Annotated in this window: 93 protein-coding genes, 2 pseudogenes and 1 riboswitch; of the genes and pseudogenes, 42 read left to right on the plus strand and 53 right to left on the minus strand. The window is 58.1% G+C overall.

From position 1 onward, the window contains the following. Positions 1-379 precede the first annotated feature (379 nt). Complete coding sequence (locus tag ACVW0C_RS04700; RefSeq protein ID WP_011432901.1) at positions 380-706, plus strand: DUF5684 domain-containing protein; 327 nt, start codon at positions 380-382, stop codon at positions 704-706. A 44-nt stretch (positions 707-750) separates the two neighbouring features. Here the strand turns inward: ACVW0C_RS04700 and nuoK are convergent, their stop codons facing one another. The 5 genes from nuoK to ACVW0C_RS04725 form a co-directional block, all read right to left on the minus strand. Beyond that, positions 751-1,056 (minus strand): NADH-quinone oxidoreductase subunit NuoK, encoded by a 306-nt coding sequence (gene nuoK, locus ACVW0C_RS04705; protein ID WP_414328814.1) that lies wholly within the window; start codon positions 1,054-1,056, stop codon positions 751-753. Positions 1,057-1,137: 81 nt separating this feature from the next. Then, positions 1,138-1,746, minus strand: a complete 609-nt coding sequence (locus ACVW0C_RS04710; protein WP_011432903.1) for an NADH-quinone oxidoreductase subunit J — start codon at positions 1,744-1,746, stop codon at positions 1,138-1,140. A 119-nt stretch (positions 1,747-1,865) separates the two neighbouring features. Further along, on the minus strand, positions 1,866-3,176 hold the full coding sequence (locus ACVW0C_RS04715; protein WP_457384488.1) for a TPM domain-containing protein: 1,311 nt from the start codon (positions 3,174-3,176) through the stop codon (positions 1,866-1,868). A gap of 145 nt (positions 3,177-3,321) precedes the next feature. Continuing rightward, positions 3,322-4,053 carry a lipoyl protein ligase domain-containing protein gene (locus ACVW0C_RS04720; RefSeq protein ID WP_011432905.1) on the minus strand — a complete coding sequence of 244 codons (732 nt, stop codon included), beginning with the start codon at positions 4,051-4,053 and terminating at the stop codon, positions 3,322-3,324. Positions 4,054-4,070: 17 nt separating this feature from the next. Beyond that, the gene (locus tag ACVW0C_RS04725; protein ID WP_011432906.1) at positions 4,071-4,535 is read right to left on the minus strand and encodes a YbjN domain-containing protein; all 465 of its coding nucleotides are present in this window, start codon (positions 4,533-4,535) and stop codon (positions 4,071-4,073) included. A gap of 214 nt (positions 4,536-4,749) precedes the next feature. On the opposite strand from ACVW0C_RS04725, the gene ACVW0C_RS04730 reads away from it, so the two are divergent. Beyond that, positions 4,750-5,505 (plus strand): 5'-methylthioadenosine/adenosylhomocysteine nucleosidase, encoded by a 756-nt coding sequence (locus ACVW0C_RS04730; protein ID WP_457384489.1) that lies wholly within the window; start codon positions 4,750-4,752, stop codon positions 5,503-5,505. Positions 5,506-5,568: 63 nt separating this feature from the next. Here ACVW0C_RS04730 and ACVW0C_RS04735 read toward each other — a convergent pair whose 3' ends face one another. Beyond that, entirely contained in the window at positions 5,569-6,522 is a 954-nt protein-coding gene (locus ACVW0C_RS04735) for a PspA/IM30 family protein (RefSeq protein ID WP_238376937.1), read from the minus strand. 351 nt (positions 6,523-6,873) lie between these two features. Further along, a complete protein-coding gene (locus tag ACVW0C_RS04740; protein ID WP_457384490.1) occupies positions 6,874-7,692 on the minus strand; it encodes a hypothetical protein in 819 nt (272 codons plus the stop codon). Between the two features lie 85 nt (positions 7,693-7,777). Here ACVW0C_RS04740 and ACVW0C_RS04745 point away from each other — a divergent pair, with 85 nt between their 5' ends. The 5 genes and pseudogenes from ACVW0C_RS04745 (at position 7,778) to lpxD (ending at position 12,812) form a co-directional block, all read left to right on the plus strand. Beyond that, positions 7,778-9,040 (plus strand): class I SAM-dependent methyltransferase, encoded by a 1,263-nt coding sequence (locus ACVW0C_RS04745; protein WP_457384491.1) that lies wholly within the window; start codon positions 7,778-7,780, stop codon positions 9,038-9,040. Positions 9,041-9,377: 337 nt separating this feature from the next. Then, positions 9,378-10,901: a hypothetical protein gene (locus tag ACVW0C_RS04750; protein WP_457384492.1), complete on the plus strand. Its 1,524-nt coding sequence runs from the start codon at positions 9,378-9,380 to the stop codon at positions 10,899-10,901. A 66-nt stretch (positions 10,902-10,967) separates the two neighbouring features. Further along, positions 10,968-11,486, plus strand: coding sequence for a DUF4330 domain-containing protein (locus ACVW0C_RS04755; RefSeq protein ID WP_457384493.1), 519 nt, complete (start codon positions 10,968-10,970; stop codon positions 11,484-11,486). Positions 11,487-11,541: 55 nt separating this feature from the next. After that, positions 11,542-11,725 (plus strand): annotated as a pseudogene (locus ACVW0C_RS04760) (hypothetical protein); the annotation flags it as partial. A 43-nt stretch (positions 11,726-11,768) separates the two neighbouring features. Further along, entirely contained in the window at positions 11,769-12,812 is a 1,044-nt protein-coding gene (lpxD, locus tag ACVW0C_RS04765) for a UDP-3-O-(3-hydroxymyristoyl)glucosamine N-acyltransferase (RefSeq protein WP_457384494.1), read from the plus strand. A 53-nt stretch (positions 12,813-12,865) separates the two neighbouring features. Here the strand turns inward: lpxD and ACVW0C_RS04770 are convergent, their stop codons facing one another. Next, positions 12,866-13,291, minus strand: coding sequence for a DUF1499 domain-containing protein (locus ACVW0C_RS04770; RefSeq protein ID WP_457384495.1), 426 nt, complete (start codon positions 13,289-13,291; stop codon positions 12,866-12,868). Positions 13,292-13,441: 150 nt separating this feature from the next. Here ACVW0C_RS04770 and ACVW0C_RS04775 point away from each other — a divergent pair, with 150 nt between their 5' ends. Beyond that, the gene (locus ACVW0C_RS04775) at positions 13,442-14,170 is read left to right on the plus strand and encodes a Uma2 family endonuclease (protein WP_457384496.1); all 729 of its coding nucleotides are present in this window, start codon (positions 13,442-13,444) and stop codon (positions 14,168-14,170) included. Between the two features lie 23 nt (positions 14,171-14,193). Beyond that, complete coding sequence (locus tag ACVW0C_RS04780) at positions 14,194-14,919, plus strand: Uma2 family endonuclease (protein ID WP_457384497.1); 726 nt, start codon at positions 14,194-14,196, stop codon at positions 14,917-14,919. 33 nt (positions 14,920-14,952) lie between these two features. Here ACVW0C_RS04780 and ACVW0C_RS04785 read toward each other — a convergent pair whose 3' ends face one another. From ACVW0C_RS04785 to crtH, 3 genes are all read right to left on the minus strand, one after another. After that, positions 14,953-17,652, minus strand: coding sequence for a class I SAM-dependent methyltransferase (locus ACVW0C_RS04785; RefSeq protein WP_457384498.1), 2,700 nt, complete (start codon positions 17,650-17,652; stop codon positions 14,953-14,955). 26 nt (positions 17,653-17,678) lie between these two features. After that, a complete protein-coding gene (locus ACVW0C_RS04790) occupies positions 17,679-18,578 on the minus strand; it encodes a hypothetical protein (RefSeq protein WP_457384499.1) in 900 nt (299 codons plus the stop codon). Positions 18,579-19,147: 569 nt separating this feature from the next. Further along, positions 19,148-20,704, minus strand: coding sequence for a carotenoid isomerase (crtH, locus tag ACVW0C_RS04795; RefSeq protein ID WP_457384500.1), 1,557 nt, complete (start codon positions 20,702-20,704; stop codon positions 19,148-19,150). A gap of 203 nt (positions 20,705-20,907) precedes the next feature. On the opposite strand from crtH, the gene ACVW0C_RS04800 reads away from it, so the two are divergent. Then, entirely contained in the window at positions 20,908-21,927 is a 1,020-nt protein-coding gene (locus ACVW0C_RS04800; protein ID WP_457384501.1) for an aromatic ring-hydroxylating dioxygenase subunit alpha, read from the plus strand. Here ACVW0C_RS04800 and ACVW0C_RS04805 read toward each other — a convergent pair. The 10 genes from ACVW0C_RS04805 to ebsA form a co-directional block, all read right to left on the minus strand. Next, the gene (locus tag ACVW0C_RS04805; RefSeq protein ID WP_414382846.1) at positions 21,910-22,860 is read right to left on the minus strand and encodes an ABC transporter permease; all 951 of its coding nucleotides are present in this window, start codon (positions 22,858-22,860) and stop codon (positions 21,910-21,912) included. The two genes, ACVW0C_RS04800 and ACVW0C_RS04805, sit on opposite strands and share 18 nt — an antisense overlap. Next, on the minus strand, positions 22,854-23,993 hold the full coding sequence (locus ACVW0C_RS04810; protein WP_148202818.1) for an ABC transporter ATP-binding protein: 1,140 nt from the start codon (positions 23,991-23,993) through the stop codon (positions 22,854-22,856). The genes ACVW0C_RS04805 and ACVW0C_RS04810 overlap by 7 nt, the downstream gene beginning before the upstream one ends. A 224-nt stretch (positions 23,994-24,217) precedes the next feature. Next, entirely contained in the window at positions 24,218-25,099 is an 882-nt protein-coding gene (locus ACVW0C_RS04815; RefSeq protein WP_457384502.1) for a PD-(D/E)XK nuclease family protein, read from the minus strand. 183 nt (positions 25,100-25,282) lie between these two features. Further along, entirely contained in the window at positions 25,283-25,822 is a 540-nt protein-coding gene (locus ACVW0C_RS04820; protein ID WP_414331790.1) for a hypothetical protein, read from the minus strand. Positions 25,823-25,875: 53 nt separating this feature from the next. Further along, complete coding sequence (locus ACVW0C_RS04825; RefSeq protein WP_414351743.1) at positions 25,876-26,112, minus strand: hypothetical protein; 237 nt, start codon at positions 26,110-26,112, stop codon at positions 25,876-25,878. 252 nt (positions 26,113-26,364) lie between these two features. Next, the gene (locus ACVW0C_RS04830; RefSeq protein WP_457384543.1) at positions 26,365-28,497 is read right to left on the minus strand and encodes a DNA polymerase III subunit gamma/tau; all 2,133 of its coding nucleotides are present in this window, start codon (positions 28,495-28,497) and stop codon (positions 26,365-26,367) included. A gap of 122 nt (positions 28,498-28,619) precedes the next feature. Next, the gene (locus ACVW0C_RS04835; RefSeq protein ID WP_457384503.1) at positions 28,620-29,138 is read right to left on the minus strand and encodes a hypothetical protein; all 519 of its coding nucleotides are present in this window, start codon (positions 29,136-29,138) and stop codon (positions 28,620-28,622) included. A 36-nt stretch (positions 29,139-29,174) separates the two neighbouring features. Then, positions 29,175-29,891 (minus strand): dephospho-CoA kinase, encoded by a 717-nt coding sequence (coaE, locus tag ACVW0C_RS04840; RefSeq protein WP_457384504.1) that lies wholly within the window; start codon positions 29,889-29,891, stop codon positions 29,175-29,177. Positions 29,892-29,965: 74 nt separating this feature from the next. Further along, the gene (cimA, locus tag ACVW0C_RS04845; RefSeq protein WP_457384505.1) at positions 29,966-31,660 is read right to left on the minus strand and encodes a citramalate synthase; all 1,695 of its coding nucleotides are present in this window, start codon (positions 31,658-31,660) and stop codon (positions 29,966-29,968) included. Beyond that, on the minus strand, positions 31,650-32,021 hold the full coding sequence (gene ebsA / locus ACVW0C_RS04850; RefSeq protein ID WP_414343182.1) for a type IV pilus biogenesis protein EbsA: 372 nt from the start codon (positions 32,019-32,021) through the stop codon (positions 31,650-31,652). The genes cimA and ebsA overlap by 11 nt, the downstream gene beginning before the upstream one ends. A gap of 467 nt (positions 32,022-32,488) precedes the next feature. On the opposite strand from ebsA, the gene larE reads away from it, so the two are divergent. The 3 genes from larE (at position 32,489) to ACVW0C_RS04865 (ending at position 36,017) form a co-directional block, all read left to right on the plus strand. Beyond that, positions 32,489-33,409 carry an ATP-dependent sacrificial sulfur transferase LarE gene (gene larE / locus ACVW0C_RS04855; RefSeq protein WP_457384506.1) on the plus strand — a complete coding sequence of 307 codons (921 nt, stop codon included), beginning with the start codon at positions 32,489-32,491 and terminating at the stop codon, positions 33,407-33,409. A gap of 52 nt (positions 33,410-33,461) precedes the next feature. Next, positions 33,462-35,294, plus strand: a complete 1,833-nt coding sequence (locus ACVW0C_RS04860) for a DUF3769 domain-containing protein (protein WP_457384507.1) — start codon at positions 33,462-33,464, stop codon at positions 35,292-35,294. Positions 35,295-35,735: 441 nt separating this feature from the next. Further along, on the plus strand, positions 35,736-36,017 hold the full coding sequence (locus ACVW0C_RS04865; protein ID WP_414331305.1) for a DUF1830 domain-containing protein: 282 nt from the start codon (positions 35,736-35,738) through the stop codon (positions 36,015-36,017). 24 nt (positions 36,018-36,041) lie between these two features. Here the strand turns inward: ACVW0C_RS04865 and ACVW0C_RS04870 are convergent, their stop codons facing one another. The 6 genes from ACVW0C_RS04870 to ACVW0C_RS04895 all read right to left on the minus strand — a co-directional run bounded on the left by ACVW0C_RS04870 (position 36,042) and on the right by ACVW0C_RS04895 (position 40,605). Further along, on the minus strand, positions 36,042-36,431 hold the full coding sequence (locus tag ACVW0C_RS04870; RefSeq protein WP_414357066.1) for a hypothetical protein: 390 nt from the start codon (positions 36,429-36,431) through the stop codon (positions 36,042-36,044). 31 nt (positions 36,432-36,462) lie between these two features. Beyond that, on the minus strand, positions 36,463-37,188 hold the full coding sequence (locus tag ACVW0C_RS04875) for a hypothetical protein (protein ID WP_457384508.1): 726 nt from the start codon (positions 37,186-37,188) through the stop codon (positions 36,463-36,465). Between the two features lie 41 nt (positions 37,189-37,229). Next, positions 37,230-37,772: a DUF3110 domain-containing protein gene (locus ACVW0C_RS04880; RefSeq protein ID WP_457384509.1), complete on the minus strand. Its 543-nt coding sequence runs from the start codon at positions 37,770-37,772 to the stop codon at positions 37,230-37,232. Positions 37,773-37,888: 116 nt separating this feature from the next. Beyond that, positions 37,889-38,140 carry a hypothetical protein gene (locus ACVW0C_RS04885; RefSeq protein ID WP_414381985.1) on the minus strand — a complete coding sequence of 84 codons (252 nt, stop codon included), beginning with the start codon at positions 38,138-38,140 and terminating at the stop codon, positions 37,889-37,891. Between the two features lie 247 nt (positions 38,141-38,387). Beyond that, positions 38,388-38,732 (minus strand): ArsR/SmtB family transcription factor, encoded by a 345-nt coding sequence (locus ACVW0C_RS04890; RefSeq protein WP_414427828.1) that lies wholly within the window; start codon positions 38,730-38,732, stop codon positions 38,388-38,390. Between the two features lie 679 nt (positions 38,733-39,411). Further along, complete coding sequence (locus ACVW0C_RS04895; protein ID WP_457384544.1) at positions 39,412-40,605, minus strand: metallophosphoesterase family protein; 1,194 nt, start codon at positions 40,603-40,605, stop codon at positions 39,412-39,414. Positions 40,606-41,116: 511 nt separating this feature from the next. Here ACVW0C_RS04895 and ACVW0C_RS04900 point away from each other — a divergent pair. Continuing rightward, positions 41,117-41,551 (plus strand): Fur family transcriptional regulator, encoded by a 435-nt coding sequence (locus ACVW0C_RS04900; protein WP_414331897.1) that lies wholly within the window; start codon positions 41,117-41,119, stop codon positions 41,549-41,551. Positions 41,552-41,598: 47 nt separating this feature from the next. Here ACVW0C_RS04900 and ACVW0C_RS04905 read toward each other — a convergent pair whose 3' ends face one another. The 4 genes and pseudogenes from ACVW0C_RS04905 to ACVW0C_RS04920 form a co-directional block, all read right to left on the minus strand. After that, positions 41,599-43,704 carry a thioredoxin domain-containing protein gene (locus ACVW0C_RS04905; protein ID WP_457384510.1) on the minus strand — a complete coding sequence of 702 codons (2,106 nt, stop codon included), beginning with the start codon at positions 43,702-43,704 and terminating at the stop codon, positions 41,599-41,601. 52 nt (positions 43,705-43,756) lie between these two features. Next, positions 43,757-44,539: pseudogene (locus ACVW0C_RS04910) on the minus strand (RNA-guided endonuclease TnpB family protein); the annotation flags it as partial. 61 nt (positions 44,540-44,600) lie between these two features. Continuing rightward, entirely contained in the window at positions 44,601-45,104 is a 504-nt protein-coding gene (locus tag ACVW0C_RS04915) for a GNAT family N-acetyltransferase (protein WP_414522410.1), read from the minus strand. A gap of 73 nt (positions 45,105-45,177) precedes the next feature. Beyond that, complete coding sequence (locus ACVW0C_RS04920) at positions 45,178-45,645, minus strand: SRPBCC family protein (RefSeq protein WP_414390354.1); 468 nt, start codon at positions 45,643-45,645, stop codon at positions 45,178-45,180. A gap of 294 nt (positions 45,646-45,939) precedes the next feature. On the opposite strand from ACVW0C_RS04920, the gene ACVW0C_RS04925 reads away from it, so the two are divergent. After that, complete coding sequence (locus ACVW0C_RS04925) at positions 45,940-46,716, plus strand: DUF502 domain-containing protein (RefSeq protein ID WP_238376947.1); 777 nt, start codon at positions 45,940-45,942, stop codon at positions 46,714-46,716. On the opposite strand, the gene ACVW0C_RS04930 is transcribed toward ACVW0C_RS04925, so the two are convergent. Continuing rightward, on the minus strand, positions 46,713-47,102 hold the full coding sequence (locus tag ACVW0C_RS04930) for a TIGR03792 family protein (RefSeq protein ID WP_238376948.1): 390 nt from the start codon (positions 47,100-47,102) through the stop codon (positions 46,713-46,715). The genes ACVW0C_RS04925 and ACVW0C_RS04930 overlap by 4 nt on opposite strands. Then, positions 47,099-48,433 carry a 3-phosphoshikimate 1-carboxyvinyltransferase gene (gene aroA / locus ACVW0C_RS04935; RefSeq protein WP_457384545.1) on the minus strand — a complete coding sequence of 445 codons (1,335 nt, stop codon included), beginning with the start codon at positions 48,431-48,433 and terminating at the stop codon, positions 47,099-47,101. The genes ACVW0C_RS04930 and aroA overlap by 4 nt, the downstream gene beginning before the upstream one ends. Before the next feature lie 248 nt (positions 48,434-48,681). Here aroA and rsmH point away from each other — a divergent pair, with 248 nt between their 5' ends. The 14 genes from rsmH to ACVW0C_RS05005 all read left to right on the plus strand — a co-directional run bounded on the left by rsmH (position 48,682) and on the right by ACVW0C_RS05005 (position 67,423). Continuing rightward, positions 48,682-49,581, plus strand: coding sequence for a 16S rRNA (cytosine(1402)-N(4))-methyltransferase RsmH (rsmH, locus tag ACVW0C_RS04940; RefSeq protein WP_414417228.1), 900 nt, complete (start codon positions 48,682-48,684; stop codon positions 49,579-49,581). Between the two features lie 176 nt (positions 49,582-49,757). Then, complete coding sequence (locus ACVW0C_RS04945) at positions 49,758-50,282, plus strand: hypothetical protein (protein ID WP_457384511.1); 525 nt, start codon at positions 49,758-49,760, stop codon at positions 50,280-50,282. 345 nt (positions 50,283-50,627) lie between these two features. After that, positions 50,628-50,779: riboswitch (cobalamin riboswitch) on the plus strand. A gap of 42 nt (positions 50,780-50,821) precedes the next feature. Then, positions 50,822-52,792 (plus strand): TonB-dependent receptor plug domain-containing protein, encoded by a 1,971-nt coding sequence (locus ACVW0C_RS04950; protein ID WP_457384512.1) that lies wholly within the window; start codon positions 50,822-50,824, stop codon positions 52,790-52,792. Between the two features lie 101 nt (positions 52,793-52,893). Further along, positions 52,894-53,322, plus strand: coding sequence for a DUF1636 domain-containing protein (locus ACVW0C_RS04955; RefSeq protein WP_457384513.1), 429 nt, complete (start codon positions 52,894-52,896; stop codon positions 53,320-53,322). Positions 53,323-53,333: 11 nt separating this feature from the next. Continuing rightward, positions 53,334-54,203 (plus strand): (2Fe-2S) ferredoxin domain-containing protein, encoded by an 870-nt coding sequence (locus tag ACVW0C_RS04960; RefSeq protein WP_457384514.1) that lies wholly within the window; start codon positions 53,334-53,336, stop codon positions 54,201-54,203. Between the two features lie 234 nt (positions 54,204-54,437). Next, the gene (locus tag ACVW0C_RS04965) at positions 54,438-54,848 is read left to right on the plus strand and encodes a hypothetical protein (RefSeq protein WP_457384515.1); all 411 of its coding nucleotides are present in this window, start codon (positions 54,438-54,440) and stop codon (positions 54,846-54,848) included. Positions 54,849-54,970: 122 nt separating this feature from the next. Next, entirely contained in the window at positions 54,971-57,019 is a 2,049-nt protein-coding gene (locus ACVW0C_RS04970) for an ArsA family ATPase (protein WP_457384516.1), read from the plus strand. Positions 57,020-57,051: 32 nt separating this feature from the next. Continuing rightward, on the plus strand, positions 57,052-59,112 hold the full coding sequence (ligA, locus tag ACVW0C_RS04975; RefSeq protein WP_457384517.1) for an NAD-dependent DNA ligase LigA: 2,061 nt from the start codon (positions 57,052-57,054) through the stop codon (positions 59,110-59,112). A gap of 817 nt (positions 59,113-59,929) precedes the next feature. Beyond that, a complete protein-coding gene (gene clpX, locus ACVW0C_RS04980; protein WP_457384518.1) occupies positions 59,930-61,276 on the plus strand; it encodes an ATP-dependent protease ATP-binding subunit ClpX in 1,347 nt (448 codons plus the stop codon). A gap of 70 nt (positions 61,277-61,346) precedes the next feature. Further along, positions 61,347-62,036, plus strand: a complete 690-nt coding sequence (locus ACVW0C_RS04985; protein ID WP_414329043.1) for a potassium channel family protein — start codon at positions 61,347-61,349, stop codon at positions 62,034-62,036. Positions 62,037-62,047: 11 nt separating this feature from the next. After that, positions 62,048-63,520, plus strand: coding sequence for a TrkH family potassium uptake protein (locus ACVW0C_RS04990; protein WP_457384519.1), 1,473 nt, complete (start codon positions 62,048-62,050; stop codon positions 63,518-63,520). 78 nt (positions 63,521-63,598) lie between these two features. Further along, the gene (locus ACVW0C_RS04995) at positions 63,599-64,705 is read left to right on the plus strand and encodes a phosphotransacetylase family protein (RefSeq protein ID WP_457384520.1); all 1,107 of its coding nucleotides are present in this window, start codon (positions 63,599-63,601) and stop codon (positions 64,703-64,705) included. Positions 64,706-65,183: 478 nt separating this feature from the next. Then, a complete protein-coding gene (locus ACVW0C_RS05000; protein WP_457384521.1) occupies positions 65,184-65,684 on the plus strand; it encodes a ribonuclease H family protein in 501 nt (166 codons plus the stop codon). Between the two features lie 95 nt (positions 65,685-65,779). Then, complete coding sequence (locus ACVW0C_RS05005; RefSeq protein ID WP_457384522.1) at positions 65,780-67,423, plus strand: DUF3352 domain-containing protein; 1,644 nt, start codon at positions 65,780-65,782, stop codon at positions 67,421-67,423. A gap of 47 nt (positions 67,424-67,470) precedes the next feature. Here ACVW0C_RS05005 and ACVW0C_RS05010 read toward each other — a convergent pair whose 3' ends face one another. The 6 genes from ACVW0C_RS05010 to ACVW0C_RS05035 form a co-directional block, all read right to left on the minus strand. After that, the gene (locus tag ACVW0C_RS05010; RefSeq protein WP_011432966.1) at positions 67,471-68,214 is read right to left on the minus strand and encodes a response regulator transcription factor; all 744 of its coding nucleotides are present in this window, start codon (positions 68,212-68,214) and stop codon (positions 67,471-67,473) included. A gap of 68 nt (positions 68,215-68,282) precedes the next feature. Then, entirely contained in the window at positions 68,283-69,041 is a 759-nt protein-coding gene (locus ACVW0C_RS05015; RefSeq protein ID WP_457384523.1) for a sensor histidine kinase, read from the minus strand. A 109-nt stretch (positions 69,042-69,150) separates the two neighbouring features. Next, positions 69,151-70,629 (minus strand): sensor histidine kinase, encoded by a 1,479-nt coding sequence (locus tag ACVW0C_RS05020; RefSeq protein WP_011432968.1) that lies wholly within the window; start codon positions 70,627-70,629, stop codon positions 69,151-69,153. 144 nt (positions 70,630-70,773) lie between these two features. Further along, entirely contained in the window at positions 70,774-71,760 is a 987-nt protein-coding gene (locus tag ACVW0C_RS05025; protein WP_457384524.1) for a pentapeptide repeat-containing protein, read from the minus strand. 398 nt (positions 71,761-72,158) lie between these two features. Then, positions 72,159-73,718, minus strand: coding sequence for a hypothetical protein (locus ACVW0C_RS05030; RefSeq protein WP_457384525.1), 1,560 nt, complete (start codon positions 73,716-73,718; stop codon positions 72,159-72,161). Between the two features lie 459 nt (positions 73,719-74,177). Then, positions 74,178-75,095 (minus strand): CoB--CoM heterodisulfide reductase iron-sulfur subunit B family protein, encoded by a 918-nt coding sequence (locus tag ACVW0C_RS05035; RefSeq protein ID WP_457384526.1) that lies wholly within the window; start codon positions 75,093-75,095, stop codon positions 74,178-74,180. A 511-nt stretch (positions 75,096-75,606) separates the two neighbouring features. Here ACVW0C_RS05035 and ACVW0C_RS05040 point away from each other — a divergent pair. Together ACVW0C_RS05040 and ACVW0C_RS05045 are read left to right on the plus strand one after the other, a co-directional pair. Further along, positions 75,607-76,167 carry a hypothetical protein gene (locus ACVW0C_RS05040; RefSeq protein ID WP_457384527.1) on the plus strand — a complete coding sequence of 187 codons (561 nt, stop codon included), beginning with the start codon at positions 75,607-75,609 and terminating at the stop codon, positions 76,165-76,167. A gap of 172 nt (positions 76,168-76,339) precedes the next feature. Further along, positions 76,340-77,089: a YebC/PmpR family DNA-binding transcriptional regulator gene (locus tag ACVW0C_RS05045; RefSeq protein ID WP_011432973.1), complete on the plus strand. Its 750-nt coding sequence runs from the start codon at positions 76,340-76,342 to the stop codon at positions 77,087-77,089. Between the two features lie 53 nt (positions 77,090-77,142). Here the strand turns inward: ACVW0C_RS05045 and ACVW0C_RS05050 are convergent, their stop codons facing one another. Next, positions 77,143-77,454, minus strand: a complete 312-nt coding sequence (locus tag ACVW0C_RS05050) for a YbjQ family protein (RefSeq protein ID WP_011432974.1) — start codon at positions 77,452-77,454, stop codon at positions 77,143-77,145. Positions 77,455-77,843: 389 nt separating this feature from the next. Here ACVW0C_RS05050 and rbsK point away from each other — a divergent pair, with 389 nt between their 5' ends. Beyond that, positions 77,844-78,761: a ribokinase gene (rbsK, locus tag ACVW0C_RS05055; protein ID WP_457384528.1), complete on the plus strand. Its 918-nt coding sequence runs from the start codon at positions 77,844-77,846 to the stop codon at positions 78,759-78,761. 253 nt (positions 78,762-79,014) lie between these two features. Then, positions 79,015-79,758, plus strand: a complete 744-nt coding sequence (locus ACVW0C_RS05060) for a response regulator (protein WP_414424424.1) — start codon at positions 79,015-79,017, stop codon at positions 79,756-79,758. Positions 79,759-79,924: 166 nt separating this feature from the next. On the opposite strand, the gene ACVW0C_RS05065 is transcribed toward ACVW0C_RS05060, so the two are convergent. Then, entirely contained in the window at positions 79,925-81,745 is a 1,821-nt protein-coding gene (locus ACVW0C_RS05065; protein WP_457384529.1) for a DUF1565 domain-containing protein, read from the minus strand. 165 nt (positions 81,746-81,910) lie between these two features. Here ACVW0C_RS05065 and ACVW0C_RS05070 point away from each other — a divergent pair, with 165 nt between their 5' ends. The 3 genes from ACVW0C_RS05070 (at position 81,911) to ald (ending at position 86,144) form a co-directional block, all read left to right on the plus strand. After that, positions 81,911-83,134 (plus strand): pentapeptide repeat-containing protein, encoded by a 1,224-nt coding sequence (locus ACVW0C_RS05070; protein ID WP_457384530.1) that lies wholly within the window; start codon positions 81,911-81,913, stop codon positions 83,132-83,134. A 108-nt stretch (positions 83,135-83,242) separates the two neighbouring features. Beyond that, complete coding sequence (locus tag ACVW0C_RS05075; RefSeq protein WP_414374749.1) at positions 83,243-84,355, plus strand: LptF/LptG family permease; 1,113 nt, start codon at positions 83,243-83,245, stop codon at positions 84,353-84,355. Between the two features lie 700 nt (positions 84,356-85,055). After that, on the plus strand, positions 85,056-86,144 hold the full coding sequence (gene ald, locus ACVW0C_RS05080) for an alanine dehydrogenase (RefSeq protein WP_457384531.1): 1,089 nt from the start codon (positions 85,056-85,058) through the stop codon (positions 86,142-86,144). A 33-nt stretch (positions 86,145-86,177) separates the two neighbouring features. On the opposite strand, the gene ACVW0C_RS05085 is transcribed toward ald, so the two are convergent. The 5 genes from ACVW0C_RS05085 to rpsN form a co-directional block, all read right to left on the minus strand. Further along, entirely contained in the window at positions 86,178-86,951 is a 774-nt protein-coding gene (locus ACVW0C_RS05085; RefSeq protein ID WP_457384532.1) for an ABC transporter permease, read from the minus strand. 65 nt (positions 86,952-87,016) lie between these two features. After that, on the minus strand, positions 87,017-88,039 hold the full coding sequence (locus tag ACVW0C_RS05090; protein WP_457384533.1) for an ATP-binding cassette domain-containing protein: 1,023 nt from the start codon (positions 88,037-88,039) through the stop codon (positions 87,017-87,019). A 558-nt stretch (positions 88,040-88,597) separates the two neighbouring features. After that, positions 88,598-89,752 (minus strand): RNA-guided endonuclease InsQ/TnpB family protein, encoded by a 1,155-nt coding sequence (locus tag ACVW0C_RS05095; protein WP_457384534.1) that lies wholly within the window; start codon positions 89,750-89,752, stop codon positions 88,598-88,600. A gap of 137 nt (positions 89,753-89,889) precedes the next feature. After that, positions 89,890-90,522 carry a ribonuclease D gene (locus ACVW0C_RS05100; protein ID WP_457384535.1) on the minus strand — a complete coding sequence of 211 codons (633 nt, stop codon included), beginning with the start codon at positions 90,520-90,522 and terminating at the stop codon, positions 89,890-89,892. A gap of 57 nt (positions 90,523-90,579) precedes the next feature. Further along, positions 90,580-90,885, minus strand: coding sequence for a 30S ribosomal protein S14 (rpsN, locus tag ACVW0C_RS05105; protein ID WP_011432985.1), 306 nt, complete (start codon positions 90,883-90,885; stop codon positions 90,580-90,582). Positions 90,886-91,081: 196 nt separating this feature from the next. Here rpsN and ACVW0C_RS05110 point away from each other — a divergent pair, with 196 nt between their 5' ends. After that, entirely contained in the window at positions 91,082-91,396 is a 315-nt protein-coding gene (locus tag ACVW0C_RS05110; protein WP_414344672.1) for a hypothetical protein, read from the plus strand. Here the strand turns inward: ACVW0C_RS05110 and ACVW0C_RS05115 are convergent. Beyond that, positions 91,393-92,940, minus strand: coding sequence for a YcjF family protein (locus tag ACVW0C_RS05115; protein WP_457384536.1), 1,548 nt, complete (start codon positions 92,938-92,940; stop codon positions 91,393-91,395). The genes ACVW0C_RS05110 and ACVW0C_RS05115 overlap by 4 nt on opposite strands. 57 nt (positions 92,941-92,997) lie before the next feature. Then, on the minus strand, positions 92,998-93,489 hold the full coding sequence (locus tag ACVW0C_RS05120; RefSeq protein ID WP_457384537.1) for a cytochrome c oxidase assembly factor Coa1 family protein: 492 nt from the start codon (positions 93,487-93,489) through the stop codon (positions 92,998-93,000). A 519-nt stretch (positions 93,490-94,008) separates the two neighbouring features. On the opposite strand from ACVW0C_RS05120, the gene ACVW0C_RS05125 reads away from it, so the two are divergent. Then, complete coding sequence (locus tag ACVW0C_RS05125) at positions 94,009-94,323, plus strand: hypothetical protein (protein ID WP_457384538.1); 315 nt, start codon at positions 94,009-94,011, stop codon at positions 94,321-94,323. A gap of 263 nt (positions 94,324-94,586) precedes the next feature. Here the strand turns inward: ACVW0C_RS05125 and pcrA are convergent, their stop codons facing one another. After that, a complete protein-coding gene (gene pcrA / locus ACVW0C_RS05130; RefSeq protein ID WP_457384539.1) occupies positions 94,587-96,947 on the minus strand; it encodes a DNA helicase PcrA in 2,361 nt (786 codons plus the stop codon). 132 nt (positions 96,948-97,079) lie between these two features. On the opposite strand from pcrA, the gene ACVW0C_RS05135 reads away from it, so the two are divergent. Together ACVW0C_RS05135 and ACVW0C_RS05140 are read left to right on the plus strand one after the other, a co-directional pair. Further along, positions 97,080-97,712, plus strand: coding sequence for a hypothetical protein (locus ACVW0C_RS05135; RefSeq protein WP_457384540.1), 633 nt, complete (start codon positions 97,080-97,082; stop codon positions 97,710-97,712). A gap of 130 nt (positions 97,713-97,842) precedes the next feature. Further along, the gene (locus ACVW0C_RS05140) at positions 97,843-98,487 is read left to right on the plus strand and encodes a hypothetical protein (RefSeq protein ID WP_414375245.1); all 645 of its coding nucleotides are present in this window, start codon (positions 97,843-97,845) and stop codon (positions 98,485-98,487) included. Between the two features lie 3 nt (positions 98,488-98,490). On the opposite strand, the gene dapF is transcribed toward ACVW0C_RS05140, so the two are convergent. Both dapF and psbN read right to left on the minus strand, forming a co-directional pair. Beyond that, entirely contained in the window at positions 98,491-99,360 is an 870-nt protein-coding gene (gene dapF / locus ACVW0C_RS05145; RefSeq protein WP_457384541.1) for a diaminopimelate epimerase, read from the minus strand. Between the two features lie 26 nt (positions 99,361-99,386). After that, the gene (gene psbN, locus ACVW0C_RS05150) at positions 99,387-99,518 is read right to left on the minus strand and encodes a photosystem II reaction center protein PsbN (RefSeq protein WP_011432995.1); all 132 of its coding nucleotides are present in this window, start codon (positions 99,516-99,518) and stop codon (positions 99,387-99,389) included. Between the two features lie 202 nt (positions 99,519-99,720). Here psbN and psbH point away from each other — a divergent pair, with 202 nt between their 5' ends. Further along, entirely contained in the window at positions 99,721-99,924 is a 204-nt protein-coding gene (psbH, locus tag ACVW0C_RS05155) for a photosystem II reaction center phosphoprotein PsbH (RefSeq protein ID WP_011432996.1), read from the plus strand. Positions 99,925-100,017: 93 nt separating this feature from the next. Here psbH and ACVW0C_RS05160 read toward each other — a convergent pair whose 3' ends face one another. After that, positions 100,018-101,112 (minus strand): PQQ-dependent sugar dehydrogenase, encoded by a 1,095-nt coding sequence (locus tag ACVW0C_RS05160; protein ID WP_457384546.1) that lies wholly within the window; start codon positions 101,110-101,112, stop codon positions 100,018-100,020. A gap of 274 nt (positions 101,113-101,386) precedes the next feature. On the opposite strand from ACVW0C_RS05160, the gene ACVW0C_RS05165 reads away from it, so the two are divergent. After that, positions 101,387-103,783, plus strand: coding sequence for a glycoside hydrolase family 31 protein (locus ACVW0C_RS05165; protein WP_457384542.1), 2,397 nt, complete (start codon positions 101,387-101,389; stop codon positions 103,781-103,783). 223 nt (positions 103,784-104,006) lie between these two features. On the opposite strand, the gene ACVW0C_RS05170 is transcribed toward ACVW0C_RS05165, so the two are convergent. Then, complete coding sequence (locus tag ACVW0C_RS05170) at positions 104,007-104,474, minus strand: peroxiredoxin family protein (RefSeq protein WP_011432999.1); 468 nt, start codon at positions 104,472-104,474, stop codon at positions 104,007-104,009. Positions 104,475-104,638: the final 164 nt, after the last annotated feature.

Raw genomic sequence — 104,638 nt, forward strand, 5'->3', positions numbered from 1 at the left:
TACGGGGGTGAGGCTGGATTCCATTACGTGATCGAGCTGCTCTGGGATGCCTGTAGCGGCTTGCTGGAATCCCTGGTTCCCGGGATCCAATGCCCGCCGTTGCCCCCCCGTGCTTGAGAGATTATTCGTCAGATCTGTATTCTTGATGAAACTTGACAGAATTCTTGATGAAACTTGACAGATAAGTCTGGACAACGGGATCCCTTTTGGCTAACTTTGTGGGCGGGATCAGAGTAGCTCCTGAACAGCTTTGGAAAGTTGGTTTTCTTGCGGTTTGGCCTTATAGCTGTATAGATTCGAGGGTTGTCTCTGACACCAAAGAGACGCTGGAGACAAGTGAGTTGACATTCGCAAATATCAAATATGTGGGAGGGTCACGATGGATGAGCTTTTACCAGGGCTGATTGCCGTTGCCCTTTACGCCTTCTTTAGCTACACCTTAATGGTGATTGGAGAGAAGCTAAACGTGCCGAATGCTTGGTTAGCTTGGATCCCGATTGCTAACATCTGGGTGATGTGTCGAGCTGCTGGTAAACCCGGCTGGTGGGTGATCCTCTTCTTCATTCCCCTAGTCAACTTGATCTTCGGTATCTGGGTGATCTTTGCCATTCCACCCCGCCTGAATAAATCCCGCTGGCTGGGTCTGCTGGTTTTCCTGCCTGTTTTGGGAGCTTTGCTCTACTCAGGCATTCTGGCCTTCACTTGAATTAGCCAGCCTTGCCTTGATACAAACTAAACAATCGAAAAAGTCTACCACTTAAGCAAGTTGAAGCTCTCCATATCGATAGTGGCGCGGTTGCGGTAGATCCCCAGCACGATGGCCAAGCCCACTGCGGCCTCGGCAGCCGCCACAGTGATGACAAACACAGAGAACACCTGGCCGCGAATCATCGCTGAATCGACAAAGTTGGAGAAAGCCATGAAGTTCAGGTTCACCGCATTGAGCATCAGCTCAATCGACATCAGGACGCGAATCGCATTGCGGCTCACAATCAATCCGTAAATACCAATGCAGAAAAGAATCGCTGCCACCACCAAGAAAAACTGCAGTTGCAACATCGCGATGAGCTCCATGTAGATACACAACGACAGGGGCCTCGGGAAAGCTCTAGGTTTTATGGCCGAGAGCAGTCAGCTTTAGCGGGTGCTCACCAGCTCTGCCGGTCGTTCTGACTCTGATTCCAGCTGGGGTCGGGCCCGCTCCAGCAAGCTCAGATCCCCTTCTCCGGCTTGGGGAAGAACAAACTCCCGCCGCGCCAAGACAATGGCCCCAATCAACGCCATCAGCAGCAAAACAGAAGCCAGCTCAAAAGGCAGAAGATAATCGCTGAAGAAGTGGCCGCCGATCACCAACACACTGCTCAAAGGTTGGATCGGCTGCAGCGGCCAAGGGGTGTTCAAAGCCATCGCGGCTAGAAGGGCAAACAGACCCAAACAGACCACCGCCGTCACTCCGTTGCGCAGCCAGCCCAGCTTCAGAGGAGCAAAGTTGTAGCGCCGATTCACCAACATGATGGCAAACAGGATCAACACATTAACCGCGCCGACGTAGATCAGAACTTGGGCTGCGGCCACAAAATCGGCATTCAAGAGGAGATACAACCCGGCCATGCTCAGGAAAACGCCCCCGAGCAGAAAACCGGAATAGACAATGCTGGGGGCCCAAACCACGCCTAGCGCGAAGCCAATGGCCATCGCCGATAGCACCACAAACGTAACCAGTTGTACGCCTTCTCCGAGGGTCATGAGAGATCCGTCCTTAGCCAGTTTCTATTGCTGCTCCCTTACCACTGTACTGTCCTGGCGGATTTAAGAGAAGCCCGACTCCTTTTTCAGATCGATAGAGAAATCTCTAGAGTTGGGTCTCACCAACTGCCGCCCGCTCCGCCACCTCCGCTGCTGCCGCCACCGAAGTCTGAATCTCCACCGAAGTCTGAATCTCCACCGAAGTCTGAATCTGTGTCTGTGTCGCTGAGCTCGGGGATGACCACCTCTCGCTCGCTGCGGTACCCGCAGATAGGACAGCTCAGGATTTCCAGCTTCAAGCCGCTAGAGGAATAGGTGGCTTCCCTGAGAACCTGTGTGGTGAGGTCGAGGGTGAGGGCTTGGCACCGAGGGCAGTAAAGGTGTCGGGAGAGCGTGCCTTCGCGCACAACCACAGCTATTCCTTGACAGGTAGGACAAAACCAGCCGTAGTAGCGAGCTCTGCCGCGGCTCCTGGCCAGGCGATGCTCTTGGGGAAGGTACTTATCCAGAAGCTGGGGCTGGATGAGTCGCATGGGTCGACCACAGGCTTGACAGACCACTGGCTGAAAAGGGATCCCACGCTTCCGGCCCAAGGTGCCGTCAGTGGCCATAGCAGCCACAACTGGCAGAGCGAACCCCAGCCAGTTGCCGCTGGACAATCCTAGGAACACGCCAAGGCAGAGGGATCCCGAATAGAGGAAGAGACGAATGGGGTCGCTCTGAACCGAAGAGAGCACAGCACCTGTTCCTTGATCTCTGCGTGTCAGGGAGAGGACTTGTCTTCCCCCTCGCTCAGCCCTTAGAGAGACGGGCATGCGAGAGCGCTGCCACCCCAGTCCCAAAATGATGATCCCCAGCAGCAGCAGGATCCCTTCCACCAGGGAAGAATCAATGCCCTGGGCCACTGCCGCAGGAACATTTGCAACGGGCTGGCCCTCCAACACCGAGGTCAACTGCCGCACCCCCGCCAGAGTGCCGCCATCAAAATCCCCATTGCGAAACCGAGGCAGGATCTGCTGGTCGATAATCTGCTGGACTCGGCTGTCGGGGAGGATAGCGACCAGGCCCCTGCCCGTTTCGATTTCCACCCGCCGATCCCCTACCGAGATGAGAAACAAAACCCCGTTGTTTTGGCCTGCCTTGCCGATCCCCCAGTAGTTAAATAGCTGCGTGGTGAAGTCTTTTGGTGTTGCATATCCCTGAGTATTCGGCACGGTAACCACTGCCATCTCGGCACTGGTGCGCTGCTCAAGCTGAGTGATAAGACGGTTGAGCTCGTTTTCGGTGCTGCTGCTGAGGATGTTGGCGGTATCGGAAACCCACCCTCCATACTGACGGCGGGGGTTGGGCACTTGTTCAAGGGTAATGGCCCAAGCGGGCTGCGGCAGCAGGGATACAACTAGCAAAACTGCCGCCCAAACTTTCGGCATGGCTTACCTGGCTGAGCGCTGCCTAGGTTCTAGCACAGCTGTCTCGGCTAGACTGGCAGTCCTTTTCCTAGGGAGAGAGGGGAGTTGGGGAACGGTTGAGACAAGCCGCTTCTTGTTGCTAGTAATTGTTAACAGCAACCGGCCCTCAGTCCGGCCAAGGGAGCCAGGCTTCTTCTTGCCATTCCACTTCAAAGCACTCCCGGGCGGCCTGGAGAAAATGTTCGATCAAAGCAGGGATCCCTGGCGCCGTGGGGCAAATGTCGTAGATACCAATCACCTGCGAGCCGGGCAGATACCGTTCCCACAGCTCTAGATTGGGTTGCAATAGGAGGGATCCCTGTTGCAGGATCCCCCAAGGTTGCCACAGTTGGGCGTTGCCCATCAGCTTTTTGCCCTGCCAGCTCAAGTCAGCACGGGTACGGGAGGCAAAGCAACTGGTCTTGTTGCGGTAGCCGGGATCCCGGTGGCTTCGGCCGTGAGCAAAAGCGGGCTCATCTATGGCAATGCCCAGCTCCGCCAACCCCTGCACCCAAAAGCGGCAACAGAAGTCGTACACCCAGGCCCGCTGCAAACTGGGCAACCTGGCTTGCAAGTAAGAAAGGGGCAACACCAAGCTGTAGGTCAGCTCTGCTGCATCCTCAGCCGCCTGATGGAGCACCGCCCTTCCCCCCGTGGGTCGGCGCACAATCGGGATCCCTGGCAGGGGATCTGGCCAAACCTGGTGCCGTCCCAGCGAGAGGGTAAGCTGATCCCAGCCATAAAAGCGCAGGCAGGGGTGAGGGTCATGGCGCAGCCGCTGCAGAAGCCAGGCATCCTGCTCCATTTGCCGGGCCCCAGAGGCCACGCGGTAGGGGAGCCAGTATCCCTGGGATCCCATCCTGGCAAAGCCAGACCTTAAACTTTGGGGAACTCCGCCTGGAGGGGCTCATCATATTCATCGGCCAAGCTGGCCACAATGGTGATGGCCCGGGAAATTTCGCCCGCTGTGATCCCTTCCAAGGTGCGGTAGTGGTTCAGCACCACCTGGTTGTTCCAGATGCAAAAGCGCGCCTCTAGGGTGTCGCTCCAATTCTTCTCCAGGAGCTTCTGCATCAGCTTGGCCGGTTCTGCCACCGGCAGAGAGAGAACGGGAGACCATACCAAAAGAGTGTCTTCTGGGGATTCGCCGCTCAGATGGACGAACACTTCTGCCGTGCCGTAGGTGAATTTCCAGGTGTGACCTTGCTCGTGGTTCTCGTAGGCGGCATCCTCCTTGAGGCTGGAAACCACCGCCGAGACAACCTCAACGTAGCGAACGGACTCTGGAAAAACCTCTGGCGAAGGGTTAAAGGTGCTCATGAGCGGCTCACTGTAGACCATGGTCTTCCCCCTATTCCCTATCCAACCACCTCAACTATACCGCCTGAGACTCCGACCTATCCGGTCATCGCTTTGGGATCCTCAACTCAGGCGAGAATGAAACCGTTGGCAATGGTTCACTAAGTGGCCGGACAGGTGAGGGCAAGCGATCCCCCCCGCCAACTGGAGAGAGAGCCTGTTCAAAAGTCTTTCGAAGAACCTGAGGGAAGCTCTTATGGAATCTCCATCTCATCTCCCCCAGAAGGCCATCGGCATTCTCGGAGCCCTGCCCGAGGAAGTGGCCATGCTCACCGCAGCAATGGAAACCTGCTCCATCCATACCCATCTGGGGCGACAGTTCCACCGGGGATCCCTGGCGGGGCAACCGGTGGTGGTGGTACAAGGTGGGGTGGGCAAGGTGCGGGCGGCAACCACGGCAGCTCTGTTGGTGGCCCATTTCCCTTTGCAGGGGATCATTTTTACCGGTGTGGCCGGGGCCTTGGCCGATCACCTGCACATGGGAGATGTGGTGCTGGCCCATGCGGCGATTGAGCACGACTTTGGCACCGGGCGACCCGAGGGCTTTGTTTTGGGGATCGACTTTATTCCCGAGCTGCGCCACCCACTGGCCGAGGCCGATAGCGCCCTCTACGACCTGATTGTGGCCCATCCCGAGCGGATCCCTCTCCACCCCCTACAAGGCCGGGATCCCGTCATTCATCAAGGCTTGGTGGCCACCGGCGATGTGTTTGTGGCCGACGCAGACCTACGCCGACAAATCCGAGAACGCACCGGCGCTTTGGTGGTGGAGATGGAGGGGGCAGCCGTGGTGCGAGTAGCGCAAGAAGCCGGGATCCCTTGTTTGCTGGTGCGCTCGGTCAGCGATGCAGGGGACGATACGGATTTCTTGAGCTTTTTTCAAACAGCAGCGCTCAACTCGGCAGCAGTTGTCCGCACCATCCTGCAAAACCTGCCCCCCTCCTTGCCTTAGCCCGACTGTGGGGATCCGGGGATCCCCTTTCCCAAGGAAGAGTTGGGCTGGATCGCGTTCGCGTCAGTTGTTCATCTCCCGCTCCAGCTTGGCCATCGAGATCTGGCTTTCCAGGCGGGAAATGCCTTCGCGAAGGGTTGCCACCTGTGCTTCAACTTCATCCAAAGATTTGCGAACCGCTTCTGCCGCGCTCATGTGCTGGTTGCGCCGGACCAAAGCCTCGCGGGCAAGGTCATCTTGGTTCTGTTGGCTGGCTTTCTCAGCCCTGACAAACCAATCTTCGGCCTTTTGCAAAATTTCGTCGTACCGCCGTTCCAGTTGCTTGCGACTGGCCAGGGTTGTGGTGAGGCTGCGCTGCAATTGTTTCAGATCCCGCTCCATCTGCCGGATGCTCACCCTCTGTCGGCTGGGCTTTCTCCACAGCACCTTGCTCAGACCCACCATCACCACCGCAGTAGCAATCCCCACACCCGCAGCTGCCGCCGGATTTTCACGAATCAAAGAACCATCCAAAACATTGACCCCCGCAAAGGCCGAGGTTTGCGTGGCCGTCTCCCGAAACTCCCAAGGCATCACCGGATTGCGTTGCTGCCAGAAGCCTAACCGCGCCGCTTGGGCCGCCTCTTGGGCTTCTAGGTAGCGTTGCCGATTGGCCCCGTGCAAAAAGCGCTCGTAAACCACCGCCTGACCCTGGCGCAACATCTCCAAATTCACCAAACCATCGGCGTTGTACACCTGGGCAATGTGAAGCCCTTCCGGTGTGACATAGAGGGTATCCACCTGCACCAGGGATCCCGTCGGGAGCAAGTTTTGCAAAGCCTCTTGGGATAGCCGCCCCCAGCGCCCTTGGGTCAGCTCCGGCGCATCCACATAGGCCAGACGGAAACGGGTTGGCCTGCCGTTCAAGTCCGCCCAAAAGGTGTCCCCATCTACCACCGACCGCACCCGGGCCGTCCCGGAAGATTGTGCTGCCGCTGGAAGAACAAGCCAACTGCCCGAAAGGACAGCCACAGTCATCAGAAGGGAAGTTCTTGAGGTCATGGGGGTCACTCCTATTGTGCAGAACAAGAACAAAAGTTAAGAAATAATAAGATAGGGAAGTTTCGGGAACCAACCGGAACCCCAGGCCGTCTCCAGGACTTGCTACGGGGCTGGCCACTGTTTTCGCATTGCAATTTCTCATTGCAAAGTCAGCAGGGCCAGCTACTCTCCACGTGAGAGAGGCAAACTTTTCCAGCGGATTCCAGCGGAAAGCTGCGGCTCTTGAAGAGTCGGCCCGTTGGGTTGGCTTAATTTGGGTTAGAGTTTAGCTCACCTTCTGGGGCAACGTCACAGCCCTAGGGCGCAATCTTTGTCCCCCGGATCAAATCACAGGCGCAAGCGATAGGGTTCTTCGTCGGGGAAGTCGGGCAGAGGAGGGGGCAGGATCTCGATCTCTCCGGTGGGCAGCGTTTGCAGCACGGTACCCAACTGGACCAGTTGTTCCAGGACGTACAGGCGGGTATCCCGGTCGGTGGTGGAGTTAAACACGCTCAGCCAAACATCGAATTGGGAACGGCGGCTGAGGGGGCTGCGGGCAATGTTATCCCCCAACTGGCGAAATTCATCTCCAGGCAGGCCCACCTGCTCTCGCCAGGCAGCGGCTTGGTAGTAGTCATTGCGGCCCGCTTCCGCATCCCTCAGAAACATAAAGTTAAGTAGGGCGCGATCCACATAAAGTCGCCAGGCGTCAGGGTTGTTTTGGGGGTTGAACTGCTGCAAGCCGCGATCCAAAATCTCGACGGCTTTTTCCGGCTGGCCAGCCCGATAGGCCAACACCAAACTAGAGAGCCGGTAGCCCAAGAGGAAATGGGGATCCAGCCGCAGCATGTGATCGAAGTAGTCGTAGGCCAGGCCATAGCCAGTCAGGGTTCGAGCCGGTGCATCCCCGTAGTACTGGATCAGCTCCAGCCACAGCCAGGAAGCCCCCAAGTTGCGGTAGCCCAGCCACCCCAGCGTATTGGCCAGGGCAATGTTGCGGTTTTTGCGGGCCTCGGCATTTTCGAATTCTCCCAGATTGATCCGCTCCAGCATCGGCAACTGCAGCCGCACCACCAGGATCCCACACAGAAACGCCCCCCCAACGGCGGCCAGAGTGCCTGCCAGGGAGAAGCGAGAGCGACGACGGGGCAAGGAAGCAGTAGCCATGGCAAGTTTTTTGCGGATCCCTGAGGCTGTCGCGAACAGGGCTACACTCAATCATAAGTTGAACCGTTGAGCCTTTCCCCTGCCCATGGCCGGCTCTGCCCTCTCCGCTTCGGAACGAGCCTTGAGCCTTTACGAGGCTCTGCCCTACCCCAATGTGCCCCTCTCGCAGACGGCTCGCAATGCCCTGCCGGAGATGTTCAAGATGAGCTATACCACGGCTCAGTACCTGCGCACCCATACCATCGTCCCGCCAGAGGGCAAGGTGTTGTTGAATGCCGGCTGTGGCTCCGGCTGGGAAACGTTGATGATGGCCGAGGCCAATCCAGGGGCCCAGATTGTTGCCTGTGATCTGTCTCCGGCTTCGGTCAAGCTTACCGAGGAACGCCTGCGCCACCACGGCTTCACAGATGCCGAATTTTATGTCCTCAATCTGCTGGAGCTGGAGCGTCTGGGGATCCAATTCGATTTCATTAGCCTCAATGATGTTTTGTATTTGCTGGAGGATCCCACCGAGGGCCTGCGGGCCATGAAAAATGTCCTCAAGCCCGATGGCATCATCCGGGCCAATCTCCACAGCCGCTATCAACGGCAGGTGTTTTTCCGCCTGCAAGAGGGGTTGCAAAAGGTGGGGCAATTTGACGTTCCGCCAGCAGTAGGGGCCAAGAATGTGCGGGAGTTCATGGGATCCCTTCGGGAAGAAGTGGCCCAGGCGGTGCTCTGGAACCCGGCCAACTATGCCGAAGATGCGGCCATTATGAATAATTACCTACTCTCCAACGACAAGGGGTTCACGATCCCCGACCTGTTTCGCATGTTGCAGCAGGCGGGGTTGAGCTTTTTGAGCTTGGTGGATAGGCCCGACTGGTCGGTGGAGTCTTTGTTTAAAGAGGTGCCTGAGTTTGTGCGGCAGCGGTTGGCAACCCTCAGCATCATGGAGCGGCTGCATCTGTATGAACTCCTTCGCCCTGTCCATCGCCTCATCGACTTTTGGGCGGAGCATGCCGGCTCTTCGCCGGTGCTGCCTTGGAGTGACGAAGATTGGCTGTCGGGATCCGTACAATTCAATCCCCTGTTGATGGACAACCCCCGCTTTCGCCAGGAGTACAGCAAAGCCCTGCAAGAGAAGCGGCCCTACGAAATGCAGTGGACAGGGGCCACCCACGGGCGGATCAGCATCCCTGCCGAGAAAGTGAGCTGGTTGGCGCCACTGCTTCAAGGACCAACGCCGGTTCGAGAGCTGATTCAACAGGCCGTCCAGTTGGGATCCCCAGATGAAGAACGAACAACCGCTGAGGTGCTGACCTTCCTAACCAACCTAGAAGACTTTCTTTTTTTGATGCTGCAATAGGCAGCTGATACATTTACGCTGAACACTGCTGAACATCACTGTTCAACTATGCAGCGATAGCATTCTGTTTGTTTCCAAACAGAATGGCGGTATCCCGCAAAGCTTTGAGTAGAATACCCAAAGCGCAGTTTCCGTGTCGTCCTACTACCAATTTTCTGCTTTGCTTTGGCTACCATGTTGGCAGACTCGAAAGTAAACAGAAAGATCAACTGGTAGTAATCCGTACTGAACACATTATACATTATTTTCAGTATAGTTGAGCTTATTATTGACTAGAGTCATGCTCCCCAAGTTCTGGCTGCCCATACCTGTCTGTTGTTTGTAACCTATGAGTCAGATGTCTGCCCGGTCGGGATCTTACTGGCGCGCAACCCTGACGCGGTGGTTCCCACAGCCTCTGGATCGCTGGGTGGCCGGGATCACCCTCTGCAACCTGGCCATCGGGGTGATCCTGGTGGTGTTGGGCAACCACACAGCTCCTTACGTGCGGGACTTTAACTGGCAACAGCAACGGGTGGGGGCGCAAGAAGTGCAGATGGTGCTCACCTTCAACCGCCCGATGGATCCCGTCAGTGTTGAAGAGCATTTGGAGATCCAGCCCCCTCTGCCAGGCCGAATGCGCAAGCTGGGTCGCCGCTTTTTTTGGACGCTGACAGAACCAGCCCCTTACGGCCAGACCTACCGGGTGCGCCTGCAGGCAGCCGTGGATGAACGGGGCCAGCCCATGGCCCAGCCCTTTGAGGGGGAATTCCGCACGCCGGATCGGCAGTTGCTGGGGATCAGCACCGAACCTGCCCAGCGAGGGCGAATGTTTCTGTTCAACCTGGAGACGGGAGCCGCTACTCTGCTGACTCCAGCTGGGGTCAAGGTAACCCAAATGCAGCCCAGTGCTGATGGCCGCTTCGTGTACTATTTCGCCACGGCCACCAACCTACAGCACCAGGATCTGTACCGGCTGGATCTGGAGGATCTGTCTTCGCGGTTGCTGCTGGATCATCAGGGTTACCAAAACCTGCGCTTCCAAGTCTCGCCGACGGGGGAACTGGTGGTGGCAGAGCGGATCCCGCTGCAACGGGATCCCATGGCTGCCGTCCAGACGGAGCTGTGGATCCAGAAAACGAGCCGGGATCCCTTTGAACGTCTAGAGCTGGATACGGCGGTGGGGGGAGATTTTTTCATTAGCCCCGATGAGAGCAGCCTGCTCATCTCGCAGGGACAGGGGGTGGGGATCGTACCCTTGCATCCACGGGCGGCAGCGGAGAGCTTTCTAGCCCAGTTCGGCCAAACCTTAGCCATCCGCCCCGATGGGGCTTTCGGGGCTTTGCTGCGCTTCAATCCCGACTACACCCGCAGCCTCTCCATCGTCAGCAATACCGGCAACAGCGAGGAGATTTTGAGAACCCAGGGATCCATCCTGAAAGGGGCTTTTTCCCCGCGGGCGCCCATCTTCTACGCCTTGGTCAGTGAGGTCTCTCACGTTAGCGGTGCGGAGCATTATTCTGTTGGCGAGGTCGCGATGGACTCCCCCAGCTACACCGAGTCGCCCCGCCTGCTGGCGATAACGCTCGGCACTGAAGCAGGCAACGCCATAGAGGTGGTTCGAGCCACCTATCCCGTCGATCTGGACTTCAGCATTTCCCCGGATGGACGCATGCTGGCCTACACGCTCTTGGAACCGTTCCCAGGGATCCCGGATCCCTCGGCTCCCCTTAGCCGTAGCGGGCAAGCCATCATGGCCTCGCAAGTGTGGTTGGTGGATTTGCAGGACGGGCTGCCCATTCCTGATGGACAAAGTGGTTCGCACCGCTGGCGGGAACGCCGCCTACCGCTGGGCAGCAGCGCCCTAGCCTGGATCCCTTAGGGCGAGAAAGCCACTTGGAGAACAAACCTGCCTAGAATCAAGACAGGGTGTGCGAGGAGAGGTGATATGCGGCTCATTGACGAGCAGGGGCGGCTTTTGGGAAAGGTCAGCCTCTTGGATCTGGGAGCTCTGGCAATTGTGGTGGTGGCCATTGTCGCCGTCTTGTTCTTTCCGGGTCGGCAGGCGGGCAGTGTCGTCCAGGTGGGAGGTGGCCCCACGCTGCCGGTGGAAGTGGATATGATCGTGCGCGGGATCAGCAGCCGCTCTATGGAACCTTTTCAGGCGGGGCAGAAGGCTGACCTGATCATCCGCAACCAGCCCTACGGCCAGGTGGAGGTGGTGCGAGTGGAAAATGTCAGCCGTACGGTGCCAGTGGTTTTCCCCGATGGGCGGGTGCAGAACTTGCCCGATCCCGAAGCCTATCGCCTCGACCTGGTATTTACGTTGCGAGGGCGCGGCCAGCGGACGGAGAATGGCATCGTCCTGGGCAACAATCGCGTCAAAATCGGTGTTCCCCTAGAGCTAGAGACCTTTGACTACAACTTGCGCGGCACCGTGATGGACGTGCGGCTGCCGCAATCGTAGAGCATGACTCTAGTCAATAATAAGCTCAACTATACTGAAAATAATGTATAACATGTTCAGTACGGATTACTACCAGTTGATCTTTCTGTTTACTTTCGAGTCTGCCAACATGGTAGCCAAAGCAAAGCAGAAAATTGGTAGTAAGACGACACGGAAACTGCGCTTTGGGTATTCTACTCAAAGCTTTGCGGGATACCGCCATTCTGGTTGGAAACAAACAGAATGCTATCGCTGCATAGTTGAACAGTGATGTTCAGCAGTGTTCAGCGTAAATGTATCAGGATGTCAACCCCAATGCAGCTACAGGAAATTGCCCAAAAATTGGGGTGTGCCTACGAGGGGGATCCCACCCTGGAAATTCACAGCGTGGCCAGCCTGGCGGAGGCTCGCCCAGGGGAGCTGAGCTTTCTCAGCGAGGCCCGCTACCTACCTCTCTTGGAGCAAACCCAGGCCAGCGCCGTCATCGTGGAGGAAGGGCTGGCTTTGCCCTGTTCCATTGCCTGCTTGCGGGGCAGGGATCCCCGTCTGCTCTTTGCCCAGGCCATTGAGCTGTTCTACCAACCCTACCGCCTGCCCGTTGGCATCCACCCCACCGCTGTGATCGATTCCAGCGTCGAGCTGGGGGAGGGGGTGGCCATCGGGCCGCACGCGGTGGTGATGGAGGGAGTGAAAATTGGCGACCACACCCAAATTCACCCCAATGTCACCATCTATCCCCACGTGCGGATTGGATCCCGGTGTCAGCTTTTCGCCAACTGCGTTATTCACGAGCGCACAGAAATTGGCGACGACTGTCTGATCCACAGCGGCGCTGTTATCGGCGACGACGGCTTTGGCCACATTCCTCTGGCAGATGGCTCCTGGCGGCGCATGCTGCAGGCGGGCCGAGTGGTGCTGGAAGACAACGTGGAGGTAGGCAGCAACACCACCATCGATCGGGCTGCTGTTGGGGAAACCCGCATTGGCCGGGGCACCAAGATCGACAATCTGGTGCAAATTGGCCACAGCGTGAGGACGGGATCCCACTGCCTGATCATCGCTCAGGTGGGCATTGCCGGCAGCACCCAGTTGGGCCACCACGTCATCTTGGCCGGGCAATGTGGCTTGGCCGGGCATCTTCACATCGGCGATGGCGTGCGTGTAGCCGCCCAGACAGGTGTAACCAGCGATATCCCTGCTGGTCAAACGGTGGCCGGCTACCCCCACCAACCCATTGCCGAATGGCGCAAGAGCATGGCCGTCCAGCGGCACTTGCCTGAGCTGCAACGTACCTTGCGCAAGCTGGAAGCTCGTGTGGCCAAGCTGGAACAGAACGAGGAATCATAAGAGACGGCAAAAGACGTGGATCCACATAAGTCTCCCGCCTTGTCCTGTCGGCCCTAGCTCTGCTCCAGCAACGACCGCAAAGTGTTCAGGTACTCGTTGATGTTGCGCCGGTTGCCGCCGAAATCATATTCCCCAACACGGCCTTCGGAAGTAATGTGTAGACGAGTATGGCCAGGATCCCCTTCTATTGGCGACAGCGAAACCGTTAGATCGTCCACGAACTTAAAAAAGTTGGTGCGGGAGATCCCCTTCACTTCCATCGCCTCAGCATCCACAGAGACCAGTTCCCCCCGCTTCCAAACTTGAAAGGCTTGCTCAGCCGCTTTTAACACCTGGTCTGGGCTAGCTGCAATCACAACTTCCTGTTGGGCGCGATTGTAGGGGGATCCACCCAGGGTGGCCGCTTGTGCGGTGGGGATCCCGCTTGCCAAGCCGAAAAGCAGCACCGCTATCACCACCAAAAGTTTCCAGAAAGACATGCGGACAAAAGGAGAAGTTTACATCTCTTATTATGCCTTTCAGTTAGTAGAACGCTCCTGTTATCACCCTGTCAGCCTGAAGCAGAGCACCTGCCGGCGGTTCTATCGATGGGTTAGCCTACAGCTAATTCACTTGCCCCGAGTGCAAAAATGCTGGCCCAAGAAAAACTCCAAGAGAAAGCCGAGGAAAAGATTACTCCCCTCACCCGCCAGCAACTGGCGGAGCTCATGCCCTCGGCCCAGGGGCTGCTCAGCGATGAACCCGAAATGGAACACTCCCTGCATGCCCTGCAGCTTTTGATTCTGGTCAGCTGCCTCGCCCGCCTCTGGCAAGACCGCAACGACTACTTCCTCGCCTGGAACCTCACCGTCTACTACAGCCGAGAGCAACTCAAAAATAAAGACTTCCGCGGGCCAGATCTGTTTTTGGTCAAAGGGGTAGAAAACCGCCCCCGCCCTTCTTGGGTGGTGTGGGAAGAAGGTGGCAAATACCCGGACTTGATCATCGAGCTGCTTTCGGAATCGACTGCCAAAGTGGATCGGGGTGAGAAGCGGGAGCTTTACGAAAGGATTTTCAGGACACCGGAGTACTTTTACTATTCTCCGGAGACGCAGGAGTTTATGGGTTTGCGACTGAGGGGGGAGAAGTACGAGGAGATTGAGCCAACGGAGCAGGGCTGGCGCTGGAGCGAGATGCTGGAGCTGTATCTGGGGATCCATAACCAACAACTGCGCTACTTTTTCCCCAATGGGGAGCTGGTGCCTACTCCTGAAGAAGCTGAGAGAATCGAGCGCCAACGTGCTGAGCAAGAGCGACAGCGAGCAGAGCGCCTGGCCCAGAAGCTGCGGGAGCTGGGGGTGGATCCCGATACCTTGTAAGGGTAAAGAGAGGAGAACTGGCAATGACTAACCCGAACCCAATTACTGAGGTGCTGGATCCGGTTTATCTACCCGAGTTGCCCCCCACCCAAGACGAGCTCCCCTACGACGACAGCGAACCTATGGAAAGCTGGCGGCACAGGTGCCAGATGGACTTGCTCATCTCCACTACCCAAACCTGGTTGCAGCAGCGCCCTGATGGCTTTGTCGGTGGCAATATGTTTCTCTACTACAGCTTGGAGCAGACCAGCGGCCGCAATTTCAAAGGGCCGGATTATTTTGTGGTGTTGGGCGTGCCTAAAGGCGAGCGCAAAAGCTGGGTGATTTGGGAGCAGGGCAAAGGGCCGGACGTGGTGATTGAGCTTCTTTCTCCCAGCACTGCCCAGGAGGACAAGACAAGCAAAAAGCAACTTTATGAGCAGATTATCCGGGTGCCGGAGTACTTTTGGTTTGACCCGTTTGATCCAGAAGACTGGGCGGGGTTTCGGCTGAGGGGCGGCCGCTATGAGCCGATTAAAGAGGATGCAGAGGGTTGCTTGCCGAGCGAGGTTTTGGGATTGTGCCTAGTGAAGTGGGAGGGCAGGTTTCGGGACATCGAGGCCACCTGGATTCGCTGGGCCACTGCTGCTGGGGAACTGGTACCCACCGAGGCCGAACTGGAGCGGCAAAGGGCTGAGCAGGCCGAACAACGGGCAGGGCGCCTGGCCCGGAAGCTACGAGAGCTAGGGGTAGATCCAGACGCCCTGTAGACAGCCAAGTAACTCAAGACAACAGATGGATCCCTAGGAGGCCAACAGCAACACAGGTAGCTTTTGAATAGCAGGCCGTAATCCCTTGGGAAAGCGCTCCCGCTTCAAGGGATAGCGATAGTTGAGTTGGGGAATAAGTCTCTCCCATTGATAGGGGTTCAAGCCAGCTACCACTGAACAGAACGGCTCTCTACTGAGCTCTAACCCCTCTTCCATGAGCCTGAGAGCTATGTTGCCTGCAGCTATCTCCAGAGTTTGATTGGCCAGTTGCGGATCCGGATCCCCTAGGAAGATCAGAGCATAGTCTTCTGGCTGAGGACTGCGCAGAATTGGCTCCAGCAAGCCCTCCAGTTCTTGGATAAGCTGCTCTGTCTCCATTTCCCAGTAGGGGAAAAGGCCCACGTTGATCTTGCTCAGGCGGATCCCTTGTGGTTTGGAGGTTTCTGTTATGCTATCTCTAACTCTAATCACTACCAGGTTTTCTGAAGGACTCAGCCAAACCCCTGTGTAATCGACGCTATGCAACCTGAAAAAGGCTCCGATTTCCTGCTCGAAGTCATGAACAGCTTTCCAACATCCCTGCCAGTGTCCGTAATCATCGATTTGGATGAATCCTTGAGAATGAACCTGATCATAGAAATGATGAAAAATATCCATCGTTGATTGATACCAGTCAGCATCTGCATGCAGCAGAGCAATCTCACCCACTTGCTCTCGATAGGCAGGCAAGGTGTCAGCAAACAGCCCTGGCACGGGGACAATGAGATCCCAAACTCCCAGTTCCTTGGCAACCACCTCTAAGTTCTCCGAAATGGGTGCTGCTAAGGCACCGGATCCAAAACCCGTATCGTTGGCACCAACTCCTCGATAATCTCGATCCACCTCTGTTGGATCAGGCATACCTGAGAAGGTATCGAAAGCATATAGCCTGCGAGGTCGACGGCTGTAGTTCTTAATCACCCAGGCCAGCAAAGCTGAGCTTCCACCCCTGCAAACACCACATTCTACAAAGTTCCCAGGAATGTCTTCTTCACAAACCTGCTTAGCCAGTGAATAAAGGCTCCAAAGACGCTCAAAGCCCAGCAAGGTAAAAGATTTAACTTTCTCTAGCATCCTAGACAACTCAAGGTTACAGACCGGATAGTCCTTGAGGTGCTCTGGCAATGTCCAATTCACAGCAGGGTCTGGAATATGCTCAACGGGCTTGACATTGCCTCGCCAGGCCACTCCCATAATTTGCATGGTCTGGTAAATCATCGTGTTCCAGCCCCTGTCTCTCAAGTAATTCAAACCTTCAGCCACATCCGGCGAGGCTAGATCATGAAACAGAATCAAGGCATCCTCAGCAGCATAGCGCTCTGCCACTTGAGCATCCTGCAAGGGGGCTGGTGAGTCATGATTCCCATCGATGAAAATCAGAGACCAGCGACGATCCTCTTGCTGGGCAATTTCCTCTACCTTTTCCGGACTGTAGCCAGGGTAGAGATTGACATTAGAGCGAACTCCAGCCGAGCAGAGAGACTGGTTCACGCTCTCATAAGCCAGTGGATTTTCCAAAATTGGATCGACAACATCGAGAATAACACCTCCTGCTGACAGGTGAGCAGTTGACCAGCCCAACCAACAGCCGATCTCCAGAGCAGATTTTCCTCGAAACTTTAGCGCAGTATTGTACAGAATGTGTGCCTCGTCCCGACTAACAAAGCCGATGGTAGGTTGACGTAGATCCGTATGCCAAAGGTGAGGAACTTCTTTCCGTAGATAAGGCCAGGGGTGAGAGCTTGGCTCGGCCGCAATCATTGAAGGAAAGCTATGGTCAAGATGTATTCTAATCTGGTTAGGCGATACGTAGTCGTATCTCTTGACCGGAGTGGAGATGATGCCTGCATACCGCAAGCTAGCTTCAATCTTAAAACCTTCAGTTGTAAGCGCAATATGAGTTGGTCTCACCTTAACGTCGGCTGTAAGATGTATGATTCCTACTGGATTGTGAGGTGGAAAAGGATCCACCCAAATCTTCCTTTGCAAATCCCATTGGGGCATCTCATAATGGGCTAGCCAGTTGCAATTTAATGGCAAAAGTTCAACTCTATCCAGACCTATATCTCTATAAATAGCCACGTTTAGAGCAAACTGGTCTGTCCACAAATCAAGGCACCTAGAAATAGCTTGACCTAATCTTTTGCCCCATATTGACCAATGAATAGACTGTCTGGCACCAGAAAACACACCAGCATTTAGCAGAGGCTCTATATCTAAACGATCAAATTCCGTGTGGTAGAAGTAAAGGTGGTAGTGCCAAGATATCCAAGTTTGCATCCAGGGTCTATTCTTATGTTTAGCTACTAACTCTGGAACTATTGAGAAGCTCTTTCTTTTTGCTCCTAAGACAAGAAGATCAATCGCAGACCAGTCTTGCACCCAAGCATCTGCATCAATCCAAATGTAAACTTCATAACCTGGGAAATATTCAGGCAAAAAAGGTCTAGAGACCAGCGCTTTGAGGTACCTAGGTTGTTTATCGACATCAGGAACGTTGTAATTCCAATCTGGCTCTACGATATAGTCAACGTACTGACCTATCCATTGCAACTGCTCTGGCGTACACCCTACATCAAAAAATCCAATATCTACAGAGTTGCCCTGTGGCTTTTCTCGAATAGAGAGAATAGTTCCCTGAACCAATTCAAAAAACTTGCTATCGGCACTTGTAACGATGATAGTTGAGTTCATGACTTCTATCTCTCCTCTCTAAGACCTTACTTCTTGTCGAAAAGATGAAATCTGTTTATGTAGCAAAGAGCTCCCTTTTGACCGGCTATGATCTCCCCCTGCCAGAGGAGATGAGAGGGATCCAACATCTGGTCAATCTGCTTGCGGTCTTGTTCTGAGCAAAACTCCACATAGATGACCTTGATGTCTTCGAGCTGCTCTTGCAAGCTGGTCAACACCTTCACCTCCTCTCCACCTGTAGCCACCCTGAGCACATCGATGAACTCCAGACCCAGCTCCTTGAGAGCTGCCCTGGCTTCCCGGAAAGGGAGCAGCTGCTCCACTCCCCACTCGGCCTGAGGATCCTCCGGCCAGAGGCGACGGGTTCTGCAGCTATCCTGCCCCGCTAGCCCCACCGGATGCACAAAGCAGTTGCCCAGGCCAAGAGCATTCTGCTGCAGCAGGTGCAAGGCCAAGGGATCCACCTCAAAACAATAAATGGCCGCCTCAGGGCAGAAACCCCGAAAACAAACGCTACCAAGGCCTACCCCAGCTCCGATGTCGATAACCGTCTGCACCTGACTAGACAGAAACACAGGAAAGTTAAGATACGTCCTCTCGTAAAAAACGGTGTTTGGGTAGAGCTTTACCGAAAACCTGAGTTTGCCAAAGTCAAAGCCAGTCAACACTGCTTCCATTAACTTACTGGCATTGGCCAAAAGAAGTTGGTGGTCCTCTGCCAAGACAAAAGCAAAGTTAGCCCTCACAGGCCGCCCCAGCCGCTGCAAGTCCTGAGCTGTGCACACCACAGCATCAAAACTAGGCCAACTGGCTGGCTCCCCTCTCACCTCGTGAATTCGCTCCGGCACTCCCTTCTGCTGCAGCAGGGCACAGGGATCCCCAAACCCCTCTTCCACATACAGCTCCAGCCGCGGCAGGTCCAGCAAGTCTGCTGCTATCACTTCCGGACAGCCGCAACTATAGCCAATAAGGATTTGAGGGGTGGCTGGAGAGCATGACTCTAGTCAATAATAGGCTCAACTATACTGAAAATAATGTATAATATGTTCAGTACGGATTACTACCAGTTGATCTTTCTGTTTACTTTCGAGTCTGCCAACATGGTAGCCAAAGCAAAGCAGAAAATTGGTAGTAAGACGACACGGAAACTGCGCTTTGGGTATTCTACTCAAAGCTTTGCGGGATACCGCCATTCTGTTTGGAAACAAACAGAATGCTATCGCTGCATAGTTGAACAGTGATGTTCAGCAGTGTTCAGCGTAAATGTATCAGATACTGAATACCGAGTTTGAAGAGGACATCTGTGTTGATTCTGGACAATGTCCTGATTCAAAGGCCTACAGCCTGCTTTCGGGAACGGACGCTATCTTACTGGCTAGCGTCTCATTGTTGTTTGAATTGACCATCAACTGCCTCCCAAACCCTCTGCGCCGCTCAACCCTCATCCCCTGCCCCTCTCCCAGAGGGAGAAGGGAGTAGCAAGGATAAGGGCAACCTAAACCAAATCCGCTGCCACCCGGTGGGCGCAGGCAAAGCCGGAGAAGGCAACGGCATTGAGCCCTTGGCCGGGGAAGGTGCTATCCCCCACGCAGTACAAGTTGGGGATGGCGGTGCGATTGAAGGGCATGCCCAGCAAGCCCCAGGGATCCCGGCTGGGGATGGGCCCATAGGTGCCGTTGCTGCGGCTCAAAAAGCGGCGGTGGGTGCGGGGGGTGCCTATCTCCTTCAGTTCAATGTGGGATCCCAGTTGAGGCCAAAGGGCCTCCAGGCGGCGGATGAGGCGGTCGGCGGCTTGCTGTTTTTGGATCTGGTACTGGCTTGGGCTTAACCCTTGCCAGGTGGATATCCAACTGGGGGTAAAGGCATGAACAATGTGGCGGCCCGGGGGAGCCAGGTCGGGATCCAACAGGGTGGGGATGGAGACGAAAAGGGTGCCCTGCTCAGCCTCCATCTGATCCCAATCTTCCAGGAGAATGTGGTGACAATAGCGTTCGCCGGACAGGGCCTCGACCCGCACCCCCAGGTGCAAGCTCAAGAAGCTGGGGGATTGCTGGTAGCGTTTTTGCCACTGCCGCTCCGCCCTGGGCAGGGATCCCGGCCATAGGCGCTCAAAGGTGTCCCAGCGGGTGGCATTGGAGATGATTGTGCGGGCAAAGAGCTTTTCCCCGCTGGCCAGTTCTACGCCCACCGCCCGACCTCTTTCTTCCAGGATCCGCCGCACGGGTGCTTTGTAGCGGATCTGCCCGCCATGGGCCTCTAGCCCCTGGGCCAACTTTTGGGCGATCTGCCCCACCCCCCCTTTGGGATAGTTAATACCGCCGTAGTGTCGGTCACAAAACACCATCCCGGCATTGATGATGGGCGTGCGATCCGCCGGCACCACCGACCAGCAGTAGCACTCCATATCCACAAAGCGCAGCAAATCCGGATCCCGCAGACAGCGCCGCGCTACCTGGCCCACATTCACCGGCAAATAGCGCGCCAAGGTCAGGCAGCCGAGGGGATTGCTCACAAAAGAACGAAATAGATAGCCCCACTCCTCCAACGAGAGCAGCTCCATGGCGTTGAGGCTGTTGAAGATGGGCCACAGGCTATCGTAGAACCGGCGAATGCCGGCGGCTTCCCGGGGAAAGTAGCCGGATAGCTCCTGCAAAAACTGCTCGTAATCCCGGTGTACTCGGGGATTCAGCCCCTTGGGCAGGTGGTAGGCAATCTGCACCGGATCGGGGATAGAGTCTATGGACTGGCCCACGGCTGCCAAGGCGCGGGTCAGCAAGTTGGTGGTACCCTGGGTGCCCAACCCAAAGATCATGGAAGCGCCCACGTCGAAGCGGTAGCTCCCCTTGCCTAAGGGATCCGGACGCTCAAAATAGCCGGCACTGCCCCCTGGAATGAGGTATTTCTCCAGCACCAGCACACGGTATCCTTTGGCAGCCAACTGGCTGGCCGCGACCAATCCCCCGATCCCAGCACCGATGACGATGGCATCCCAAGCAGGGGAAGGGGTGTACAGAGCCTGCAAGAGGGTCTGAGAAGGCAAAGTTGAGGTCAAGGGATCCCTCTGGAAACTCAAACGCAAGATCAGTATCTTTACCGTACCAGAGGTTCTAGGGTTTCCCCATGAGTTGAGCTCCCCTGGGAATGAGTTTGCCCAGATCTGCAAGATCCCCAAATAGAGATTGTGGCGCGGGCTACGGAACCGAATTCACGAATTTGCTATACAGAATCCGGCCACACGACACAGATGGTTTTGCCATGTTGGTGACCCAGCATCCTGTCTTTCGGCGCTTTTGGTACCCGGTGATGCCCCTCAGCCTATTGGAGCAGGGATCCCCGCAACCTTTCGAGCTGCTGGGAGAGAGGATCGTCCTTTGGCTGGACAAAGCCGGACAGCCCCAGGCAGCCGCAGACCGCTGCTGTCATCGATCGGCTCAATTGTCCAAGGGAATCGTCTGTGATGGCCATATCCGCTGCCCCTACCATGGGTGGGAGTTCGATGGCACGGGAGCCTGTGTCAAGGTGCCGCAACTGCCGGATCAGGCCCGCATCCCAGAGAGCTACCGCATTCCCGCCTATCTCTGCCAGGCCCGCTATGGCTATGCTTGGGTGTGCTTGCATCCCCAGCCTCTACGGGGGATCCCGGTCATCCCAGAAGCCGAGGATCCCAGTTACCGGCTCATCCACGAGTTCTACGAACGCTGGGAATGTGCCAGCTTGCGCATCTGTGAGAACGAGTTCGATGCCGCCCACATCAGCTTTGTACACCAGAACACCTTTGGCAGTATGGAAGACTTGGTACCCAGCCACTTCGAGGTCGAGGAGCTGGACTACGGGATCCGCACCCGCACAGTGCTCGGTGTAGCCAACCCAGAGCTGCAACAAAAAAACCTGGGCATTGCCGCCGCCAAAACCGAGCGCACCACCACTTCAACCTGGCATTTGCCCTTCACCAACCACCTTCACATCCGCTACCCCAATGGCCGCAGCCATGTCATCGTCAACATCCCCACCCCCATCAACGACCGAGCCTCCCAAGTGGTGCAGTTTTGTTTGCGCAACGACACCGAAGCCGATACCCCAGCCGCCGAGGTTATCCGCTTTGACCGGGCTGTAACTTTGGAAGACAAAGCCATTTTGGAGACCACGGATCCCGACGTTCCTCTCACCCTCAGCGCCGAACAGCACATGCTCACCGATAAGCCCGGGATCCTGATGCGCAAGCAACTGGCGGCTTTGCTCAAGGCCCACAGCAGCTCCTCAAACCAGATGTTCTAGGCTGCGGGTGCCAGCGTAGCGGCTGTAGGCGTAGATCAACCCCAGGGTGAGGCCGGTGACCAAAAAGCTGAGGGCCGCCCCGAAAGGGTAGTCCAGGCTAGAGCCAAACTGCAACTGAATCACATTCCCAATCAACAGCGTTTTGCTGCCCCCCAACAGATCCGGCACTACGAACATGCCGAAAGCCGGGATCCCCACCAGAATGAGGCCCGCCGCCAACCCCGGCAAGGTCTGGGGCAGAAGCACCCACCAAAAGACCTGCCAACCCTTGGCATAGAGATCCCGTGCCGCTTCCGCCAGCCGCCAATCGATGCGCTCCACCGCCGTGTACAGGGGCAAGACCATGTAGGGCAAAAACGTGTAGACCATGCCCAGATAAACCGCCAGCCAACTGGGATACAGAGCCGTTTGCGGTGGGATCCAGCCCAGCCAGGCCGCCAAGCGAGCCGGCCACCCTTCCGGGGCCAGCACCACCATCCAGGCGTAGGTGCGGATCACCAGGTTCGTCCAAAAGGGCACCACCACCAAGGTGAGCAACAGATCCCGTTGTCGGGGTGGGTGGGCGGCAATGAAGAAAGCCAATGGGTAGGCCAGCAGCACGCAAAAAAAGGTGGTCACCCCCGCCACCAGCAGGCTGCGGCCCAAGATCTGCCAGTAGATGGGCGTCCATCCCAAGGGGCCAAAGCCGAGAATGCGCAGATAGTTCTCCAGGGTCAGGGGCAGTTGAATCTGGCCAAACTCCCCGCGGCTGAGAAAGCTGCACACCAACAGCAACAGCCCCGGCAGCACCAGAAAAAACATCACCCACAGCACCCCTGGCCCAGCAAAAATTAGGCTGCGCCCCAACTCCTGCCAAGGGGTGAGCAGCTCCCCAAATCGCACCTGGGCTTGGCCAGGGATCCACTTGCCCACAGGAGATGGCAGCTTCAACATCCAGTCTCCTCCTGACGGGGATCCGGTCGCAAACGGATTAGGCTTTTCGGGGGTAGGTGGGCCACCAGCGCTGCGCCGATCTCAAACCCTGCATCCTCAATGTCGGTGTTGAGGGCCGTGGCCTTGAGCTGCTGACCTTGGTTTGTCCGCAACAGGTATTGGTTCTCAGCCCCAGTGTAGATGAGGTTTTCCACCCGCACCGGCACCTGGTTGGGCAGCAGATCCCAGCCGCTGCGAGAGAGCTGGATCTTTTCCGGGCGAATAGCCAATTGCACCGGTTCCGAGCTGGCCGGGATCCCCAAGACCTTCAGCTTTCCCAAGGGCGTATCCACACAGTCCGTCCCACAGGCGATCCCCTCGATCAGGTTGCTGGCCCCTAAAAAGTCGGCTACGAAGGCCGTCGCCGGGCGCTCGTACACCTCATCGATAAGGCCCACTTGCTCAATGCGCCCTGCCCGCATCACCGCCACCCGGTCGCTGGTCACCAAAGCCTCTTCTTGGTCGTGGGTAACGAAAATAAAGGTCATGCCCAGGCGGCGCTGCAACTCGCACAACTGCACCTGAAGCTGCTTGCGCAACTTGGCATCCAACGCCGACAGCGGCTCATCCAACAAGAGCACTTCCGGCTCATTCACCAAAGCCCGAGCCAAGGCCACCCGCTGCTGCTGTCCTCCCGACAGCTCATGGGGCTTCCGCTTGGCCAGAGCTGCAATCTCCACCAATTCCATAGCAGCCGCTACCCGCTTGCGCAGAGCTTCTCCCCGCACACCCCGCATGCGCAGGCCGAAGGCGATGTTGTCCTCCACCGTCATAAAAGGGAAAAGGGCATAGCTCTGAAACACCGTGTTGACGTTGCGCTTGTGGGCGGGCAGGTGGCCTACCGGGCGACCTCGAATCACCACTTCCCCAGCATCGGCCATCTCCAGGCCGGCCAGGATGCGCAGCAGGGTGGTCTTGCCGCAGCCGGAAGGGCCCAGCAGGCCGAAAAACTCCCCCCGCCGAATGTTCAGCTCAATGCCATTGAGAGCCACAAAATCGCCAAAACGCTTGTAGAGGCCCGCCACTTCTACATCCCAGTCGGGATCCCGGACGGTGGAAGTACTGGAGATGACACTCGCGATCACAGTTGACAGCGCTGATAAAACCATCTAACCCAGTATGCAAGTCTCCGAGAAAATTGCAGTTATCCTCCACACCAGGGGCACAAGTTCCAGGCCAAGCCCTGCAACCGGGGATCCCTGGCCGTAGCCTTTCCAGATGGGAAACGTTGGGAACAAAGGACTCCGTCTCGCTATCGCGAACGACCCCATAATAGGGTATGCATGGGTTGCTGCCAAAACAGCTCCTGCCCCGGCCCTCAATAGGTATCAGGGATGGGATCCTCAGGCGGCGCAGGCTCTTGCATGGGCCAAACCCAATCTGTGAGGTCTTGGGAAGGGATCCCTTCCGGTAGCAGCCCATGGCAGCGGGAGCGAAACAGACAACTGTTGCAGCGCTCAGTGTGGGGGGTCATGGGGAAGTCTTGCGCCTCCAGTTGCCGCAGACGCTCTAGAGTGGCTTTTAGGTGGGCCAGATCCTGCTCGTAGGCGGCGGCGCTGTAATACCGGTGGAAGGGCTGCTGCGGATGTTGCACATACCAAAAGGTCAGTTGCACCTGGTCCGGCTCAAAAGGGCCTTCCAGGGGCAGCTGCTGGGCCACCTCGCAGAGCAGCAGAGGGTAAAGGCGCACCTGCCAGTCTTGGGCCAACTGTTCATCGCGAGGACGTTGACGCTCAGTTTTCCAGTCCAGGATGTGCAGGGATCCGGGGACAATCACCAGCCGATCCAAACGGGCTATCAGCTTAAAGCCCTCAATCCGTTGCCACAGGGGCAACTCCGCCAACACCCGTCCCTGGGGATGGGCATGGGAGCTGGCCAAGAACACCTGCCACCACTGCTGCACCCCTTCATCCAGGGCAGACAAACGCGGCTCCACCTGCCGCCCGCGGCTGTGCCACTCCACCAAACGGTGAAACTGCCGTCCGCGCCTCTGCTCCAGTTCGTGCTCAAAAACACTGGCAGCGGGCCAGATCAACCGCTCCAGGTACACATAGCGAAACAGGCGGGGGCAATGGTCCAGCAGGGCCAGCGAAGAGGCGGAGAGGTTGACCTGCTCAAGACTCAACCTCTCCAGAGAAGGGGCAGAGCCTGGTCGCGAAGCAGGCGTAGCCTCAAAGGGGGCAATCGGGATCCCAGACATGGGCAAGTTCTGGCGAGGGTGGGATAGTTCAACTGTTCGCGCTAGCAGGACGGAGTCCTTTCCGCCAACCCCATCCGCTTTTCCGACATAGAGCCTGGCCCGGAAGGGAGCTGGATTGCCGTTGGCCCTTAGAAGACAGAATCCCTGCCTGGACAGCCAGACCCGGAACCGCCTGTGGTTGGGCTAGGTTCCCACCGGACTTGCCCAGACCCAGATGGCGACCATCCCATCCCAGAGCAACAGAAGCAGAGCAAAACATCCTAGGAGCCCGTACATCCAAGGCTGAACGTAGGGGCGCAGCCCGCCAATCTCCAGTTGAGCGTGCCGTCGAATCTCAGCCAACAGCTGCTTGAACCTGGTCACCCGCATCGGCAAAAGTACGCGATCCCCCCCTCGGCTGACCAAGTAATACACCATACCACCCTGGCTGGTGGAGCGGGGCTCAATGCGCTCGATATCGGCCCACCGGATCTGCCACTCCTGCCGCACAAAAGGCGGCACCCAACTGGGGTAGGTGGCCTGCATGCCCTCTTCGTCCAACTGAATCTGCTGGCTCAGGGATCCCAGGACTACCCCCCATCCCAGCAGCAGAGCAATCCAAAGGGATCCCAGCTCAAGAGGTGTTGCCTGTTGCCGGGCCAGCAGGATGGGTAGGGGCAGAACCAGTCCCCAGTACAGAGCCTGCACAGCGCAGCGAATTAAGGGAGAGATGGGGAAGGTCATCGTCGGCAAGATGAGGCTGGCTTTATCAAACTTAAGATAGCGCTAGATAGCGCTTAAAAAGGCACCTCCTCCTCCAAGGACTCCGTCCCGCTGAGGCGAACGGCAAGCTGAGAAGACTGCTCACGCCGGTAGGACGGATTCCTTACTGCATTGGGAAAGTCTACGGGATGAGGACTCCGCCCCGCTGACGCGGACGGCTCTGCTCCTGTTGGCGAGCCGTAGGTCTCACCGGAGAGCAGGTCAGGGGATCCCTCGGCTTCTATAGCCTCTATTGAGGAGAGCTGATACATTTACGCTGAACACTGCTGAACATCACTGTTCAACTATGCAGCGATAGCATTCTGTTTGTTTCCAACCAGAATGGCGGTATCCCGCAAAGCTTTGAGTAGAATACCCAAAGCGCAGTTTCCGTGTCGTCTTACTACCAATTTTCTGCTTTGCTTTGGCTACCATGTTGGCAGACTCGAAAGTAAACAGAAAGATCAACTGGTAGTAATCCGTACTGAACATATTATACATTATTTTCAGTATAGTTGAGCTTATTATTGACTAGAGTCATGCTCTTCCGTGGATCCCGTCACGTCAGACTCCAACACCCCTTCCAAATCCACCAAGCTGCCGTTGAAGTGGTCGGCAAAACGGCGGGCAATCTCCGCCAGCTCCTGGGTTAGCTCGAAGGACTGCCCACCGTGCAGGGTGTCGCGGCGCTCTGCACGACTTGGAGAATCGGTCGCGACAGCGGTGCGGAGCACTTTGTTCGCACCGGCGGGAGAAAGTCCTTGGGTTGCCAAGCCGGCCACCTTGGGGCCACCCATAGGATTGTCCCGCTCAGGCTCTGGCGAAGGTGGGCTGGAGTCAGAAGGGGAATGTTGCTGTCGCCGGGCAAGGCCGTGGCTCTGCGGTTCTGCTCTGGGCTCCCCCAAGGAAGCACGACTGTTGGTGTTGTCGCTCTGCAACCCCGGCGTGGCCACAGGATCTGGGGGGGCGGGGGGCAGGTCTTTTTCTCGGCTGGGCAATGCCGAGGACTCCGTCCCACTGACGCGAATGGAAACATCCGGCCCCCGCTGCACAATCAAGTTGAGCTGCACAGGACGCTGGAGCAGGTTGTGGAGCACCGACCGCAGTTCGGCTTCTTTGCTGCGCACTTTTTCCACCAAACCCTTGCTGGGAAAGGCGAGGGTAATTGCCTCAGGAGTCTCTTGGTACAGGTGGCCGGATCCCATCAGAGCCTTAGTGAGGGGAGAGAGGCGCTTGAGGAACTCGTCCCAGTGGGGGCGCAGCAGCTTGACTGTGGCGGCGTCCCTTGCCGGTTCTCTGGGCTGCTCCGAGGACTCCGTCCGAGTAGCGCGATCTGCCTTCTGGCTCGACGCAACAGCAGGGGAGGCTGAAGGCCCAACAGTTAATTCATCTATCTCACCAACAGTTGATGGGCTTGATGGGCTGATGGTCGCAGCAGGGGCCGGAGGGGCTGTCCCGTCCGGGGGAGTCATCTGGGGTGCAGGAGATAGGTCAAGGGCTGGGGAAGGACTCTGTCCTGCTGACGCGAACGGTTCTTTATCCTCGGCCACCATGCTTGGGCGCAGCTGGCCCAGCAGATCCACTAGGGCAATTTCCAACCACAGTTGGGGCTGTCCGCTTTGACGAATTTGCGGCTCACACTGGCGCAGATGGCTCTGGGCTGCCAGCAGTATCTCCACCGAGTAGCGAGGGGCCCGTTGCTGCAGGGCTGCCCAGGTGGAGTCCGTTACAGCCACCAACTCCCGTTGCCGGGGGGCTGTCTTGACCAGCAGCAGATCCCGGTAAAGGGCCACCAAGTTCTGCAACAGGGCTAAGGGCTCTTTGCCCCGCTCCAACAATTGCCGAGTTTGGCTGAGCACCGCCTGCACATCCTGAGCCAGCAGCGCATCCATCAGAGCCAAAAGCTGCTGTTCCGGGATCCCGCCCACCAAGTCCCAAACGGCTTCAGGGGTGATGGATCCTTCCAAGAGGCTGAGCTGGTCCAGCAGGCGTTCGGCGTCCCTCAGGCCCCCTTGGGAAAGTTGGGCCACCAGTTGCAGCGCCTCCGGCGTGATAGGGATCCCTTCTTGGGCGGCGATCTTGCCCAGGTGGGCCACCATGTCGTCGAGGGGGATGCGGCGGAAGTCAAACCGCTGACAGCGGGAAACAATGGTGGGCAAAACCCGCTGCGGGTCAGTGGTGGCCAGGACAAATACCACGCGGGGGGGCGGCTCTTCAAGAGTTTTCAGCAAGGCGTTGAAGGCCGCATTGCTGAGCATGTGGCACTCGTCGATGACATAGACTTTGTAGCGGCTGTTCACCGGGGCAAACTGGGCCCGCTCGATCAGCTCGCGGATGTTGTCTACGCCGGTGTTGCTGGCCGCGTCAATCTCGAGAACATCCAGGGAGGCTCCCGCAGTGATGGCGCGGCATTGGCTGCACGCCTGGCAGGGATCCGGCGTCGGCCCCTGTTCACAATTCAAAGACTTGGCCAAGATGCGGGCGCTGGAGGTTTTTCCCGTGCCCCGCGGCCCGCAGAACAAATAGGCAGGCGCCACCCGCCCCAGCCGGATGGCATTGGCCAGCGTTTGCACCACCGCTCCTTGGCCGACCACATCGGCAAAGCGCTGCGGGCGGTATTTTAAATGCAGGGGTTCATAGTTGCCAGCGGTGGCCATTTCCGGGATCTCCAAGCAAGCAGCGCCCCAACCGGAACCGCGCAAGAGCTCTGCTCTGCTGACGCGATCCCACCGGGGCTCCCCTATTCTGGCTTCTCGATGGCGGGATCCCTCCTTGCCCATCAAGAGCAGGGCTGGACACCAGGGGGGGAGACCGGCAGAGCTTTTGTGCTCCGCTCCGCTGAGGATTTGGGATCCCGGCGACGCAGAGAGGGAAGCTGGGGCAGTTGCACTCTCCAGCCGGGCGAGTCAAGCTGATCCATGTGCTGCACGCGGTAGCTGAGCTGATACACCTCCTTCCTGAGCTGGCGATTCTCTGCCTGGATGGCGGCGATGCGCTGGCGGATGGGCTGAAGGCGGGCCTGCAGCTTGCGCCGGTAGAGCTCCGGCAACTCCTGGATCATCTGCTCCAGCAACTGCTTCTCTTGGTAAAGCTGCTCGATCTCCGCCTCATAGCTGCGAATTTGCCGGTGTTGCTTTTCTTGGCGCAGCTCCAGAAGGTCTATCTGGCCCTGCAAGATGCGATTGCGCTCTCGCAAAAGCTGGATTTCCCGCTCCCGCGCGGCCAGAGCTTGAGCAAACTCCGTCTCGCCAACGCAGCCTGCTTCCTGCATCGTTTCTCCCTCAACCCACCCGTACATGGCTACCCTCCGTCCCACCGGGGCGTAGGGGATCCCCTATCCGTCACTGTATCCGGCCTGCCGAGGTGAGGCAAATGGCCTCTGGCCCGCCGACGCCAAAGCTTGCTTCACCTGGGCTTCCAGCTCAGCCAGGGATCCGGAGTTGTCCAGCACCACGTCTGCACGGCGCACTTTTTCCGCCAAAGGCCACTGGCTGGCAATGCGAGCTTCGATTTCTTCCGGCGTCAGGGGATCCCGGCGGGCAAGGCGTTGCCGCTGCTGCTCTGGGGTGCAAGTCACCACCCAAATCTCGCTGGCCCAATTTTCCATGTGGGCTTCAAACAGCAACGGGATCATCAGACAAACGGTTTGGGATCCCTGGGCAGAGGAAAACCCTGGCCCGCTGTTCTTTTGGGAACCAGGCCCTTCCTCAAGCAACACGCCATGCGCCTCAGAGCTCTGCTCCGCTAACCCGAACAGAAAATCTTGCAGTTGAGCTCTAACGAAAGGGTGGATTTGGGCCTCTAGCCAAGCCCGCTCAGCGGCATCTGCAAACACGATCTGGCCCAACCGCCGGCGATCCAGATCCCCGGAGGGTGTTTGGATGGCCTTTCCATAGCGTTCCAGTACCCGCTCGCGAATGGGGGATCCCAATGCCAAAGCCTGGCGGGCCATTTGATCGGCATCGGCCACCGGGATCCCGTGCTGCTCCAAGATGCGGGCGACCGTGGATTTGCCCGTGCCCACTCCGCCTGTCAGGCCGATGATTCGCATAGCTGTCGTGGTTACGGTTTAGCTTGCTGGGGTAGAGGGGCGCTGCCAGGGTAAAGCCAGTTGAAGGTTTTTCTTCAAGGGGAGGCCGTTTTTGCAGCCAGCGGAGAAGAACGGTGCTCTGCCGCAGCCGGCAAAGGAGAGCTGGGCGGCAGCAGGCTATACTCAAAGCCCTCCACCAAAGCCCGACAGGAGGCCTCGATGATGTTGGTGGAAACCCCCACCGTTGTCCAACGGCGGTGACCGTCGCTAAACTCCACCAGCACGCGCGTTTTGGCCGAGGTGCCGGCTCGCCCATCCAAAATGCGCACCTTGTAATCAGACAGGTGAATCGCCTCCAGTTGGGGATAGAACTCCAGCAGCGCTTTGCGTAGCGCCCCATCCAGAGCAGCCACCGGCCCATTGCCTTCCGCCGCCGTCACCCGAGTCTGCCCCTGCACCGCGATTTTCACCGCTGCCAACGATTGCACATCCGTTGCCTCGCCACTGGGATCCCGGTCTTTGCTGTTCCAATCGGAGCGGGTGGTGGTCGTCACGTTGAAGCTGAGCACTTCAAACGGATGCGAGCGCTGACCCAACAACCCCCTCACCAACAGCTCAAAGCTGGCCTCAGCCGCCTCAAACTGGTAGCCCTGCAGCTCCAGGGTTTTCAGCCGCTCCAAAATCAAGCGCACCTGCGGATCCGACTTCTCCAGCCGGATCCCGAATCCGGCCATTTTGTGGAGAATGTTGCTCAGCCCCGCCTGTTCCGAGACCACAATGCGGCGACAGTTGCCCACTTGCTCCGGGGCGATGTGCTCGTAGGTGAGGGGGTTTTTCTGAACGGCGCTGACGTGGATCCCGCCCTTGTGGGCAAAGGCCGATAGGCCCACAAACGGAGCATGGTCATCCGGGGCCAAATTGACCACCTCGCTGATGGAGCGGGAGATCTCCGTCAGGTGTTGCAGCTTCTCTTGCGGCAGACAGCGATAGCCCAGCTTCAGTTGCAAGTTGGGAATGACGCTGCACAGGTCGGCATTGCCGCAGCGTTCCCCATAGCCGTTGATGGTGCCCTGCACCATGCGCGCCCCTGCCTGCACCGCCGCCAGGGCGTTGGCCACAGCGGTGCCGGAGTCGTTGTGGGTGTGAATGCCCAGAGGCAAATGCCGCAGGTGATGGGATTCTGCCAAGACAGCTGCCGTGATCGCCGCAATCTCGTGGGGCAGGGATCCGCCGTTGGTATCGCAGAGAACCAGCCACTCCGCCCCTGCCTCGGCAGCCGCCACCAGGGTTTGCAGGGCATAGTCGGGGTTGTGGCGATAGGCGTCGAACCAGTGCTCGGCATCGTAGATGACCCGCCGCCCCTGGGATCGCAGATAGGCAATGGTGTCGCGGATCATGGCCAGGTTTTCCTGCAGCGTGGTGCCCAGGCCCTCGGTGACGTGGAGATCCCAAGACTTGCCGAAGACGGTTATATAGCGGGTGCCCGCCGCCAAAATGGCCTGCAGCATGGGATCGTCTGCCGCCCGCCGCCCCGGCTTGCGGGTAGAACAAAAAGCCACCAGCTCGGCTTGCTCTAGGGGCTCTTCCCGCATCTGCCAGAAAAACTGCACATCCTTGGGATTGGCTCCTGGCCAGCCCCCTTCAATAAACGGGATCCCCAGCCGATCCAGCAGCTTGGCAATCTGTAACTTGTCTTGCACCGACAGCGATAGACCCTCTCGCTGGGCCCCATCCCGCAGTGTGGTGTCGTAGAGAGTGATGGTGGCTGAGCAACCCAGATCAATCTTCATATCGCATCAGTTTCTTGTAAAAGGCGGTGGAGAAATCCGGCTGTTGTCCGCGCTGCACCAAAGAGACGACATCAATCAGATAATCCACAAACTCGTAGTTGGCGATGGAGAGCTGATAGGTGAGATCTGCATCCTGAGCAAAGATGACCTGAACCACCGTCAGATCCGAAGGCAACGGGGACGTATGCCAACTGGCCAAGAAGCGGACAGGCTCTTCCCCCTCGATGGCCCTCTGCCCTTCCAGGCTGGCTTTTTTGTAGAGGCCCACCGCGAGGGCTAGGTACTGTCGGCGGGCAACGGCGTAATAGGGCTGATAAACGGCCACTTCTGGCGGGCTAGCGGGTTCAAGTTGCAAAGCCATGGTGCGCTAGGAGAGGGGTACCGCTTTTTCTAAGTTTCATGAAGTTCTGCAAGATAGGTGGGATCCCTATAACCAAGTAGATATCTCTGCATTGGCTGTAGCAAGTGTTGCCGGAAAAAGCTGTGAGGTCAATTGCGGCAGAGAACCCAGAAAAAATTATAAGGGGCCACTGCAACCCATTTCATTCAGCGTATCGCGAAGCGGTGCGGTTCCCGGTAGGGTGCCGGAGGCATAGCACCATCGCGACAGCAGGTCAGCGGACTACGGATAGATTGCCCAATTGTCTACTTTTCCTTGAGGGATCCCGCATCCCAAGCTGGAGGGAAGCGTTGGAAAGTCGGGGATCTCTGGGAAAGAATAGAAAAGGAGGGATCCCTGCCCCTGCTCGCAACCGGCTCTTCTCCTGCCGGCGGTGGCGAGACGGTGCCCTTGCTTGGTTCTCCAAACGTTTGGCATCTCCTGGCTTCATGAACACAGCCCAAGGCCCAACCGCCTCTCGTCTCGACCCTCTCCCCCCCGGAGAGGGAGGAACAACGGCCAACCCCCTGCTGGAGTGGGATCCCGTCCTGCAGCGCAAGTTCCAGCAGCTTGTCCAGATCTTCGCCGAGATGGAGCAGGTCTTGGTGGCCTACTCTGGGGGGGTTGATAGCAGCCTGGTGGCCAAGTTGGCCTGCGATCAGCTGGGGGAGCGGGCCCTGGCTGTCACCGCTGCTTCTCCTTCGCTGCTGCCGGAAGATTTGGAGGAGGCAATTCAGCAGGCTCGGCAAATCGGGATCCGCCATCAGATCGTCGAAACCCACGAGCTGGAGGATCCGAGCTACGCTGCCAACCCTGTTAACCGGTGTTACTTCTGCAAAAGCCACTTGCACGATACCTTGCGCCTGTTGGCCCAAGCCCAGGGATATAACCATGTGGTGGATGGCCTCAATGCCGACGATCTTGCCGATTACCGACCGGGGACACAGGCAGCTCGGGAGCGCGGCGTGCGTTCCCCTTTGGCGGAGGTGGGGATGAGCAAGCTGGAGGTGCGGCAATTGTCTCGCCACCTGGGGCTGTCTTGGTGGGATAAACCGGCCCAACCCTGCCTCAGCTCTCGCTTTCCCTACGGGGAGGCAATCACCCCTGAGAAGCTGCGTCGGGTGGGAGCGGCGGAGCGCTACTTGCGCAGCTTGGGTTGGCGGCAGGTCAGGGTGCGCTCGGAGAAGGACACCGCCCGCATCGAACTTCCTCCGGATCAGATCGTGGAGTTTGTGCAGAAAACCAATCTGGAAGCGCTGGTCAAGGCCCTGCAATCCTTCGGCTATCTCTATGTCAGTCTCGATTTGGAGGGCTACCGCAGCGGCAAGCTCAACCGAGTCCTCAACCTTTCCCAGTTGGCCACAAGCTAGCGGGCTGGGGAAGCCGTAGGGGATCTGTGTTGAAGTTTTGCGCCGGGTGATTATGAGAGGGTTGCGGTTGCTCTGGCTCTGCTTGGGGGTGCTGGGGTTGGCAGTTGCCGGCCCTGCTGCGGCTCAGGTGGAACCACAGAAGAAGGGGGGCGCTCAGCCCATGGATACGACTGACCTCAGCGCCGTTGCCGACCGAACGTTACGGCTGCGTTCTGACCGGCAAACCTTCGATCAACGGGCGGAAGTCTTCCAAGCAGAAGGCAATGTGGAGATGCGGCTGGGCCGCTCTGTGTTGCGGGCGGATCGCCTGCGCATTGAACTGCGACAGCGGCGGGCTGTGGCCGAGGGCAATGTCTCTATTCAACTGGATCGGCAGCGCATTCAGGGATCCCGGCTGGAGTACGACTTTGAGCAAGAGCGGGGATTTTTGGAAGAGGCCTTCGGGCAGGTGGATATTGGCCAGTTGCAGGCCAGTGGATCCCCGGCAGCCGCCCTCTCTCCGCAGCGGCTGGTGCGCTTTCGTGCCGTTCGCATCCGCTTCGATGCCACCACCTGGGAAGGAGAACAGGTGCGGCTGACCAACGACCCGCTGGATCCGCCGGAGTTGGAGATTCGTAGCCCACGGGTGACCTCCACCCTGCAAGCCGATGGCTCCAGCCTTTTGATTGCCGAGGCCGGCCAACTGGCCTTCGACCAGGTCTTGTTTCTGCCTCTGCCCATTCGGTTGCGCTTCGACTCATTAAACCGTCAGCCTCCGGTCAGCATCTTCTACGATGATTTCGACAGGGAAGAATTGCGGCGCGGCTTGATCCTCCAGTCCAACATTGAGCTGCTGCGGGATCCCAACGTGAGCTTGGTGCTCTCCCCGCAACTGTATCCACAACGTCTTTGGGGCAGTGAGCAGGGCCTTTTGGATGGGATCGGGCTGCGGGCCGATTTTCGTTGGCGGCAACCGGAAGCCAACGCTCAAACCTCGCTGTTTGCCGAGCTGCGGGGGATCGTCTTCCAGGAGTTTGCTCAGCGCTTGCGAGCCCAGGTCGAACACCGCATCACCACCGGCGATGGCGGAGAAGTCGCCTACACCTACGCCTATCGGGAACGCTTCTTCAGCGGTCGCCTGGGGTTTCAAATTGTGGAAAACCGCCTCGGTGCCAGCTACCGCTCACCCACCCTGCGCCTGGGCAATACCGGCTTGGATCTCAGCTACCGCATAGCCGTCGACTACATTGATGCCTTGGGGCAGCCGGATGAAATCGACACGGATCCGGAGTTGGCCTTAGCCAACACCACCGACCGCATTCAGCTCTCCCGCCTGCAACTGGGGGCAACCTTGAATCGCTCCTTTCCCCTCTGGAGCCCTCCCAAGACGGCGGCGGATCCCCCACCCCGCTTTTCCGCTCTGCCCATCGAGCAAGGGATCTGGCTCAGCACCGGTGTGAGCAGCAGCCAGTCTTTTTACTCCAATGGCCGAGCCCAGAGCTATACTGCCGGCAGTATTGGCATTGATGCGGTGATTGGGGCTTTTGTGGCCGATACCTTCGACTACACCAACCTGAGGGTGACCTACTCCAACGGTTTTTTGGCCGGAGCCTCGCCATTTTTGTTTGACCGCATCACCACGCGGGAACAGCTCGTCCTGGGCTTTTTGCAACAACTGTACGGCCCGCTGCGGGTAGGGGCAGAGACAACGGTAGATTTGCAGTCGGGCCAGCAGGTGGATGTCGTCTATCGCCTGGGCTACGACCGCCGCACCTATGGCTTTAGCCTGCAGTACAATCCGGTGCGCCAGTCGGGGGCTCTGGAGCTGCGGGTGGAGGGTCTGAACTGGGATCCCGGCCAATCCTCGCCGCAGCCGACGACGGGATCGAGGATCCAAGAGCCCTGATCCCCAAACTCCAAGGGAACGGAAAAATGTAATCCTGACTACTACTCTGTGGAGATTTTCTATGAGAAATTACCCCAACTTGGGGAGAAATCCTACCTCAAATCTGCCTTGAATTGCAGAACCCTTCTGGACATCGAAACGGTAAGGTAAGATACAGAAGTTACAGTCATTTTAAACAGGAATGAGACCTTTCCGTGGCATTGCTTCCTAACTCTCCTCTCCCAAAGGAGAGGGGCTGGGGGTGAAGGATGACTCCCTCTGTAAGCGGCGCGGAACGCTTGGGAAGTGTTTCAATCTAGTTTGGAGTGACTATGAATGACTATGTTTTTCCAGGATTGATTCCTGCCAGTTGGGATCGCCGTATCCCAGACTACTGCAGTGATCCCCAGACGGTGTTAGGGTAGATGGTAGGCTGAGCAACGTGGGCTGGTGATCTGAACAATGCAAACACTCGATGCAATCCCCGATAAAAAACGAGCAGAGCGAATAACCTGTAGCTACATCAATGCGACCAGCTCCATTCAGGTGGTTCGCATCACGAATATCGAAAACTGGTACTTTGAGCGGGTGGTCTTTCCAGGCCAGCGGCTGCTCTTTGAAGCGGTGCCTGGAGCCAAGCTAGAGATTCACACGGGTATGATGGCCAGCTCCATTCTGGCAGACACCATCCCCTGTGAAAAGCTGCGCGTTCGAGAAACGGAGCCGGTGACTGCGGGCGCCTAGATCTCCAGAGGCCAGGGGTGCGGACTAGGTTTCGCGGCCTTGCTGCTTTCTCTCTTCTCTTTCCGAACTGGGGGAAGGCTGAGGTGAGGGGCTGGCGGAGCGGCGCGGCTTGGGAGGTAGGGGGATCTCCAGGAAACGGGCGCTCAATCTCACCAGGCTGGTCTCTTGGGGCGGCCAAGGGATCCCCAACCAACGGGCCGTGAGCTCCAGCAAGCTGGGGGGTGGTGTCGGCGTAGGAGTTGGCGTGGGTGGTGGGGTGGGATAGAGATCCAGGCGCGGTGGCCGTGGGGTGCTGACCCGAAAAGCATCGGGGGGCGGTTGGGTCAGGGGTACATTCGGATCCCCGCATCCCAGCAAGCCCAGTCCGCCGGCAAGCAACAGGCCGTACAATTTTCGAGTGCCTCTACTGCCCATGAGTACGCTGCTGGACACCTCCAACAGGGTATCATCGGGATCCCAAGGCTCTGAGCTGGGCTTGCAAATCTTCCTCCAGCACAGATAGCTGGCGAGCCAAGGTCACGTAGCGGTTGGCGGTCAGGTTTTTGGCGGTAAACTGCTCCAGCAGTTGCTGATCCCGGGCAACCATTTGGTTGAGATACTGAGCCACAGAGGCTTGTGGATCCTCGATCAAAGCTCGGCACACCTGTAGGGCCATCACCAGTTGGGCCCGCACCTGCAAAAACAGCGACTGGATGTACTTTTGCTCAGCCTCACTGAGTTGCCGAAAATCCCGCCAATGCTGCCCCCCCTGCAGGGATTGTTGGAGCTCGTTGACCCAGTGGTTGTAGTCTTTTACCTTGCGGGCCAGATCGGTGGCAAACTTCATCATCTCAGGGGTGCTGTTGAGCAGGTGGGCCTCCTGCCAACGCTGGCGGATGCGATGCAGGCTTTTTCCCAAGCGCAAGTTGGCTCTCAGGATCCCCAACAGGAGCAGCAGTAGGATCCCGGTAGCTGCGGCATAGGGCACCCAAGAGCCGGGATCCCGCATCCCCAAGAAGATGACCAAGGCTATTGCTATCAAACCAAAGGCCAGCATGCCCCAGGAGCGTAGCCGCTGTTGCTGCAGACGCAGGTACTCCGCCCGCAAATCAAAGGCCTCGCAGCAAGCGTCCAGATCGGCGGCCATGAGCTGGCGAAACTCGTCCACAGAGATCGGTTCCACACTAATCATCGAGGGCACCCTTAACGCAAGTGGATCGAGGCCAAACGGCATCAAGACCTGCCCTGCCAATCACGGGCAGCTTCCGTGCTTTCTTGTAGGGGCTCCAGCGTTTCGCTGGCCGGAACCACCATCAACCCATACCCTCCGCTGCGGCAAAAATCGACGATCTCCTGCGTGTCAAAGCGTTCTGCCACGGGCTTGGGCAGTCCCTGTTGAGCCAACCGCTGCGCATATTTTCTTGCCGCAAACGAGCTCTCGAAAGCAATGACGATATCTTGACCCCCAACCTGGCGCGTACAGATTCCCTCCTGCCCATTGGCTTGGTAAAGCAGCACAATCACCTGGGGGGGCAAGTCCTCTGGGCTGACCCAAGACAAACCCTTCTCAGCCTGGGATCCCCCGCTAAGCAATACATCCCGCGCCTCATTCAGCCGCGCCAGTTGCGCCTCTAGCAAGGGTCTTTGTCGCTCGTCCTCCAGTTCTGCGAGGGCAGTACTGAGGGTTTGGTATTCCTGAAACAGTCGCCCCCGGATCTGCCGCTCGGTTGCGTCCGGCGGAAGGTTGAGAATCTCAAGGGCTTCGGCGGTGTTCATCATGGGCTCTGATTTATTCAAAATCATTGCCTAGACTAGCTGCTTTGAGAGTCTCTGGAGAGAAATTCTCCTATGATCGTGGCTGCCCGCTTTCTCGGCCAGAAGAGAGGGTGGACTCACCGTTCGCGCCAGCGGGCCGGAGGCCTTGTGCGGCGATGATTACTTCCATCTTGGGGCTGCTCAGCAGGGGAATTGACCTGGGGTTGGTCAGATAAAGAGGGAAGGGGGAAGCCCAACTCAAAAGCCTCTCGTGCCAGCAAAGCCAGCAGAGATGGATTCAACTGGGCGCGTTTCACCCGCTCCTTGAGGCGATTCCACAGGTGTGCTCGGTGGATGCGTTCCAACTCTTCTCGCTGTTCACGTATCATGTTGTTCCCACCTCTCTTGTATCAATCCTAACTAAGCAACAGGGGAGCTGGTGTCAGGGAACTTTGATGGATTTTAGGAGATGGGATCCTCATTTTCTCCGAGTTGACCCGCCGGGATCCCTGGGGTTGCCAGCAGGGAACACCATTCACATCTGTAATTTCTTGTGTTGCAGCAAGCCCGTCTTCGGAATGTACAAGGGCGGGATCCGACAGTTTTTCTAGGGACATTTTGGGATCCCTGCTCGCCTTAGAGGTCTTCCACACAGGGAACTGCGGCCTTGACAGGGCCAGCTTGCCCCAATCTATCCAAAAAATGCTGCAGGAGCTGAAAACCGGGTGGGTTGAGGCTGTAGTAAATCCAGCGCCCCTGCTGGCGAGCATTGACCAATTTCGCATCCCGCAGGGTTTTTAGGTGAAACGAGAGCTTGGATTGGCTCACCTTCAGCTCCTCGCAGAGATCACAAACACACAACTCACGCCCCTGCAGCAGTTGCAGCACACGCAGGCGAATCGGGTCGGAGAGAGCGTGGAACCCCGCCCGCACCTGCTCATCCATCCAATCCCCTTCTACCTCGACCAGCAACGAAACCATCATTCAACCAGGGTAGCAGGAGTTTTGCGCTCCAGTTGTCGATCAGTTGGACGGCAGGGAAAAGGCGCAACAGTCAACCGGCTCAGCGACGGTAGGTCAACCGCGCTTGAAGATAACACTGCCAACATTCCGTTGCCAACTTTGTGTTCTCTTTAACGTTTCTTGTTGCTGCCTTCACAAGCTCTCTACAGTTTCGCTGGAATCAATCACCGGCATCCGTTATGCGAGAGACACAGTTGCACCGGCTATGGCTGGTGTTGCTGGAAAAAGCTGCTTTGAATCATCTGTTGAAAAGCCTGGGCTGCTCGCGAAGTGTGCAGAACCCTCGCGAGAGCATGACTCTAGTCAATAATAAGCTCAACTATACTGAAAATAATGTATAATATGTTCAGTACGGATTACTACCAGTTGATCTTTCTGTTTACTTTCGAGTCTGCCAACATGGTAGCCAAAGCAAAGCAGAAAATTGGTAGTAAGACGACACGGAAACTGCGCTTTGGGTATTCTACTCAAAGCTTTGCGGGATACCGCCATTCTGTTTGGACTCCGTCCCGCTAACGCGAATGGAAACAAACAGAATGCTATCGCTGCATAGTTGAACAGTGATGTTCAGCAGTGTTCAGCGTAAATGTATCAGCATCTACAAACGGCTCATCAATCTTTTGCCAAGACGGAGACGTTAATCCCGACACAGGGATCCAATACGAGCTTGGCAGGTGGCGATTTCTTGGGGGGTGAGGTTGTCCCAATTGACGTCGCGGCGCAGCACCAAGCCATTGTGCCCGGTGATGAAGCGGGGCAGCTCTGCTTGGTCGATCACGCTCAGATCCCGCATGTGATAGGTAGTGTAATAGGTAACATCTGGGCTCTCGAAATCCACGTCGATAAGGGTGAGGGTCTTGCGGGGGGGCAGAGGGCTGCCCAAGAGGGGACGAGGGCCAGAGCCGAGAATGCCGCAGTGAAGCAGTTGCAGTTGCCCTTTGTGGCCAGGGTAGTAGCCGTGGTCGTGGCCGCTGATGTAGGTGTGGACGCGGTACTTCTCCAGCAGAGCCCGTTTGGCATCCGCCTCCAGCAGCACTTCTCCCGGATCGTCGCGCCCGACAGTGATGGCGTAGAGGGGCAGATGGCCGATGACAATGCGCAACTTGGCCTTCTGAGCCCGTTCGCTGGCCAAAGCCGCTTCCGCCCAGGCCATTTGTTCGGGCGGGATGTAATTGCAGGTGGCATCCCAGACTAGGTAAAACACATCGTCTTTTTCAAAGGTGTAGTAGAAGGGAAAGTCCCCCCGATCCACAAAGTTCAAACCTGGGTCGTGGGCCGGATCGTTCCAAAACTCGCGGGCCAGATCCCGTTCTTTTTGAAAGAGAAAGCCGCCCCGCGTGGTGCGGGCACAGGAAGCATCGTGATTGCCCAAGGTAAAGCCGTAGGGAAGTTTGGCCGCACGGATTGGGCCAGCCACATGCCGGTCGAAGGCTGCCCACATGGCGCGAATGCGCTCCTCCGACAGGCGGGGATCCTGACCGGCCACCATATCTCCTCCTCCCAAAACAATATCCGGCTGAAGATAGGGGATGAGGCCGATGCCCCGATCCACCTCTGGGTCGTATTCCACCGAGCCGTAGATGCCGTTCATGTCACTGATGACCAAGAGGCGCAGATCTCGGCGGGGGGGGATGTAGAGGCCATGGGGGGCATCTGGATGGGGGACGACGGTGGGGGTGGGCTGGGGGGTAGGAGGGGGGAGAGCGGCTCTAGGGGATCCCATCCCTGGGGCTAGATGAGAGGGCTGCTGCCGACTGGCCCAATAGGCTCCTGCCAATCCACTGCTGCTGGCCAACCCCAACAAACCCAGAATTACCTTGCGCCGCTGCATGATCTTTGCCCCCAACCCTCCAGCGGTATTGTAGAAAATCAAAAGGCTGATGTTGGGCTGATACATTCACGCTGAACTCTCCTGAACATGGTTCAGGAAAGAAGCGATCGCATCCTGCCTATCTCTGTTCGCGTCAGCGGGACGGAGTCCAAACAGGAAGGCGGTATCCCGCAAAGCCCTGAGGAATACCCCCCGAGCGCTTTCCCCCTTCACTTCCCGGCAACCGTTGCGGTGGACTCAAGGATCAGGGGGAAACTTGGTCTACTATATCCCTCTCAATGACTTTTGCCAAACCGCCTAAAGCTCAGTAAATTCAGCAAAGTTCAGGGTTTTGGGGGTTAGAGGCATGCTCTTCCATCTGCGCACGGCCTGGACTCGGCTCGAAGATGGCTATGCGCGGCAGCTCTTGTAGAGTTCGGGGTGTTTTTTGAACAACTGTTGACGCACAAATGCTACCTTGGTGGAGATGAGCAACTACCTATCTCAGACTCGGTATGACTTGAGGTTTTCCATGCCTCGCCCCTTGGATTCTTTGGAAGCTGCTTTGGAACGGTGCCGGGAGTGCAATCTGCGTTTGAGCCGACAGCGCCGTTATATCCTGGAGCTGCTGTGGCAGTGTGGCGAGCACCTCTCCGCCCGCGAGATTTACGATCGCCTAAATCAGCAGGGCAAACCGATTGGCCACACGTCCGTTTATCAAAACCTGGAAGCTTTGGCCAGCCACAACATTGTCGAGTGCTTGGATCGTGCCGATGGGCGCCGCTACGGCAACCGCACCCATCCCCACAGCCACGTGAACTGTCTGGATAGCAACCGCATCTTGGATGTGGACGTGGAGCTGCCGCCTGAACTGCTGGCCCAAGTGGAGCAACAAACGGGCACCCGCATCCAAAGTTACCGCATTGAGTTTTTTGGGGTGGAAAAGCCTGCGGAGCCCCAGCAGTAACCTTGGCAAAGGGATCCCTGCTGCCCTGAGCAAAAGTTGGGCAAAGGTCAGTAAGCCCGGTTTTGGCCTTTGGTGATTTGGGACTGGATTTGCTCGAGAGAACTGGCAGGGGCCAGGCATTTGTTGCCCCAGCACACCAGCCCCAGAGCTCCTTCCGGCAGAGGTTCGGCTTCGGTGGGGAGAGCAAAGACGGTGGTGGGCCAAGATCGTTGCTGAAAGGCGGGAATGGAATCGGCCTCCAGGGTGACTTTCACCCAATTGCTGTACCAATCCAGTCCGGCAAAAAGGCTGGGGCAGGTGCGCGGCTGGGTGCTCATGATGTGGGCAAAGGTTTTCAAGGCCTGCTCTGCCCGCTCCAGGTAGTCCAGATCTCCAGTGAGGGCGGCAAGGCGCACCAGGTTGGCAATGGCCACCCCATTGGCTGCAGGGGTAGCGTTGTCCTGGAACTCCTTCTCTCGCACCAACAGCTCAGGGGCACTCTGGGCATCGCTGACAAAGTATCCCCCCCTGGCCGGATCCCACAGTTGCGCATCCATCTCCTGCTGGAGCTGGAGGGCAGCCTGCAACCAGTCTTGAGGGGTGGGATCCCCCACCAGAGGCAGGCAGGCTTGCTGCAAGTCCAACAGGGCCTTGATCAGCAGGGCGTAATCTTCCGATTTGGCGGGCACCTGAGCTGTGCCATCGTAGTTCAGGCGCAACAGGGATCCGGTCTCAGGGTGGCGCTGCTGGCTGAGGATGAATTGGGCTGCCCGCAGAGCGAATTGCAGATAGTCTGCGTTGCCGAACACTTGATAGGCCCGCGCCAGGCCGGAGATCATCAAGGCGTTCCAAGAGACGATCATCTTGGTGTCGGTGACAGGTGGGATTCGCCCTGGCCAGGATTGCAGACGGGCCGACTGGGCATCCACTGCCGGAGGGAAGGGAACTCGTCGCTCCGCAGAGCCATAGCGTGCCTGAAACAGATGGGTGGTCAAGGCGGCTTCAACTTCTGGCGGCAACGCTCCTCCCTGTTGGCGCTGCAAGACGATGCAGCCGGGCCGATCGGGGAAGTTGCCCCCCGGCGATAGGTCAAACGCCTGCTGCAAGGCGCGGAAGGTTTCTTCCCCCAAGAGCTCCTGCAGCTCCTGCCAGCGCCAGACGTAGAACTCTCCCTCCTCTGGCTCTCGATCCTCTGCCCGGGCAAAGCTGTCGGCATCTTGAGCGGCGTAGAAATACCCGGCAGGGGCGGTCATCTCTCGCGCCACCCACTCCACCGTCAGCCGCACCGCCCGCTCGATGGCCGGATCTTGGATACCGTGCGCCCACAGATCGGAGAGAAACTCCAGGATCTGCCCGTTGTCGTAGAGCATCTTTTCAAAGTGGGGCACCGTCCAGGTGGGATCCACGGTGTAGCGGTGAAATCCTCCGGCCACATGGTCGAAGATCCCTCCCAGCACCAAGGCCATGCCTCGCTCTTTGGCCCGTTCCAGAGCGCTCTGCGAGCCGGGGATCCCTTCCGGTGGGTCGAAGCGGGCCGAACGCAATACCAACTGAGCGTAGGGCATCATGGGAAATTGCTGCACCGCCCCGGCATTGGAGAGCAAAGGCTGGATCTTGGGGATCCCAGAGCGCAGCAGGTCGGCGGGAATGTGGTCTTCCGGCACTAAGTCGCTGAGGGTGGTCAGAGCCGTCAAAATCTGGCCTTTCATCTCCTCTATTTTTTCCTTTTCCTGCCGGTAAAACTGCAGGATGCGCTGCAGCAAGGCCAGAAACCCCGGGCGGCCAAAGCGGGGCTCTACGGGAAAATAGGTGCCGGCGTAAAAGGGCACCAGGTCATCGGGCGTGAGGAAAACATTGAGGGGCCACCCCCCCTGCCCGCTCATAAGCTGCAACGCCTGCATGTAGATGCTGTCGAGATCGGGCCGCTCCTCGCGATCCACCTTGATGGGCAAAAAATGGGCATTGAGGAAAGCGGCGATCTCCGGGTTGGAAAAAGCCTCACCCTCCATGACCGTACACCAGTGGCAACTGGAATAGCCGATGGATAGGAAAATCGGCCTATCCTCGGCCCGCGCTTTCTCCAGAGCCTCGGGGATCCAAGGCCACCAGTCCACCGGGTTCTCGGCGTGCTTGCGCAAATAAAGGCTGGAACTTGTGGCGAGGCGATTGGCCATGAGTACACCCTCTCACCCTTTTTGCTTTTCAGGCTAGCGCGTCCTGATACATTTACGCTGAACACTGCTGAGCATTACTGCTCAACGGTGAAGCGATAGCATTCTGTCCATTTCCGCTCGCGTCAGCGGGACGGAGTCCGTTCGCGTTAGCGGGCCGGAGGCCGAACAGAAAGGCGGTATCCCGCAAAGCCCTGAGCATAACACCCAGAGCGCCTTGCCAATCTCGTGGTAGCCTATGGTTGCACTTTGGGCATCTAAACACCTTTGCGCCACCCAACTTAGTGTGGATGTGCCCACACTTGGTACAGGTTTTACTGGTGTACGCTTCCGATACTTCCACGACGACCACGTTTTTCTTTTTGGCTTGGAACTTCAGGAACTGCTTGAACCGATAGTGCGCCCAGGTGAGCATCGCCCTTGCTGTCTTGCTACCAAACTTCCTCCCTGCCTTGGCAACCATCTGGGCTGACTCGAAAGTGGGGAGGAATATCAATCGGTAGTTATCCGTTAGGAACGCCGCTACCTTGCGATGACACTCGTCCACCAAGTTCCTGATTCTCTCCCGCAGACGAAACGCCGCTTGCCGCATTCGCCTACGCTTGAGTCTCGGTGCCTTGCTCAGCCTGGACTGCAGATCGTCTAGGTGGTAGCACAGCCGAGTGATTCTACCAAAGTCCCCTTTGGCGATATCTACAAAACCTGCTCCATCAAACCCTGTGAAGAAACTTCTTACCCCAGGGTCAAGCGCAACAACCCCCTTTGCTAACGAACACTGCTCGTTCACGGGCTCAGGAAAGATGGCATACCATCTGTCTTTCACCCGCATTAGTTCAGTCCTCCCAAGGCAGAGCCAACCCACTGTTGTTCAAGATACACTCACCCAGGATCCCTGTCGGTCAAGCCTGCTCCTGCTCGGCAGCCGGGACTAAAAACTCCAGAGGGCGCCCATGTAAAACCAAGGTGGTGCTGGGATTTTCCACAAAGCCGATTCGCTCGTAAAAGCCACGCTGATGGGTTGTGAACAGGTAGATGCGCTCCACCGACTGCAGGTGGGGATGGCTGATCAGGGTTTCCACCAACTTGCGGCCAATGCCCTGACGTCGGTAATCGTGATCAACCACGATATCCCAGAGGACGGCTCGGTAAACCCCATCGGAAGTGGCGCGGCCAAAGCCGATCAGGCGCTCCCCATCCCAGGCGCTGACCACCGGATGGCTGTGGGCAACGGCCCGCTCCATCTCCTGCCGCTGGCGATTCTGCGCCCAAAAGGCATTGCGGTTCAACAGCAGGAGAAGTTGATCCAGATCCAGCTCGCCCCGCTCCAGAGAGAAGCGAATGTTGCGGTTGTCCACCGGCTGATGAGAGAGGGCAATGACAGGCTCAGGAGAGGGATCTGACATGAAGCGGCCTTTGCAGTGGCGAGGGTTGACAATGGGGAAGGTCGGCGAAACACTTGGGCCTGACGAACGGAGACTAGCTGGCCGAGGCACTTTCGGCGGTTGGCCCCGCATGCTCTAGGGCATAGGCTTTGAAGCGCTCCAGATCCGCCTGGATGGTGCTCTCCACCACTTTGCCCACAAACAGGCCATCCAAGATTTTGCCGAGGATCCCCGGGAGCTTGTAGGCCACCGACAGCTTCACAATGGTACTGCCTTTGCGGTCGTAAAAGCGCAGCGCGCCCCGATTGGGCAGCCCCTCCACCGAACTCCAGCCGATGTGTTGGTGTTTCACCACCGTGTGGGTGCGGGAGATCCAACTGAAGGTGAGGCCGCGGGTATCCAGTGTCCACCGGGATAGCTCCTGATCCAGCAATTCCACCGAGCGGATCCACTTCATCCAACGGGGCATGAGGGTGAGGTTGGCCCACAAATCCCATACCTGCTCAATGGGAACAGGCACCTCCACCTGACAGGTATGCTCTAGCCAATCTGACTCTGACATAGGGCCTCCCACGCAACACCCAGCAGAAACACAAACCATCCAGGGGCTTGGCCACAACGCCTCGGGACGGGATCCCTGCCTTTACAAAATTTTATATCGACCTAAGATAGCATTATCGGCCTTGTGAAAGTTTGGGGCTCTGCGCTTTTTGGCAGCCCGATTTCTTTTTCGAGCAAGTTGCGGCTGCCCCCCATGAGGGCAATGCAGAAGGCAGGTATCATGATTGCCATCTGCAAGCTCCACTTGCAAAGGTTCGGTGCATCCACTCGGTTGACTCGACGGGACGACCTCACCATGGTTTCACAATGGAAACAGCATCTGAAGAACTACTTCGTGGCGGGGTTGCTGGTGGTGATCCCTCTGGCAACTACTATTTGGCTGACGGTGGAGGTGGCCACCTGGAGCATTGGCTTTCTGACCAGCATTCCGAAGCAGTTCAATCCCATCCAGGGTTTGCACCCGATCTTGATCAACCTCATCGATCTGGCGGTGGGCCTGTTGACGCCGATTGTGCTCATCCTGTTGATTGGCTTCATGGCCCGCAACATTGTCGGCCAGTGGCTGCTCAATCTCAGCGAACAGTTGCTCCATGCGATTCCGGTGGCGGGGCTGGTGTACAAGACCTTGAAGCAATTGGTCAGTGTTTTGTTTGCCCCCAACAATCAGCGCTTTCGGCGGGTGGTGCTGGTGGAATATCCCCGACCAGGAGCTTGGGCGCTGGCCTTTGTGACGGGCACCATTCAAACTCCCATTCGGCCCGATGGGCCGCAGCGCTCCCTTGGCCTGTTTGTGCCCACCACCCCCAATCCAACGACGGGCTGGTACGCCATTGTGCCGGAAGACCAGGTGGTGGAAGTGTTCATGCCGGTGGAAGATGCTTTTAAGATGCTCATTTCCGGCGGCATTGTCACCCCTGAGAGTTTTGAAGCGGGGCTGCAGCGGCGAGAAGGAGCTTTGGCCGTGACCATGCCCAGTTTGCGGGAGCTGGTGGAGCAGGAGCGGGTGGCAGGATCCCCCAGGGCTGACTCGGTGGGCTCTGAGGTAGGTTTTGAGACTGAAGGGATCCCTTAATCCTGCTTTCCTGTCCCTGCAGAAGGGCCGGGCTGCCAGAGCTGGTATTCTTTGGCCTGTTCCAAGCGCACATAAAAAGGCCGCATTTGCCGATCCAATGCCTCCACTTGCTCGGAGGGAAAGGCCTTCCAGTCAGCACGGCTGGCCCAGCGGAGGATGAGGTGGACAAGTTCGGGATCCTCTTGATCCAGCCAAACTTCTTTGCCCAGAAAACCCGGATGCCGGCGCAGGGCGGATCCCCAAACCCGCTCGTCTTGCTCAAGAAAGGCTGCTTGCCCACCGGGAGGAACCCGGAAGCAGAGATGTTCGATGGCGATAGGGCCGGGCGGGCTGGGGCAGGTCGACATAGGAGCAGAGGCGGCAAAGTTAAAGATGGGCCCTCTCAAGACTCCAGGGGGGAAGCAGTCAATCGTTGCAGGGTGGGAATGAAGTCGGGGTAGGAGATGCGGGCACAGTCGGCTCCCCTGAGGAGGGTGGATCCCTGCGCTCCTAGAGCTGCCACCATCAGGCTCATGGCGATGCGGTGATCCTCGTGGCTGTCGACCTCGGCCCCGTGAAGAGGGATCCCTCCCTTGATTTCCAGGCCATCAGGATATTCAGTGACCTGGGCTCCCATGCGGCTCAGCTCTTGGGCTATGGCAGCCAGACGGTCGCTTTCTTTGACCCGCAGCTCTGCGGCATCGCGAATCACCGTGATCCCTTCGGCAAAGGCCGCCGCCACCGCCAAAACCGGGATCTCGTCGATCAGGGTGGGGATGAGATCGCCGGCGATGGTGCAGCCGCGCAAGCGGGCCGAACGCACCCGCAGATCTCCCAGGGGCTCGCCGGCCATTTCCCGGCAGTTTTCAATTTGAATATCGGCCCCCATCTCCTGCAACACCTGCAGCGCACCGGTACGGGTGGGGTTGAGGCCCACATCCCTTAGCAGCAATTCGCTCTCGGGCACAATGGAGGCGGCCACCAGCCAAAAGGCTGCCGAGCTGATATCTCCCGGCACCTGAACTTTTTGGCCCACCAGGCGGGATCCGCCCACCACGGCCACGGTTTTTGTTTCCGGATCCACCTGAATGTTGGCCCCGAAGGCCCGCAACATCCGTTCCGAGTGGTCCCGAGAGAGAGCCGGCTCGGTGACTTGGGTGGTGCCTTCCGCCAGCAGACCCGCCAGCAAGAGGCAGGATTTCACCTGCGCTGAAGCCACCGGGGAGCGGTAGTGAATGCCCTTGAGGGATCCCCCTTGTACGGCCAAAGGTGCCAACGTCCCACCGGCCCGTCCCCAAATGCTGGCCCCCATCTGCCGCAGCGGTTCTACCACCCGCCCCATGGGCCGCGAGCGCAGGGAGCGATCGCCGGTGACGGCAAAAAAGCGCCCGGCCTGGCCAGCCAGGATCCCCAGCATCAGGCGCAAGGTGGTGCCGGAGTTGCCGGCATCCAACACGTCTGCCGGTTCTTGCAGCTGGCCCAGGCCAACTCCCCGAATGCGAACACACTCGCTGTTGAGCTCCGAAATATCTGCCCCCAGCGCCCGAAAACAGGCTGCCGTACTGCGGGGATCCTCTCCCAGCAACAGCCCTTGGATGGTGGTTTCTCCTTCGGCCAGGGATCCCAGCATCAGGGCGCGGTGGGAAATGGACTTGTCACCGGGGATGCTGACTTGGCCGCGCAGGCCCTTGGCCGGCGAGAGAGTGAGGATATCGGTAGCAGAAGAGTGAGTCAACACAGCAACCCTGACGGCAGACTTGGCAAAAGCGGGAGCAGTCTCATCATACTCAGAGCGGGACTCGCGCCCCAGAGATTTTGCCAGGGATCCCAAGACAGCCTGTCTTTTGACGGCCACCCCTCTTTTCTCAGAGGATCACCTTAACAACATGGATTCCTCGGTCGGGGCCTGGCCTCGGCCTTTTTTTTTTGCAGATACTGAACTTTGTAGCAGCAGAAATAGAACCCCCGCAGACCGTGCTTGGCAAGGTGTATCAACACGATTCCGTTTTGACCGAGGAGGTGATGGCCTACCTGCAACCCCAGGGGGGCGGTATTTTTTTGGATGTGACGTTGGGAGGGGGTGGGCACAGCTTGGCGCTGCTGCGGGGGGGAGCTGCCCGAGTGGTGGGGTTGGATCGGGATCCGGCGGCTCTACAGGCGGCGCAAGCGCGTTTTGCAGCAGAAGGGATCCCCGGCAGCCGCATCCAACTGTGGCACCTCAATTTTGCCGATTTCGATCTGCAGCAGCACGGCTTTCGGGATGAGCAGGGGCAGGGGATTCCCTTCGATGGCATCGTGGCCGACTTGGGGGTGAGTTCGCCGCAACTGGACTGCCCTGAGCGGGGATTTAGCTTTCGCGGAGAGGGGCCGCTGGATATGCGCATGGATCCCAGTGCCGCTCAGGAAACCGCTGCCGATTGGGTTAATCATCGCCCGGTCGAAGAGTTGATCGAGATTTTCACCCGTTACGGCGAAGAGCGATTTGCCCGCCGCATTGCCCATCACATCGAGCAGGCTCGTCCCCTCGCCACAACTACCCAGTTGGCCCAGGTGGTTTGGCAGGCGGTACCTCCGGCAGCTCGGCGAGGCCGCATCCACCCGGCCACCCGCGTCTTTCAGGCGTTGCGCATTGCCGTGAACCGAGAACTGGAGGCTTTAGAAACCTTGCTGGCCCAAGCCCCCACTTGGTTGAAACCCGGCGGCAGGTTGGCCGTAATCAGCTTCCATAGCCTTGAAGATCGCCTGGTGAAATGGGCCTTTCGCAGGGATCCCCGTTGGCAGGTGCTCACCCCCAAGCCCTTGTCCCCTTCCGAACTGGAACGGCAACGCAATCCACGGGCCCGCTCTGCCAAACTGCGAGTGGCTGCCCGCAGCAGTCAGATGTAGGTTTAGGTTGGTTCTCCCGCTCTCAAGAGATCGGCTACCGTGAAGCGGACAGCTGTCCTGCTGAGGCCGGGAATCGGGAGAAGGGGGTTGCTATTGGGGGATGCGGGGAACTAGGGTGAAGCGGAACCGGCAGTCCTGCACCGTCGGATCCCTTGGTGTGTGTGAGGTTAAGCCCTATGGTTAGCCAGCCTTTGAACGCAGGTCTTGATCGTCCCAAAAGCCCTCGTCGCCACAGACAGCCTTCTGCTCTGAGCCGACCCCTCTCCGGTACAGTTCAAGCCAGCCGCACCCAGCCTTTGGATTTGAAGTTGAAATCAGCCCATCCTCGCAGCCAACATTCGGCTTGGGCAGAACACCTAGCTTGGTGGAAGCAGATCTCCACAGGGATGGCTATCCTCTCTGGGGTTTCAGTGTTAAGCCTTTACAGTTGGACTGTGCATACCCAAAGCCGGTGGAGCCAGCGTTACCAGGTGTGGCAGCAGATGCAGCGCAACGAACGACAGTTTCTGCTGACTCAAGAATCCATTGCCAATTCTCTGCGGGAAATTGCCGACCGCTCCGAAATGGTGCCGCTGGTACCGGATCGGATGATCGAGGTGCCAATTGCCTCTCCCAGCCAAGTTAAACCGGATCCAGCCCACCAGACGACAGCCCCGCCTGAAATCGAAAAAGCTCCTCTTTTCTACCCGGTTGGGTACTAGTCCAATGAATCCCGTGGACAGCAGCCAAGCCACTGCTCCCCTCTTACTCTCCCAAAGGCTGTGGATTTTGCAAGATCTCAGCGTATCTCTATCCTCCCTATTCTTCAAATTCTTCAAAAGTCAAGGGATCCCTGGGCCTCGCGATCTGGAGTAGCAGCGGGCTATCCTTCAACTGCTTACAAAGCAGTGAAGAAATCTGGCCTAAATGGGATGTGGCCCATCCGAAGCCCTGGGATTGTCGTTGGGATCCCGTTCGCCCCTGGGGATGACATCCCCCCTGGCAGGATAGGAACTCCAGAGCAGGGGATGTATGATGCCTAGCACGGCTTTTTCGGAGCAATCGCAGAGAAAGCTGTACCGACAGGTTGTCCTGGGGATCAGCCAGGGCATGTAAAGGGGAAAGTCCGGTGCAAATCCGGCGCTGTGCCGCAACTGTGATGGGCTTGGGCTAGACCCATGCCCTCAGTCAGGATGCCCGCCTGCGGTTTTGGCTCGCATTTCTTCCGCGTCGCACGGAATCAGGAGCTTCAAGAAAGAAAATGAATCCCATTCTAGGTCTCAGCCTGGCGCTGGGGGGCTTTGTTTTGGGGATCCCAGCGTGGGCGCAGCCGGCGGCCTCTTCACCTTCAGCTCAAGAGGTGTTGGAAACCGGTGTTAGCGCCGAGATTTTAAATCAACCCGTCACCACACCTTTTCGCCGTCCTGGTTTGCTGCGGGATTCTTCCCGCCCGGTTTACGTCATTACCCGCCAGCAAATTCGAGAGCAAGGGGCAAGAACGGTTCAGGAGGCCCTGCGCTACCTGCCCGGGATCCTCAGCGACGGCACGGCGGGAACCCAGTTGGGAGCCCTTAGCTCCCAGTTTATGCGGGGAGGACGAACGGCCCAGGTGTTGGTGCTCTTGGATGGCCGCCCCATTAACGACCTGGGCTTTTTTGGCGGGTTCGATCTGTCTCAGATCACTACAGATGTGGTCGAGCGTATTGAGATCTCTCCAGGTGGGGGCTCCACCTTATACGGCTCCGATGCCGTTGGCGGGGTCATCAACATCGTGACGCTGGATCCAAAGCCGGGATCCGAGACCGTGCTGGAAGCGGCTATCGGCAGCTACGGCCTCAACGAGCAAGGGATCCAAAACCGCGGCCAAGCGCAGGATCTGGGCTGGGTGGTCAGCTATCGCCGTCTGCAGAGCAACAACGACTTTCCTTTTGAAATTAGGCGTTTGGGCAAAGCCGGCAGGCGGGAAAACTCGGCGGTGGAGTACCACAACCTACAAGCCAAACTCACCTGGCAACTGGCAGAAGGCCAGGTCCTAACCGGAAATGCCCTTTATCTCAACAAAGCGTTTCAGGTGCCCGGCAGCACCGAGTTTCCCTCCCCCGATGCAGTGCAAAACACCAACGACCTGCTGTTAGATCTCAGTTGGCTGTGGGATCAAGAGAGGGGATCCCTGCAAGCTAGGGTATTTTTTGACGACCTCAACTATCGCTTCAGCGCCCCACAAAGCCAGGGATCCCGGGATGAGATCCTGCGAACGGGGTGGGGATCCCAACTGCAATACACCTGGAAGGCTGCTGAAAACCTGGAGCTTACTCTAGGAGCAGACTACCGATCCATTTCAGCTCGCAACACCACCTTCTCCTTTGCCAGGGGATCCACCAATGTCAACTACGACAATACCGTGAACCAAGGGGCCCTCTTTGCCCGCCTGGATTACAAGCCACAGCCCAACTTTTATCTCAACTTAGGTGTTCGCCAAGATTCGAGCAATCTGGTCAACGGTTCGGCCACCTCTCCTGCCGCAGGGATCCGCTGGGTTTTGGCAGAAAGCACCACCCTGAGGGCCAATTATGCCGGCAGCTTTCGCACTCCCTTGATCTCAAACCTGTTCTTTCGGCTGCGCGGCTTTTTTGAAGTCGACGGCAACCCCAATTTGCGCCCGGAGCGGGGAGAGAGTTTTGACATTGGCCTGGATCAGGCTCTGGGAGATTTTGGCCTACTGCGCTTGACCTTTGCCCATAACCGCATCCGCGATGGCATTACCTTTGTCAGCACTGGCCCGAGCAGGGGAACCTACGAAAACATTGAGCTCGTGGAATACACGGGCTTGGAAGCAGCCCTGGATTTGCGATTGGGGGAAAACTGGACTCTTTTTGCCAACTACACCCTGAACGATCCCATCATCCGCTCGGCGCTGGATCCCAAAGCGGTTGGCAAACAGCTAGCCTTCGTGGGAGCAGACAGCTTCAACCTGGGCCTGAGCTACCGCGATGCAGAGGATCGGTATGCCTCAGTTTTCCTGCATCACATTGGCACTTTCTTTACCAACAACGCCAATACCCAATCTCTGCCCGGCTACACCAACCTGGCTCTGCGGGGAGGGATCCCGGTTGCAGAAAATCTCGCTCTCGAGGTGGGAGTCGATAACCTGCTGGATGAGCAATATGAGGTTTTCCCCGGCTACCCCGGAGTGGGTCGCACCGTTCGGCTCAATCTGAGAGGCCAATTTTAAAGGCTTAGCCATTTCGCTCACTGCTTGACCACTCGCTTAGATATTGAGATCATTTCCCCTTCTTCATCGCGCCCTTTACAGTCAAGTCTGGATTGCAAGTTATGCCGGTATCAAGCAGCTCTGTGTCTCAATCAACTTCCCAGTTGCCAGTTCAAGCTGGCAGCGCTGCTCAGCAACCCAGCGGTCATTATCTCTGGGTTTGCATCACCTGCGGATCTCGGTGGGTTAACGGCCAAAAAGAAGGGACTAGCAAGGGAGAAATGCTGCTGTCTGCCCTGCAATCCCAAACCCTCCACCCCCAACTAACTCTAAAACCAGTTGCCTGTATGAGCGCCTGCAGCCATGCTTGCGTTGTTGCGTTGGCAGCACCTCAAAAGATGACCTATGTTTTTGGAGATCTGGATCCAAAAGATGTGGAGCTGATTCTGCAGACAGCAGAGCTCTACCTCACCAAGCCAGATGGGATCCTACCCTGGGCCGAGCGCCCTCTCAAAAAAGGGGTGATTGCTCGTATTCCACCACTGCACTGAGGAGCTTTCTCATGGCCGCTTTCACGCCCTGGATAACCCCCCTCCATCAAGCTTGGCAGGAAGTTTCTCTGACGGGTTGGACAACCCTTTATGAAGGGATCCCTGCCCACATCGACTGCTTGGGGCCGTTGCTCTACGAGCTGTTTCAAGAGCACTGGGCCGAGATCCAGGTGGGCCATGTGGCGGAAGGCGGGGTGCTGGAGCTGGCTTTCAAGAAACCTCCAGCTTTGTGCGTACTCTACGATGGCTATCTAACCGTTGCCACCGAAACTTGGCACCTGCATTTGTGTCTGGAGGAGCACCAAGGCGGCCCCCATCGCAAGACCCCACCCGAGCTGCGCCGCAAAAGATTGGTTAGCCGTGCTGCCCTCTACCGGCGCCTCAATCCCCAAGGTCAGCCCCGCATGTGGGGGATCCAATTCTGGAATGGAGCAGAAGAGCCTTTGCTGCAGATTTTTCTGCCCAGCCCCTTTTTGGGGCCAGAGGAAGACTACCTGCCGGAAGGCAAAGCAGATTACCAAAAGCTTTCTCTTTACGAGCGCATCCGCGCCATCTATGTGCAGGGGAAAGAGCGGATCCCCTATGAGGATAACCCTCTTAAACGTCCCTACCTTGCCGTCTGTCGTTCCAGCCGTTGTTATCCTTCCCGCAACTACCAACCGGTTGTGGAAGCTCTGGAATCGGCTCTTCGAGAAGCCAACCTAGACGTACAGGTTATCACCTCAGGCTGCTTGGAAGTTTGCCAACAGGGGCCCGTGGTTTTTTACTCCGGGGATCGCACCTGGTACAAGCGGGTTACTCCCCAAGTAGCTCGGCAAATTGTTTTTGAGCATTTGCTTAATAGCTGTCCTCTGAAAGACCACCTTTTTCCAGGAGATTAAAGCATGATTGGCCTGCAATCGAGTGCTCAACCTATCCCCAGATCTTGCCGCTTGATCTCAGCCCCACTTTGGATACAAGCTGCTCAAGATTTGGCCCAAGGCTGGTTCTGGCCCAGCTTGTTTACCACCGTCAGCTGTCTCAGCAATATTGCTTATACATGTACCCTTCCTTTTGTAACTGTTGGTATTGTTGCAGGCACAACTTTAACCCGCCAAAGGGCAATCATTAGTGCTTTGATAATTTGGCTGGCCAACCAAATCTTTGGCTACACCTGGCACAACTATCCCCGCACTCCCGATTCGTTTGCCTGGGGGTTGGTGCTGGGGATCGGCACGGTGGGGGTTGCTCTTGCTGCCAGCTATCGCCCTTTGTTTTTCCAGTCCAAGACCCTTCGACCAAAGCAACTGCTGATGAACTATCTCTGGATCCCGACCATGCTCATCTTGGGGTTTCTGGCTTTTGAAGGGCTGATTTTGGCCGCCGGCCTGGTTTTGGGGGGAACGGAGGGCCTGACCCTGCCCATTCTGGGCAAAATCTGGTTGCACAACTGGCTGTGGACAGGACTTTGGATTGGGATCCACACCCTGCTGGTGTGGGATAGAGGACACCGCCGGGTGTGGCTGGGAGAGGGGAAACTTCGGTAAGCCGCCCCCGTACAGGCCCTTCCCATCCCGTCAGCGGTGCGGAGTACCTTTGCAGTGATCTAGAGCACCCCCAAGAGGGATCCGGGCCAAAATAGGGGCGACCTATGTGGGAGGGGATCCCTTTGCAACTCAGTCGCGTTAACAGTGAGGAGCATTCCTGCCATCCTCTGCTCTTGGCTTCCCAACGCCTCTTGCTGTTCAGCGGCAAGGGAGGAGTGGGCAAAACAACCTTGACCTGCGCGCTGGCTCGCCAACTGGCCCAGGTGGATCCCCAGCGCCGTCTGCTCCTGATGTCCACAGATCCCGCCCACTCGTTGGGGGACGTGCTGCAAATCTCGGTTACGGATGTGGCCCAACCCTTGCCGGATCGCCCCAATTTACAGGTGCGGGCTTTGCAGGCGGAGATTTTGCTGCGGTCTTTTCGGCAAACCTATGGGCCGGCCCTGGAACTCATTGCCGAGCGGGGCAGTTGGTTTGGCCGAGAGGATCTGCTGCCAATCTGGGATTTGGCGTGGCCGGGGGTGGATGAGCTGATGGCCATTCTGGAGGTCAACCGGCTGCTGGCGAGGGAGGAGGTGGATACCGTTATCTTGGACACAGCCCCCACCGGGCACACCCTGCGGCTGTTGGAGCTGCCCGACTTTTTGGATAATCTTCTGGCTGTGTTTGCCACCTTTCAGGCCAAGCACCGGGAGATCGCCCAAGCCCTGACGGGCACCTATCGACCGGATGAGGCGGATGCGTTTTTGGCCCAGTTGCAGGGGGAACTTGAGGGGGGCAAAGCCCGCTTGACCAATCCGGAGAGCACCTCTGCTTGGCTGGTGATGATCCCGGAGCAGTTGAGCGTGGCGGAAACCCGCCGCTTTTGTCAGCAACTGCAAAGCCGCCGCGTGCCCATCGGCGGCCTTCTGGTCAATCAGGTGCTGTTTCTAGGAGAAAATACCAGTCAATCCTCACTGCCCACCGCTCTCCCCTCTTCCCTCTACTTGGCGCGGCAGCAAGAACAGGGGCGCGTGCTCAAAGCCCTGCAGGAGGAGCTGCCCGGATACTCTATCTGGGTCTGTCCTTATCAACTGCAGGAGCCGGTTGGGTTGGCGGCCCTGGATGAGCTGGTGCAGCAGCTTCGCCCCTTGCCAGAGGTGCTGCTGGAGTTGGAAGGGATCCCAGAGCAAAAAGCAGAGAGCCAAGAGAAGAGAAAGTCTCTCTTCTCCACCCTCTTCCCTTCCTTCAAGGGGATCCCGTCCCTACCGGATTTTTTGACCCAAGGGATCCGACTGGTGTTGGTGGGGGGCAAAGGGGGTGTGGGCAAGACGACGGTGGCCGGGGCCCTGGCTTGGACCTTGGCCAAGCGCCATCCCGACAAGCAGCTCTTGCTGGTCTCCATCGATCCGGCTCACTCGCTGGGGGATCTGTTTCAGACGAAACTGGGTCAGGATCCCATTCCCCTGCTGCCCAACCTGCTGGGGCAGGAGGTCGATGCGGCGGCGGTGCTGGAGCAATTCCGGCAGGATTATCTGGAGGAGGTGGCGGCCATCTTGGCGGGGGAGGGGACGGCAGGGGTGGAAGTCCAATACGACCCACAGGCGTGGCGGCAACTGCTGCAGATGCCCCCACCCGGCCTGGATGAGGTGATGGCCCTGTTGAGTGTTCTCCGACAGGAGACGAGCGGGCAGTTCGACCTGGTGGTGCTGGACACGGCCCCCACAGGGCATCTCCTGCGGTTTCTGCAGATGCCCCAGGCTCTGGAGGGCTGGGTAAGCTTGGCCCTGAAGCTGTGGCTGAAATATCGGGATGTGGTGGGCAGGCCGGAATGGGCGCAGCGGATGCGGGAGCTTTTGGCCCAGGTGCGGCAGCTTCGGCAGCAGCTCCAGGATCCCCAGTTTGTTACCTTTATCCCCGTCTTTAACCCCGAGCAAGCAGTTCTGGCGGAAACCGAGCGTCTCTTGGCGGAACTGGATGCTTTGGGGATCCCTCATCCCTACGCCGTTCTCAATCGGGTGTGGTTGGAGGATTCTACCCCCTTTGGAGAGGCCCTCCGCCGTCGTCACCAGACTCTTCTGGCCCAGCTCCCCCAGCCATTTTCCCAGCAGGCCATCTTGACCATCCCCTTCCTACATCCTCCCAGCTTGGAGAATATCGGCTCCTACTTATTGGCTCCTCAGGAGCCCTAACCTAGGGGTAGACCTTGCTCACCCAAGGAGTTATGGATCCCCATCTGGAAGAACGCGCCCGCGAGCTGCGCACCCTGCTGCAGAAGGCCAGCATTGCCTACTATGTCCACGATGCGCCCATCCTGGAAGACAGCGTTTACGACCGCCTCTACCGCGAGCTGCAAGAGCTGGAGCGGGCTTACCCTGAACTGGTCACTCCCGATAGCCCTACTCAGCGGGTGGGAGAAAAACCTGCAGAGCATTTTCCCACCGTCTTCCACCGCATCCCCCTCTACAGTTTGGAAAACGCTTTCAACCCAGAAGAACTGGAGGAGTGGCAAGAGCGTCTGCTGCGAGTTTTGGGCCGTGCCCCTGTTCCCGACAGCAGGACAGAGGGAGAGCTGGAATATGTCTGTGAGCTGAAGATTGATGGTGCTGCCTTGGCCCTAACCTACATCAATGGTCTTTTGGAGCGGGGCGCTACTCGGGGGGACGGACAGGCCGGAGAGGACATCACCCCCAACGTGCGCGCCATTCGTTCGATTCCCCTGCGGCTGGCGACAGCAGATCCGCCTCCCGTTTTGGAGGTGCGGGGGGAAGTCTATCTGGCCCTAGCCGAGTTTGAACGGATCAACCAAGAGCGTCGTTCCGCTGGGGATCCCCCCTTTGCCAACCCGCGCAACTGTGCTGCCGGTACCCTGCGGCAGTTGGATAGCCGCGTTGTGGCCGCCCGCAAGCTCAGCTTCTTCGCCTACGCCCTCCACTGGCCGGAGGGATGGCCTGCCGGGGATCCCCCGCAAACCCAGTGGCAGTGTCTGCAGCAGCTCAAGGAATTGGGATTTCCGGTCAACCCCCTTTCCCAGGTCTGTCGGGGCTTGGGAGAAGTGATCCAATTTTATGAGCGATGGCGGGGTGCCCAGCTCCCCTACGCCAGCGACGGGGTGGTGGTGAAATTGAACTCCTTGCGGCTGCAGGAGGAGGCCGGCTTTACGCAAAAATTTCCCCGCTGGGCCATTGCCCTCAAATACCCAGCTCAAGAGGTTCCCACTCGCATCCGCGCCATCCTCGCCAGCGTAGGCCGCACCGGCGCCGTCACCCCGGTGGCAGAGTTGGAGCCGGTTCCTCTGGCCGGCACCCTTGTCAGCCGCGCCAGCCTGCACAATGCCGATCGCCTGCGGGAGCTGGATGTGCACATTGGCGATACTGCCATCGTGCGCAAAGCCGGGGAGATCATCCCGGAGGTGGTCGGGATCCTGAAGGAATTGCGCCCTGCCGACGCTGTTCCCTACAGCCTGCCCAGCCAGTGCCCGGAATGCCACACCCCCTTGGTTCGTCCCCCCGGCGAAGCCGTGACCCGCTGCCCCAACCCCGAGTGCCCGGCCAAGCTGCGGGGCCAATTGCAGCACTGGGCCAGCCGTGATGCTTTGGATATCGAAGGCTTAGGGGAAAAGCGGGCAGCCCAATTGGTGGAGAGCTTGGGGGTGCGCACCGTAGCCGATCTCTACCGCCTCACCCCAGAGCAGTTGCAGGGTTTGGAGGGAATGGGATCCCGCTCCAGCCAAAAGCTGGTGCAAGCCATTCAGCGCTCTCGCCAGCAGCCCTGGGAACGGGTGCTCTACGGGCTGGGGATCCCCCATGTGGGGGTGGTCACTGCCCAGATTTTGGCTGGCCATTTTCCCACCCCTGAGCTTTTGGCCCAAGCCAGCGCAGAAACCATCGCCCAGATCTATGGGATAGGCGCGGAAGTGGCGGAAGCGGTGGTGGCCTGGTTTGCCGAGCCGGCCCATCGTCGCCTGTTGCAGGAGTTGCAGGCGCTAGGGATCCCCGCTCTTCCTCAGCAGGAGAACCCTGCCGTCTCCCAGATCCTGGCCGGGAAAAAATTCGTAATCACCGGCACCTTGCCCACCCTCTCCCGCCAGCAGGCCAAGGCTTGGATTGAAAGTCGGGGGGGCAAAGTCACCGCCAGCGTCAGCCGCCAAACCGACTACGTGGTGGTGGGCTCTGACCCCGGCTCCAAGCTGGAGCAAGCCCAACAACTGGGGATCCCCCTGCTGACCGAAGCGGAGCTGTTGGCGCTGGATCCCACCGTGGAATCCGGTGATCTGCATCCTTGACAGGGTGGATCCCGGAAAAACTTGGGTAGGGTGGGTTGTCTTAGCGGCAGGGATAATTTATGATTCACCTGTAGTGAGGAGTGGACGCCAATAGGGGGAAGCGAACGAAACACGGACAGTTCCTTCCCCTTTTTGGTTACAAAAAGGCGCGGCCACACCTCCAAAAAGTATCCAACTTAACTGAAGGATTCCTTTGCCAGTGCCAGATAAGTTCAACTATGATGGGATCAGCGGAGACGCATGTTTCCGTTCACTCCTCACACCATCTTCCGCTCGGCGTCAAGTCGGGCGGTTTTTCTATAAATCAAATCCGTCCAAAGGATGTATGACCATTCCCGATAGCAGCGAAACGGCTCACCCCTTCCATTTCCAGTTTTCCTCCTTGTAAGACGCTTGGGGAGAACCGAGGCTGTGGCGTTTGCACGGGTAGCGCAGAGCGCTGGAGAAGCTTATGGTCACTTTGAAGCAAGAATGAAATACCTCCGTTGCATTGCTTCCCAGCTCCCTTTTGAAGAGTGGGTGGTCGCGGAAGCGGCACGGAGCGCTTGGGAAGTGTCTCAATCCAGTTTGAAATGACTATATCTCCAGTCTTTCCAGTTGATCCCCATGGGAATCTCTTGGCACCCTGCCCCCTTGGGGATCCGGAAACAAGCCCTACGAGCCCAGTGGAGATGCTAGACTAGTAGGTCAGTGAGATTCCACCAACTTCGGCCTCCTTACGCTTTCGCAGCCAATTTGCGACTGGATTGGAAGGTTTAGTTTTCTTCTGGCTTTTGCCGGATTAGGATAGCCAAGAGCAAGCAGCAACGAGGATCCCATGGCCAAATATGACTCCCATCTAAAGTGCTCCTTCTGCAACAAGTCACAGGATCAGGTGCGTAAGTTGATTGCGGGGCCGGGGGTCTACATCTGTGACGAGTGCGTGGAGCTCTGCAACGAGATTTTGGATGAGGAACTCTACGACGGCAACACTCCTCCTGCTGCCGCCCCTGCCGCCAGCCGTCGCGAAACCCCCAAAAAACCCTCCCGCAGCCTGCCTTCTTTGGCGCAGTTGCCCAAGCCGCAGGAGATCATGCGCTATCTCGACCAATATGTGATTGGCCAAGAAAAAGCTAAGAAGGTTTTGTCGGTGGCGGTTTACAACCACTACAAGCGTCTGGCTGCCAAGGCCAACCCCGGTAGCGTCGGAGTTTCGGAACTGGATGAGGTGGAGCTACAGAAGTCCAACATTTTGATCATTGGCCCCACTGGCTCCGGCAAAACCCTGCTGGCGGAAACCCTGGCTCGCATGTTGGATGTGCCTTTTGCGGTTGCAGATGCTACCACCCTTACGGAAGCTGGCTATGTGGGCGAGGATGTGGAAAACATCCTGTTGCGCCTGCTGCAGGTGGCGGACATGGACGTAGAAGAGGCCCAGCGCGGCATCATCTACATCGACGAAATCGACAAAATTGCCCGCAAAAGCGAGAACCCCTCCATTACCCGCGATGTCTCCGGCGAGGGGGTGCAGCAGGCTTTGTTGAAGATGCTGGAAGGGACAATAGCCAACGTGCCTCCCCAGGGAGGGCGCAAGCACCCCTATCAAGACTGCATTCAAATCGACACTTCCAACATCCTCTTCATTTGCGGGGGGGCTTTTGTTGGCCTGGAAAAAGTAATCGAGCAGCGCATTGGCAAGAAATCGATGGGCTTTATCAAGCCAGGGGAGCAATTGTCGGTTAGCCGCGAGCAACGTATGGCCAATGCCCTCAAGGCTTTGGAGCCTGAAGACTTGATCAAGTACGGCATGATTCCCGAATTCACGGGGCGGCTCCCGGTAGTGGCGACTTTGGATCCGCTGGATGAGAAGGCGCTGGAGGCGATCCTGACGCAGCCCAAAAACGCCATTCTCAAGCAGGCGCAGAAGCTGTTGCGCATGGACGGGGTGGAACTGGAGTTTGAACCTGCCGCCATTGCTGCCATTGCCAAAGAGGCTTATCGCCGCAAGACCGGGGCTCGCGCCCTGCGGGCCATTGTGGAAGAGCTAATGCTGGATGTGATGTACGAGGCACCCTCCCGCCGCGACCTAAAGCACATCCGCATCACCGCAGAGATGGTGGAGCGCCGTTCCACCCGCGAGCTGATTCCTCACCCCTCTACGCTGCCCAAGCCTGAGTCGGCCTAGAGTCGCGGCCCTTCCGATCCCTGCTGGATGAACTTATGATCTGTTCTTGAAAGAGGGGGCAGGAGATCCTATGGCAGGGACTGCGTTCCGCTGGCGCGAACGACAGCGGGTGGATCGTGAATATGCGGTAATTGGTCTGGGGCGCTTTGGTTCTAGCTTGGCTCTCACCTTGATGGAGCGAGGGCACAATGTCTTGGGGATCGACCGCAGCCGTGAGATCGTGCAGCGCCTGGCGGATCAGCTGACGCAGGTGGTGGCACTCGATTCCAGCGATGAAGATGCGCTGCGAGCGGTGGATATCCTCTCCTTCGACACGGTGGTGGTGGCCATTGGCAGCGATTTTGAGAGCAATTTGCTGACGACGGTGGCCCTGAAAAGTTTGGGGGTGCGCAATGTGGTCTGTAAGGCGTCGACCGAGCGGCAACGCTCTATTCTCCTGCGAGTGGGGGCAGATCGGGTGGTGTTGCCGGAGCAAGAGGCAGGGCGCCGTTTGGCTCAGGTGTTGACAGCACCGGGGATCCTAGATCAGCTAGAGCTGGAGCCGGGCTACAGCATTACGGAATTACAGGTGCCGGAGGCGTTGGTGGGCCATACGCTGGCGGAGTCGGATCTGCGTCGCCGCTTCGGCATCACGGTGCTGGTGGTGAAGCGAAAGCAATCGCTGGTGGTCTCTCCCCCCGCAGACTACCTGCTGGAAAAGGGGGATTTGCTGGTGGTTCTGGGGGCCAATACCAACATCTCGCGGCTGAATGAAATGTAGGGAGGGATCCGATGAGAGAGGACTCCGCCCCGCTTCCGCGAGAGGAGAGCTCTGAGCGCTTGGTTCCACCGGTGCCATCCCGCGCCCGCTACCTGCCGACACCGGGCTCGGCATTGTCTCAGTCCTCTAGGGCCTTCGGGAATCGTCTGCAGTGGTTTTTCGGGGGGGACAGGCGTCGCCCGCTGCCACCGCCATTGCGGCTGGTCACAGGGTTGGGGCTCTTGGCAGTGGTGGGAACTTTGGTGCTCATGTTGCCGGGGATCGGGCGCGGGGATCCCTTGAGCTGGAATGAGGCGCTGTTTACGGCCATGTCGGCCCTGAGCGTGACGGGGCTCTCGACGATTGTGGCGGCGGAGGATCTCACCCTGCTGGGCCAGATTGTCTTGCTGATCCTGATTCAGATTGGCGGGGTGGGCTTCATGGTGTTGGCGGTGGTGGTGTTTCAACTGATCGGGCGGCGCATTTCCCTGCTCAATCGCTTGGCGCTGTGCAATTCGCTGGGGCTCATCGATCCGGGGGCGATCCTGGAATTGACTCGGCGGGTGCTGCTGGGGGTCACCCTCATTGAGTTGGGGGGGGCTCTGCTGCTCTGGGTGCACTGGCGGGATCTCTATGGGCCGGGGCGGGCAGTTTTTCTGGCTATTTTTCACGCGGTGTCGGCCTTTTGTAATGCAGGATTCGACCTGTTTGGCCGGGAAGGGATCCCTACAGATGGTCTGTCGCTGGCGATTTTGGCCAGTCTGATTTTTATCGGCGGTTTGGGCATCCCAGTTTTGTCGGATTTGTTAACCTGGCCACGGGGCCACCGCCCCTCTCTGCACACCCGCATTACCCTAGGCGTGGTGGTGGTCTTGCTCTGCACGGGCGGCATTGGTTTGTTCTTGGGAGAGAGCTTGCCCGGTGGATCCCTGCTGGAGGTAAGCTGGCCCCACCGCTTGGGCCTGACGTTTTTTCAGTCGGTTTCTGCCCGAACGGCTGGGTTTGCCGCGATCCCCATTGAGGATTTGACCCCGGCAAGCCAGTTGCTGCTGATGGCTCTCATGTTTATTGGGGCAGCGCCAGCTTCCATGGGGGGCGGCATGACCACCGGCACCTTTGCCGTGTTGGTGTTGGCCCTCTGGGGCTATGCCCGCGGTTTGCCCAGCGCTCAGATTGCCGGGCGCAGCTTGGATCCCTCCATGGTGCGCAAGGCGGCAGCGGTGTTGACGGTTTCTCTGTTTGTGGTATTGTTGGCGGCTTGGTTGATTTTGCTGACCCACAGTAACAGTAGGTTGGATCCGGTGTTGTTTGAAGTGATCTCCGCCTTTGCCACCTGCGGCCTCTCGACGGGCTTTACCGGGGAGCTCAACTGGTTTGGCCAACTGATCATTGTGCTGGTGATGTTCTGGGGCCGGTTGGGGGCATTGACCATTGTCTTGGCCTTGGCTCAACAACAGCCCCGCCCGTTGGTAACCTACCCTGAAGAGTCGATCCTAATCGGTTAGTCCAGAACTGAGGAGAGAGCAGCCTCCGTTAGACTGAGTAAGGGATCCCTTCGTCCCTCTCGTTACCGGGAGCCATCCGTGTCCAAGTTCCTTTTAATTGGTTCTACTGAGCCCTTCAGCGGTAAGTCGGCTGCCATCTTGGGTTTGGCCAAGCATCTGCAGCAGCAAGGGATAAAAGTCACCTATGGGAAGCCCATCGGTTCTTGCGAGCGAGAAGATTGCTCGCTGGAAGGGGGCGATCCGGATATGCGCTTTGTGGCGGAGTCTCTGCGGCTGACGATGGATCAAATGCCGCCGATGCTGCTCCGGCTCAACGAAGAGGCTTTGCTGGCTCAAATGAAGCGAGCTCCCGGGGATCCAGCTCCAGAGTGCCCGGTTGCCCCTCTGTTGGAGTTTGTCCAGCGCTCCCCTGCCGATTTGGTGCTGCTGGAAGGCCCAGCCGATCTTTACGAGGGGGAATTGTTTGGCCTGTCGCTGGCCAAGATGGCCCAAGCCCTGGATGCTCCGGTACTGCTGATCAGTCGCTACCATTCCTCCTTGGCTGTTGATTCTCTTCTCTTTGTCCATCGTCAACTGGGATCCCATTTGGCAGGCGTGCTGCTGAACGATGTGCCACCTGACCAAATGCAACCGGCAAAAACGATCATTCGGCCTTTTTTGGAGGGACAAGGGATCCCGGTCTTGGGCATTTTGCCCTCCCATCGCATTTTGCGCAGCATTAGCGTTGGGGAGTTGGCGCGGCAACTGGATGCTGAGGTGCTCTGCTGCCCGGATCGGATGGACTTGATGGTTGAAGACATCGCGGTGGGGGCGATGAACGTCAACTCGGCCTTGAAGTACTTCCGTAAGCTGGATCACAAGGCGGTGATCACCGGCGGAGACCGCACCGATATTCAACTGGCCGCCCTAGAAACTTCCACCCTCTGCCTGATCTTGACCGGCAAGCTCCCTCTGGATCCCCGCATTCAGTCTCGAGCAGAAGAGCTGGAAGTGCCGATCCTCTCGGTGGATCTGGACACCTTCACCACCATCAACCGCATCGAACGGGTTTTTGGGCAGATTCGCCTGCACGAGGAGGTGAAAGTCCGCTGCATCCAAGAGCTAATGTCAGCGAATTTTGACTTTTCCCGTCTCTATGCCCATTTGGGCTTGACACAACCCCTAGTGTCGGCGGTAGGTGCATAAGAAAAGTTATTACTGGCTTCTCTATATTTGGTGTCTAAATAGATATTTCTTCGAGATTGAGCACTATATCTGATCAAGACGAAATAAGCTCAGTTTTGACGCGCTGGTCTCTAGTGTCTGATGCTTTCCAGTATCTGCAATGATTTCTGCAAAAAAACGCAGGGATCTATCGCCGGTTTGGCCTACTCACCGAATTCGAGAGATATCATGCGAGTATTCATCACCTCAACACACCACTCCTCCCCCAGATTTTCTGGGGGTTTTTGTTCGCGCCGTTTTGGCAGAATTTCCCTGTCTCTCTAACCTTACGTCACGTGAGCTGGTGTTGACGAGGTTTATACTACTGATAGTGTAAAGTAAAACTTTCCCGGAACTAGATACACTAAATAGTGGTGCCGGCACGCCCTTGTGCGGTAAGATGCAGTGTCTGTTGTCGAGCCGGGATCCCAAATCTTCCCGTTAGCATCGGATGAGCACCATGACCAAGGTTTCACGGATGCGCAGCCGCAAAGGAGCGCGCCCCAGCCGTCTGGTTGCCTGCCCCCACAGTGGCATCTTCACCGACGGGGGATGTTCTCCCAATCCGGGGCCAGGGGGATGGGCTGTGGTGGTGGTTCAAGATGATCAAATTGTGGAAGAGTTTTGGGGAGGGGATCCCGATAGCACCAACAACCGCATGGAGTTGACCGGCCTCATCCGGGCCTTGCAATATTGCCGCCACACCCAGGGCAACGGCGTAGATACCATCTACAGCGACTCCCACCTTTGCGTACAGACCTACAACGACTGGATGGATCGCTGGGCAGCGCAGGGGTGGCGGCGGCGCACCGGGCCGGTGGAAAACTTGGATCTGGTTCAGGAACTGTATCAACTAAAGCAGCAGTGCCCTCAGGTGCAGGTGGTTTGGATCCAGGCTCACGAAGGGTTGCGCTGGAACGAGTACGTGGATGAGTTGGTCGCTCGCGCCCGGCCAAAGTAACAATTTCTACATATTCCGATGTATGAGGCTGCGATCACAGACAGGCTCTGAGTCCATCGCCTATCCTCAAGAGGACGGCTCGTCGCAGGTGTGATATGAAGACCCAACTTCAGTGCCGGTTTCGTCCTCTCTCCCTTACGTTGATGGCGGTGGGGGGCTCTTGGCTCCTGGGATCCTGCCAACTCAGAGGGCCACAGGTACAGTTGCCCGGCGATGTTCTGCCGGAAACCGCGCTGGTTCCCCAGTCGGCGCCCCTGGTGCTGACCTTTTCTACCCAACCGGAAGAATCTTTTCGCACTCACCCTGACCTTTTGGCCCAGTGGGAGAGCTGGACGGCAGAAGCTTTGGCTGAAACCGGCAAGGAGTTCTCTCGGGAAGAGATGCAAGCTTGGGCTGGCGAGCAATTCACGATGGCAGTGGTGATCCCCAATCTGGTGCCCGGAGCTGCCGAGCCGGTGCCTGGGATCCTGTTTGGAGCCAGCACCCGCAACGCTGATTTGTCTGGGCAATTCTTGGCCCAGGTGCGGCAACAGGCAGCAGCAGAAGGGGCCAACTTCGAGCAGCGCCAGGAGCAGGGGGTCACTCTCTATGTGCAAACCAACGGGGAGCCGGGCGAGCGATGGGTGACTGCTGAGTTTGGCAACCGTTTTGTGGCGGTGGCCAACGACCCGAGGGTGATGCAGCAGGCGATTGCTGTGTATCGCGGCGAAGCAGAGCCGATTGGCCGCTCCGAAAGTTTCCGCACCGCCGTTGGCGATCTGTATAAGAGCGGCACGCTGGCCTTTGCCTACTTCAACTTCCAGGCTTTGCAGGAGGATCCCGAATCTTTCAAAGACTGGATGCAGGATCTGGATCCGGCGACGCTGGGATCCCTGCAACCCCTGCGCTCTTTGGCCATGGCTGCCCACTGGCAGGAGCAGGGCCTGCGGCTGCGCATGTTGACCCAGACCGATCCGAAAACCCAGGTGCAGGGGGGGTGGCAAACGGCTCGCGGCGAACTCATTCAGCGGCTGCCCGGCAATGCCTTGGCGGTGCTGACCACCCAGCAGATTGCCCAGCGCTGGCAAGCCGTTATGCCTGAGCTGGAAAAAGATCCGCCGGTCAAGGAGTCGTTAGAGGAGCTGCGGGCTGAGTTTCGCGCCAATACCCGTTTGGACTTGGAAAAAGATCTGCTGGCTTGGATGGATGGGGAGATGGCCCTGCTGGTGGCACCGGATGCCCAGGCCCATCCCCTGTTGCAGGGCATGGGAGCAGCCTTGGTGATCGAGACCAGCCAAAAAGACAAGGCCAACGCGGCCCTGACTCAGTTGGATCGGCTGGCCCAAGAATCCGGAGTAGGGGTAACGGAAGCCGGTGGGCAGGTGATCTGGGCGGATCCCTTGTTTAACCGCCCGCTTTTGACCCGCGCCTGGGAAGGCAACTATTTGATCGTGACCAGCAGCACGGCGGCGCTGCAAACCCTCGCCCAACGCCAGGGCAATTTGCTTCCCCAAACCGAGCCGCTGAAAACCCTCTACGATCAGTTGCCCAAGCCCAACTACGGCTACTTTTTGCTGAATTGGCAAGGGATCCGAACAGTGCTGGAGGCCACACTACCGGGTGGTTTGGCAGGCTTGGAGCCGGAGGCCCGTGAGCTGCTGACCCGCATCGGTGGGCTGGGGATTACCAGCTACCCTGCCGGGGATCACGCCTTTGGGGTGGAGCTGCTGGTCACCGTACCACCAAAGCCCCAGCGATAAAACCGTGTCTCACGTTCTTCAGTCTTCCTAGGGGTTGGGGGTGAGGGCTATAGCCGAATTAGGCCATAGGTAAGGGCATAGCGAACCAGCTCGGTGCGGCTGCTGGTGCCCGTCTTGTTCAGCAGGCGGGTCACGTATTTTTCCACGTTGCGCACGCTGGTTTGCAGCTGCTTGGCAATCTCCTTGTTCATCAGCCCTTCTGCCACCTTCTCCAACACCTGTTGTTCCCGCGGCGTCAGCTCTACCTTGATGGGTGGGGGCAGGGGGGTGGGGGCAGAGGTCTGGGCAGGCGTGGCTGTGGCAAGGGTGCGCTCCGACAGCAGGGCGCGAATCGAGGCCAGCTCGCGGGCCACCACCTCCGAAGGGCTGGCAGCGCGGGATCGCTCAATGAGATTGGAGACGATGGCCACCAGCTCCTCCGGATCGAAGGGCTTGGGCAAATAGGCATCGACACCGGCCCGGTAACCCTGGATGCGGTCGGCGGTCATCCCCTTGGCGGTGAGGAACACCACCGGCAGGTGGCTGTAGGGCTCGAGTTTTCGCAGTTGGGCCAAAAATTGATAGCCATCCATGCCCGGCATCATGATGTCGGAGATGATCAACTGAGGCTGGGCCGTGCTGAGCAGTTGCAGAGCCTGCTGGGCGTTGGCCGCCGGGATCACCTCAAAGCCGCTGTCCTCGAGGTAGGCTTGCACCGCTTCCCGTAAGCCGGGTTCATCATCTACTAGCAGAATGCGGGCTGCTGGACTGGCAGCAGGGGGTTCGGGTTTGGCTGGGGGAGAAGAGGCCATCTGCAGCTCCTGGGTAGCGTTCAAGCGTTTGGCGGCACCTGCCATCCCATATCTCTACAATCTTCCTACTAACCTGTGGGCAATCTCAGGCGAAAACAGGAGCCTTGGGGGGAGCTTTCCACCTGGAGATCTCCGCCCATCCGGGTGGCCAGGTCGCGGCTAATGGCCAACCCCAGCCCCTGCCCTGGCTTAGAAAGATCTGCCCGAAAAAAGGGATCGAAGATCCGCTCCAGGTTCTCAGGGTGGATGCCGGGGCCATTGTCACAGACGGCAACGAACACTTCCCGTTGCGAAGCAGTTGAGGGATCTTCACCCAGCTCCACCTTCAGCCGGATCTCACCTGGGGGCGGGGTGTACTTGCAAGCGTTGTCGATCAAGTTATCAAGCACCTGCCGCAGGGCACGCGGATCGGCTTGTACAGGGGGTAGGGAAGGGGGCAGGACGGCTTGAAAGTGGTGTCCCTGCGTTTCGGCCAAGGCTTGATAAATGGGGATCCACTCCCGCAGCAGGTCGGCCAAGGAGAGGGGCTGAAGCTGGAGGGGGGCCGGGATCCCGTCCCAACGCTCAAACTCCGCCAACAGCTCCTGTAGATGTTTGCACTCCTGTTCAATGCTGAGGCCAATCCAGTGGTTGCGATCCTCTGGGGGCAAGCGTTTTTGTAATAACTTGGCCAGCGTGCTTAGGGCGGTGAGAGGATTGCGCATTTCGTGAAGCAAAGTGGAAAGCTGCTGGGCAGAGAGAGTGACCCCCTTGACCTTGGGTTCTCCGGCTCCGCAGACGGGTTCAGGCTCTGGGTGGTGTTCAGCAACTTTTCTGGCTCTCGGCATGGATCCAATCTCTAGACTCTCCCGGCGCTGGCAGATCGATCCTAGCCCTACCTCCCCTGCAATCCGCCATATCAATCCTGAGACGCTATCGGGATCCCAACCGGGTGGCTTATAGCTGGCGGGGCAGGTAGATGTTGAGAATTTCCCCCCGACGGGCGCGATGGCGCACGGTGAGGTAGCCCCCCAAGGCGCGGAACAGAGTTTGGGTGACGGGAAGGCTGAGGCTTACTGCACCTGTGTCCGGCTGCACGACCAACAACTGCCCAATGGCCTGAGGGGATTTGGGCTCTGAGGCAACAGTGGCGTCGCTGCCCTCAGGTGTGTTGACCTGAAACTGAAGTTTGACCAGCTCCCCTGCGCTGACCAACTGGGCGCGAATGTGGCTGCCAGCCGGCGTGCTGCGGGCAATGCGGTCGACCATGCCAAACAGCACCGCTTCCAGCGCCTTGGGGTCGCTGACCACATCCGGCAGCTCATCGGGAATCTCCAACTCCAGTTGGGATCCCCGCCGTTCCACCTGCTCCTGCCAGCGAGGCAGGTTTTGCCGCACCAAGTCCACCAGCGCAATGGGCTCTAGCTGAAGCCGACGCCCCTCCTGTGGGGTAGCAGCGGGCATCACCGTTTCTGTAGCCTGGAAAAACAGCCCGAAGCGGTTGATTTGCTCGGTACATTCGCGGTCAATTTTCTCCACGTATTCCCGTACCCGCGACGGCAGATCGTGCCGCTTCAGGATGAGACTAACCAAGGTGCGGATGGTGCTGAGGGGCGTCTGGATCTCGTGGATGAGAGCCCGCAACAGTTCTGCCTCCGAAAGGCTGTTCTGTTGGCCTTGACCGGCAGGCTGGCCATGGGAAGGAGGAGACCGCCGCTTCTGCCAATCTTCTGGCCGGGTTGTGGGCGCAGGGGAGTTCTCGGCTCTGGCGGGGGGTAAGCGAGCGGGCGGGGATCCCGACTCGGCCAGGTTTCCCAGCAGAAGAAGGCTGCTGAAGCGGGCCAGCACCCGCACATGAGGCTCCATGAGGGGATGGTGCTTGATCAGCTCCTGCCAGAAGGGCAAGCGATCCGGCCTACCCTGTTGAACCCGCTGCTCTAGGATCTGCCAAGCCCGATGCACCACTTCCGGCTCAAAAGACACCATCATCCCCCTCTGCCGCGTGTGGGGGTGATGCCCTTGGGCGGCCACCGCCGAAAAAACAGGGGTGAGCACCAGCAAAAAAGGCTCCTCCACCAGGGGATCCTGCGGCAGGAGAGGGATCACCGTCTGGCCAGGGGTCAGAATCGACTCGGGGGACAAGTCGGGGGTAAACAGCCAGGGATCTTCACGGGCCAGCTCCCGCAGCTTCAGGTTCGGTTCTGGAGCGTCAATGGGCGACGGCAGTTGAGGCAGCGGATCCCGAACCACCCAGGGGGGCCACCAAGACACCGGCCCACCGATCACCACCCCAAACTGTCCAACTTCTTGCCATAGCTGGAGCAGGGCTGCCACCGTCTGCTGCCAGGAGCGCTCTCCTGCCCCCGGCAACCATTCCGGCAAGGGCAGATCGGCCCACAAAGCTTCCATCAAGGACAGAAATCGGCGGCTGTTCACGGATCTCTTTGACCCATCCTTCCCTTGTAGGGTAGCGGTTGTGGCCCCTCTGGGGCAGGGGAAAACCTCACCTTTTCCGGGGCGGATCCCCGTCTCACTCAGGGACAAGAATCCTCGTCCTCATACGATAGCGAGTCTGTCCAATCAGCCTACCCGTCCATCCGGCAGAGTTGCCCCGCGCAAATTGGCCCCGCTGAGGTTGGCTGTGCTCAGATCGGCTCGGGTTAGGATTGCCTCGCCGAGATCGGCATTTTCCAGGTTGGTGCGGCCCAAATAGGCATCCACCAGGTTGGCACACCGCAAATCGGCCCCGGCCAGATTGGCCCGACTCAGATCTGCCCGCGCCAGTTTGGCCGAGCACAAAGAACTCGCGGAAAGATCGGCTGCGGCCAGATCCGCCTCGCTCAAGTTGGCCTCTGTCAGATTCACCTGGCGAAGTATCGCCTCCTTCAAGTTGGCCCGCGCCATCTGCACCCCTTGCAGGTCTGCCCCCAAAAAAGAAACCCCCCTCAGGTCGGTCTCGCTCAGGATGGCTCCCTGCAAACGGGCTTGCTGCAGGCTGGCCCCTTGCAAGTTGGCCTTGATCAAACTGGCCTCTTTTAGGTTGGCCCCGCTCAGGTCGGCCCGTGTCAAATCCGCTCCCGACAGGTTGGCTCCGCTGAGATCAGCGCGGCTAAGATTGGCGTTGCGCAATACCGCTCCCCGGCGGCTATCGAAACGGAGATTAGCCCCCCGCAAGCAAGCTCCCCCCAAGTTGGCACTGGTGAGGTTGGCCCAACGCAAATCCGCATCCAGCAGGTTGGCATCGATCAACAGAGCCAGCGTCAGGTTGGCCCCATGCAAATCTGCCCCTTGTAGGGTGGCGCCGTGCAACTGGGCATCTCTGAGGTCCGCCTCGCTCAAGTCCGCCTGGCTGAGGTTGGCCCCACCAAGGTTAGCCCCGACGAGGTTGGCCTTCTGCAGCTTGGCCCGCCCCAAGAAGGCGAAGATCAAATTGGCACTGTGCAGGTCTGCTTGGGAGAGATCCACCCCGATCAAATCGGCCCGGCTCAGGTCAAGGGCGGCCAGGTTTTCGCCGGCAAAGTTGATCCGTCCTGCCCGGTAAAGCCGAAGCAGATCCTTGGCATCCATAGAAGAGAGGGGAGAGCATGACTCTAGTCAATAATAAGCTCAACTATACTGAAAATAATGTATAATATGTTCAGTACGGATTACTACCAGTTGATCTTTCTGTTTACTTTCGAGTCTGCCAACATGGTAGCCAAAGCAAAGCAGAAAATTGGTAGTAAGACGACACGGAAACTGCGCTTTGGGTATTCTACTCAAAGCTTTGCGGGATACCGCCATTCTGTTTGGAAACAAACAGAATGCTATCGCTGCATAGTTGAACAGTGATGTTCAGCAGTGTTCAGCGTAAATGTATCAGCTGCACTGGTGGTTATTCTAGATAAGGATCCGGGCGTTTTCCCAACACTCGGCGCGGCTGATCGTGAGTGTTGAACGGGATCCCCAAACAGCGGGTTTGAGCTTCAAACCAGCCCGAACAGACGGCGCTCTGCCTCCTCCATGCGATCCAAGAAAGCAGCAAATTTGGTGGAGATCTCCCCCACTTCCTGCAAAAAGGCGCGTAGTGTTTGGTACTTGAGAACCAAGGCTTCCTCTAGGGTGCAGGTTTGGAACTGCTCATCCAACGCCTTGCCCAACTCGCTCAGGGCCTGTTCGATAGCAGTTTTGACAGAGCCGACGCTGCGCCGAACCAAACGCATCACCTCCTGCTCCAACTGCGGCTTTTGCTGGGCCAGCTCGCTGCTGGCCAAGACTTGTCTTAGGGAAGCATAGGGATCCGCCAGCTCAGCGGGCATTTCGGTAACCGCCTCCGGCAGAGCCTGTTTTGCATTGCTGACGCGCAGGGGCTGCACCAAGCGCCACTCCGATTGTTCTAGCTTTTTCAAGATCCCCATGAACATTGCGGCGGATCCCTCGACATCCCTCAAGAAGCCGCGCAGCACTTGGTGTTTGAGGGTCAGATATTGGACGGGATCCTCATCCTGCAGACCTTCGTCCAGGGCGTTGCCCAACTCGCTTAGGGTGTTCTCGATGGCAACCATCAAGGATCCGGCGCTGTGATGGAGCAGTTGGCGGCAGGACTCTGGGATCTCCTGTCGCAGGTCAGAAGAGGGGCCGGGTGGTGTTGTCCAGGTTGCAAAAGCCAGAGGATCTGCAGGTTCTTCCTCATCTTCTGGGATCCCAGCGTCAATCCAAGTCATGGGGCTGGCCAGGGACTCTGCCTCGCCCGCGCGAGCGGCATCTTCGGTATTCAGCCAATCCAGATTGGCGGAGAGAGGCTCAGCAGCCAATCCTCCGCCGGGGAGGGTCGCTGGGGGCACGTCAACGTAAAGAGGCTTCAGCATCTGCAGCACAGCATTGGCGGCTTGGCCATCCTGATCCGGCTCCTGCAACTGCTGCACCGCCTCCTTCAGCCGGGCTTCCAGTTCTTGGGGGGAGGCGCAGGCATCGTAGAGGGCTCTGAGCAGCTCGTCCAGGCTGTAGCGCCGCAGGGCCGCCAACCCCTGCAGAGTAGGCTCTACTTTGTGGTACAAAGCCGTGAACAGAACCAGCTTGGCCCGCAAAGGGCTGGTTTGCCGCATCACCCCTGCCCGCAGCTCGAAGGGATCATAGTCTTGCTTCTGCAGTCGTGGGCTTCCATACTCCAAGGACAAGATAGGCGAGGGTGCGGCCCAAGCTGATGGCTCCTTGGGCGAGGGCATGAGTGGGCTAGAGGGATCCGCTTGGGGCTGTTGATACAGGGGCTGTAGCTTGCTTAGCAGCATCTTGGCGACGCGGGCATACTCGGCTTTTTTGTTGATGCGGCTAATGGCCTCTCGAAAGCGTTGGCCCAAAGCATCAAGGGTAGCGTGCTGGCGGCAAAGCTGCTCCAGCAGGGCTTTCAGGTCTATTTGGTTCAACTTGCTGACATCGCTTTCCCAAGTGCTGGTGCAGGCAAAGTAAACCAGCTTTTTCACTCGGTCTGCGTACCCGCCCTGCTGCACTTCTTGCACAACAAGGCCAAAGGGATCCGAGACAACCATAGGGAGCTGCTAAGCAGGAGCATGACTCTAGTCAATAATAAGCTCAACTATACTGAAAATAATGTATAATATGTTCAGTACGGATTACTACCAGCTGATCTTTCTGTTTACTTTCGAGTCTGCCAACATGGTAGCCAAAGCAAAGCAGAAAATTGGTAGTAAGACGACACGGAAACTGCGCTTTGGGTATTCTACTCAAAGCTTTGCGGGATACCGCCATTCTGTTTGGACTCCGTCCCGCTAACGCGAATGGAAACAAACAGAATGCTATCGCTGCATAGTTGAACAGTGATGTTCAGCAGTGCTCAGCGTAAATGTATCAGTAGGTGGATCTAAGCTTACGAGGATCTTTGCGGTTTTTGAACAAGGACGGGTACCTTGCTGGGCAGAATAGCATATCCTTCCCAGGCAGACCCCACCTGATGTTTGCCCAGGGATCCCCCAGCCATCAAGTGGGATTTAGCGGCCTATTTTTTGCAGGGCTCTTTCCACCTGCACCACATGGCGGTTCAGTCCCAAGTTTTCCGCCGGGATCCCCAGGGCCAGGCCCACCAATTGTGGCAAATGCAGGATCGGGATCCCCAGCTTGCGCCCGATCACCTCTTCCACCTCCGGCTGCCGAGAGTCCAAGTTGAGGTGACATAGAGGACAGGGGGTAACCAAACAATCGGCTCCCGCCTCTATTGCCTCTACGAGATGCCGGCCTGCCATCAAGAAAGACTGCTGTGGGGCGTAGCTGGAAATGGGCCAACCGCAACACTGGGTGCGCCCGCGATACCAAACGGGGGTGGCCCCCAAACGCTCGAAGAGATCCTCCATCAAATGGGGATCCCGCGCCACATCAAAGCGGGAGATGTCGTAGGCCCGCAACAGATAACACCCGTAGAAGGCAGCGCAGCGCAGTCCCAGGAGAGGCCGTTTGACCTGTTGGGCCAATCGCTCCAGGCCGTAGTCATGAACCAGCACCCACAGCAAATGGCGCACATCGCCTGTGCCCTGGTAACGGCTCTCGCAGCCTCCTTTCTGGCACAGGGCTTGCACCTGGTGAAAGTACTCTGGATTCGCGGTTTTCGCAGCTTTTAACTTTTCATTCACGCGGCCCAGCACTCCCTGACAGGTGCTGCAGTGGGTAAGCATCGGCAGCCCCAGCGCTTCCGCCAAAGCCAGGTTGCGGGCATTCACTGTATCTTCCAGCAGCTCCGATTCTTCTTTGAAGGTGCCCGAACCACAGCAGGAAGCGGCTTCCAGCTCCACCAGTTCAATGCCCAGATGCCGCGCAATCTGGTCGGTGGAGTCATACAGCTCACGACAGGCCCCCTGGGCCACACAGCCGGGGTAGTAGGCGTAGCGCAAAGGTGAAGGAACAACCGCGGTCATGAGAAGACGTGAGAAGAAGAAGAGAATTGGGTTTGCGATCTCAACGGTAATAACAATCCATGGATCCATTGCCCACACAGCAGAGCACTGGCCTGCCTGCAGAGCGGGAACCCAGAGCCTAAGATCCTACACCCATGCGCTGCCACAGCACATCCGTTGCTGCCCAGGACAGGGAGTTTGTCAAAGCTTCCCTATTTATCTGCCCCTATTTTGAAACCATTCGGAGCCGATACCCTATTTTTCTCCCTGCCTAGTGCCTCTCTGGCCGATGTCGGGTAGATTTGGCGGTAGCCATCACTGAGGAATCGGTCAACGCCTTATGAACAGCCCGATCCAGGATCGCGATTTCCCCTTTTCACCCCGCTCTAAGCAGGGCAGTCTGGGTTGGAGCCTTCCTCTAAAAGGTTGGGGATTTGGCTTGTTTTTCGGACCCCTAGTTTGGGCAGGATGGGCAAGTCAACTCCAGCTATGGGCCCAGCCGGTCGAACAGCAACCCCAGGAGGAAGTCTTAGTGCCAGGGCGCAATTTGGATCCTGGGGCGCAAATCCGGGTGCGTAACGAGCTGGTCAAGATCTGTGGGGACTATCGTTGCGAAGGCTATCGCTTTTCGGTACGGGTACTGATCAGACCTGAAGACACTCTGGAAACTCTGCTGGGGCGGCTGGATACGGAGATGCTGCGGGAGGTGGATCGGGTGTTTCAAACTCGGCCCGATCTGAATCGGGTCATTGTCGATGGCTACGTCTTCTCGGGTACTCCCGCTTTTGTCAGCCGGGAAGTGCTGCTGCAAACAATGTTTGTGCCTCGTCACCGTTGGGAAGTGGGGCGCTTTGGGCCAGAGCAAGATGGGATTTTCTATGCCGAGCTGTTGAGACAGGTGACACCCTTTCTAACTCCATCCCCAACCCCCACGCCTACACCTGGGCCTGTGCCTGGAGAAGCTGTGCCCCCTCTGCCCCCGCCTCCTGGGGAAACTCCTCCCATAGAGGCAACGCCTACCCCTCAAGAAACCCCAGCCCCTCCGCCTCCGCCCCAAGGGGATGTGATCCAGCGGCAGCCGATTCAGCCTTGATGGGTTTGTTGGGTAGCTGAGTCTGGGTTGTGAGGGATCCTCAGGATCCCTTGTTTTGTGACCAGGCCGGTACCCTCCCAGTTGCCGTGGGGTTGAGTCCTGAGCCGAGGTGATCTAGGCTTCAAAAGTGGAGGGATCCCTCCAATTCATTGCTTGACTGGTGTGTGGCGGCATGGCAGGACACAGCAAGTGGGCCAACATTAAACGGCAAAAGGCCCGTGTAGATGCCAAAAAGGGCAGCCTCTTTACCAAACTCTCGCGGGCCATCATCGTGGCAGCTCGCAACGGCTTGCCAGATCCGGATGGGAATTTTCAGTTGCGGGCGGCAGTGGAGAAAGCCAAAGCAGCGGGGATGCCCAGCGAAAACATTGAACGAGCCATTGCCAAGGGAGCCGGCAACTGGAGCGACGACAGCCCCCTGGAAGAAGTTCGCTACGAGGGTTACGGCCCCGGTGGGGTGGCTGTGTTGATCGAGGCCATGACCGACAACCGCAACCGCACGGCTGCCGAGGTGCGAGAAGCCTTCAGCAAAACCGGCGGCAGCTTGGGAGAAGCCGGCTGCGTGAGCTGGCTGTTCCGGCAAAAAGGGGTGATCAGCCTGGAGGAGGTGTTGGATCCCGAAGCCCTGTTGCTGGCGGTGGCGGAAGCGGGAGGAGACGACTTCAAGGTGGAAGGCACAGGAGCAGAGGTGTACTGCGACTACTCTTTGCTGGAGCAGGTGGCCACCTACCTGAAAAAAGAGGGCTACCCAGTGCAAGATGCGGCCATCCGCTGGATCCCATCCACTGAGGTGCATGTGGAGGATCCCGATACGGCCAAGTCAGTGCTTGCCCTGATGGAGCGTCTCGACAACCTAGACGATGTGCAGAATGTCTACGCCAATTTCGAGATCGACGAGGCGGTGATGGAAAGCCTGGCCTGAGAACAGGCTGCCATCATCTTCCGAGAAAGGGAAACCTTCAACAGAAGCATCCGTCAGCGGAGCTTAACGGCGGTGCCGGCGGCGGTAACGAGGATCATTGTCGTGCTCATGTTGGTATGAATGCTAACGCCTAGGATGCCATTTGCTCCCAAACGTTTGGCTCGCTGCTCCAACTCTTCCAAAACCTTTTTCTGGGCATTCTCGAAAACTTCTTCATAGGTTCTTGTGCGTCCCCCGATGATGTTGCGGAGGGTAGCAAGGAAGTCCCGTAGAACATTGGTGCCATAAACTACCTCGGCGGTAACAATGCCCAAGTAACGCTCAACCTCTCTACCTTGGAGCACGTCTGTAGTGGTCAGCAACATCAGCTTGCTTCCTGGGTCAACACCCACCAAGATAGTCGGGATCCTCAACCTTTGGAATCGGGTTCTTGCCCTGTGTTTTCAGCAGAGTGGCGATATGTCGAAGGGCGACCAATCCCTACAGATAACCGTTCCACAACGCATAGTCATTTATCTCACCGTTGAGGTGAAACAAACGACCGGTTGCTTCCTGCTAAGGCCTCCGGCCCGCTAGCGCGATCAGTTGAAATAGATGGTAATAAAAACCACGACTGCTATCAGCCCTTGCCGCGTGGTAGGGCGCTCAAGGGGATCCCTGGCCAAGACCGGCGGCTGATACAATAGCTGCCCAGGGATCCAAACCAAAGATCTCTAGATCTCTGCTTTTCCAACAGGATTTCCCCACAAGCCCGATGGCAGGCCCAATCCGAGTGGTGGGTAGCTTGAACATGGATTTGGTGGTGCAGGTGCCCCATCATCCCGGCCCTGGGGAAACGGTGCTGGGATCCGACTACGCCACCTACCCTGGCGGTAAGGGGGCCAACCAAGCGGTGGCAGCGGCGCGGGCGGGAGCCCAGGTGGAAATGTGGGGGGCAGTGGGATCTGACAGCTTTGGCCGCCTGCTGAAAGAGAACCTGGAGCAGAACGGCGTCGATACCCACCACCTGCGGGAGCTGGAAGGGCCCAGCGGCATCGCTCTGATCACTGTGGATCCAGCAGGGCAAAACCGGATTGTGGTCAGCCCTGGAGCCAATGGTCGCTATCTGCCGGAGCATTTGCCTCCCTTTACCCCAGCGGCCCTGCTCCTGCTGCAGCTGGAAATCCCCCTGCCCACTGTGCAGGCTGCAGCAGAACAAGCCTCTGCCCAAGGGATCCCGATTTTGCTCAACCCTGCGCCCATCGTGCCATTGCCAGGATCCCTGTTGCGCCAGGTTCGCTACTTGGTGCTCAACGAAACCGAAGCGGCTGCCCTTGCCCAATCCCCTGTGGAGACGCCGGAACAAGCCCAAAAGGTGGCTCAAGAACTGCAGAAACACGGGATCCCAGCCGTTATCCTCACCTTGGGAGGGGCAGGGCTGGTCTGGGCAGATGGGGAAGAAAGTGGCCATTGGCCAGCTCATCCTGTGGAAGTGGTGGATACCACCGCTGCCGGAGATGGGTTTTGTGGGGCCTTAGCTGCTTGTTTGGCTGCCGGGGGATCCCTGAGGGAAGCCCTGCGTTTTGCCAATGCCGCCGCTGCTTTGGCCGTAACCCGTGCGGGAGCCCAACCTAGCTTGCCCCAGCGCTCTGAGATTGAGGCATTTTTGGCCTCTGCCGTAGAAACAGCATAGACTGCTGCTTATCAAAAGTTTTCGACGTCTGCGGTGGAGAAGTTCATTGGCCGTTTGCGTGAGCGCTATGGGGAAACCGCAACCTCCACAGGACAGAGCGGGGCCAAATCCTTTTTCCGAGCTGCTACTCATAGCCGGCGGAGGGGATCCCTTGCTCCATTGAGTACTGCTCAATAGTGCCTTATCTTCCCTTGTGGGTGTCTTTAGAGTTAGGTAGTGAAAAGAAAGTATTCGGTAATTCTGATAAAGGCCCGTGAGTACCCTCCTTGCTGAAGATGACGCTCTCTACCGTCAGCATGTTCATAGCCTACTGACGCAACATTTGCCTGAGTTCGGCCCGGTGTATATAGCCTCGAATGGTAGAGAGGCGTTGGAACTCTACCGCCAGCACCACCCCAGCTTCGTGTTGATGGATATCCGCATGCCCGAGATGGCCGGGATCGAGGTAGCACGACAGGTTTGGTCAGAGTGCCCCAGCACGCGCATCATTTTTTGGTCGCATTTTGCCGATGAAGTCTATGTGCGGGAACTGCACAAGATCGTGCCTCCGCAAACCGTCTATGGCTACCTTTTGAAAAATTGCACCGATGAAAAATTGGTCAGCGCTATCCAAGCGGTGGTGCAGGATGAGCAATGCGTGATCGACCGAGAGGTGCGCGGGGTCGATTCCCGTTCACAAAACAAAATCACCGGTCTCAGCGATGCCGAGTACGAAGTGCTGATCGACATTGCCCTTGGCCTCACCGACCAGGCCATTGCTGCACGGCGCTTTTTGTCCCGCCGAGGGGTAACCAACCGTCTGCGCAACCTCTACGACAAGTTAGAAGTCAGCAACGACCAAATTGAGAGCGACGAGTGGGGAACCACTTTCAGCTTGCGGGCCAGAGCCATCCGCCTTGCTTTCAAACGGGGGTTGATCAACGCCCAACTGCTGGATGAGGAGGAAGTGCATTTGGATCACTGGCTCAGCCGCTACCGACTGGATCCGCTGGACTAGAGAGGGGGTGTTCGAGCCGTCATCGCTCTTGGCAAGCACTTGTAGTCAATTCCCTTGCCAGCGACCAAGGAGACTTGGGCTCAATGGCTGGCCACCCCGCCAAAGAACTGGGATCAAAGCTCCCTCGTACCGCTATGGAGAAGCAAGCCGGCAGTGTGGGGGGTCGCTAGCGGAAAATCATCTCGGCAACCGCCTCAAAGCCGGCATCCAACAGCCGATCCAACACCGACTGGGCCTGGCTGCGACTGTCGTAGAGGCCCGCCTGCAACACTGTTCTGCCGTTGAAAACCGTTTCCACCGCCTCGGGGATGAGCTGCCGCAATCGGTTCAAGTCATCGCTGCTCTTGGGGGTCACCAACACGCGAAATTGAGTTGCCGTTCGCGTTGGCGAAACGGAGTCGTTGCCCACAGCAGCCACAGGGGGGGCAACTGGAGTTGTAGTGGGAGCAGAGGGAGTAGTTGGGATCCCCGTGGACGGGCGACGGGCCGGCGGAGGCAGGAGGGTGGTGATATCCGTGAGGGGAGCCGACGGTGGCCTGGGAACAGGGTCAGCCGGCTGGGCAGGTGTGGTAGAGCCATCGGGGGTGAAGGGGACAGCCACAAACTGCTCCCCCGGAGGTTGGGGCTGGGGAGTTGCCTGAGGGCTGGAGGGATCTGGCAAGATGCGCCCTCCGGATCCTTGGGGCGGAGAGGGGGGAACCGGGGCAGTAGACTGGGGCACCGTTAAAACCGGCAAGGTGGAGGGGGTCTCAGCCGCTGGCCGGGGATCCCTGGGAGTAGCCGGCTGGGCCGGAGCGCTGGGCAGAGCCAAAGTGCCAGGGGCAATGGGGCGGGGAGCGCTGTCGGGAAGGGCGGCAACGGTGGTTTGACCGGACAGATCCAGATCCCCTTTGACCTGGCCCCGCAGTTGGTTGCCGTTGGCATTGAGGCGCAGGCCGCGGGTGGCGTTGTTGATATCGTATTGGCCGTTGCCCTCAAAGATGTTGTTGCCGGGATCCGTGGCCGTGCCCAAATCCGGCTGGGCAGTGGTGATGGCGGTGAGGCCGGTCTCCAAGTTCTGGGCGATGAGATTGTTGCGCAGGATGGGCCTGGAGCTGCCCCCGACGATCACGCCGGTACGGTTCTGCAGGATGCGGTTGTTGCGCACAATAGGCGCCGAGCGCTGGTCGATGGTGATGCCAAAGCCGGTCTCCTGGAACAGGTTATTGATGATGGTGGGCTGGGAGGTGCCCAAGACGGAAATGCCGTTGGCCCCGTTTTTATAGAAGCGGTTGCCCTCCACCCAGGGATTGGCAGCGCCGGCAATGAAGATCCCATCGTGGATGCTGCCCACAAAGCTGTTGCTGAGAATGCGCGGGGAGGCCGATTCGACCCAGAGGGCATAGCCGCGCCGCCCTTGGTTGCGCAGGGTAACTCCTCGCACTTCTGCGCCGGTTTCTGCCAGCAGAGCAACATTTTGTCGGCCTAGGGTCGGGCTCATGTAGGTACCGCCGCCGGTGATGAGATAGCCCTCTCCCAAGGTGGACTCGTCCCCACGCAAGGTGAGGCCGGCTTTCAGACGGATGGGGAAGGTTTCGCCGCTCTCCTCGCTATATACCCCGGGAAAAAGCTGAATGACGCTGCCAGCCTCAGCCCGCTGAATGGCATAAGTAATCGTCTTGAAGGGGTTATTGCGGGATCCATCCCCACGGGTATCGCTGCCGTTGGCTGCATCCACGAAAATGGCCGGGCGATTGTCCGGGAGCGGGGGAGCTTGAGGCAGGGTCTGCTCGCCGGTAATACCAGTGTCCAGGGAAGTTTGCGCCCAGCCAGGATCCAACTTTGCTGTCAGCAGTAAGGTGGTGCCAAGCATCAGAGAGGTTGCCAGCCGCGTCAGCATTGCAGAACGATGGCGCTGCGCCCGCAGGCCGGGCAGGACTGCTGTAGATTGGTGTTCGCCGGATTTCTGCAGACCAATAGGCAGTAAGGACAATAAGGAAGAGATCATGGTGGTTATCCCCACACCAGGCTGGGCTAGAGAAGAAAGGCCGAGGTTATCCTACCAAACTGAGTAGGCGGGATCCTGCCCTATCCGCCAACTCCAAATACGGACTAACGCAGGCTTTTTTTGCAAGTCTAACACTAGCCCTAGAGTAACCTCCCTGCTTGCGCCATGACCTACAAAACCCTTGTCCCCGAACATCTGCCCCAAGAGCCGTCGCTGCTTGAATCCGAGATCCTGGTGTCTCCGGTCTCACCGTGGCAACCCCTGATCCATCTGCTGCTGTTGGGGATCCCGGCCTTCTTGCTGCTCTTGGGAAAGCTGATGGCTCAGCCGGTCTTGGGCTGGGGGGCGGTGCTGGCTTGGCTGGGCCTGGCGGGTTGGTGGGGGCGACCGCTTTGGGCTCAGATCGGACGCCGTCTTTGGCAGTGGCTGACCACTTGGCCTCAATTGGCCTGGGCGGGAGTGGCCCTCAGCTTGGCCGTGATGGGAGGGATTGCCGGGAGCGGGCTGTTTTCTGCCTTGGGATCCCTGAGTTGGGAGGCGATTGGGGCTTTGGGAGAAGTGTTCGGGGCCACAGGCCAGATCTTGATCGCCATCCTGGCCGCCTACATTGCCTGGCGGCAGTACATCATCTCCCGCGATCTCACCATTCAGCAGAATATCATCACCCAGCAGCAGACCATCGACGCCTACTTTGAAGGCATTTCCAACCTGGTCTTGTCTCCCGATGGGCAGTTGGACGATTGGCCCCTGGAGCGGGCCATTGCTGCCGGGCGCACGGCTGCTTTGTTGAACGGGGTGGATCGCTTCGGCAAAGCCAAGATCCTGCGCTTTCTCTCCACTGCCAATCTGCTCAGCCCTCTGCGGCGAGACGAACACCTGGGCCGACCTATCCTGGATGGCAAGGGGGGCTACCAGCGGGATCGCGTGAACGGCATCCGGGTGGTCAGCCTGGGCACGATGCTGGAGGGAGCCGACCTGCATGGCACCCTGTTGCGGGCGGTGGATTTCAGCGAAGCCAGCCTGGAGCGGGCCAACCTGAGCGGCTGCGATCTCAGCCACACCAATCTGTGCGGAGCTAACTTGCGGAATGCCGACCTGCGCGGGGCCGATCTCTACCGCGCTTTGCTGTTTGTGGGATCCCCTCAGACGGCTTCCCCCGCTCAGCCGGGGCAAAAGCCCGATTTTAAGACCGGAGCCTACACCGGAGCTATCGTGGCAGGGGCAGATTTCCGCCAGGCTCGCCGCCTTTCCCCCGAACAGCGGGCCTACCTGGTCACCTGGGGTGCCGAGCTGGATCCCGCGTCCGAACCTCCCCTCAACTCTCCTCAGCCGCGTTTGGATCCTGCCGACAAAACGGAGTCGTTTCCCCCACCTGCCCCAAGCCCTTGAGCGAGAATAAATCGATAAGCCTGGTTCAGGGCTTTTGCCGCCGATTCTTCGGCTATTGCAACTCGCCTCTCCCTTGGGGAGAAGGGCGATCCCCTTCGATTCTCAAACATGGCACGGTTGCTCACCAAGTTCTGGCTGCTGGAGCGCTATCTATTTGGGCAGATGCTCACCCCAGTGCTGACCGGTGTTGCGGGGGGAACCCTGCTGCTGCTGGTGGGCCGACTGTTTACCCTGGCCGAGCGGCTGGTCGAGGGATCCGTCCCCCCCCTGACGGTGTTGCGCCTCTTGGTTTTGGATCTGCCGGAGATGGTGGTGCTGGGTATGCCCATTGCCGCCTTCTTTGCCACCATGCTCACCTTGGGCAAGCTGAGCGGCAACAGCGAGATCACCGCTATGCGGGCAGCCGGGATCCCGTTTAGCCGGATTTTCCGGCCCCTGCTGCTGGTGGGGTTGGCCATGAGCTTGAGCGCTTTTTTCATTAGCAACGTGTTGCTGCCGGCCAGTAAACAGCAAATCCGCCAGATCGATCAGCAAGCTTTGCTGGCCCAGGCCACCACCCCGGTGCAATACGATGTCTTTTTCAAAACCGAAGACAACCTCTGGTTCTTCATCCGCCAAGTGGATCCCCGGTTAAATACGATGCAAGATGTTACGATTTTGCGGGTGGATCCCTTGCCGGGGGGCAAATACCAGTTGGCGGAAGTGACCTTGGCCGCTCAGGCAGTGTGGAATGGACTGGAGTGGAGCCTGAGCGAAGGGGCAACCCACCTTTACGGCCCCACGGGTCTCAGCATTGCCGAGCAAACGTTTCATCGCAAGCCGCTGCAAGTTTCCCAGGATCTGGCTACCCTAATGCAGCCGCCGGTTCCCCCCAGCGAGTTGAGCTTACCGGAGCTGGCGGAGCGGATTTCCCGTTTGGCCCGCTCCAATCTCAATACTCAGGCTCTGCGCACCGAGTTCCACATGCGCTTCTCCCTGCCCTTGGCCAGCTTTTTTGCCGTGCTGATTTCGCTACCCCTGGGATCCACCACCGCGCGGCGGGTGGGACGCTACGGGGGCGTTGTCTTCGGGATCCTGTTGGTGTTTGGCTACTACGTGGTTCTGAGCGTGTCTCGCAGCTTGGGAGAAGTGGGAGCCCTTCCCCCTTGGGCGGCAGCCTGGAGCTTCAACATCTTGTTCGGCGGCATCGGACTGGTGCTGCTGGCCCGTTTCCTGCGCTAGGGATCCACCCTAGAATCCGCCAGTCTCAGTTCTCAAGGATGTCTCGAAGAAGGCAGGGATCAACTTTCCTTTCTCTCTCCTCTCGCCTCGCGTAGCTCAGGTTTCCGTCCCCTTGCGGGGAAAAGGTAGGGATCAACAGTAGTCCCCTCCAAACACCCAGTACCCTAGTTTCCCTAGGCAGTTTCCGTCCCCTTGCGGGGAAAAGGTAGGGATCAACCTTGACCCCCTAAGCCGGGTCAGTTCGAAAAATAAAAGTTTCCGTCCCCTTGCGGGGAAAAGGTAGGGATCAACTTTCTATGGTAGAAGGCTCGGTTCTATACTCTAGTTTGTTTCCGTCCCCTTGCGGGGAAAAGGTAGGGATCAACCCTACCCCCGGAAAAGCTTGAATCCATGCAGTTTTCAAGGTGCGTTCGCGAGGGAGTACGGAGACTTCGTGACATAGATATTAACATTGCTCTTGGGGATAAGCGCAAGCAAGAAAATTGAGCTTTCTGAGGTTGTTATGTCTTGTTTTCGTGCCAATCATGGCAAGAGATCTAGGTTTGCCCTTGAAATCTTGAGCTAACAAAATTAGCCTGGCGATTGCTTGCCCCGACAGATCGCGCACAAAACTTTACAATTTTCGCTCTCCTGCTCAGGCCAGGGATCCCATTGCGGGGAGAGTCTGTCTAGACTGGAAAGCAGCCCTACGGGGATCCCTATGCGAATTGGCGTGCCCAAAGAGATCAAAGAGCAAGAGTTCCGTGTCGGGCTGACACCGGCGGCGGTGCGGGCCTTAACCGAACAGGGGCATCAGGTGTGGGTGGAGACCCAAGCGGGCCAGGGGGCGGGATTTAGCGACGAGGACTACCAAAAAGCGGGAGCCAAGCTGGCTGTCACTCCTGAGGAGATCTACCGGCAGGAGCTGGTGGTGAAGGTCAAGGAGCCCTTGCCTGCCGAGTACCCTCTGCTCCATCCCGACCTTATTCTGTTCACCTATTTGCACTTGGCCGCCAGCCGCGAGCTGACCCAGGCGCTGCTGCAATCGGGGGCCACCTGCCTCGCCTATGAAACGGTGGAATGGGCGGATGGATCCCTGCCCTTGTTGATGCCCATGAGCATGATTGCCGGGCGGCTCTCGGTGCAGTTTGGCGCCCATTACCTGACCCGACAACAGGGGGGGCGAGGCGTGTTGCTGGGCGGGATCCCGGGGGTGCCGCCGGGGCGGGTGGTGATCCTGGGCGGGGGAACCGTGGGCACTGAGGCGGCCAAAATGGCCGTAGGCTTGGGGGCACGGGTGCAGATTTTGGACATTAACCTGCAGCGGCTGAACGAGCTGGAGCTGATTTTTGGCTCGCGGGTAGAGCTGCTCTACAGCACGGCCCAAAGCGTGGAAGAGTGTGTTCGCGAGGCCGACCTGGTGGTAGGGGCAGTGCTGGTGCCGGGAAGGCGGGCCCCGGTCTTGGTGGGAGAAGAGCTGGTGGCCCAGATGCGTCCTCGCTCCCTCATTGTGGATGTGGCGGTGGATCAGGGGGGGTGCATCGCCACCACGCGGGTTACCACCCATGCCCAGCCGGTTTACGAAGCCCACGGGGTGTTGCACTACGGCGTTCCCAACATGCCCGGAGCCGTTCCCTGGACTTCGACCCAAGCGCTGGTCAACGCCACTCTCCCCTACATCCTCAAGCTGGCCAACCTTGGCCTGGCCGCTGCTTTGGAACAAGACCCGGCCTTGGCCAAAGGGCTAAACGTCAGGGCAGGCAAGCTCATCCACCCGGCGGTGCGAGCCACCTTTCCAGACCTGGGCTAGCTCAGGCAGGGGTTGGCTCCCTGGGGAGAGATGCTACTGTCGCCAGGACAGGACATAGCGCTCCAGAGCCGCGAAAAAGGTGTAGAGCAAGACACCCATGAGGCCGAGGGCAGCCAAACCCGCAAAGGCCAAAGGCACATCAAAAGAAGAACTGGCCGACACGATCAGGTAGCCCAGCCCCTGGTTGGAAGCCACCGTCTCCGAGATCACCGAGCCGACAAAAGCAAAGGAGATGGCCACTTTCAACGAGGCAAACAGGTAGGGCATGCTGTGGGGTAGCCCCACCTTGGTGAAGATCTCCCAAGAGCTGGCCCCCAACGAGCGCAGCACATCCCGCATCTCGGCTTCCACCGTCTCCAGCCCCACCGCCACATTGACCGCAATGGGGAAAAAAGCCAGCAAAAAGGCCGTGATCACCGCCGGGATCAGGCCCAAGCCAAACCAAATCGCCAGCAGCGGCACCAAAGCCACCTTCGGGATGGTGTTAAACCCCACCAGCAGCGGGTACAAACACAGATGGGCCAGGCGGGAGCTGCCGATGATCGATCCCAGCAATATCCCCCCCACCAAAGCCAGCGCAAAGGCCAGCAGCGTCGAAGTGAGGGTGGTTAGGGAGTGACGCAGAATCACCGGGCTCCACTGGTTCATGGCTGCGAGGATCTGGGTGGGCGCCGGCAGAATGAAGCGAGGAACGTTGAACAGCCCCACCCCCACCTGCCAGAGCACAATGGTCAAAACGATGGTGGCAGCAGGTAAAATAACAGAAGCCGCTTTGGTCTGCAAAAATCGGTCAAATGATTTTTTCATCGGGATCCCTCGGCAGAGTTGGGCAGTAGTCTATCCAGGCTTGACTAGGCCAATGGCTGTTTAGCCTAATAGCTGCGCCGAATGTGCTTGCGCACTTCCGAGACCAAGTGGTGAAACTCGTCCGTCAGGCAGATCTCCAGCGGGCGTGGACGGGGCAGATCCACTTTGAGGGAAAAGATGATCTCGCTCGGTCGTGGCCCCATCACATAAATGGTATCGGAGAGGAAAACTGCTTCCCGCAAGTCGTGGGTGATCAGAATAGCAGTGCAGCCGGTGCGCATCCACAGCCGTTGCAACATTTCCCACATATCCTCGCGGGTAAAGGCATCCAGAGCAGCAAAAGGTTCGTCCAACAGCAGCAGCTCCGGCTGATGGATCAAAGCGCGGCACAAGGAAGCCCGCTGCCGCATTCCCCCGGAAAGCTGCCAAGGATAGGCTTTCTGAAAACCCTCCAAGCCCACGGTGGCCAGCAGCTCCAGCGCCGACTTTTCATGCTGGGCCAGGTTTTGCTTGAAGGTACGCTTGTAAGGCTCCACCACCTCCAACGGCAGCAACACGTTCTGTAAGGTCGTGCGCCAGGGTAGCAGCACCGGGTTTTGGAAAGCCATGCCCACACTCTTCAGGGGGCCGGTGATGGGCTGCGACTGGAAGTAGAGGGTGCCGCTGTAGTTGGTGTTCAGGCCGGAGACCATCTTCAGCAGCGAGGTTTTGCCACAGCCGCTCGGCCCAACAATGGAGACAAACTCCGAGTGGGCAACAGAAAAGCTGACGTCGCGGATGATCGTGACCGGGGATCCCTTGCCGGGGTACTGCAGCGAGACGTGGCGCAACTCCAGAACGGGCTTGCCCGAAACAGCGGGGGAAGATAACCCACTTTGAACTACCCTCTGCGACTTCTCTGGATCAGAGAGCACCTCGTAGGCTTCGTTGATCTCCTTAAAGCGTTCCTCTGCCGCCTTGTTGCCGGGGTTCACGTCGGGGTGATACTGGCGGGCCAGCTTGCGATAGACGCGCTTGATTTCCTCGGCAGAGGCATCTCTGCTGACGCCCAGGATCTTGTAGTAATCCTTGAAGTCACTCGCAGCCATAGGCTCACCCCTGCAAGGTTAGGTTAGAGTTTTTCGGGCTATTCTCAGGATATGAGGTTGCAGCTAAAAAATTGGAGCAGACCCAGAACACGTACAGGCAGAGCGGCGAGATGGCGCTTTACTGTGCTCTCGCTACTTCGGAAACTTTTTGGGCTAGGTCTTGCGTTTGGAGAAGATCCCTTTCTCATCTCGTGTGAAAATTTGCTTGACCTTTTCCCAAGCTTTGAGGAGTGCATTGGTGGAGTTATTGCCCTCTCGTTTGGCTTGGTTGTAGGCTTCCACTCCAACATTGACTCAACTCCAATGATTTTCATAGTGGCCCAAGTGAGGGCTAATCCCCCTGATCCAGACAGATGATGGCGGGAGGAATGAGGGTTGCAGGCCGGTTTATCTCGATTGGTATGGCCAACCCCATCCCCACTACATCAGAGAGAGGGGCAGCCAGCTGTGTTGCCAGATACTTTGTGGGCCAGTGACGTCCCCCCATTTTCCGCTTCAGGAGATGTGGGATCCCCGAGGGCCCGGTCATCGAAGACAGTAAACTACCCGACACCCGTGCTATGCGCAGGGTGCGGGCTTTATCCCAATCCCTAGCGGCCCCAGAGGACAGCTAAGTTTCGGAATTTCAGGCGAGTTTACAGTCGCCCCAAGGAGAGAGATTACTTGAGCAGCGTTATGGTCAGCATCCCCTTCCCACCCGCAGTGTCCACACTTGAACGACTTACCATTGCGGTAGGACTTGCCCTGCTCAGGGTGGATGTGCAAGCACCGGTGGCAGGTCTGACTGGTGTAGGCAGGCGGCACCAGCACCACAGGTACTCCAGCGATGGCAGCCTTGTAGGCTACAAACATCCTGAGCTGGTAGAACGCCCAGTTGTTAGTCCTGCGCCGCTCAGCCTTACTTCGAGACTTCTGATTCAGGCAATCTCTGATGCCTGTCAAGTCTTCAAAAGCCAGTGCCGCACCAATAGCCTGGGCATCCCTGACCAAGGTTTTGCTGATGTTATGGTTCAGCCATGTCTGGTAGCGCCGTTCTCTCCCAGAGAGCCTTCTCAGCAGCCTCCTAGAGCTGCGAGTGCGTTTGGATTGAACCTTGGCGCGTACACGGCTGAACCGGTCACGGACGGCCTGGATGTGTTCTCCACTCCAAGAGCGTCCGTTGCTAGCGGTGGCGATATCTCGCCTGCCCAAGTCAACTCCGATTACCTTTGGAGTTTTGCCGGTTGGGGGAGTATCCAGCTCAACAGCAATGTTGATGTAGTAGTCCCCTTGCTTGGTCTTAGACAGGGTTGCGCTTGTTGGCTTCTGGCCTCGCAGAAGCGCTATCTGGTAACCACCGATCTTGAGCTTGAGCCAGACTCGCCCGCTCATCAGGGTCACGCCCACGGCCTGGTCGGACTCTCTGTACTTAAAAGTACGAGCGTCCAAAGTCAGACTGGTGGGGCGGAACTTGTGGACTTGCTTCACCGCTTTGGCGTTGCTAATCACACGGCGGAGCGCTTGACAGACGTGATTAGCCTTCAGCCCCGTAGCCGCTCTTACCGGTCGATAGACCAAGTGGTGCAGTTTGGCGGTATTCCAGCACTTCTCGCGCTTGGCGGTATCCAAGATCTGGTTACAAGCGTCAGCAAATCTCTGCAAGGTGCGGTCAATCTCTTGACGCAACTCTACAGGGACTATCAGCTTGCAACGTACCGATATAGTCTGGCTCATGGGCCTATCGTAGCTCATCCAGACTTTGACCAGCAAACCTATATAGAGGAGGACTTTCCTCCCGACACCAAGCCTGCGGCTATGGTGCGGGCCTCCAGCCCGAAAATTCGGTGACTGTCTATCAAGTAAAGCCCCGCCTACTGATGTTCGAAGACGTTACTGAAGCCCAACAGATCCAGCTCTACCAAAGTAGGCAAATGTTGGAAACACTGCTGCGCCAACTCCCAGCGTTCTTCCCGCCGTAACATCTCCGCCAACTTGTGGCGCACCGGGATCAAATAGCGAACATCGTTGGCGGCATATTCCAGCTGTTCGGCGGATAGCGCGTGGACGGCCCCCCAGTCGGAGCTTTGGGCAGCTTTGTTGAGTTCGACCCCGCACAGCTCGCTCACCACATCTTTGAGGCTGTGTTTGCTGGTGTAGGTGCGGGCCAGTTTGCTGGCAATTTTGGTGCAAAAGACGGGCCACGCCCGGATCCCCAGGTGATAGCGCAGCATCGCCAGGTCAAAGCGGGCGTAGTGGAAGATCTTCTCAATGCTTGGAGCCATCAGCAGCTGCGCCAAAAAGGGGGCCTGCTTTACCCCGCGGCTCAGCCGCAACAGCACCACCTCACCGGCGGAGTTGGCGATTTGCACCACGCAAAGCCTGTCCCGCTGCGGGATCAGCCCCATTGTTTCTGTATCCACGGCCAAGTGGGGTTCCCCGGCCAGGGCCTTTGCCATTGCAGGGGTGAGATCTTCGTCACAGAGCTGAAAAGGTTGCAGGCCCACTCAGGATCTCTCAAAAGGGTGTTTTGGCTGCATAACCAAGCGGCGAAGGCCAGGCAACTACCAGCTAGACTTGACCACACCTGGCAATAAGCCTCTGTGGGCCATTTCCCGCAGGCTGTTGCGGCACAGGCCGAAATCGCGGAAGTAACCCCGGGGACGCCCGGTTTTCCAGCAGCGGTTGCGCAGGCGCGTGGGCGAGCTGGCCCGAGGGAGTTTTTGCAGTTGGGCGTGTAGCTCCATGCGGGTGGCCTGGTCGATGTTGGGATCGGCCATGGCCGCTTTCAGTTGTTGGCGCTTCTCCCGATACTTCTCGACCAAGCGTTGGCGCTTTTTCTCCCGCTCGATCATGCTCTTTTTAGCCACGGCTCACTGTTTCCCCAGATTTTTCAGCTTTACTAGAATAACGGGGAGCAGCGGCCCCAAGCAAGGGGATCCCAGGCCCGCCCACGGCCATCCTCGCCAATGTTCATCCCTCCTTTTCCGGTCTCCGTAGGATCCCTGAGGCCAGCCCCTCGGCTTGGGGGCAACCTACCTCTATAGGCGAGGTTGGTGTTGGGTGATGGCCATTTCCAGAGTGATCCCGTTTATCGCCACCAAGTTTAGGGTTTCCCCAGAGCAGATTGAGGCCACGCGCGTGATTCTCCACAAGCCGCCGGCTCTGTTGGCAGTGCTGAAGTCGGCCTCTCCACTGCCCAAAGAGGTTTTGCAGGATCCCAGTTTGGCCTATATCTATCCTGCCGCCTTCATTCAATGGTCGAAGTGCATGCATGGCTTGGCGGATTGGGACACTGGGCCGGCACTGAGCTACGCCGATTATGTGGCGCAACTGAAGCTGGCCTTCATGCCGACGGATATTGCCCTGAGCGGCCATTAGGGATCCCTTGGGTTGGCCATCCCATTTCGGAAGATGCGCCGGGAAGCCTCGCGGACAAACTCTTTGAGCCAACCGGATTTTTGGGTATTTTGCACCTGGGCTTTGACCACCGCCTGCATCCCCCCTTCGCCCCAGCTTTGGTTGTGCTGGAAATACTCAATGAAGCTCTTGCCGGCAATGCGGGTGAGATAGCCAGCACTGGCTGCCTGAATGGGGGCTGTCGCCAGAAAACCGACGACGCTCACTTCGGCAACGGTGGCCAAGATCCCCGTGGTCAGTTGGATCGCTCCTTCCACCAAGCCCAAGCCGGCTAAGGTTTTGGCCAGAGACAAGGCCAGCTCCCGCCCCTGCTGCAGATCCATCTTGCAGCCGTAAAGGGATCCCAGTTCCACCACCATCTGGGCGTTGATGGCGGCAATGGCCAGCAGATCCACCGCCGGGATGGGGTTGGCAAATACCACCCCTGTAACAATCCACTGAAAGCGATCGATCACTTCCTCGGCTTGGCGGCGCAGTTGGGCTTGGAGAATCCGCTTGGCCTCTTCCCCCAACTGTTGCGATTGCAGCAGAGCATTGTCCAAGGCCAGGGATCCCCCCTCGGCATAGAGCACCGCCTGCACGCGATCCCGCACCGCCGCCACCTCCGGCTCCGGTCGCCAGGTTTGGGATCCCACCCGCACAGGGGCTGGAGCAGCGGCAGCTATCAACACATCCTGAGGTGGAATCAGGGGGTAGACCCGCTCCCGCAGGCGTTGCAAGAGGATCTGCCGTTCTTCTGAGGTGTAGCGATCCGCTTTGTTCAGGATCAGCAGGGCCCGCTTGCCCAGGGCGATCAACCGGCGCAAGGGATCCACCTCTGACTGGCGCAGATCCCCATCCACCACCACCAGCAGCAGATCGGCAGCTTGGGCTTGGGCTTGCGCCTCCTGTTCCCGCATCACCCCTGCCGGGCCGATCTCCAAAATGCCGGGGCAATCCAGGATCTGCACCGGCTGCGGGATCCCAGGCAAGTTCCAATCGTAACAAGCTACCGCCTGGGTGGTGCCCAGAGTGGCCCCCACCGCCCCCGCCCGCCGCCCCAGCAGCGCGTTCACCAGAGAAGTCTTGCCCGCCGACCCGGTGCCGAAGACCACCACCTTCAGCTGGGGCTGGGCCAACTGTTGGGCCAGCAGAGCCGACCGCTCCGCCAGCGCTGCCCGCGCCACTTCATCCTGGATTTGCGCTAGCTGCGCCTCCAGTTGAGCCAAGTTCTGTTGCGCCGCTTTCCGCTTGTCCAAGGCCGTCTCCGGCAAGGCAAGGGGTTGGGTAATTTCCCTCCTGCTGGGGGCGGGTTGGCGAAACAGAAACAAGTAGTAGATGGCAGCGGCCAAAAACACCAGCAGCAGCAGCACCAGCACCCCAATCAACAGCCCCCCCAAAATCGGGTGGTAACGGGTGGCGTAGTACAGATCGAGAAACGATTGGATCAGCCAGACGATCAGCCCGGTGAACGAGGCCAACAGCGCCAACAGCAGCAGCAAGCGCAGGTAAGGGAGCGACCGCATAGGGATCCAACAAGGCCACAACCGTTCGCGTCAGCGGGACGGAGCATATCCGGCTACCTAGATGTCGCCTTCTGGCTGCAGGGGCAGGGCTTCTCCATCCGACTCTTCCTTTTCACACCGAGATTCCCCCTCGATGACCTGAATGGCCTGCGGATCCCCGTCAACTTTCACTTGCAGATGGCGCAACTGCCATGCCGAGCCGGCCATGCCCCGCTCCGATTCCACCACCACATCGCCGGTGCGCTGGGCCCCTGTAATCAAAAAGAACAGACACACCCAACCGGCTTCCTCATCTTCCTGAAAGCGCAGCAGCGAGGGCCATCCCGGCTTCAGGGGCTCTCCCAGACGTTCCACCACCACAGCATTTTGTTTGAGCTGCTCCACCGCCAACTGGTAGGTGCGATAGGCACCCGAAGTGCGGATCCCATTCCAGATCAGGATCCCTGCCCCCGCCAGCCCCAGGCCCAACACCGCCAGCAGGCCCAAACAGCCGCAGCCACAGCAGCCCAGAGGGACAGCACAGCCGACTTTTTGTGGAGTTTCTGACACAGCCCATTGCCACCCTAGAATGCCCCCACCCTAACACAAGGCTGTTGCTCATCCTCTATGCCTTCATTGCCGACAAGGTACAGACAAAAAGCCAAGCAACCCTACGCCATTTGTCGGTGACGAACATCGCTTCTCAGTTCCGTATTGCCACAGATATCTGTTACGGCCTCAAACAACAGCTCGAAAAATCATGGGATCAGCACCTCTTTGGCAAGTTCAAGCAACTCACTGTTGAGTCTAATTTTGTACTGCAGTGAGGATGGGATCCCTACGTATCCAATTGTTGGCTCTGCTCCCACTTCGATTGGAAAGGCTTGTGAAGCAAGGATTTCAAGCTTTTCGCCTGAATAGGATCTGGATGGATCAGAAAGTCAATGGATACCTGGAAAGCCCTATTTCCTGAACATTGGGAAAGATGACAAAGCGCGCATATCGAATCCGCTATTTGGCGGAGTCAATATCAGAGGGATTTATCGAGAATAAGAGCAGCAAAAGGTCTCCATCCAATCGCCTAAACCTATGGATGAAGCGACAACCATAACCGTGCAGCAGATCATTCAAACCGCCATGATGACCGGTTTGCTCACCGCTGCTCAGGAACACGAACTTAACGTAAGGCTATTTCGAGAGGAGTGCTCCGAAGCCGACCTCTTCCTGCTGCGCCGTCTACACTGCTGCCTACGCCAGGGATCCATCCGCCAGATCCCGGCCCTGAACAACACTGTAGCGGTTGGCCGCTTTGGCCCGCCCCTGCGCCTGGTACCGGACACAGCCGAGACAACTCAGTCCCAGCCGACTGGGTTAAGCCTGGCGAGGGATCCCAAGACCGGGTAGTCAAGCAATTACAAGCAATTAGTGACGAGGGGGCAGAGGTAAGGTCGAGGGTTGGGCAACGGTCAAATCAGGGAAAGGGGGAGCTGAGGTTTTGCTTTCCCCGTCGTGCAGCAACACATATAAAGCAAACACATATGCAAACACATATAAAGCAAGGGATCACCAACGACGTCAACGGCAAGGCAATCTCGAATGAGCTACGGACTTCTACAGCACTTCCCTTTGCCTCTCTTCATCGCTGGAGCCCTTCCGAGTTCAGCCGCCTAGCTAAGCTTTTGAATAGGATCGATACGGGGATCCAAGATTTTCTGTTGACCGATAGCGGGAAACCTCACCGCAATCGTGACCCGTTCACCACTGCCGAACACATGGGTAATCTGGCCTTGTCCGAATTGGGGATGTTGCAAACGATCTCCAATCGCCCACTGTTCTGAACGGCTTTGGCGGCGATTGGGCCTGGCCTTGGGTGCATCTGAAAGGGACAGTCCACTGCCGTGGGAAAGCTGTCGAGAAGGGGCTCCGCGCCTGTCGGACTCGATCAACTCTTGAGGTAGCTCACTTAAAAATACGGAAGGAATAGCTGGTTCGCGGTTGCCGTAGAGCATCCTTTCCCTGGCGTGGCTGATATACAACTGCTCACGGGCACGGGTAATGCCCACGTAGCAAAGGCGTCGCTCTTCTTCCAAAGCAGCGGGATCCTCCAAAGCCCGGAAATTGGGAAATAGACCCTGTTCCACCCCCACCAAGAACACAACAGGAAACTCCAAACCTTTGGAAGAGTGCAACGTCATTAGCGAAACTTTCTCAGCGCCTTCCTGAAGGTTGTCCAAGTCGGAAGCCAAAGACACATTGCTCAAAAAAGCCTCAAGGCTGGGATCCTCCTGTTCTTCCTCGAATTGGCGAGCGGCATTGTAAAGTTCCATCACGTTGGCCGCTCTTTCTTCGGCTTCGTCTGTACCCTGCGCCTTGAGATCCTCCAAATAACCGGAATCCCGCAGCAGCCCTTCGATAAGGGTGGCGGCTGAGGTTTGAGAAGCCTGTCGATGCCAGTGCTGAATCAACTGAGCAAACTGAATGACAGGCTTAGCCGAACGACCCACCAAGCTACTTACAGAGGTTTCATCGCTGAGAATTGCCCACAAAGGCACGTTGAGAGCCGCCGCCGCTTCGGTCAGCTTGTCCAGGGTGGACTTGCCGATGCCACGGCGCGGCACGTTAATAATTCGCAGCAGGCTAAAGGAGTCGGCAGGGTTAGCCACAACCCGTAAATAGGCTAGGACATCCTTAATTTCTTTGCGGTCGTAAAATCGCAGTCCGCCTACCACGGTGTAAGGGATCCCCCACCGCAGCAAGACCTCTTCAAAAGGACGGGATTGAGCGTTGGTGCGGTAGAGAATGGCAAAATCTCCCCAGGAAAAAGCATTGGCATTTTGGCCGTGTAATCGTCGGATGGTATTGACGACAAACTCGGCCTCTGCAATCTCATCATCCGCCTGATGAAGGAAAATCGGACTTCCTTGCTGACGGGTTGGCCTGAGAACTTTATCAATGCGCTCTGTATTTTTCTCGATGAGAGCGTTAGCTGCCTGCAGAATGGTAGCTGTAGAGCGATAGTTCTCCTCCAGCTTGATCATGGTGCGGGTATCATCATCCGGGAGACCATCTCCAAAGGTCTCTTGAAACTCCAGCAAAATGGTAAAATCTGCCCCGCGAAACCGATAGATGCTTTGATCGGCATCTCCCACCACAAAGATCGATCGGTTTCTCCAATCCAACCGAGATCTGCAGGTCTCGCCGTTGGTGGCCAACAGACGAATCAACTCATACTGAGTGCGGTTGGTGTCTTGGTATTCATCCACCAAAATGTGTCGAAATCGTTGGTGCCAGTAAGCCAACACCTGCTCGTTTTGTCGAAAAAGCTGCACTGGTATCCAAATCAAGTTATCAAAGTCCAGAGCATTGTTGGCTGCCAGTTGGTCTTCATAGATTTCATAGACTTGGGCAATGGTACGGCCACGGAAGTTGGGCTGATTGCGCTCCAGGTCGGCAGGAGTCCAACCTTGGTTTTTGGCATTGCTAATGGCGTAGCGTACCGACCTTGGGTCAAACTTGCGCTCATCCAAGTTCAGTTGCTTGGTTACAATCTCCTTCACCAGAGATTGGGCATCTGATTCATCGAAGATCGAGAAGTGGCGAGTCCACTTGCGCCCCTTGGGATCCTGATATTTTTCGATCTCCAGGCGCAGGATCTGGGCAAATAAGCTGTGGAACGTGCCAATCCAAAGAGGCTTAATCCAGCGGTGGTAAACAGCAGATTTTAGTCGCGTTGCCTGGGCCGGCTCCAATTCCTCTAAGGGGATCCCAAATTGTTCTTGAGCTTCTTGTTCGGCAAAGAGCTGCTCAATGCGCTCTTTCATCTCACGGGCGGCCTTGTTGGTGAAGGTCACGGCCAAAATTTCTCCTGGATCCACCCGATAGTGGCGAACCAGGTAGGCAATGCGGTGGGTGAGGGCGCGCGTCTTGCCGGAACCTGCCCCCGCCACCACCAGCAGCGGGCCACAAAAGTGTTGCACCGCTTGCCGTTGAGAAGGGTTGAGGGCATCCAGCAAAGAGGCGTGAGTCATGGCCAGCAAACCAGAAACTGCCTTCCATTATGGGCACCAACCCAATGGGGATGAGAAGCCCAGAGGGCATTTTGGAGCACCAAAGATGAAGATCGGTTAAGATTTGGCCGGCCCGCTCTAGAGCTCCCCGCCATGAACCGAGTGCTGTCCTGCTGCTGTGCCCCGGCTAACCGCTGCTGGCTTTGCGTTCAAAAGAGACTTGTGGCTTTGGGGTTTGCCACCGTTGCCCTGCTTTCTCAAGGTGCGTTCGATCCCGCCCAAGCTGGCAACTGCCCCAGCAACGGCAACCCCAAAACATCTCTTGACCTCAAGGTGGAAAGCGTTTCTGGGGATCGGCTTGACCTAAGTCGGTATGAGGGCATTCAAGCGTTGATCTTGACCAACAGCCAAACCCGCTCGCAATCGGAAGCCCTCTCCAAAAGTTTGGCCCTGGAGTTCGGGCGAAACCCCCGACTGCGACAGATTGTGCTGGTGGATGGCAGGGGGCTGCTGTTGGTGCGAAATTTGGTTTTGCAGGTCATCCGAGAGAGCGTGCCGACGGATCCTCGTTTGGTTTCTCCATTTGTGTACGTCTCTGTCGATTTTGAGGGAGCAACCATCCAGAAGCTGCAAGAAATAGCCGCTGCAACCTTGCCTGGGATCAATTTTCGCCAACAGGCCGCTTTGCTGCTTTTGGACGGCCAGGGAACTCTTCTGAGCGGATTTGCCGACTTGGAGCGATCCAACCTCAGCATTCGCCGGTGCATTCGCACCCTCATGGGATAGTCCCACTTCCCTTTCACACCGGCAACGCCTCTCCTCTGCTGCTCTGGCCCAACCGTTAGACTGGTCATACCGGTCATGTTGAAGCTTTGAGTCAACCGGTCGAACGACGGCTCTCTGTTCGCGGGATCCCATGCGCCGCCAGCTCAAAATCTTGAACCAAATCCTCGATTACAAGCTTGCCAACTTGCGGCTGTTTGGCCGAGCCGAGCTGAAGGGGCCTGTTCTCAACGTGCTGCTGGAACGGCTGCCAGGCGATGTGGTGGATACCCTGCAGGTGATGGAGGTGGTGCGCAGTGCGGTGGAAGCCTCTCTGCTGCAAGGGTTGCGCAAGGTCAACGTTTACCTTTGGTGCCGCGGACAAACTGAAGAAGCGCCGGAGTGGAGCGAAAGCTTTGCTGTAGAGCCATTGGTCTTGGCCCACCCCAAGGAGCTCCGAAGCCTTGCTTTCAACTATCGACAAGACTATCCTGGCATGCGGGTGCTGTTTTTCTGCCTGGGCCTTTGTCTGGGCGGCTTTTACCTGTTGGGGGGCTGGGAGCAGACAGGTTGGATCGATTGGATCCCCGTAGGACTGGCCTTCGCCTTGGGGGTGATCTTCCCCTGGCTCAAACGCTCCCTCAGCCAGTTTGTACACCCTCTATTTCTCCGCCTTGGCCTGGGCTTGGGCTTGGTCTTATTGGGCCTGGCAGTGGCGCTGATCTGGCGGCAGGGCTGGAGCGTTGCCTATGGGATCCTCGGCCTGCTGGCCATCCTCCTGTTGGGTCTGGGAGCCTAGTTCTCAACCGGCAGTGGTGCCGCTGAAGACGTGTAGGGCAGGGCCGGTCATCCACACGTGCTGTGTGCTCGGATCCCAGCGAATTTCCAGATTTCCTCCCGGCAGTTCTACTGTAGCTTGCGATTCTGCGCGCTCCTCCAAAACAGCAGCCACCAAAACAGCACAGGCACCCGTCCCACAGGCCAGCGTTGCCCCTGCTCCCCGCTCCCAAACCCGTAGGCGCAGACGAGTCGGGCTGAGCACCTGCACAAATTCGGTGTTGGTGCGCTCAGGAAAGGCCGGATGATGCTCAAACAGGGGGCCCACAGCTGCCAAGTCCAGCTCCTCCAGGGATCCCTCTTCTTCCAGGAAGACCACACAATGAGGGTTGCCCATGCTCACCGCCGTCACCCGCCACTCTCGCCCGGCCACTGCAAGCGGCTGCCGAATGACCTTCTCATCCGGTTCGACCAGGGTGGTGGGGATTTGCTTGGCCAAAAGGCGAGGGATCCCCATGTCCACTGTGACCAGCCCATCTGCCCACACCTGCGGCACGATTCGCCCCGCCAAGGTGTGGATCTGGTAGGCGCCATCCCGACCTGGGATCCCCAAGTCCTGCAGAAAGCGGGCCAAACAGCGGATCCCATTGCCGCACATCTCCGCCTCGGAACCATCGCTGTTGAAGAGGCGCATGCTAAAGTCCGCCCCCTCCTGCCCTGGCAGCAGGAAAATAACTCCATCGGCTCCTACCCCAAAGCGGCGATCGCAAAGGGCGACGGCCTCTTCCGGGCTCAAGCAGGGTTGAGACTGCCAGCGGTTGTCCACCAAGATAAAATCGTTCCCCAACCCCTGGTACTTGTGAAAGGAGAGACGGGGGGTCAACCGAGCAGACATTTACCCAGATATCCCAACGACAGGCCTTAATCCTCGTGCATCTCGTAGGGATCCTGCAAGTCCTTGGAAGGGGGGCCAAAGGCTGTGTAGATGGCAAACGCAGTGATGCAGATGGTAACTGCCGCAATCGCCACAATCAGGGAAAAGGTGGGCTCCATATCGTTGTCTTTGATCCTGAGAGTATTCGACTACAGTATTACACAAGTTTACAATTCATTGCCCAAGGCAAAAGGGGTTGGCCAGATTCTGATAGCGTGATTTTAAAAGGCGGCTGCTTTGGCGGTGCTGAGCACCAGGGATCCGCCTTCGAGCCTGCTATCTTCGACTTCGTCAACGTGTTCGGTTTCTAAGCGAGAACCTATGGCCATTCGTACCAGACTGGGCGATCTGCTGCGTCCCCTCAACTCGGAATACGGCAAAGTGGCTCCCGGCTGGGGCACCACGCCCCTGATGGCGGTCTTCATGGCCCTATTCGCCGTCTTCCTGTTGATCATCCTGCAGATTTACAACAAGTCGCTGCTTTTGGAAGACATTAACGTCTCCTGGGAGAGCCTCAGCTTTTGAGTTCCCCAGCCCTACTCTGGAGAAAATCCCCGTCCCGCCAGACGGTTGCAAGCGGGATCAAGGCAGCTCCTCTTCTCCTCCGAGCCGATGCCTTCAGGGTGCTGGCTCCAGGCGCAGCAGGGATCCATTCGGGGCGTCCGTCAACAGGTAAAGGAGTCCATCCGGCCCCTGCCGCACATCGCGAATGCGGCCCACCGCCCCCTCTAAGAGACGCTCTTCTGCCACCACGCGCTCTCCATCCAGTACCAGACGGGCCAAGTGTTGCCCGGCCAGCGCCCCCACAAACAGGTTGCCCCGCCATTCTGGGAAAGCCTCTCCCGTGTAGAAAGTCATGCCAGAAGGAGCGATAGAGGGCGTCCAGTGCAGCAGGGGCGAAGCCAATCCAGGAGCTGCCGCCAGTCCTTGGCCGACGGGTTCTCCCGTATATTCTCGACCGTGGGTGATCAAGGGCCAGCCGTAGTTGACGCCGGGGGCCAAGATGTTGATCTCGTCCCCACCCTGCGGCCCATGCTCGTGGGACCAAATCGCTCCCGTCTCGGGGTGGCGGGCCATTCCCTGAATGTTGCGGTTGCCGTAGGTAAAAATTGCCGGCAAAGCCCCTGCTTGGCCGACAAATGGGTTGTCCGCCGGGATCCCTCCTGAATCAGTGACGCGCAACACCTTGCCGGCAGCATCCCCCAGATCCTGGGCCCGATGCCGCTCTCCGCGGTCGCCGGTGCTGATGTAGAGAAATCCCTGTTCATCAAAGGCCAGGCGGGAGCCAAAGTGCTGTTGAGCGGGGGTCTTGCGCTCCATGTCGAAAATCACCTCCAGATCCTGGAGTCCCTTCTCCCCCAAGCGGGCCCGCGCCACTCGGGTTCCCCCGCCGCCCGGCCCAGGAGCGGCATAGGACAGGTAAATCCAGCCGTTCTCCGCGTAATTAGGGTGCAAGGCAATGTCCAGCAGGCCCCCCTGTCCGCGGGCAAATACTTCTGGCACACCGGCTATGGGCTGGGGATCCAATCCCTGGGGGGTAACTCGGCGCAGCCGCCCTGGGCGTTCGGTAACCAAGAGAGTTCCATCCGGCAAAAAGGCCATCCCCCAAGGGTGCTCCAAACCCTGGGCCAAAGTAACCACCCGAAACGCTTGCTCCGTTCTGGCTCTGGGTAGGGCTTGGGCATGCTCCCCCCGTTGCAGGGTCATCACCATCTCCGGGCTGACCGGGTAGGCCACCACGGCAGGGGGGGCGGACAACCCTCCCAAAAGCAGTAGCGCGGAGAGAAGTTTGCTCGCCGGGATCCTCATGGCCATTGCCGCCTCGTTTTCGCGATGGATTCTGGGGTCTGAGCTAGTCGATTATTACCGCTGCTCTTCTGGAGATGGGTACCGATGAGGGTAAAACCCACTGCGGACCAGAGTGGGCAACCCCCTGTCCCCTCCCGGCCATAGGCTAGCCTTGAGAGCAGCAATCTGTCTCCAAAGCATGCTGGAACCTGGCGAGATCTTGGGACTCGATCCCGCGGGCGCGAACGGCCAATCCCCCGCCCGCCCGCCCCAAAGGCCAACCTGCGGATCCCTGCAGCAGCTCCAGCCCCACTCCAGAGGGATCCACCTCATCTGTGCCCAGGGCCGCTGGTCTATGCAGGTGCTCACCCCCCGTCTGTTTCGGCTGCGCTTTAGCCCCAGCGGAGCGTTTTTGCCCCGTCGTTCCTGGGATGTGGCTCCAGCCGATGAAGAGTGGCCGCCGGCTCCCTTTGAACTGCAGGAAAGCTCCACCCAAATCCACCTGTCCACCTCCCAGGTGCAAGTTCAGATCGATCGGGATCCCCTCCGGTTCAGTTTTCAAGACTCTCAAGGGCAAGAGTTTTGCGCCGATGTCTCCTCTGGGCTTACCTGGGGATCCGATAGCATCCGCCTGGTCAAACACCTCCACCCTGCCGAGCACATCTATGGCCTAGGGGAACGGGCGGGGCTACTCAACAAACGGGGTCGGCGCTACAGCCACTGGACTCGCGACTGCTGGAACTACGACGCCCACAGCGACAATCTCTACCAGGCCATTCCCTTCGCCCTGTTTCTTCGCCCCAACCTCTGCTACGGGCTCTTCCTGCACTGCACCCACTGGAGCCGGTTCGATCTGGGGGAGACGGATCCCGAGCAGTGGGCCATCGAGGTGCATGCCCCAGAGCTGGACTACTACCTCATTTACGGCCCCACTCCAGACTTGGTGCTCGATACCTATACCCAACTTACCGGGCGGATCCCTCTTCCCCCCCTCTGGGCCTTGGGCTACCAACAGTGCCGCTGGAGCTACGCCAGTGCCGCTCAGGTGCAGGCAATAGCCGAGCAATTTCGCCAACGTCAGATCCCCTGCGACGTCATCTATTTGGATATCGACTACATGCGCGGCTACCGCGTCTTCACCTGGGATCCCCGCCGCTTCCCCGAACCGGCCCGGCTCATGGCCCAACTCCACGAGGCTGGCTTCCGGGTGGTAGCCATTGTGGATCCCGGCGTCAAGTTCGAGCCCGAAGCCGACTACGCCGTCTTCGACGAGGGCTTGGCCCAGGATTTCTTTATCCGCCGCGCCGACGGCCACCTCTTTCATGGCTATGTTTGGCCAGGCAAAGTCCTCTTTCCCGACTTCTTGCGCCCCGGAGTGCGGCAGTGGTGGGGATCCTGGCAACGGGTTCTCACCCAAGCCGGTGTGGATGGCATCTGGAACGACATGAACGAGCCGGCCCTCAACGACCGCCCCTTTGGAGACGGCGGCCAGATCGTCGATATCCCCCTCGATGCCCCCCAAGGCCCACCCGACGAACCCACCACCCACGCCGAAGTTCACAACCTGTACGGCCTGCTGATGACACGCGCTTCCCGTGAAGGCTTGGAACAGCTCAACCCCAACCGGCGCCCCTTCGTGCTGACTCGCTCCGGCTTTGCTGGGATCCAGCGCTGGGCTGCCGTCTGGACAGGCGACAACCAATCCTCCTGGGAACACCTGGAGATGTCCCTGCCCATGCTCCTAAACCTAGGCCTGTCGGGAGTTAGCTTTGTCGGCGCGGACATCGGCGGCTTCGGTGGCAATGCCACTCCCGAGCTGTTTGCCCGTTGGATGCAAATGGGAATTCTTTACCCCCTCATGCGCGGCCACAGCGCCCTGGGCACCCGCCCCCACGAGCCCTGGAGCTTTGGCCTCGAAGTGGAAACCATCTGCCGGCAGGCCATTCAGTTGCGTTACCAGCTGCTGCCCTACCTCTACAGCCTCTTTTGGGAGTCCAGCCAAACCGGATCCCCCATCTTGCGCCCCCTTCTCTACGAGTTTCCCGACGATCCGCAAACCTACGAGATCTCAGATCAAGCCATGCTGGGATCCGCCCTCCTAGCTGCCCCTGTGGTTCGGCCTGGCGTGCGGTGCCGCGCTGTTTACCTACCCCAGGGCACTTGGTTTGATTGGTGGACAGGTCAGGCCCACACCGGCCCCCGCTACATTCTCGTCCCTGCCCCTCTCGAACAACTGCCGCTGTTTGTGCGGGGTGGCTCCGTTCTGCCTTTAGCTCCCCCCTGCCCGTCCACCGCCCACCTGCGCCGTGACCAACCGCACCTCAAACTCTACCCCGGCAACGGCAGCTTCACCCTCTACGAAGACGACGGGGAAACCCTCGCCCATCAAGCAGGAGCCTGGGCCACCACCCTCTTCCGCTTGCGACAGCAAAATGGCCAGCTCATTCTGGAGATCGAGGCCCGCCAGGGCAACTGGAGCCCGCCCCAGCGTAGCTGGCTTCTGGAGCCCCTTGGCCACACTCCCCTCTCCCTGCCGGACACCGGACAGCCGCAACAGGTTCTCTGGCCCACCCCAGAGGATCCCCCGTTTAGGTGACATACTCCCATCACTGACCCTACAGGTACAGCGTGGGCTTCTCGCTTCATCGGGGAGCTACTGCAAGAACCCTCTGCGAGCAGACACGGGATGCCCCACCGCGTAGTTGCACCAGATTCCGGCAACGCCGTTTTGTACAACCATGTTGATTATAGTACAGAATATATCCGCCTTTCATCCCGACCCTCCTGCTGTTGCAGAGAGTGCGGGGCTTCCCGGCGAGCTAGCTAATCGCCCTCACGGCCTCCAGCAGCTCCCGGTTGTCTCGCTTGAACAAGGGCAGCCACTCCACATGCTGGTAGCGTAGGATCCCTTGGCTATCCACCAAAAAATAGGCCCGCCGCGTCCCCAGCAGGCTGTCCACCCCGTACTGCTGGCTCACGGTTCTGTCCACATCGCTTAGCAAAGGAAACTCCAGCTTAAGCTGCTCGGCAAAGGCTTGGTGCCTGGAGAGGGGATCGCTGCTGATCCCCAAGATCTCGCAGCCCGCGGCCCGGAAAGCTTCCCAATCCTCCCGAAAGCAACGCATCTCGCTCGTGCATACCGGGGAAAAATCCGCCGGGTAAAAGGCCAGCAACACCTTGCTCTTGCCCCGGTAGGCCGCCAGTGAAATCTGGGCTCCCTTTTGGATCCCTTTCCCCACCGCAGGCAAGCTAAAGTCAGGAGCAACAGCCCCAATCACAATCCCCATAGACCCGTCTAACCCAATCTGAGCTCACTTCAACAGTCTAACGGTGGATCCGGATCCCTTCTGGCTTCAAAAAATTTTGGGTTGGATATCTTGACGGGGTGGTGGGGGTGGGGATAGGGTAGTAAAGCGCTGATGAGGCCACCCAGCCCCGGCGCCCCAGAACC

This window comes from Thermostichus sp. OS-CIW-26 (assembly GCF_054058395.1).

Coding starts and splice junctions, on each gene's coding strand:
- ACVW0C_RS04700 (WP_011432901.1), top strand. CDS start 380: ATGGATGAGCTTTTACCAGGGCTGATTGCCGTTGCCCTTTACGCCTTC.
- ACVW0C_RS04710 (WP_011432903.1), bottom strand. CDS start 1,746: ATGACCCTCGGAGAAGGCGTACAACTGGTTACGTTTGTGGTGCTATCG.
- ACVW0C_RS04715 (WP_457384488.1), bottom strand. CDS start 3,176: ATGCCGAAAGTTTGGGCGGCAGTTTTGCTAGTTGTATCCCTGCTGCCG.
- ACVW0C_RS04720 (WP_011432905.1), bottom strand. CDS start 4,053: ATGGGATCCCAGGGATACTGGCTCCCCTACCGCGTGGCCTCTGGGGCC.
- ACVW0C_RS04725 (WP_011432906.1), bottom strand. CDS start 4,535: ATGGTCTACAGTGAGCCGCTCATGAGCACCTTTAACCCTTCGCCAGAG.
- ACVW0C_RS04730 (WP_457384489.1), top strand. CDS start 4,750: ATGGAATCTCCATCTCATCTCCCCCAGAAGGCCATCGGCATTCTCGGA.
- ACVW0C_RS04735 (WP_238376937.1), bottom strand. CDS start 6,522: ATGACTGTGGCTGTCCTTTCGGGCAGTTGGCTTGTTCTTCCAGCGGCA.
- ACVW0C_RS04740 (WP_457384490.1), bottom strand. CDS start 7,692: ATGGCTACTGCTTCCTTGCCCCGTCGTCGCTCTCGCTTCTCCCTGGCA.
- ACVW0C_RS04745 (WP_457384491.1), top strand. CDS start 7,778: ATGGCCGGCTCTGCCCTCTCCGCTTCGGAACGAGCCTTGAGCCTTTAC.
- ACVW0C_RS04750 (WP_457384492.1), top strand. CDS start 9,378: ATGTCTGCCCGGTCGGGATCTTACTGGCGCGCAACCCTGACGCGGTGG.
- ACVW0C_RS04755 (WP_457384493.1), top strand. CDS start 10,968: ATGCGGCTCATTGACGAGCAGGGGCGGCTTTTGGGAAAGGTCAGCCTC.
- lpxD (WP_457384494.1), top strand. CDS start 11,769: ATGTCAACCCCAATGCAGCTACAGGAAATTGCCCAAAAATTGGGGTGT.
- ACVW0C_RS04770 (WP_457384495.1), bottom strand. CDS start 13,291: ATGTCTTTCTGGAAACTTTTGGTGGTGATAGCGGTGCTGCTTTTCGGC.
- ACVW0C_RS04775 (WP_457384496.1), top strand. CDS start 13,442: ATGCTGGCCCAAGAAAAACTCCAAGAGAAAGCCGAGGAAAAGATTACT.
- ACVW0C_RS04780 (WP_457384497.1), top strand. CDS start 14,194: ATGACTAACCCGAACCCAATTACTGAGGTGCTGGATCCGGTTTATCTA.
- ACVW0C_RS04785 (WP_457384498.1), bottom strand. CDS start 17,652: ATGAACTCAACTATCATCGTTACAAGTGCCGATAGCAAGTTTTTTGAA.
- ACVW0C_RS04800 (WP_457384501.1), top strand. CDS start 20,908: ATGTTGGTGACCCAGCATCCTGTCTTTCGGCGCTTTTGGTACCCGGTG.
- ACVW0C_RS04805 (WP_414382846.1), bottom strand. CDS start 22,860: ATGTTGAAGCTGCCATCTCCTGTGGGCAAGTGGATCCCTGGCCAAGCC.
- ACVW0C_RS04815 (WP_457384502.1), bottom strand. CDS start 25,099: ATGTCTGGGATCCCGATTGCCCCCTTTGAGGCTACGCCTGCTTCGCGA.
- ACVW0C_RS04820 (WP_414331790.1), bottom strand. CDS start 25,822: ATGACCTTCCCCATCTCTCCCTTAATTCGCTGCGCTGTGCAGGCTCTG.
- ACVW0C_RS04825 (WP_414351743.1), bottom strand. CDS start 26,112: ATGTATCAGCTCTCCTCAATAGAGGCTATAGAAGCCGAGGGATCCCCT.
- ACVW0C_RS04830 (WP_457384543.1), bottom strand. CDS start 28,497: ATGGCCACCGCTGGCAACTATGAACCCCTGCATTTAAAATACCGCCCG.
- ACVW0C_RS04835 (WP_457384503.1), bottom strand. CDS start 29,138: ATGTACGGGTGGGTTGAGGGAGAAACGATGCAGGAAGCAGGCTGCGTT.
- coaE (WP_457384504.1), bottom strand. CDS start 29,891: ATGCGAATCATCGGCCTGACAGGCGGAGTGGGCACGGGCAAATCCACG.
- cimA (WP_457384505.1), bottom strand. CDS start 31,660: ATGAAGATTGATCTGGGTTGCTCAGCCACCATCACTCTCTACGACACC.
- ebsA (WP_414343182.1), bottom strand. CDS start 32,021: ATGGCTTTGCAACTTGAACCCGCTAGCCCGCCAGAAGTGGCCGTTTAT.
- larE (WP_457384506.1), top strand. CDS start 32,489: ATGAACACAGCCCAAGGCCCAACCGCCTCTCGTCTCGACCCTCTCCCC.
- ACVW0C_RS04860 (WP_457384507.1), top strand. CDS start 33,462: ATGAGAGGGTTGCGGTTGCTCTGGCTCTGCTTGGGGGTGCTGGGGTTG.
- ACVW0C_RS04865 (WP_414331305.1), top strand. CDS start 35,736: ATGCAAACACTCGATGCAATCCCCGATAAAAAACGAGCAGAGCGAATA.
- ACVW0C_RS04870 (WP_414357066.1), bottom strand. CDS start 36,431: ATGGGCAGTAGAGGCACTCGAAAATTGTACGGCCTGTTGCTTGCCGGC.
- ACVW0C_RS04875 (WP_457384508.1), bottom strand. CDS start 37,188: ATGATTAGTGTGGAACCGATCTCTGTGGACGAGTTTCGCCAGCTCATG.
- ACVW0C_RS04880 (WP_457384509.1), bottom strand. CDS start 37,772: ATGAACACCGCCGAAGCCCTTGAGATTCTCAACCTTCCGCCGGACGCA.
- ACVW0C_RS04885 (WP_414381985.1), bottom strand. CDS start 38,140: ATGATACGTGAACAGCGAGAAGAGTTGGAACGCATCCACCGAGCACAC.
- ACVW0C_RS04890 (WP_414427828.1), bottom strand. CDS start 38,732: ATGGTTTCGTTGCTGGTCGAGGTAGAAGGGGATTGGATGGATGAGCAG.
- ACVW0C_RS04895 (WP_457384544.1), bottom strand. CDS start 40,605: ATGCAGCGGCGCAAGGTAATTCTGGGTTTGTTGGGGTTGGCCAGCAGC.
- ACVW0C_RS04900 (WP_414331897.1), top strand. CDS start 41,117: ATGCCTCGCCCCTTGGATTCTTTGGAAGCTGCTTTGGAACGGTGCCGG.
- ACVW0C_RS04905 (WP_457384510.1), bottom strand. CDS start 43,704: ATGGCCAATCGCCTCGCCACAAGTTCCAGCCTTTATTTGCGCAAGCAC.
- ACVW0C_RS04915 (WP_414522410.1), bottom strand. CDS start 45,104: ATGTCAGATCCCTCTCCTGAGCCTGTCATTGCCCTCTCTCATCAGCCG.
- ACVW0C_RS04920 (WP_414390354.1), bottom strand. CDS start 45,645: ATGTCAGAGTCAGATTGGCTAGAGCATACCTGTCAGGTGGAGGTGCCT.
- ACVW0C_RS04925 (WP_238376947.1), top strand. CDS start 45,940: ATGGTTTCACAATGGAAACAGCATCTGAAGAACTACTTCGTGGCGGGG.
- ACVW0C_RS04945 (WP_457384511.1), top strand. CDS start 49,758: ATGGTTAGCCAGCCTTTGAACGCAGGTCTTGATCGTCCCAAAAGCCCT.
- ACVW0C_RS04950 (WP_457384512.1), top strand. CDS start 50,822: ATGAATCCCATTCTAGGTCTCAGCCTGGCGCTGGGGGGCTTTGTTTTG.
- ACVW0C_RS04955 (WP_457384513.1), top strand. CDS start 52,894: ATGCCGGTATCAAGCAGCTCTGTGTCTCAATCAACTTCCCAGTTGCCA.
- ACVW0C_RS04960 (WP_457384514.1), top strand. CDS start 53,334: ATGGCCGCTTTCACGCCCTGGATAACCCCCCTCCATCAAGCTTGGCAG.
- ligA (WP_457384517.1), top strand. CDS start 57,052: ATGGATCCCCATCTGGAAGAACGCGCCCGCGAGCTGCGCACCCTGCTG.
- clpX (WP_457384518.1), top strand. CDS start 59,930: ATGGCCAAATATGACTCCCATCTAAAGTGCTCCTTCTGCAACAAGTCA.
- ACVW0C_RS04985 (WP_414329043.1), top strand. CDS start 61,347: ATGGCAGGGACTGCGTTCCGCTGGCGCGAACGACAGCGGGTGGATCGT.
- ACVW0C_RS04990 (WP_457384519.1), top strand. CDS start 62,048: ATGAGAGAGGACTCCGCCCCGCTTCCGCGAGAGGAGAGCTCTGAGCGC.
- ACVW0C_RS05000 (WP_457384521.1), top strand. CDS start 65,184: ATGACCAAGGTTTCACGGATGCGCAGCCGCAAAGGAGCGCGCCCCAGC.
- ACVW0C_RS05005 (WP_457384522.1), top strand. CDS start 65,780: ATGAAGACCCAACTTCAGTGCCGGTTTCGTCCTCTCTCCCTTACGTTG.
- ACVW0C_RS05010 (WP_011432966.1), bottom strand. CDS start 68,214: ATGGCCTCTTCTCCCCCAGCCAAACCCGAACCCCCTGCTGCCAGTCCA.
- ACVW0C_RS05015 (WP_457384523.1), bottom strand. CDS start 69,041: ATGCCGAGAGCCAGAAAAGTTGCTGAACACCACCCAGAGCCTGAACCC.
- ACVW0C_RS05025 (WP_457384524.1), bottom strand. CDS start 71,760: ATGGATGCCAAGGATCTGCTTCGGCTTTACCGGGCAGGACGGATCAAC.
- ACVW0C_RS05030 (WP_457384525.1), bottom strand. CDS start 73,718: ATGGTTGTCTCGGATCCCTTTGGCCTTGTTGTGCAAGAAGTGCAGCAG.
- ACVW0C_RS05035 (WP_457384526.1), bottom strand. CDS start 75,095: ATGACCGCGGTTGTTCCTTCACCTTTGCGCTACGCCTACTACCCCGGC.
- ACVW0C_RS05045 (WP_011432973.1), top strand. CDS start 76,340: ATGGCAGGACACAGCAAGTGGGCCAACATTAAACGGCAAAAGGCCCGT.
- ACVW0C_RS05050 (WP_011432974.1), bottom strand. CDS start 77,454: ATGTTGCTGACCACTACAGACGTGCTCCAAGGTAGAGAGGTTGAGCGT.
- rbsK (WP_457384528.1), top strand. CDS start 77,844: ATGGCAGGCCCAATCCGAGTGGTGGGTAGCTTGAACATGGATTTGGTG.
- ACVW0C_RS05065 (WP_457384529.1), bottom strand. CDS start 81,745: ATGATCTCTTCCTTATTGTCCTTACTGCCTATTGGTCTGCAGAAATCC.
- ACVW0C_RS05070 (WP_457384530.1), top strand. CDS start 81,911: ATGACCTACAAAACCCTTGTCCCCGAACATCTGCCCCAAGAGCCGTCG.
- ACVW0C_RS05075 (WP_414374749.1), top strand. CDS start 83,243: ATGGCACGGTTGCTCACCAAGTTCTGGCTGCTGGAGCGCTATCTATTT.
- ald (WP_457384531.1), top strand. CDS start 85,056: ATGCGAATTGGCGTGCCCAAAGAGATCAAAGAGCAAGAGTTCCGTGTC.
- ACVW0C_RS05085 (WP_457384532.1), bottom strand. CDS start 86,951: ATGAAAAAATCATTTGACCGATTTTTGCAGACCAAAGCGGCTTCTGTT.
- ACVW0C_RS05090 (WP_457384533.1), bottom strand. CDS start 88,039: ATGGCTGCGAGTGACTTCAAGGATTACTACAAGATCCTGGGCGTCAGC.
- ACVW0C_RS05095 (WP_457384534.1), bottom strand. CDS start 89,752: ATGAGCCAGACTATATCGGTACGTTGCAAGCTGATAGTCCCTGTAGAG.
- ACVW0C_RS05110 (WP_414344672.1), top strand. CDS start 91,082: ATGGCCATTTCCAGAGTGATCCCGTTTATCGCCACCAAGTTTAGGGTT.
- ACVW0C_RS05115 (WP_457384536.1), bottom strand. CDS start 92,940: ATGCGGTCGCTCCCTTACCTGCGCTTGCTGCTGCTGTTGGCGCTGTTG.
- ACVW0C_RS05125 (WP_457384538.1), top strand. CDS start 94,009: ATGGATGAAGCGACAACCATAACCGTGCAGCAGATCATTCAAACCGCC.
- pcrA (WP_457384539.1), bottom strand. CDS start 96,947: ATGACTCACGCCTCTTTGCTGGATGCCCTCAACCCTTCTCAACGGCAA.
- ACVW0C_RS05135 (WP_457384540.1), top strand. CDS start 97,080: ATGAACCGAGTGCTGTCCTGCTGCTGTGCCCCGGCTAACCGCTGCTGG.
- ACVW0C_RS05140 (WP_414375245.1), top strand. CDS start 97,843: ATGCGCCGCCAGCTCAAAATCTTGAACCAAATCCTCGATTACAAGCTT.
- dapF (WP_457384541.1), bottom strand. CDS start 99,360: ATGTCTGCTCGGTTGACCCCCCGTCTCTCCTTTCACAAGTACCAGGGG.
- psbN (WP_011432995.1), bottom strand. CDS start 99,518: ATGGAGCCCACCTTTTCCCTGATTGTGGCGATTGCGGCAGTTACCATC.
- psbH (WP_011432996.1), top strand. CDS start 99,721: ATGGCCATTCGTACCAGACTGGGCGATCTGCTGCGTCCCCTCAACTCG.
- ACVW0C_RS05160 (WP_457384546.1), bottom strand. CDS start 101,112: ATGGTGATGACCCTGCAACGGGGGGAGCATGCCCAAGCCCTACCCAGA.
- ACVW0C_RS05165 (WP_457384542.1), top strand. CDS start 101,387: ATGCTGGAACCTGGCGAGATCTTGGGACTCGATCCCGCGGGCGCGAAC.
- ACVW0C_RS05170 (WP_011432999.1), bottom strand. CDS start 104,474: ATGGGGATTGTGATTGGGGCTGTTGCTCCTGACTTTAGCTTGCCTGCG.